Below are 108,217 nucleotides of genomic sequence, written 5' to 3' on the forward strand. Positions count from 1 at the left end.
TTGGCGATGTCTCCAACCTGCGCCGTCTCGTGTGGGCGGCGTTGCAGCCAGACTGCCCGCTGGGCATCAGCGGATCCTTGCGCCAGAGCAAGTTTCTATACGAAAGACCGGTTTGGTTGCCGGCGGCGTGGGACGGGCATTTCGGCGGCAGGCGTGCCGGCTTGGCCGCGAACATTGGGCTGACCGTTGGTGGAGCACGGCCATCCAGCCAGCGGCTTGATACAAAATCCTTGACTTTGCTTTAAATCCTAAATTCTAGGTAAAAAATCTTAAATCGGTGAGTTTCCGATGCTAGCACTGGAGGTGCCGAGGGGGCGGGCTGCATCCGTCTGTGAAACCCGTTGAATGGAGCAGGACCTATGAAAAGGGCGATCGCTTGCGATCGTTGCAGTCCTGTCGCTTCAAACCCCCGCCATGGCCGATCTGTATCAAGCATCGCGGCCAAGCTCCGGCATCAAGGTCGGCGATGTCGGGTTGGGTGCACGGCAAATCGGAGTGGATGCGGCCGGCCGGGCGTCCCGATCGGGCCGCCCGGTGCGTGCAAATGGGTGAAAGGGACCTGAACCATGGTGACTCAGACCAGTGCGGCGATCCCGTGCCAGTCCGCCGAAAGCATCATCGATGCCATACTCCGCCGGGAGGGCTGGCCCCGCTACACCGATCGTCCGTTGGACCGCGGCGGGCCGACGAAGGGCGGCATCACGCTGGATACCCTGGCCGGCTGGCGCAGGCGGCCGGTCAAGGCGGCCGACGTGGCGGCCCTGGACGAGGCCGAGGTGCGGGCGATCTACCGCGCCCGCTACATCGAGGAGCCTGGCTTCTCCAACATCATCGACCCGGAGCTGCGGGCTCTGGTGATCGATTCGGGCGTCAATCACGGTCCACGCCGGGCCGCGACCTGGCTGCAGGATGCGGTCAACGACATTGCCGGGCGGCCTCTGTTGAGGATCGACGGCATCGTCGGATCAAGGACGTTGGCTGCGGTCAATCGCGGCGATGCGGCCGCGCTGTGGCGCTCCGTCTTCGCCCAGCGGATGCGCTTCTACGGGCAGATCATCACCGGAGACGCCCGGAAGCGTGGGCGGACCGAGGATGACGCGCTGAATGCCTCTGGCTGGCTCAACAGGCTCGCCGAGTTCCTGGAGGTTTGAGCCATGCCTCGATGATGTTCACGCCTCGTCGTATCCCGGTTCCCGTGTCTGTCCTGCGCGCTCGTCGGCCTTCTCGGTCTTGGGATGCGGTGCCCCGCCTTCCGTAGGCCCATTGTCCCGACCAGGCGGCGTTTCCGGTTGCTGCGGCGCCTGCCGGTTGACCTCGCCCGGCACCGGTTGGTCGTCCGTGGGTTTGTCGATCATGGCTCTTGCTCCCTGAGGGTGATCAGACTCCAACAGTGTCCGTCCGACTTCATCACCGCCCGTGCCATTCCGGTTACGTGCCTTGCCCTGCCAGAGAGGAGGTTCCATGCTGCCTTTGCTCGTCGCTGCCGCTGCCCCGCTCGCCGAACTGGCGGGCGAGGAGGTTGCAAGGCTGATCGCCGGGGATGATCCGGCAAATGCCCGGACGGGCGCGGCCGTTGCACAAGCGCTGGTCACCGCCGCCGGTACCGTCACCGGTTTCCCTGTTGCCAAGCCGGAGGACATAGCGCCGCTCGCCGCCTCCATCGCTGCCGATCCCGCCGCGCTGGCCGAGTTCCGGAAGGCCGTCGCCGACCGGATGCTGAGCCTGCTGGCCCTCGACAACGGCGATCGCGCCAATGCCAGGGGGCAAACGGTGGACCTCGCGAAGGCCGGCAGCCGGATCGCCTGGGGGGCGCCGCTGGTTTCGTTCGTGGTGCTGGTCACCTTCGGCGTCGTGCTGTACCGCGTGCTGTCGGTCCCGGCCGGGCAGGCGGACCCGAACGCCTCGCTGATGCTGGGGGCGCTGACCACCATGGCCACCGCGGTGGTGTCCTACTGGGTCGGGTCGAGCGCCGGCAGTGCGGCCAAGGACAAGCTGCTGCGGGGGAAGTGACGAGAGCCGGCGGGAAGCGGGCCACCGCCGTCGGAAGGCCTGGACCGCCAAGAGGATGCTGCGGACGATGGGTCGCCGTTCGCACCAGCCTTGCTCCATACCCGCACGTGGCGGCGGTGCGAAGGGGAGCGGCCGGCGGGCCGCTCCATGAGGTCAGCCCCGATACGCGATCATGCGGCGTTGCCGCAATTCAAGGTGTCGCAACGATCGGTTCGGCATCCGGCACTCAGCCGCACATCCCGCCGCAGCAGGATCCGTTGCGCCGCGCCAGCAGGCGATCGAAGGGGATGCCGACGACACCCACCGGGGGAATGACGTCCTGCAGCAGGGACAGCACGTCCGTTCGCATGGTGCCGGGCGGGCAGCCTGTCACGTCGCAGACGGACGCGCCGGTACCGTCCGGACCCAGGACCGCCCCATCGTCGGCAACCGTCGCGTCGCCATTACGGTCGATGCGGACGCGCAGGGTAAAGGGTGTGTCCGCTTCGGTGGCCCGGCCGATCCGCACCTGCCAAACCCTCGGGCCCTGCTCGCGATAGTCCCAGGTCAGGCCGGCGCCGAAATGGGCGAGAAGCTGGTGGTGCAGAGGGCGTGGGTCGTGGTCGTTGACCAGCAGGAATCCTTCGCCTGCCGCCAAGCCCTGCACGGCCTGGAAGACCAGCGGGTGGCGTTGGAAGGGCGGGATGGCCTGGAGGTCGATGACCGGCTCGGTCCGGTCGGCCTGGATCGTCGTCAGCATCATGGTCCGTCTGGATAGGGGAACAGGGGCGGGATCGCCGGGTCCAGCCTTACCGCGGATGCGTCGGCGCCTCTTTGTTCCAGCACAAACGGCGACTGCGGCCGGCTGCCGGACGGGGGACACCGATCCCGGGACGACGCGATCATGCCGCCGTTGTCGTCATCGCCCCGGCCAGCAGCCGGTCGTCTTGCGATGTAAGCAGGGCATCCGTGGCGGGAAGCAGCGTCGTTTCTTCCTTCTGGATGTGGAGCGGCAGGCTCCGCACCAGCTCGTCGGCGAAGCCGCGGAAGACGGGCCAGAGCTCCGCATCGAAGCCATCGCGCAACCCCAGCCGGCACAGCCGGCCGAGACGCCGGGCGATCGGCAGGATATGGGCATGGTCGGCCAGCAGGTCGGCGGTGAGCTCATGGCCGCCCGCGGCGGCGAGCGCCGGGAACAGGGCCTCCTCTACGGCGAAGTGGCGCTCAAGCCCGCCGATCGGTCCGCTGTCCAGTTCCTCCGCCAGGGCGGCGAGACGGATCCGGTCCTCCCCGCACGGCGGCGGCGGAAGCGTATCCTCGCCATAGCGGCCGATGAAGGCCTCCAGGCCGTCGAGAAGGGCGAGCACGCGATGATGGTCGTCGTGCAGGATTTGGCCGGTCAGGCTGTCCGTATGCATCAGAGCGTTTCCTTCACGGTGCCGGAGCCTCCCCCCGGCTTGCCGTCCGCAGCCAAGAGATCGGCGAGCAGGGCATCGGCGGCCAGGCCATAGGCGGCAGCCGCGTCATGGACCGTCATGAACGGCGCCATGGCACAGCCCGGGCAGGCGAGGCCGTGGCGAAGCAGGCGCGGAACGGCAGCAGGCCATTCCCGCATCAGCTCGGCCATGGTCAGGTTTGCGGTCATCGGGTCGGTTATGGCCGTGACGGGCCTGCGTTCGGCATCCATGAGCTGTCCTCCCCTGCCCGGATCGCACAGCCATCCTAAGCGCCGGTGTGCCGGCGGTCTTTGCGCCACCGCAAGCTCGCGCCGCCGGGTGCGGCACTGCGGGCCGTCAAGCCGGGGCGGCTGTCAGGGCCGGTCGGCGGCGGGCAGATCCTCGGCTATGGCGACCAGCGCGTGCGGCTTGCGGATCACCACCTGTTGCCGGCCGCTCTCGACGATGCCCTGCGCCTCCCAGGCCGACAGGGTACGGCTGACGGTGTGCAGCGTGCTTCCCGTCATTTCGGCCACATCCTGCCGCGACAGCGGGAAGTTGATCTCGACCCCGGCATCCACCCGGCGGCCGGCCTGGCGGACAAGCCGGAGCAGGGCATGGGCGATGCGCCGCTCGACGCGTTCGGTCGACACCTCGCGCAGGCGGTTCTGCACCTCCCGCAACCGGCCGCCGACGATGGCGAGCGCGTTGCGGGCAATGGCCGGATGGCGCTCCATCAGCGCCGTCATGGCGGCGGCCGGCCAGGACAGCTCGACGCAGTCCGCCACGGTGACGGCATCGGCCGGATAGACGCCGTCCGTGAAGATGGCCAGGGTGCCGAACATCTCGCCCGGCCCGATGAAACGGAGGACGACCTGCTGCCCATCGGGGCCGGTCTGCACGATCTTCACCCGGCCGTCGATCAAGGCATGTCCGGCGGCGGCCGGTTCGCCCTGGCTGAAGACCGCGGTTCCCCGAGGGACGAGCCGGGAGCGCGCCTGGCCGACGACATCGCCGAGCGCATCGGCTTCGAGCCCGGCGAACAGCGGCATGCCGTGCAGGACGGCGGGATCGGGGGGCGGGGGCATGGCGGGCGTCCTGTTCCTGCGCGGATCGGTCCGCCCACTCTACCCAAGCCGGCGGGAATTTGATGCCGGACAAAGCGGGGTGGCGTGATCGCGGCCATCCTGGCCGTCCCGCCGCAAAGGGCGCCATAAGGGGCGCCACAAGGGGCGATCCAGGGACGAGAGATGCCGCATTCATCGACCGTCAGCACCGCGCACCGGCTTTTCTATCCGGCCGCCGCCATCCATGGCGCGCTGGCGGTCCCGCTGTGGCTGGCCGCGGCCGGCGGCCTGCTGCCGCTCGGCTGGTCACCGGCCGTCCATGCCCATGAGATGGTTGGCGGATATGCCCTGGCAGTGGTCGGCGGCTTCCTGATGACGCGCCTGACGCGGGCGATGCTGGCGGCGGCCTTCCTCGCCTGGCTGGCCGGGCGGCTCGTGCCGCTGGCCGGACCGCCGCTGGCGCTCGCGCTGCCGGTGGCCGCCGCCTATCCGCTCCTGCTGTTCCGGGTTGCCGGGCTGCCCTTCCTGCGCGCCGGCCGGAGCGGTCACAATGCGGTGTTCGGCCCGCTGGTCGGGGCCTTCACCCTCGCGGAGATCCTTTTCCGGCTGCGCTTGTCCGGGATATTGGCCGGGGGGCCGGCGGGCGGCGCCCTGCCGGTGGAGCTTGCGCTGGTCGGCCTGCTGCTGCTGGCGATGGGGGGCCGGGTGATCCCGGCGGCGACCGCCGGGGCCCTGCGCAGCCGGACCCTCGTGCTGGAGCATCGGGTCCAGCCGCGGCTGGAGATGATGTCCATCGCCGGTGCCCTGCTGTACCTGCTGTCGAGCGTGTGCGGGGTCCTGCCGTCGCTGGGGGCTGCCGGCGCCCTGTTCGCGGGGGCTGGCGGGCTCCTGCGGCTTGCCCGTTGGCGGACCCTTCGGCTTTGGCGCGCGCCGGACATCCTTGCCCTGCACCTCGGCTACCTGTTCGTCGGGTCGGGCTGGATCCTGGCCGGAGCCGCGGAGCTCCTCGGCCTGCCGCCGGCTGCGGCGCCGCACCTGCTGGGCATAGGAGGCCTCGGCATCCTGGCGACCGCGATGATGGTGCGGACGACGCTGCAGCGGGAGGCCGAGCCGCCATGGCTTCCCGCCGGTGCCGTCGCCGCGGTTGTCCTGCTGGCGATGGCGGCGATGTTGCGGGTCGCGGCGGCATGGTGGCCGGACTGGCCGCTGCTGGTGGCGTCGGGCACCTCATGGACCGTTGCGCAACTTCTGGTCGCCGTCGTGCTGCTCACCCGTCCCAGGCGCCGTGTCCGGTAAGCGGCAGCGCGGGCATATGCATATTTTTTTGAAAAAACGGTGGACCGACAGATTGTCTCTGGGTGGAACAAGGCCGGTCCGGAGGATATGCTTGGGAAAAATACGCTAGGGGAAGCTTCGCAATGAAAAGACGCTCGTTACTCAAGGCCGCAACCGTGACCGCGGCCGCCGGTGTTCTCGGCTTCCGGCCGTCTATCCTGCGAGCCCAGGCGGCGCCGCTGAAAGTGGCGTTCGTCGGCACCCTGTCCGGACCCGGCGCCGCCCTGGGCAACCATATGCGCGACGGCTGGCTGGCCGGACTGGCGCGGTTGAACAACCAACTCGGCGGCCGGGCGGTCGAGACGCTGGTGGTCGACGACGAACTGAAGCCGGACGTCGCGGTGTCCAAGGTGCGGGCGGCGCTGGAGCGCGACAAGGTGGACTTCGTGGTCGGGGTCGTCTTCAGCAACATGCTCCAGGCGATCCACCGGCCGGTGACCGAAAGCGGGACCTTCCTGGTCACCACCAACGCCGGACCGTCGACCCTTGCCGGAAAGGGGTGCAGCCCCTTCCTGTTCAGCACCTCCTACCAGAACGACCAGCCGCACGCCGCCATGGGGCAGGTGGCCCAGGACGACGGGCACAAGCGGGTCATGGTGCTGGTGCCCAACTACCAGGCGGGCAAGGACGCGGTGGCCGGCTTCAAGAGCCGATACAAGGGCGAGGTCGTCGACGAGCTGTACGTATCGCTGAACCAGCTCGATTTCTCGGCGGAGCTCGCCAAGATCGCCGCGGCGAAGCCGGACGCCATCTTCACCTTCATGCCGGGCGGCCTTGGCGTGAACCTCGTGCGCCAGTATCGCCAGGCCGGGTTGGAGAAGACTCCCTTCCTGTCCGCCTTCACGGTCGACGAGACCACGCTGCCGGCCCAGGGCGATGCGTCGCTCGGCTTCTTCACCGCCTCGACCTGGGCGCCGAACGTCGACAATCCGCACAGCCGCCAGTTCGTTTCGGCCTTCGAGGCCGCGTATGGCTATGTCCCCTCTCTGTTTGCCGCCCACAGCTATGACGCGGCGCATCTGCTGGACGCCGCGATCAAGCGCACCGGCGGCGACGTCGACGACAAGGCGGCGTTGCGGGCCTCACTGGAGAAGGCGGATTTCCCCTCGGTGCGCGGGGCGTTCCGCTTCGGCGCCAACCATTTTCCGGTTCAGGACTTCTGGCTGTGCAAGGCCGCCAAGCGGCCCGACGGCAAGTACCAGACCGAGACGGTGCGCAGGGTCTTGGAGGCCGACACCGACGCCTATGCCGCAAGCTGCCGCCTGAGCTGAGGGGGCGCGGTTGACCTTACTCCTCGTCCAGGTGCTGAACGGGCTGCAGTTCGGCGTTCTCCTGTTCCTCGTCGCCGCCGGACTCAGCCTGGTGTTCGGGGTCATGGATTTCATCAACCTCGCGCATGGCGTCCAGTACATGCTGGGCGCCTATGTCGCGGCGACCTTCGGGTTGTGGCTCGACAGCTTCTGGCTGGGACTGCTGCTGGCGCTGCCGGTGGCGCTGGTGGTCGGGCTGCTGCTGGAATGGCTGGTGTTCCGGCATCTCTACCGGCGGGACCATCTCAGCCAGGTGCTCGCGACCTTCGGCGTCATCCTGACGTTGGATGAGGCGGCGCGGGCGCTGTGGGGGTCGGCGCCGCTGAACGTTCCCCAGCCAGGCGGGCTGCCGGGCGGGATCGAGATCATGGCCGGGCTGAACTATCCAGCCTACCGGCTGGTGATCATCGGCGTCGGCGTCGTCGTTCCGCTGCTGCTCTGGTTCCTGGTGGAGCGGACCCGCATCGGCATGCTGGTCCGGGCGGGCGCCACCAACGCCACCATGGTGTCGGCGCTTGGCGTCGACATCCGGCGGCTGTTCACCCTGGTCTTCGCCTTCGGATCGATGCTGGCGGGCTTCGCCGGGGCACTGGCCAGCCCGGTCTTCCCGGTGGCGCCGGGCATGGGGGAGAACGTCCTCATCCTGTGCTTCGTCGTCATCGTGATCGGTGGCATCGGCTCGATCCGCGGCGCCTTCGCCGCCGCCCTGCTGGTGGGGCTGATCGACACGCTTGGACGGGCGATGCTGCCGGACCTGCTGCGGCTGCTGCTCGATCCGTCGTCCGCGCGCCAGACCGGGGCGGCACTGGCGTCCATGCTGGTCTACATCGTCATGGCCGGCCTGCTGGCCTTCCGGCCGGCCGGGCTGTTCCCAGGGCCGCGGGCATGAGGGCGGCGCTCACCCGCCTGGCGGCGCCCGCGCTCCTCTTCCTGCTGCTGCTGGCCGTTCCGTTCCTCGGCATCGGCGGCGGGTTCGTCCTCGACCTGCTGACACGGGCGATGATCCTCGGAATCGCGGCGGTTAGCCTGTCGCTGCTGGTCGGCGGCGCCGGGCTGGTCAGCCTGGGCCATGCGGCGATGATGGGCATCGGCGCCTATGCCGTCGCCGCGCTCGATGCCGCCGGGATCACCGAGGGGATGATCGTCTTTCCGACGGCGCTCGCCGCCGCCGCACTGTTCGCGCTGGTCACCGGGGCGGTGTCGCTGCGTACCAGCGGCGTCCACTTCATCATGATCACGCTGGCCTTCGGCCAGATGGCGTTCTTCACCGCCTCGTCCTTCTCGTCCCTGGGCGGGGACGACGGCTATACCCTGTATGCGCGCACGGAGATCCTCGGCTCGCCGCTGCTGCAGGACCGCCGCAGCTTCTATCTCGTCTGCCTTGCACTGCTGGCGCTGGTATGGGGCGGCTGCACCGCGATCCTCGGCAGCCGCTTCGGGCGGGTGCTGCGGGCGGCGCGGGAGAACGAGCGGCGGGTGCGCGCCGTCGGCTTCTCCCCCGTCCCATACCGGCTGGTGGCCTACGTGATGGCCGGGGCGGTCGGCGGCCTGGCGGGGGCGCTGCTGGCCAACGCCTCCGAGTTCGTTTCGCCGGCCTCCCTGTCCTGGACGCGGTCCGGCGAGCTGCTGTTCCTGGTCATCCTCGGCGGCCTCGGCCGGCTGCACGGCGCCATCCTGGGAGCGCTGGCCTTCGTGCTGCTCGAGGAATGGCTGTCCCACCTGTTCGTCTACTGGCGGCTGGTCTTCGGCCCGCTCCTGGTCCTCGCGGTCCTGTTCCTGCACGACGGCATCGCCGGCCTTCCCGGAAGCCTGCGGGCCTGGTCGCGCTGGCGGCCGACCTTCTCGAAGCGGAGGAGCGCCGATGCCTGAGCCGCTGCTGGAGTTGCGTGGCCTGTGCAAGAACTACGGTGCCCTCGCCGTGACCGACGACGTCTCGCTCACCGTCCTGCCGCAGGAGATCCACGCGATCATCGGGCCGAACGGTGCCGGCAAGACGACGCTGATCCACCAGATCAGCGGCACGCTGCGCCCCGACCGTGGATCGGTCCTGTTCGCCGGCCGGGACGTCACGGCCCTGCCGGTGGAACGGCGTGCCCGCCTGGGCCTCGCCCGCAGCTTCCAGATCACCAGCATCGTTCCCGGATTCTCGGTGCTGGAGAATGTGGCGCTCGCGGTGCAGGCCCGCAGCGGCTCCTCCTTCCGCTTCCTGCGGCCGGCGGGGAGCGAAGCCGCGATCAACCGCGATGCCCTCGCCGCGCTGGAGGCGGTGGGGCTCGCCGGTGCGGCGGGGCGGATGGCGAACGCCCTGTCCCACGGCGAGAAACGGCAGCTCGAGCTTGCCATCGCCATCGCCATGCGGCCGCGTCTTCTGCTGCTGGACGAGCCGCTGGCCGGTGCCGGCCCCGAGGAGACGGCAAGGCTGATCGGTCTGCTGCGCGACCTGCGGCAACGCTACGGCATCCTGCTGGTCGAGCATGACATGCAGGCGGTGTTCTCGCTCGCGGACCGGATCTCGGTGCTGGTCTACGGCCGGGTCGCCGCCACCGGCACCGCGGCGGAGATCCGCGCCGATCCCGAAGTCCGCAGGGCGTATCTCGGAGAGGATGAGCTGGCGTGATGCTGGAGGTGGGCAATCTGTCGGCCGGATACGGCCAGACCCAGGTGCTGTTCGACGTCTCGCTCGCCATCGGTGCCGGGCAGGTTCTGGCCCTGCTCGGCCGCAACGGCATGGGAAAGACGACGACGGTCAGCACCATCATCGGCATGCTGCCGGCCTGGGGCGGCCGCCTCGCCTTCGACGGCCGGGAGATCGCGGCGTTGCCATCGCACCGGATCGCGCGGCTGGGCATCGGGCTGGTGCCCGAAGGCCGCCAGATCTTCCCGACCCTGACGGTCGAGGAAAATCTGGTGGCGACGGCGTTCGCGCGCGGCCCCGGCGCTCCCCGCTGGACGCTGGAGGCGATCTGGGAGCTGTTCCCGCGCCTGCGGGAGCGTCGGCGCAGCATGGGCAACCGGCTGTCAGGCGGGGAGCAGCAGATGCTGGCGATCGGGCGGGCGCTGATGACGAACCCCCGCCTCCTCGTCCTGGACGAGGCGACGGAGGGTCTGGCACCGCTGATCCGCGCCGAGATCTGGGCCGTGCTCGCGACCTTGAAGCGGGAGGGCCAGTCGATCCTGCTGGTCGACAAGAACCTCTCCGCGGTGCTGCGCCTTGCCGACAAATGCGTCGTCATCGAGAAGGGCTGCACGGTGTGGAGCGGGACCAGCGACGATCTGGCGCGAGATCCCGGCGTCCAGCAGCGGCATCTGCACATCTGACCGGAGGCGTGTGCCGCCCCGGTCAGGCGGCCGGCGACATCAGCGCGTCGACGATGCGGACCAGTTCGACGATCGAGCGCGCCGCCATCTTCCGCATCGCCTGCCCGCGGTGCAGCTTCACCGTCGCCTCGCTGATCCCGAGATCGTCGGCGATCTGCTTGTTGCGGCGGCCGGCCACCACCATCAGGGCGATCTCGCGTTCGCGTGCGGTGAGCGCTTCGAAGCGGGCACGGTGGGTGAGCTGGCCGCGCTCATGGTCGCGGCGGGCGCGATGCGCGGTGACGGCCGCATGTATGGCGTCCAGCAACTGCTGGTGATGGACGGGCTTGGTCAGGAACTCGAAGGCGCCCGCCTTCATGGCGCGGACCGACATCGGCACATCGGCATGGCCGCTGATGAAGATGACCGGCAGGCTGTTCCTGGATTTGGCGAGTTCGATCTGGAAGTCCAGGCCGCTGCGTTCCGGCAACCGCACGTCCAGCACCATGCAGCCGATGTCGATCGGCGGACAGCCGTCGATATACTGCTGAACCGACGCGAAGCTCCGCGCCTGCAGCCCCACCGAGTCCAGCAGTCCCTCGAGCGCTTCGCGAATCGCCTCGTCGTCGTCGATGATGACGACGGTGACGGTGTCCCTGGGCGTCCCGTCCCTGGATCTGGCGTCCATCAGTCTCCCCCGGGCATGACCGGCAGCACGAACTCGAACCGGCTCCCACGCGGTGCCACGGGCTCCGCGGTCAGGCGCCCGCCGTGCAGTTCGACGATCGACCGGCTGATCGACAAGCCCATGCCCAGGCCGTCGGGCTTGGTGCTATACAGTGCCTTGAAGATTGATTCGGTGTCCGATGCCGGAAATCCGATGCCGCTGTCCTCCACCCGGACGTGGATCCGGTTGCCGTCGGCACTGGTGGTGATCCGCAGGCGGCGGTCCGTCAGCTCGGGCGCCGACATCGCCTCGATGGCGTTCATCACGAGGTTCAGGACAAGCTGCTGGAGTTGCACCCGGTCGCCGTGGACCCAGGGCGGGCCGCGGAGAAGGTCGGTTTCCACGCGTATCTGCGCCCGCCGCAACTCTCCCCGGACCAGGCGCAGCGTGTCGGCGATCAGGGCGCTCATGTCCACCCAGCCCGGCGTCGCGGGCGTCCGGCGGGCCAGCGCCTGAATGCTGCGCACCACGTCCCCCGCGCGTTGAGAGTCGCGCACGATGCGATCGACCACGGCCCGGGTCCTGCCGAGATCCGGCTGGGCTTTCGAGAGGTGCTGCAGGCAGGTGCCGGCGTTGGTGATGATCGCCATCAGCGGCTGGTTGACCTCGTGGGCGATGGCGGCGGCGAGTTCTCCCATCATGGTCAGGCGGCCGACATGGGCAACGTCCTCCTGCGCCTTGCGCAGCGCGGCGGCGATCTGCCGGCGCTGGGTCAGGTCGCTGAACACCAGGATGGCACCCGCCACGGTGCCGCGGTCGTCGATGATGGCGGAGCAACGCTCCTCGACGACGATCCCCGTCGCCGTCTTGGCGGCCGTCTCCCTGCCGCGGGGCAGCAGCATCGACAGCCGTTCCGGAGGAGCCATGTCGCCGCTGCGCAGCACCACGGAGGAGAAATCCTCCAGCCGCTCCTGCGTCTCCTCGTCGACCACGATGAACACGGACGACAGCGGCTGGCCGATCGCCTCGGCAGCGGTCCATCCGGTCATCGCCTCAGCCACCCGGTTCATGAACTCGACCCGCCCGCCGCCGTCGCACAGGATGACGCCATCGCGGATGCTGGCCAGCGTGGCGGCATAGCGCCGCTCGCTCATCCGCAGCTTGCTGTCGCTGGAATGCTTGTACAGCGCCATCTGGATGACCGTGCGCATCTGCTGCTCCTGGAACGGCTTCAGCAGATAGCCGAAGGGTTCGGTCAGGCTGGCGCGCTGTACGGTCTCGTCGTTGGCATAGGCGGTCAGGAAGACGATCGGAATCTGGTGGGCGTCGCGGATCCGGCGGGCGGCCTCGATCCCGTCCATCTCCCCTTCGAGGCGGATATCCATCAGGACGAGGTCGGGCTGATGGCGGCAGGCCATCTGGATGGCGCTTTCGCCGGTTGCGGAAGTGCCGACGACCACATGCCCCATTCGTGTGATCTGCTGCTGGATGTCGCGAGCGACGATCCGGTCATCCTCAACAATCAAAATACGGGCCGCGGTCATTCAAATCCTCGGGTTCGGCCCATCAAAGGGAAAGTGACGATGAATTCAGAGCCGGCCGTCGAACTGCATTGCAGGGAACCATGCAGTTGGCTGCTCAAATCATCGACGAGCCTCAGGCCGACCGTGTTCAGCTTATCGATATCATGTTCGGTGGACAAGCCTACTCCGTCGTCCCGCACCGACAGGCGGCAATCCTGCCCATCCGCTGCCAGCCCGATGTGAAGGACGCCGCCGCGCCCGTCCGGAAAAGCGTGCTTCAGCGCGTTCGATACCAGTTCGTTGACGATCAGCCCGCAGGGGATCGCACGGTCGAGGTCGAGTTTCAGGTCGTCGAGTTCGGTGATCAGCCGGACCGGCCCGCTCTGCGCCGCATAGGCTTGCAGGAGATGCGCGCACACCGACTCCAGATGCGCCCGGATCGGCACGCGCGCGAAGCTGCCGAGCCGGTAGAGGCTTTCATGGACCAGCGCCATCGAGTGCACGCGATCGCGGCTGTCTGCGAACAATGCCGCCACCGACTTGTCCGCGATCCGGTTGGCCTGGAGGTTGAGGAGACTGGTCACCAGTTGGAGGTTGTTCTTGACCCGATGATGAACCTCCTTCAACAGGGCTTCCTTCTCCTCCAGCGTCGCCGTCTCCAGGGCCGCCGCGGCCTGTGCGCCGAGGAGGGTCAGCATGTCGATGCGCTTGCGGGTGAAGGCGTGGGTCGCCAGGGTATTTTCGAGGTGCAGCAGCCCGACCACCCGCTTCCGGCGGACCAATGGCATGCAGAGGAGCGAGCGGGCATCCGTATCCTGAAAATACGGGTCGGCGGAGAACGGGCCCGCAGCCCGCGTGTCGTCGACGATCATGGCCTGCCTCTCACGAATGGCGCCGTGGATCATCGAGTGGGGCAGCGGGAAGCGATCTGCATCCTCCCGCACGAGATGGACCGACACGTCGCTGGGACGTGTTGTGGCCTCGGCTTCCACCCTGAGTTGCTCGCCGCGGGCAAGGATCAGCAGTCCGCGGCTGGCTCCGGCATGCTCAAGCACCAGGGTCAGCAGCGTGGCCGTCACTTGTTCGACGCTTGCCTGGTCTGACATCGCCCGCAGGGTTTCCAACAGCGTCGCCAAGCCCGCGCCATCAAAGCCGGCACCCTCGAGGCCGGCGCCGTCCAAGGCGGCAGGCGCAGGGGCGGGCAGGGCGTCTTGCCGGGCGACCGCCAGGACAGGGTGGCGCTGTTCGATCTGCCTGACCTTGGCGGTCGCCCCCCAGCGCCGGTAACAGGTTGCCGCTTCCCGCAGGCAGGCGAGTTCGAGCGTCGGCAGGCCGGACCGGCGATAGAACGCTGCGGCCCGTTCGTTGGCCAGGGCCTCCACTTGTGGCAAAGCGCTGCGCTGCGCCGCCTGCACCGCCCGGTCGAAACCGCGCATCGCGTCCTCGGACCGGCCTTCCAGCCGTGCCGCTTCGGCCTCGAGGAGGGCGAAGCGCGCCTCGAAGCCGTCTGGATTGTTGCCCGCCCAGTCCCGCAGCTGGTCGCGGTGGTGGAGAAGGGCAAGGGAGTGGCGGTGCCATTCGCCGCCCGCGCTCTCGTCCATCAGCGCCGCCCGCGCCACACCGGCATGGAAATGATACTCCACCATCTCAAGATGGCCCGAGGTGGTCCACAGCAGACCCTCGGCCCGTTCGGCCGCCAGGACGGCCGCAGCCATGTCTCCGGCGATGCAGGAGAGCTGAAGGCTGCGGATCCAGTGCCAGCAGATGGCGATGTCCAGGCTGCGGTTGGCAAGCAGCCTGGCCTCGAAGGCGGCATTGTCGAAGTCGAGCCCGTCGAGCGAGCCGAGCGCATCGGTCTGGCCGCGCAAGGCGCGAAGCATCCGGATCTGCGTGGTCAGGATGTCGGCGCACAGGCCGAACCTGACCTGCCGGACATAGGCCAGGCGGGTTTCCGCGGTCTGCTGTACGGTTTCCAACGGATCACCGCTCGCCAGCATGCTGGTGACGAGCGTGACGCTGGTGAATCCGCCATAGGTCACGTCGCCGGTCTCGCGCGCCTCCTCGAACGCGCGCAGGAGGAGCCGCCGCTCGCTGCGGGCATCGCGTGTCCAGGGCACCACATGATAGGCGAAGGTCATCAGCACCCGCGCCCGGTAGCGCCCGAGCCCGTGGCGCTCCGCCAGTTCGAAGCCGAGGCGCCCGAAGGCGTAGCCTGCGGCATAATCGCCGAAATAGGGGCCGGCGACCATCCCGAGATAGGCGAAGCCCAGGGCGGAGGCGTCGGTGGCGCCATGGCCGAGCGACAGGTTCGCCATCCGGCACAGGATCAGGCAGACGAGATTGTGGTCGCTGAAGAAGGCCGGAGGGAGGGCGGCCGCCAGGACGTCCAGGGTCGCACGGCTCGCGGGATCCGCGGCGGCGGGCAGGTCGGTCAGTGACAGGATGGGCCGCACGCCGATGGCAGACTGCAACACCCTGTACTCGCGCTTGGCGAGTTCGGGCGGCGGATGGGGGGGCCAATCGACGCCAGTGTCGCGGAGATAGGAAAGGCAGCTTTCGATCGCCCGGTCGCTGCGATCGATCGCCGTATAGATCGTCACGAGGAGCGCCGTGATGGCCGCGCGGTCGGTCGGATCCTCGGCCCGCCCGATCAGGTCGATGAGATGGCGCTCCGCTGCGTCGAGGTCACCGTTCAGGAACTCGCATTCGGCACGCAAACGTTCCAGGTCGAAGCGCAGGCGATGCCTCTCCACGCCTTGGGCCTCGGCGAGCAGCGACAGGCCTGTCTGGACATAGGTCAGGGCCGATCCATGGGCGCTTGCGGCCTTGGCCCGCTGACCGGCCGCCAGATACAGGGCCGCGACCTGCTCCCGTTCCTCGCGGGATTCGATCAGGGAGAGGCATTGGTCATACTGGCCGACCATTTCGAACAGGCGGTCGCCGCCGGCATCGTCCGGTACGCCGCCGTGCACGGCCCCGGCGGTATCGGCATGCAGGGCACGGGCGATGTCGAGATGCAGGGACCGCCGCTCGTCTTCGGGGACGAGAGCATAGGCGCCCTCCTGGACACGGTCGTGGAGAAAGCGATAGTCATCCCCGGTCCGCATCAGCAGGCCGTCGGCCACCGCCCGGTCCAGGAAGCGTTCGACGTCGCCGGGCGGCATGCCGCTGGCAAGCGCAAGGGTGGAGAGCCTGCTGCCGCTGCCGAGGCAGGCGAGACGGACCAGCAGGCATCGGGTTTCCCGTGGGAGCGGGACGAGGCGCTCCGTCATCAGCGTGGCGATGTCGTCGCTCTGGCGTACCGTCTCGATGGCGAGCAGATCCCAGGTCCAGCAACCGGTCGCACGGTCGAAGCCCAGCCATCCGGAGCGCTCCAGCGCCGCAAGAAGCTGCGAGGCGAAGAAGGCGTTGCCGCCGGTCCTGTCGTGCAGCAGCCCGGCCAGCGGTGCGGCGTCCTCTGGCTGGCGGTCCAGGCTGTCGGCGACCAACTGCCGGAGTTCGGCGGGCGAGAGCGGCGAAAGGCCGATCTCCTCGATGTCGATGTCTCGGTCGGCAGCACGCACCCGGTCGATCAGTGTCGCCAAGGGGTGGCCGGGCCCGACCTCGTCGCTTCGGTATGCCCCGATCAGCAGGAGATGCCCGAGGCCGCCGGATGCCAGCAGCCGGTCCAGCAGGTCGAGCGTGGCTCGGTCCAGCCATTGAAGGTCGTCGAGGACCAGGGCAAGCGGATGGTCGGGGCGGGCGAAGACCTGGAGGACCCGCCGGAACAGCAGGTCGAAGCGGTGCTGCGCTTCTCGCGGCGGCAGTGCCGCGACCGCCGGTTGCTCGCCGATCAGAAGCGTAAGGTTCGGGATGAGGCCCGTCATCAACGCCCCGTTGGTCCCCACCGCCTCGCGCAGCTCGCGCCGCCAATGATCCTGGTGCACGGTCGGCAAACCCAGGATCCCGCCGACCAGCGATCGGAAGGCGTCCGACAGGCTGGCGTAGGGAAGGTCGCGCCTGCCCTGGTCGAACTTGCCGGCGGCGAATACCCCGCGCGGCGGCAGCACCTGCATCTGCAGCGTCCGGACGAGCGCCGATTTTCCGATGCCCGATTCGCCGGCAACCAGCACCACGCCCATCCGGCCATGGTCGGCGACCCGCTGGAAGGCGGCGAGCAGGGTTGCGGCCGGCTGCTCGCGTCCGTACAGCACCGGTGGCGGGCACAATCCTTCCGGCTCATCGCGCTGGCCGATCGGAAAGACCGGAACATGTCCCTGGATCTCCCAGAGCCGCAGGGCGTCCGAGAGATCGCGCAGCAACCCGTCCGCGCTCTGGTATCGGTCCTCCGCCGGCTTGGCGAGCAGCCGGAGCAGGATGTCGCAGAGAACGGGCGCCAGCCGGGGCGCATGCACCGCCGGCGGAACCGGTGCACGGGTGAGGTGGCAATGGACCCATTCCGCGTCGTCGTTGGCCGTGAATGGGAGCGTTCCGGCGAGCAGTTCGTAGAGTACGACGCCCAGCGCATAAAGGTCGCTTCGCCTGTCCACCGGCCGGTTCATCCGGCCGGTCTGCTCCGGCGCCATATAGGCGGGCTGGTGGCGGCGTTCTGATGCCGCCGCGGCCTCCGGGAGTGGGGTGGCCGGCATCGGGCCGGCAAGGCCGAAGCCGGTCAGCCGCACCGTCAGGTCCTCCCCGACGAGCAGGTTGAATGGCCGCAGGTCGCGGTGCAGCAATCTGTGGCGATGCAGGTGCGCCACCGCCTCGGTGATGCGTACGGCAAGGATGAGCCGCCGGTGGAGCGTCCAGGTCGAGACCGCGAGGGCGCTCAGCGGCTGCCCGCCGGGATCGGCCATCATCAACACCGCGGCGGGCTCCATGGCGGCCAGCGGCGGAACGGCCTCCGCCGGTCGGAGAAGGAGGTCGAGCGGCTTGACCGCCCAGGCTGGATCCAGCCGTTGGGCGAGGTCGTGCTCCCGTTGCAGGAGCGGCTGTGCCGACCGGAGCCGGCCGTCCGGCGCGGCCATCCTGAACAGGATCGGAAAAGGCTGGTCGGCGCGCGTCACGCGCAGCAGGCGTGTTTCGCCGTCGGTTGCGAGAACTGTCGCGCAGGGACCCGTTTCCGCCAGGTCATTGGTCTTCATGCCCATACCGCCAGCCGCCCTCGCAGAGCCTTTCACGCCGTTCCGCCACCGGTGCCGGGGCACGCCCTGCGGAAGCCCGCCGGCACACGCCGTCCGACAGCAGGAGGGTCGTCGGGACTTTCGGCGTTTTCCAGGAGCATGTGAGCACCGGACAGGGGCGCCGTCCAGGGTGAAAGGCCGTTTCCAGCCAAGGGGTTGGAAGGTCCTAGACCAAAGTCTAGGATGGCTCCCCCTAGTCACTATGAAGTCAAATCTGCGTCTAGTGGTTTTTCCCGGCCGCCCGCAGCTATCCTGCGTCACATGGAAGCAGCCGATAGCAACCCCTTGACTTGGTCGCTCGGCTGCCTCGCGTGCCGGCTCCGGCACGGCAGAAGACTCCGGCCGGATGAACGGCCGGATGCTGCAGGCGGTGACAGGGACGCCGTTGGAGCCGGCTGCCGATGGGCAAGCCAAGGGAGACCACAATGGCACGAGCCGTTGTAAGCAACATCGACCTGGACTTCATCCCGACCCGGGATCGGCCGAAGGTGCTGGTTCGGAGCATTGCGGCCGGATCGGTGGGCATCGCACGCGTGCGGTGCGACAGCGACGGGCTCGGGCCTTTCGCCAGCCCGATGATCGAGGACGCCTTCCTCATCAGTCATCACCTCTCAAATTTCCAGTCCGACGTCTGGGTCGACGGCAAGCCGGTGCCCAAGCCGCGCCATATCGCCGGGCTGACCAGCATCCACGACTTCCGCCGACGCATCGCATGCACCATGCACACGGCCTTCGACACGATGACGTTCCATCTGCCGCGCTCCACGCTGGACATCGTGTTGCCGGAGTGCCGGATGGAGAGGCTGGAGGATCTTTCGATCCAGCCCAGCCGTCCGGTCGATGACCCGGCGATCACGGCGCTGGCCGCGGCCATGCTGCCGGCGCTGACCATGCCGGAGCGGATCAGCGCGCTGCTGCTCGACCATCTCGCCTGCGCGCTGGTGACCCACCTGGCAAGCACCTACGGCCGGCTGTCGACCGGCCGGAGCGGCGGAACCCTGGCACCCTGGCAGGAGCGGCGGGTGAAGGACATGATCTCCGCCCGGCTGAACGGCGACATCCGCCTGTCGGACCTTGCGGCCGAGTGCCGGCTGTCGGTGGGCCATTTCGTCCGTGCCTTCCGCAACACCACCGACACCACCCCGCACCAATGGCTGCTGCATCGCCGGGTCGACCACGCCAAGGCGCTGATGAAGGATCCGGGCCGGACGCTCGCCGACATCGCGCTTGACTGCGGCTTCGCCGACCAGAGCCATTTCACCCGCACCTTCAGCCGGATCGCCGGCGTCACGCCGCGCGTGTGGCGGCACCGCAACGCCGTCTCCTGCGATGGGCCGGCCGGCGACAGGGGAGTGGGGCTGGCTGCCGGGCAGTTCGTCTGACCTGTTCAGAACCTCCAGACCAGCGGGATCAGCAGCGAGCCGGCCAGGATGACCAGCAGGTCCAGCCCCAGCCCCAGCCGGGCGAAATCGGCGAAGCGGTAGCCGCCGATCCCCATCACCAGGGTGTTGTTGTGATGGCCGAACGGGGTGAGGAAGTCGCAGGACGCCCCGATGGCGACCGCGATGAGGAAGGGGTCGGGCGAGACGCCCAGCCCGTTGGCGAGGCCGAGGGCGACCGGTGACATCACGACCACCGTCGCCGGGTTGTTCAGCACCGGCGTCAGCAGCATGGTGATCCCCAGCAGCAGGGTCAGCATGGCGTGCGGACCGGAGCCGCCGGCTCCGTGGAGCAGGAGGGCGGCGATCTGCCCGGCGGTGCCGGTGTTCTGCAGGGCATCGCCCAGCGGGATGACGGCGGCGAGCAGAACGATCACCGGCCAGTCTATCGCCTCGTAGATCTCGGGCGGGCGCAGGCAGCGCGCCGCCACCAGCACCAGCACGCCGATGCTGAACACCACGGCTATCGGCCCGATCTCCAGCGCGGCCAGCAGAACGGCGACGATGAAGACCAGGGCGGCGATCGCGGCCCTGCGCGGCGGCAGTTCGGCACCATGCCGGCTCGCGTCGCCGCTTCCGCGGTCGGCGAGAAGGAGGCAGCCCAGGTCGGCGGCGGCGGTGCGGACGGCCTCCGGTTCGCCATGCAGCAACAGAACATCGCCGACGGAGAGCGACGCGTCCGCCAGCCGTCCTTCCGCCCGCCGCTGCTGGCGCATCGCCGCGACCAGGGTGACACCGAAACGGCCCTCCAGATCGAGGGTCGCGGCACAGCTTCCCTGGATGATGGCATTCGGTGCGACCACCGCCTCGACCTCGACACCGTCGGCCGTTCCGGCGCCTGGCGGTATCAGGCCGTCAGAGGCGGCGAGCGCCGGGAGCGCCGCCACCCCCACCCGAAGCAGCAGGATGTCGTGCGCCTGCAGCGCCTGCTCGGCCATCCGGCCGAACAGGCGGCGCCCGCAGCGGAGGATGCCGTAGACCCGGGCGTTGCGCTCCCGCTCCAACTGCGCGACCGGCCGCCCGACGAACGGCGAGGATGGCGCCACCACCAGTTCGGTGTCGTAGAGCGGCGCATCATCGGCCGCTTCCCCGTCGTTGGCTTCCTGCGCGACCTTCCGACCGGTTCCGGCCGGTGGACGCAGGACCCGGACGGCGACGGCCAGATAGCAGACCCCCAGGAGCGTCAGCGGGGCGGCGACCGGGGTGAAGGCGAACATCCCGAACGGCTCGCCCGTCGTGCCGGCCCGGACGCGGGAGACCAGGAGGTTGGCGGGCGTGCCGATCAGCGTCACCATTCCGCCCAGGAGGGTCGCATAGGACAGCGGCATCAGGTAGAGGGCCGGCGAGCGGCCATACCGCCTGGCGGCCCATAAGGCGACCGGCATGAAGAGGGCCAGCGCGCCGATGTTGTTCATGAAGGCCGAGGCCAGCGCCGCCAGCCCGCACAGCACCAGAAGCTGCCCGGTCAGGCCGGAGACGCCGCCCAGCAGCCGTTCCGCCACGGCGTCGAACCGGTTGGACCGCGTGAGGGTGCGCGACAGCACCAGCACGCCGGCCACCGTGACCACCGCCGGGTTGGCGAAGCCGGCGAAGGCCGCCTCCGCCGGAACCAAGCGCAGCGCGACGGCGGTCATCAGCCCGGCCATCGCCACGATGTCGTAGCGCCAGCGGCCGGCGACGAAGCCGGCCAGCATCGCCACGAGGATGGCGGACAACGCCGCCTGGTCGAACCCCATCACCCCTTATCCGTCTGGCCGAACCGTCCGGTCATCCTGCGCAGGGAGCGGGCGCGGCGCAAGCCGGCGGACCGGCCGAGGGATGGACACCGGACGGCAGACGGGGGAGCGGAGTCACAGCCGCTGCACCACCGGGCCCGAGGCTCCGCCGCGGAAGGGAACGAGGGCCATCGGCTCCGGCCGGTCGGGCCGGTCGGCAGGGAACACCAGGCCGCGGCGCAGCACCACCCGCACCCGGTCGCCGGCGCGGAAGGGCATCCGGTCGTCCGCCGGGACGGCGACCTCCAGCAGGGTTCCGGCATAGTCGACCTCGGCCCGCACCAGCGGCCCGACCTCGTAGACGCGGCGGACGGTCCCGGTGGCCTGGTCGTCGCCGGCAGGCTGCAGCTCGATGTCGTGCGGGCGGACATAGACCACCGCCGGGCCGGCCTGGCCCGACACGCCGCCGAGCGGCTGGCCCTGGGAGGCGAGGCGGACCTGGCCGCCCTCGACCCGGCATTCGATGCGGTTGGCATCGCCCAGGAAGTCATAGACGAAGGCGGTGGCCGGCTGGCGATAGACCTCCGTCGGCGTGCCGACCTGCTCGATCCGGCCCTGGCTCATCACCACGACGCGGTCGGCGAGCTCCAGCGCCTCCTCCTGGTCGTGGGTGACGAAGACGCTGGTGATGCCCATGGCGTCATGCAGGTGGCGCAACCAGCGGCGCAGCTCCTTGCGGACCTTGGCGTCGAGCGCGCCGAACGGCTCGTCGAGCAGCAGGACGCGCGGTTCGATCGCCAGCGCGCGGGCGAGCGCCACCCGCTGGCGCTGGCCGCCGGAGAGCTGGGAAGGATAGCGGGTGGCGAGCTTGTCGAGCTGGACCAGCCGCAGCAGTTCGTTCACGCGGTCGGCGATGACCGACTTCGCCGGGCGCTGGCTGCGCGGACGCACCTGCAGCCCGAAGGCGACGTTGTCGAACACCGTCATGTGGCGGAACAGCGCGTAGTGCTGGAAGACGAAGCCGACCTGGCGGTCGCGCGGATGGCGCTGCAGCGCGTCCTCCCCGCCGAACAGCACGGTGCCGCCGTCGGGGGTCTCCAGTCCGGCGATGATGCGCAGGAGCGTGGTCTTTCCCGAACCGCTCGGACCCAGCAGGGCCACCAGTTCGCCGCTGCCGATGCGCAGGTCGACGGAGTTCAGCGCGGTATAGGCGCCGAAGCGCTTGGTGATGGCCTGGATGTCGATGTTCATGGCAGATCTCCCCTTTCGCCTAGTGACGGCGGCTGGCGGCGAGTTCGCCGGCATAGCGCCATTCCAACAGGCTCTTGACCACCAGCGTGACCAGGGCCAGCAGGGCCAGCAGTGAAGCGACCGCGAAGGCGGCCACCATGTTGTATTCGTTATAGAGGATCTCGACGTGCAGCGGCATGGTGTTGGTCTCGCCCCGGATGTGGCCGGAGACGACCGACACGGCGCCGAACTCGCCCATCGCGCGGGCGTTGCACAGCAGGACGCCGTACAGCAGGCCCCAGCGGATCTTCGGCAGGGTGACGCGGCGGAAGGTCTGCCAGCCCGAGGCGCCCAGCATGATCGCCGCCTCCTCCTCCTCCGCCCCCTGCTCCTGCATCAGCGGGATCAGCTCGCGGGCCACGAAGGGGAAGGTGACGAAGATGGTGGCCAGGACGATGCCGGGCAGGGCGAAGACGATCTGGATGTCGTGGTCGCGCAGCCAGGGCCCCAGCCAGCCGTTCAGGCCGAACAGCAGGACGTAGATCAGGCCGGCGATCACCGGCGACACCGAGAAGGGCAGGTCGATCAGCGTCGTCAGCAGGCTCTTGCCGCGGAACTCGAAGCGCGCGATGCACCAGGCGGCCGCGACGCCGAACACTAGGTTGAGCGGCACGGCGATGGCGGCGGCCATCAGGGTCAGGCGGATGGCGGCGAGCGCGTCCGGCTCGACCAGCGAATCCAGCCAGGCCTGGACGCCGCCGGCGAAGGCCTGGGCGAACACGACGGCCAGCGGCAGCACCAGGAAGATGGCGAGAAAGGCGAGCGCCGTCCCGATCAGGACCCCGCGCACCAGCCGGGGCTCGCTGCGGACCGGCCGCGCCGGGGCGGCGGCGGGGCCGAAGAAGGCGTCAAGAGCCATGGCGCGACCTCACCCACTGTTGCAACAGGTTGATGACCAGCAGGAGGGCGAAGGAGACGCCCAGCATCATCGTCGCCACTGCCGCGGCCCCGCCGTAGTCGTACTGTTCCAGGCGGATGACGATCAGCAGCGGCACGATCTCCGACACCATCGGCAGGTTGCCGGCGATGAAGATGACCGAGCCGTACTCGCCGAGCGCACGGGCGAAGGCCATGGCGAAGCCGGTGAGCAGCGCCGGCAGGATGGCCGGCAGGATGACCCGGACGAAGGTCGCGAGCCGGCCGGCGCCCAGCATGCCCGCCGCCTCCTCCTGCTCCGCCTCGAAGTCCTGCAGCACGGGTTCGACCATGCGCACGACGAAGGGCAGCCCGATGAAGATCAGGGCGATGGTGATGCCGATCGGGGTGAAGGCGACCTTGATGCCCAGCGAGGCGAGCATCCCGCCGACCCAGCCGTTGGGGGCATAGAGCCCGGTCAGTGCGATGCCGGCGACCGCCGTCGGCAGGGCGAAGGGCAGGTCGACGATGGCGTCCACCAGCTTCTTGCCGGGAAAGTCGTAGCGCACCAGCACCCAGGCCACCACCAGCCCGAAGACGGCGTTGACGAGGGCCGCCACCAGCGCGGTGGCGAGGCTGATCTGGAAGGCCGCCAGCACGCGCGGCTGCAGAACCGATTTCCAGAAGCCGTCCCAGCCGAGCCCCGCCGCCGAAGCCACCAGGGCTGCCAGCGGCACCAGCACGATCAGCGACAGGTAGGTCAGGGTGATCCCCAGCGTGAGGCCGAAGCCCGGCAGCACGCTGGGCTGCCGGAGCCCGCCGGCAGTGGCGGCGGCCATGGCTCAGCGCCCCGGCGTGTAGATCTGGTCGAAGATGCCGCCGTCGGCGAAGAACTTCGCCTGGGCCGAACGCCATCCGCCGAACTTGCCGTCGATGGTGAACATCTCCAGTTTGGGGAAGCGGTCGGCGTAACGGTCGGCGACCTCCGCCAGGCGCGGGCGGTAGTAGTGGCGGGCCGCCAGATCCTGCGCCTCGGGCGTGTAGAGGGTGCGCAGGTAGGCTTCCGCGGCCTTGCGGGTGCCTTTGCGGTCGACCACCTGGTCGACGATGGCGACCGGCGGCTCGGCGAGGATGCTGACCGACGGCACGACGATGTCGAACTTGTCGGGACCGAGCTCCTTCACCGCCAGGAACGCCTCATTCTCCCAAGCCAGCAGCACGTCGCCGAGGCCACGCTGCACGAAGGTGATGGTGGCGCCGCGGGCGCCGGTATCGAGCACCGGGACGTTCTTGAGGAGCTGCGAGGTGAACTCCTTGGCCTTCGCCTCGTCGCCGCCATTCTTGTCCAGCGCGTAGCCGTAGGCGGCCAGGAAGTTCCAGCGGGCGCCGCCGGAGGTCTTCGGGTTCGGCGTGATGACCTGGGTGCCCGGCTTCACCAGGTCGTCCCAGTCCTTGATCGCCTTGGGGTTGCCCTTGCGCACCAGGAACACGATGGTCGAGGTGTAGGGCGAGCTGTTGTCGGGGAATTCCTTCTGCCAGTCCTTGTCGAGCCGGCCGGCGTCGGCGATGGCGTCGATGTCGTAGGCCAGCGCCAGGGTGACCACGTCGGCGTCGTTGCCGTCGATCACCGAGCGCGCCTGGGTGCCGGAGCCGCCGTGCGACTGGCGGATCGCCACCGTCTGGCCGCTCTCGGTCTTCCACTTGGCGGCGAACAGCTTGTTGTAGTCGGCGTAGAGTTCGCGGGTCGGATCGTAGGAAACGTTCAGCAAATTGCTGTCCGCCGCCGATGCGGTCCGGCTGGCCGTAGCGCCGCAGGCCAGCGCAGCGCCGAGCAGGAGGGCCGCAAGGGATCGGGTGCGTGCGTGCATGTCCAACTCCATCGGGTGGGCCGGACCAGGGGGGCGCCTCCCCGGTCCGGCAAGCTATGCACGAATACTCGATCAAGTAGGTCGAGAATAAAAGCGGGAATTCCCGCTTAACCAAAAAATTGTGCGACTTTATATGTATTTCACCGATGCTGTTTGTTCTATGCCCCGGCCAGCCGGATAACCGGAGCGCCGAAATCGTCCTCGTCCATAAGAGGAGAGGTGGTGCCGGCGAGTGCGCTTGCCAACGTTGTGCTTTCGAGTGCCCGGACTGTGGCCTCATGGATATCGGCGAATGCACGGCGGATGAGGCAGGCCGTCTCGTCCTGGCAATCGTCGCAGCGCTGGTAGGCGACGCGGCTGAGACAGGGCAGGGGGGCCAGCGGCCCGTCGATCACCCGCAGGATCTGGGCGAAGGTGATCTCCTCCGCCGGGCGGATCAACACATAGCCGCCGTTCTTTCCCCGCCGGCTCGCCACCAGCCCATGGTGCTTGAGGTCCAGCAGGATCTGTTCGAGGAACCGCTTGGGCAGCCGGTGGCGCTCTGCGATGTCGGCGATCTGCAGCGACTCCCCTTCGTCCGCGGCGGCAAGGGCGAGCATCGCCCTGAGGGCGTATTTGGCTTTCTGTGACAGCATGCTCCCAGTGTAGCCGATCGACGGCGGCGGAGTCAGCCGGCGGGTGGGGGAATCCGGAAGGATCATCCGCACCGCCGGCCGGGCGTTCGGACGGGGGGCAGGCAGCCGGATGGAACATTTGAAACGCCGTGAACCATTCCGCGCCGCATGTTCCATGTTCCACAACGACGACGACGGCCGAATGCGGCGTTGGCAGGCGGTGTGAGCGGGAGGCTTCAGGGGGGAGGCAAGGCGCGGCATGTGGAAAGCTCCGGGCCGGTGGTCAGCCAGGAGTCCTACCCCATGACCGGGCGGCCTGGAATGGCCGGATGAAAAATCCGCCGGGAGAGATGGCGGCCCGGCTTGGCGGGCGGCTGGGCGGCGGCCGAGGACAGCATCATCCCGGGCGCCATCAGCCCCGTATCCTTGCTAAGATCGTCCCGATCCCCCCAACGGGATCGCCAGTGGCGATGATGGTGTCGGAAAAATGCAGCTTTCGGATCTTGGCCAGCGCATCTGTATCCTGGGACCCTCCAACAGCGGGAAATCCACGCTTGCGGAAGCGATTGCGCGGAAATGCGGTTTCCCGGTCGTCCACCTCGACCGGCTTTACCACGCTCCTGGGACGGACTGGGAACCGCGCCCGGCAGACGAGTTCGTTGCCCTGCACGACGCGGCGATCGCCGGCGAACGCTGGATCATGGACGGCAACTATTCACGGTGCATGCCGCAGCGTTTCCGGCGTGCGACCGGCCTGATCTTCCTGGATGTGTCCATGCCGCTCAGCTTGCTGCGGTACTTTCGCCGGACACTGTTCGAGCCGGAGAGGCGGGGTGCGCTGGAGGGACGGCGGGACAGTATCAAGTGGACGATGATCCACCACATCGCCGTGACCACCCCCAGGAACAGGGAACGAAACCTGGCGACCTTCCATCAGGCCGACCTGCCGAAAATCCGCCTCGGTTCCGCGCGGGACATCAACGCCTGCTACCGGCGGTGGGGGCTTCAGAGGTGACGGACCCCATCGGGGCCGGCGGATTGAGCCGGGCCGATCCCTGCCGCCGCGCCCGGTCCGCCCTCCCGGTGCCGCGGTGTCATCCCGGCCAAGCGGCCGCCTTCCGGCACAGGAAGGGCTTCAGGGAGCCGATGACCTCGTCCGGGGCGTCTTCCGGCTGAAGATGCCCGCCGCTCGTCGATGCTCCGCTCACCCGGTCGGCCCATCGGGACCAGATTGCGACCGGGGTCCCGCCTGCCGGTTCGGCGTCGGCCACCGGCCACTCCTTCGCGGGCCACAGCACATGCACGGGGCATTGGAGCCTTCGGCCCGATGCCGCGTCTTCGCGGTCCTGGACGAGGTCGTCGTCGAGGGCGGCCCGGTAGTCCTCGCACATCGCATGGCGGACCGCCGGATCGCGGAAGGCCGTACGATAGGCGTCGAGGGCGTCCGGTTCGATGCTCTCCAATCCGCCCGCCATCCTTGCCAGCGCGGCGTCGATGAACGCATCCGGGTCCGCCGCCAGCAAGCGCTCGGGCAGATCCGCCTCCTGTGACAGGAAGAACCAGTGGAACGCCTTCGCGGCATAGCGGTGGTCGACCGACGCCATCGCGTCGAGGGTGGGGATCACGGCGAGGGAGGCGTAGGCGGTCACGCGGTCGGGCTGGTCCAGCGCCAGCCTGTATCCCACACGTGCGCCGCGATCATGGCCGACGACGGCGAAGCGGTCATGCCCCATCCGGTCCATCAACGCCGCGAGCGCCGTGCCGACGCGCCGCTTCGTCCAGCGCGGCGTCATCGCCGCCGGTCTGCTGGCGCCGTAGCCGGGCAGGTCGGGAATGACGAGCGTGAAGTCCCGGGCAAGCCCGGGAGCGATCCTGCGCCAAGCGATGTGCGTCTGCGGGTAGCCATGCAGGAGAAGAACGGCCGGTCCGGCGCCGCCGGTCACGCCGGCAAACCTGACGCCGCCGGCCTCCATGCCGATCGGCCGGAAACCGGGATAGAAATCGGCCGCGACGGCGGCGTCGGAGGTTTCATCCATGGTGATGGGCCTTCCTGTGCGGTTCGCTCATGTGGGATGCGGTTGGGCGGGCGTGGGGCAGGCGGGCGTGGGGCAGGCGGGAGTGGGTCAGGCGGGATTTCGGCGTGGCTTGGCAGGGGCGCCGGCCTGCGTCAGGACGACGCCCGCGATGCAGATCGAGGCACCCAGCACCAGCGGCAACGTCACCCCCTCGCCGAGGAAGACGATGCCGGCGAGGATCGCGAAAACGGTCTGGAGCAGCGCGAACGGTGCCACCCGTGCCAGCGTGGCCCGCTCGATGAGCCAGAACCAGAGGCCGAAGGCCAGGATGGCGCCGAACAGCACCGCATAGGCGAGCGAGAGCCACGCGAGCGGGCCGGCCGCGTCGAGCGCCGCCATCTGCCCCCGCTCCAGCATCCAGGACGCCAGGCCGACCTGCGGAACGGTGAAGAGCGACAGCCAGCCGATCAGGCGCAGCGGCCGCAGGGGGCCGAGGCGCTTGATGAGGACGTTGCCGAACGCCTGGGCCGCCGCCCCTCCCGCCACCAGCACCGCCGCCGTCGGGGGCATCGGTTCGCCGGGATCCGCCACCGCCAGGGCGACGCCGGCGATGGCCACGGCGAGGCCGAGGGCGACGCGGGCCGACGGGCGCTCCCCCAGCACCGGCCATGCCATCAGGACCGTGAACGGAGTGGTGAGCTGCACGATGACCGCCGAGAGCCCGACCGCGCCAAGATGAAGGCCGGTGAAGAAGAGCCCGAAGCACAGGCCGCCGAAGAAGATGGAGATGACCGCCGATGCGGCGATCTCGCGCCGCGACGGCCGCGACGGCCGCGGGGCGAAGGGCAGCATCAGCAGCGCCACGAAGGCGAAGCGCAGCGTGACGAAGAACAGGGGCGGGAACGCGTCCACCCCATATTTGCTGGTGACGAACTGCACGCCCCACAGCAGGGCGACCAGCAGCGCGGCGAGCGTTTCGAGGGGGGACACGGCAGCCTTCCAGTCAACCGCGGGCGAACGCGGCCAGCTCGCGATTGAAGCGTTCGGGGCGTTCGTAGAAGGGAGCGTGCGCCGCGCCCTCGAAGATCGAGAGCCTTGCCGCCGGATTGAGGTCGAGCACGCGCTGCGACATCTCCAGGCGGGTATGGCGCTCCTGGTCGCCCCAGGTCACCAGCAGTTTCGGAATGGCGGCCCACACCTCGTCAAGGCCTTCGCTGTCGAGCTTGGGAACGGCGAGCTGCACCTCGCGCGGCACCATGCCGTTGAACACCAGCATCCGGCGGAAGTCGGCGTCGTCGGGCGGGGTTGCGAAACAGGCGGCGAGGAAGGTGGCGTAGGCCGCGCTCCGCACCCCGAGATCCGCCGAGCCCAGCAGGTCGACATGCGCGAGCGCCGCCTGTCCGAGGAGGTCCGGCGCCAGTTTCGTGACGGCGCCGACGAGGTTGACGCCGCCGACGCGATCCTGGCCGTATTTCCTGAGATAGAAGCCGGCGATCAGGCCGCCGAGCGACCAGCCGACCAGGATCGGGCGGGCGAAGCCCGACGCCTCGATGACGGCATGAAGGTCGTCCGCCCACAGGGCGGGATCCGCATAGGCGGCGACGTCCGCGGGCTTGGAGGAGTCGCCGTGCCCCCTCAGGTCGTAGCTGACGATCCGGCAGGTCTCCGCGAGCGTGCCCGCCGTCTGCCGCATCCAGCTCAGCCGGCTCTGGCCGAGCCCATGGATGAGGATGATCCCAGGGCCTTCCGCCGCGCCGTGGCGCGACGCGGCCAGGGTCAGTCCGTCGGCGGTCCTGACGGTGAAATGGGTGGCTGCTGCGGGAAGCGACATGTCCGTTCCTTGTGTGTAGCGATCGCTAAACGATATGCTCTTGCCTTTCCGTGTCAACGAGTTTTTAGTGATCGCTATGGACAAGGCGCGACGAACACGGCGAAGCGGCCCCCGGACCTTCGACCGGGACGAGGCGGTGGCGACCGCGATGCGCCTGTTCTGGCGGCACGGCTATGAGGGCGTGTCGATCAGCGATCTCACCACGGCGATCGGCATCGCGCCGCCGAGCCTCTATGCGGCCTTCGGCAGCAAGGCCGAACTGTACCGCGAGGCGCTGGACCGCTATGGCGAACTCCCGCGCGCTCTCAACACCCTCGTTCCGCTGGAGACGCCGAGCGCCACCGCGGCTGCCCTGCTGCGCCGCGCCATCGAGTTCGCGACCGATCCGCAGGGTGAGGGAGGCTGCATGATCTCCCTCGGCATGGTGCAATGCGGCCCCGACCACGCAATCATCGCCCGCGATCTGGCGGCGCGGCGGCAAGCCATGGTCGAGGCGGCGGCGGACGTCTTCTCCCGGTGGCTCGATGCCGCGTCCAGCCGCGCGCTTGCCCGCTATCTTCTGACCGTGATGCAGGGAATCGCGATACAGACCCGCGACGGCGTCGGCAGGCAGGAACTGCTGGCCATGGCCGATACCATCGTCGACGACATCCGCCGCCGTTACGACGCCGCCGCCGGGCGCATGGCGGAACCCGAGACTGCGTGACCCGGCGGCGCTCCTGCCATACCCTCCTGCCGCGGCGATCATAGGGGTGCTTGCCGGCGGACGGCGTGTCCATGCCACCATGCGCGACGCATCGCGATCGGCCTCGGCCTACTCCGCCCGGCCGGTCGGCGGAAGACGCCGGGCCCGGCGCGCGTGGCCGTTGAGCGGCAGGGGGAACCACCCGACGCTGCCGTTCCGGCTAGGCCGTCCCCGGATCTTCTCGCGATGTTCCTATCCTTGGCGCGGGATTCATGCAAAATTGTGGGCTTGCTTAATGGCCGTCGCCGGAAAGGACGGAGGTCCATGGATCAACGTTCCAGACCCTTTACGCCGCTCGCCTCCCTCACGAAGGCGCTGGCGCGGATATCGCGCGCCCGGACCAGGGACGAGGTCGTCGAGACCATCCGGACGAGCGCGCGGTCCCTGATCGGGTGCCAGGGCATCTCCATCATCCTGAAGGAAGGCAGCCTCTGCCACTATGTGGAGGAGGACGCGATCGGCCCGCTCTGGAAGGGGCAGAAGTTTCCGGCCTCGACCTGCATCAGCGGCTGGTCGATGATCAACCGGAAGACCGCAGTCGTTCCCGACATCGCGCAGGACGAGCGCATCCCGCAGGAGCTTTACGGCGGCACCTTCGTGCGCTCGCTCGCGATGGCGCCGGTGCGCGTCGACGCCCCCGTCGCGGCGATCGGGGCCTATTGGTCGCAGCCCTACGCTCCCGACCTGTGGGAGGTGGAGACGCTGGAGGCGCTTGCGGAGGCCGCGGCAGCCGCGCTGGAGAATGCCGACCTCATCGCCGAGCTGAAGGTCCGGCAGGCGCATTCCCGGCCGCCGGAGGATGGGGCTGCCGCCGAGGACTTCGCCGAAACCATCGAAAAGCTGGCCGGCATCGCGGCGGTGCCGACCATCCTCGACGTCGTGCTGCGGATGACGGGCATGGGGTTCGCGGCCGTCGCCCGCGTGACGCACTCACGCTGGGTGGCCTGCCAGGTCCTCGATCCGTTGGGCTTCGGTCTGAAGCCGGGTGACGAACTGCCGATCGAGAGCACGCTGTGCAACGAGATCAGGAGCCATCGCCAGACCGTCGTCTTCGACGACGCCGCCGAGGACGCGCAGTATTGCGACCACCACACCCCTCGGATCTACGGGTTGAGGAGCTATATCTCCGAACCGATCATCCTGGCGGGTGGCCAGTTCTGGGGCACGCTCTGCGCCATCGATCCGAACCCGGCAAAGGTCAACAACCCGGAAGTGCTGGGCGCCTTCAAGCTGTTCGCCGAACTCATCGCCCATCACCTGGACGCCGAGGCTAGCCTCCGGTCGACGAACGCCTTGCTGGAACGGGAGCGCGAGCTCGCCGAACTGCGTGAACAGTTCATCGCGGTGCTGGGACACGACCTCCGCAACCCGATCGCCGCGCTGGACGCCGGGACGGACCGCCTGCTGAAGGAGGGTTGGACGAAACGAAGCCCGCTGGTGCTGAAGCTGATGAAGTCCAGCATCTCGCGGATGACCGGCCTTGTCGAAAACGTCATGGATCTGGCGCGGGCTCGGATGGGCGGCGGGATCACGCTTGCCGTGACGGCGGATGACCTCGGGGCGACGCTTCAGCATGTGGTCGACGAAATGCGGATGGCGCATCCGGGACGGGAGATCTCGGCGGCCTTCGACCTGCCGGCGACCGTGGCGGCCGACCATCTCCGTCTCGCCCAGATGGCGTCCAACCTGCTGTCGAACGCCATCATCCATGGTTCCGACAGGATGCCGGTCCGGATCGCCGGAGTCCTCGCCGCAGGCGGGCTGACAATCCGCGTCGTCAACGGCGGCCGGCCCATCCCGCCCGAGCAGATCGACAAGCTCTTCCAGCCGTTCAAGCGGGGCGGGGGCATTGCCGGCAGCAAGGGGCTGGGCCTCGGGCTCTACATCGCGTCGCAGATCGCCCAGGCCCATGACGGCAGGATCGAGGTACACTCCGACGCCGACGAGACGTGCTTCACCTTCAGCATGCCGATCAGCATGCCGCTGAACGGCTGACGCCGGGTCCGGCCCTTCCCGTGCGGCGTGCCGCTCATGCGTCTGCCGCTGCCCGCCCGGTCCGTGCGCTCACCTCGTCGAGCAGGGCGGCCACGTCGTCCAGCAGGTCGGACGGGTCCTCCAGCCCGACGCTGATCCGCAGGACCAGGTCGGCGCCGCCCCACGGGCGGGCCGTGCGGTGGCGCTTGATCGGCATCGGCGCCATCAGGCTGCGCGTGCCTCCCCAGGAGGCGCCGATGGCGAAGGTCCGCAGCACGTCGAGGGCCGGCAGGACATGCGGTGCCGCGGCGTCCGTGAACACCACGCCGAAGACGCCGCTGGCGCCGGCGAAATCCCGCTTCCACAGGTCATGCCCCGGCGAGTGGGCGAGGGGCGGGTAAAGGACCTGCCGTACCATCGGGTGGGCGGACAGGCGCCAGGCCAGCGCCGCCGCCCCTTCGGCGGCGTGGCGCATGCGCACGCCGAGCGTCTCCAGGCCGCGCAGAACCAGCGACGCATCGTCCGGCGACACGCCGATCCCGTAGCGGCCGAGGCAGCCGCGGATCGGCGGGATCAGCGCTTCGTCCCGGACGGTGAGCGACCCCATCAGCAGGTCGGAGTGGCCACCGACATACTTGGTCAGCGCCTCGGTCACCAGGTCGGCGCCATGGTCCAGCGGCTTGAAGTTCAGCGGCGTGGCCCAACTGTTGTCGCAGCCGACCAGCGCGCCGTGGCGGCGGGCCACCGCCGCAATCGCCGGCAGGTCCTGCACCTCCATGGTGGTCGAGCCGGGGGATTCGCACCACACCAGCCTGGTGCGCCCATCGATCCGCCGTTCCAGGTCGGCGACATCCGTCGGATCGTAATAGCCGGCCTCGATGCCGAGCCTCGCCAGATCCCGGTCGGCAAAGTCGCGTACAGGCGGATAGGCGCTGTCGGCGATCAGGACCCGGTCGCCGGCGGACAGGAAGGGCAGCATGGCGAAGCTGTTGGCGGCCTGCCCGGACGGCAGCAGGACGGTCCAGGCTCCATGTTCGAGTGCCGTCAGCTTGGCTTCCAGCGTCCGGGTGGTTGGGGTGCCGTAGAGGCCGTAGCTGTAGCCCGCGTGCCCGCGCTCACCCCGTGACTGGTATTCCCTGGACGTGGCGAACCGGATCGTGGAGCCGCGGTGGACGGGAACGGCCAAGCTGTCGAACCCCTCGGCGGGAACCGGCGGGTTCACCACGCATCTGGTCAGGTCCTTCATAGGGGGATCCTTTGGTTGGCTCCCGCAGGGAGCATCCTTTGGCTCGCTCCTGCAGGGAGCATTCTTTGACCAGCTCCCGCAGGGAGCATCGTCACAACCGGCCCCCGCGATTTGATGCCGCTGACCCTATTTCGTCCAATATCGATTTTCGGCTAGTTTATTCTCCCAGGTTATAATGTGGGGCGACATGAATCTGCGTCAGGTGGAGGTGTTTCACGCGGTCATGACCAACGGCACCGCCTCGCGTGCGGCGGAAGTGCTGCGCATCTCGCAGCCTGCCGTCAGCAAGGCGGTCCAGGAGCTGGAGCGCGAGATCGGTTTCGCGCTGTTCCACCGGGCCAAGGGCCGGATGGTCGCGACGGCGGAGGGCCGGCTGTTCTTCCAGGAGGTGTCGGCGTCCTTTGCCGGCCTGACCCGCCTGCGTGCCGCCGCCGCCCGCATCCGAGATTTCGGCTCGGGGGAGATCCGGGTGGCCTGCCTGTCGGCGCTCAGCACCACCATCCTGCCGAAGGCGTTGCGTGCCTTCCAGCGCGGGCACCCGGACGTGTCGATCACCGTCCAGACGCGCCTTTCGTCGGAGGTGAAGGACCTGGTGGCGTCGAGCCAGTTCGACATCGGGCTGGCAGCGGACGAGATCGACGTGACGGGCGTGGACGCCACGGCGTTCATGCGCCAGCGGCTCGTCATCGCCGTTCCCGCCGATCATCCGCTGGCGGAGCGCGAGAGCCTGTGCCCGACCGACCTCGACGGCCTTCCCTTCGTCGCGCTGGCGCCGGAGGACACCGCGCGCCGCCGCCTGGACGTCGTGCTGGCCGAGCAGGGGGTGAAGCCGAAGATCGTCCTGGAAACGCCCTATTCGACCACGGTCTGCGCCATGGTGCAGGCGGGGATCGGCTGTGGCCTGGTCAATCCGCTGACCGCGGAGCCCTATCTGGGGCGCGGCGTGGTCACCCGTGGCTTCGAGCCCGCGATCCGGTCCCACACGCTGCTTCTGCTGCCGCCGGACCGCCGGCCGTCACGCATCGTGGCCGACTTCATCCGGGACCTGATGGAGCATGCGGCGGCCTGAAGGCCTCCCTCATGCCGTCACGGACAGGCGCTGTCCCCGCGCCGGCCCGGCGGCGGCCGAGTTCACCAGTTCCCCCCTGGTCGGCGCGTCGGCGCGTCCGCCGTAACGGTCGACCGCCACGCCCGCACCCAGGGTTCTGGCGAGGTCGCGCACATAGAGGTCGTTCAGCTCATCCTTCGACAGTCCGGTCGCAAGCCCCTGCCGGATCAGCCGCTCCTTATCCCAACCCTGGCCACCTGGGCTTCGAATCTCCGTGGTCCCGTCACGCCATTGGATGGCGGCGATCCGGCCGTCCTTGCGTATGACGCTGTGAGCCTGGACGGCGAGGAACTCCGCCGTCGCGGCAGAGTCGGGGGCGGCATTCATCCGCTTCGTGGCGACCGCCACCTTTTCGAGCATGTCGGGATTGGGAGGTGCGGGAATGCCTTTGACCGGCGTCAGCGCCGACAGCAACGGCAATGCTCCGCCAAATCCCTTGATGCCGACCATGACGCCCTCCACCACCGGGTTGGTTGCCTTGCCTCCTTTGCAACCCGTGTGCCGTGCTGGATGGGGATAAGGCGCCTTTCCGCCGGCGGTATCCGGCCGAAAATTCCGCGGTGCCCGCAGGGCCGGCATCTTCTGCCGGGGCCGGCCGGAAACTTCTTCCCGCCTGCGGCGGCTCGCCGTCGATGGCGAGTCCAGGCATCCGGTCTCCTGGAACCGACGCCAGGTCGGGGGATGCCGCGCCACCGCAAGAGGTGGCGTATAAGGCTGCCTTTGCGGTTCCCATGCGGATGCCGTTGCACGCATCATTCCCGCCGGAGTGTTAGCCATGGACGGATGCCAGGACCCGCAGCTACGGCCGGCGCAGGCCGACGACCTCGACGAGGTCGCTACGGTCTGGTTCGAAAGCGCAAGCCGGATGGAGGGCGCGTCGGCGATGCTGCCGTCGCGTGAGGAGCTTCGCGTCCGGATCGACCGGGAACTCGCCGCCGGATGGCTCCTGTATGTCGCGCTGTCCGGCGGCAGGATCGTGGGGATGCTTGCCCTCAAGCCCGCGGACGCCAAGCTCGACCAACTGTTCGTCCACCCGGCCGATCAGGGCCGCGGCGTCGGGCGGGTCTTGCTGGGCTTGGCAAAAAGCGCGTTGCCCGGCGGGTTTTCGCTCCGGACCCCTCAGGCGAACCGGCGCGGGCGGCGGTTCTACGAGCGTCATGGCCTGGACTGCATCGGCGAGGGTGTGCATCCCGGCATGGGGACGCCGGTCTGCTTCTATGGCTGGCGCGGCCTGCCTGCCGGGGATCACGGCAATCGCATATGGCAATAATCGCCCTCTCCCGCCCCGGGAGAGGGAGGGGACCCACGAAGTGGGGTGGGTGAGGGGTGGTTCAAGACCCCGGAACCGCAGGGTTTCTTGCATCACCCCTCACCCTTCCCATGCTCCGCATGGGCCCCTTCCCTCTCCCGGGGCGGGAGAGGGGCCATATGCGATTGCCCTGGCCGGGGATGGATGATCGTTGCGTTTCTAAACAATCTCGTATCCAATCATCTCTCGATTGATCGTATGTCGACTGAGCCCGCCTCACGCTCCCCCGAGGTGGGTTCTCTTTTTTCCGGCTTCCGTTTTGCCCGGCTTCCGTCCGTCCCGTGGAGCTATCCGTGGCCGACCGCTTGGCATCATTCCGGCTCCGGCCCGGTATAGACGGCACGGGGGCGGATCAATTGCCCGGTTTCCCGCTGTTCCAGGGCGTGGGCGATCCAGCCGGCCGTGCGGCCGAGCGCGAACAGCGTGAAGGCCGCTCCCTCCGGCAGCCCGAGATGCCGCCGCAGGGCCACGAGGGCGAGGTCGATGGTTGGCGCGCGTCCGGTCAGGTCCTCGGCCGCGTGCAGCAGCTCGGCCATCTCCGGACGGTGCGGCAGGATCCGTGACAGCAGCGCCCGGGCGCGGATGTCGCCGTCGGGATAGAGCGGGTGGCCCAGCCCCGGAACCGCCTCGCCCGCCGCCAGTCGCCGTTCCAGTTGCGTGGCGACGGTACCGCCCGCCGACAGCGCGTTCCAGAAATGCTCGATCCGCGTGGTGGTCGCGCCATGCCGGCTGCCGGACAGGGCGCAGAGGCCGCCGATCACCGCCGCCCGCAGGCTGGCTCCGGTGGAGGCGACGCAGCGGGCGGTGAAGCCGGAGGCGTTCAGTTCGTGATCCGCGCACAACACCAGCGCCATACGGACGAGCTCCGCCCCGCCCTGGTCCAGCCCCCACGCTTCCGCCAATTGCGCATGAAGCGGCGCGGCGCTCGGCCGGCCGCGCCGGGCGGCGGCGAACAGCAGCCGCACCAGGTTGCCGCATCCGCCCAGGAACCGCCGGTCGGCCCGTCGCCACGAGGCCGTCGCCTCGTCGGCGGTTGCGGCCGCCAGCAGGGTGGGCAGCGCCTCCGCCGGCGGCGTGGCGGCGCAATGGGGCAATAGGGCGTCATAGCCGGGAAGGACGGGCGGTGGTTCCGGCGGGAAGGCGGCTTCCACCGCACAGTTCCACAACAGTGCCGCCGTTTCCTCCAGCGTCGCCGTTTCGGCAAGGCGTGCCGCGTCCCGGCCGCGGTAATGGAGCCGTCCGCGATGGATCAGGGTGATCGCCGATTCCAGCACCGGCGTTCCCCAGTCCAGGGTGGATTTGGCGACCTCCTTCGGCCGGCGCCCGCGCCGGCGCTCCGCCCCCAGCCGCTCGACCTCCTCCACCAGATAGCGGCTCTGCCGCGGGTCCTCGGCGGGATGGGCCTGCAGCAGCCCGCGGCTGACATAGGCATAGAGGGTCTGGCGCGACACACCCAACCGGTTCGCCGCGCCCTCCGCCGACAGGTATGCGGCCAAAGCCCGGACCTCATGTTGATTGGAATAATCAAGATTGACGATATACCGCCGCCCGCGGTGAAGTGAAGCCGCCACGCTGCCAAAGCTCGGCGGCTCGGCAGGCAACAAATCCAGTGCGGCCGGTCCAGTACGGCCAATCCGATGGAGCGTCCGATGGCGCCGATGACCGAGGAACCCGGTTCCCCGCAACGCATGGCCCTTGCCGCATTCTGGCAGGCTGCCGGTGGCGACGAGCGGCTTCCCGCCAATGTCGATTTCCGCGGGGACGGGCAGCTTCCCTCCGTCTTCGCGGTCAGCGACCTTGCCGCGGCATCGATCGCCGCGGCCGGTCTGGCGGTCGCCGAATTCCGTAGCGCCGTTTTCGGCGGCAGCCCGGCGGTCACGGTCGACCGCCGCCTGGCGTCACTGTGGTTCGGCACGTCGCTGAAGCCGCTGGGCTGGGCATTGCCGCCGGCCTGGGATCCGGTTGCCGGCGACTATCAGGCCAAGGATGGCTGGATCCGGCTTCACACCAATGCCCTGCATCACCGTGACGCGGCGCTCGCGGTCCTCGGCACCCGGCCCGAGCGCGATGCCGTGGCCATGGCCGTCGGGCATTGGAAGGCCGACGCGCTGGAGGCCGCCATCGTGGAGCGGGGCGGTTGCGCGGCGGCGATGCGTGCTTCCGCCTCCTGGCAGGCTCATCCGCAGGGGCGGGCGGTCGCCGGGGAGCCGCTGCTGTGGGTCGAGGAGCAGGCGGCGGGCGAGTGCCGTCCGCCGGCCTTGCCCGAGCGGCCGCTGGCCGGCGTCAAGGTCCTCGACCTGACCCGCGTCCTCGCCGGGCCGGCCGCCACGCGGTTCCTTGCCGGATTCGGCGCCGACGTGCTGCGCATCGATCCGCCCTGGTGGGACGAGCCCGCCGTGCTGCCGGACGTGACGGTCGGCAAGCGCCGTGCCCGTCTCGACCTGCGCGATGCGGTGGGGCGGGCGCGGTTCATGGAACTGCTGTCGCAGGCCGACCTGCTGGTGCATGGATACCGCGCCGACGCGCTGGCCCGGCTGGGGTTCGACGCCGCGGCCCGTCAGCGGATCCGTCCCGGCCTGGTCGACGTATCGCTCGACGCCTATGGCTGGACCGGTCCATGGGCGGGCCGCCGCGGCTTCGACAGCCTCGTCCAGATGAGCGGCGGCATCGCCGCCGAAGGGATGCGCCGCTATGGCACCGACCGACCCAAGCCCTTGCCGGTCCAGGCGCTCGACCACGCGACCGGTTACCTGCTGGCCACCGCGGCGGTCCGGGGCCTGACCCACAGGCTGGCCGGCGGGCGCGGCTCGCGCTGGCGCACGTCGCTGGCCCGTATCGGCGCGCTGCTGGCCGGCTTGCCGGCGCCGCCGGACGGCCCGGCCGTCGCGGGCGCCGACGACCGCGACTTCGCCGGGGCCGTAGAGGACACGGGATGGGGACCGGCCCTGCGCCTGAGACCGCCCCTGGTCGTCGCGGGCGCCCCGATGCACTGGGACCGTCCCGCCGGTCCGCTCGGCGCCGACGAGGCGCGGTGGTGAGGAGTGGCCGGCGGCGATGACGGGCGCCGGTAGCGGGCGCCAGCTTTGGGCAGGACTCAGGCCGAGCCGCCGCCCAGCACCGCCGCCGGGCGGCGCAGCACCGGGTCGAAGGGGTTCAGTTGGCGGCTGACCGATGCCGCCTCCCGCTTCAGGATGTCGACCACCACCGGCAGCCGTTCCTCGTTCAGCCGCTCGCTGATGGTGCCGACGCTGAGCGCCGCCACGGCATGGCCGTCGCGGTCGAGCACCGGCACCGCCACGCCCGACATGCCCGGCAGCAGGCCGGTCGAGCGGCTGGCGTAGCCGAGGTCGCGCACCCGCGCGATCTCGGTGCGCAGGTAGACCTCGTCGATGATGCCCACCCCCTGCATGCGCGGCAGGTTGAAGCGGATCACCTCCTCCCGCTCCTCCTGGTGGAGGAAGGCGAGAATGGCGAGGCTGCCCTGGCCGACGCCCAGCGTCACCCGGCCGCCGACGTCGCCGGTGAAGGAGCGGATCGGGAATGGCCCCTCGCTGCGGTCCAGGCACACCGCGTCGAATCCGCTGCGCACCAGCAGGAAGATGCTGTCGCGCAGCGTCGCTGACAGCCGCAGCAGGATCGGCCGGCAGATGTCGCGCAGGTTGGCGGGGTTGCCGGCCTGGGCGGCGAGCGCGAACAGGTCGATCCCGAGCCGGTAGCGCTTGGTCGTCCTGTCCGGCTCCACCATGCCTTCCTCCACCAGGGTCTTCAGCAGCCGGTGGACGGTCGGCGGCGTCAGCTCCAGCGCGCGGGCGATGTCGGTCAGCCGGGCGCCGCCGTCGTTGGTCGAGGCGAGCAGGCGCAGGATGGCGAGGCCGCGCTGCAAACTGGATTTCGCACCCGCATCATCGCCAGCCATATCCCGTCTCCATCTGAAATCAATGCGGCAAATCGGCGCCATCTATTCCGTATATCGGAAGCTTTTGCAAAATCTTTTCTGTCAGCGGAAAACCGCGTTGACGGCCGACCCGTTGCGGCGGGAGCATCCTGGCCATACAGGTGAGGCCGTACCGGCAGGACCGGTCGTCGCAAGAGGGAGAATTCCCCCCGTGTCATTCCTCGAATTGAAGAACATCACCAAGCGCTACGGCCCGCTGACCGCGGTCGGCGACGTGTCGCTGTCGGTGGCCAAGGGAGAGTTCGTGTCGCTGCTGGGGCCGTCGGGCTGCGGCAAGACCACGACCCTGCAGATGATCGCCGGCTTCGTCGAGCCGTCGGCCGGCACCATCCGGCTGGACGGGCGCGACATCACGCGGGCCAAGGCCAACAGCCGCGGCCTGGGCATCGTCTTCCAGAGCTACGCCCTGTTCCCGCACATGACGGTGTTCGACAACGTCAGCTTCGGGCTGGAGATGCAGCGGGTGGCCAGGGCGGAACGCCGACCACGGGTGGAGGAGGCGCTGGCGCTGGTCCACCTGTCGCCCTACGCCAAGCGCTACCCGCGCGAGCTGTCGGGCGGGCAGCGGCAGCGCGTGGCGCTGGCCCGCGCGCTGGTGATCCGGCCGCCGGTGCTGCTGCTGGACGAGCCGCTGTCGAACCTGGACGCCAAGCTGCGCGAGGCGATGCAGTTCGAGCTGCGCGAGATCCAGCGCAAGGTCGGCACCACCACCGTCATGGTCACCCACGACCAGGCGGAAGCCTTCTCGATCAGCGACCGCGTCGTGGTGATGGAGGCGGGGCGGATCACCCAGATCGACCAGCCCTACCGCATCTACGAGCATCCGGAGACCGAGTTCATCTCGCGCTTCGTCGGCAAGACCAACCTGCTGCCGGGCCGCGTCGCCGCGGCGCGGGACGGCGGCGCCACGGTGTCGCTGGCCGGCATCGCGGTCGATGTGGCGGCCCCCGGCCTGTCGGCGGGCGAGACCGTGACGCTGTGCATCCGCCCGGAGAAGCTGCGCCTGACCGCGCCGGCGGATGGCCTGCTGGCGGGCCGCGTCGCCGACCGCTTCTTCCTGGGCAGCCAGTGGCTCTACCATGTCGATGGGCCGCTCGGCACCGTGATGGTGGTGACGCCCAACGACGGGACGCCGCCGGTGGAGGCCGGCGCGCCGGTCGGGCTCGACTGGACGGCCTCGGTGGTGCGCGTGCATCGCGGCGCCCTGGCGGAAGCGCCGGACCCGGCGCTGGAGATGGCGGTATGAGCGCCTCCGCCTCCCAGGCCCTGCCGGACGACGAGGCGCCGGAGCGCCGCGTCCGGTCCGCTCCGCTGATCCTGTCGGCGCCGGCCGCCCTGCTGTTCGCCGCCCTGGTGCTGACGCCGCTGCTGCTGACGGCGCTCCTGTCCTTCAACCAGTTCGACTACGCCACCGGCCGCACCGGCGGCTTCACGCTGGAGCATTACCTGTCGGTGCTGACCGACGGCTATTACCTGGAGATCTTCCTGCGCACCTTCCGGGTGTCGGCGCTGGCCACCGCCATCTGCGTGGTGGTCGGCGTGCCGGAGGCCTACATCCTCAGCCGCATGAGCAATCCCTGGCGCTCGGTGTTCCTGCTGGTGGTGCTGGCGCCGCTGCTGGTGTCCGTCGTGGTGCGCGCCTTCGGCTGGAGCATGCTGCTGGGGCCGGAAGGGCCGGTGAACGGGGCGATGATGGCGCTGGGCTTCGGGCGGACCCGGCTGCTCTACACCGAGGGCACGGTGATCGTGGCGCTGGTCCACGTCATGCTGCCCTTCATGGTCATCCCGGTCTGGACCTCGCTGCAGAAGCTGGATCCGGCGGTGGAGCAGGCGGCGCTGTCCTTCGGCGCCTCGCGCGCCACGGCGATCGTCCGGGTGGTGGCGCCGCAGATCCTGCCCGGCATCCTGTCGGGAAGCCTGATCGTCTTCGGCCTCAGCGCCAGCGCCTTCGCCATCCCCGGCCTGCTCGGCGGGCGGCGGCTGAAGATGGTCGCCACCGTGGTCTACGACCAGTATCTCAGCGACCTGAACTGGCCGATGGGTGCTGCGGTCGCCGTGCTGCTGCTGGCCGCCAACCTGATCATCATGCTGACCTACCACCGGCTGGTGGAAGGCCACTACCGACGCCGGCTGGGGTGACGACGCCATGACCCGCAACGGACCCATCGCCCTGATCTTCCACACCCTGGTCGTCATCTTCATGCTGGCGCCGCTGGTGATCGTCTGCCTCGTCGCCTTCACGCCGGAGAACACGCTGTCGCTGCCGACATCGGGATTCTCGCTGCGCTGGTTCGAGGCGGTGTTCCGCCATCCGGACTTCATGCAGTCCTTCTGGAACAGCCTGTGGCTGGCCCTGCTGTCGGCGACACTGGCGGTCGGGCTGGCGGTGCCGGCGGCGCTCGCCGTCACGCGCTGGGACTTTCCCGGCAAGGGCTTCCTCAACGCCCTGTTCCTGTCGCCGCTGATCATCCCGCACCTGGTGCTGGGCGTGGCGATGCTGCGGCTGTTCGCCGTGCTCGGCGCCACCGGCAGCTTCGCCTGGCTGGTGGCGGCGCACATGGTGATCGTCACGCCCTACGTGATGCGGCTGCTGATCGCCGCGATCTCCGGCTTCGACCGCAGCGTGGAGCAGGCGGCCTTCTCGCTGGGGGCCAGCGAGGCGACGGTGTTCCGCCGCGTCACCCTGCCGATGATCCTGCCCGGCGTCACCGGCGGCTGGTTGATCGCCTTCATCAACAGCTTCGACGAGCTGACCATGTCCATCTTCATCACCTCGCCGTCGACCGTGACGCTGCCGGTGCGGATGTACATGTACGCCACCGAATCCATCGACCCGATGATGGCCGCGGTGTCGGCACTGATCATCGGCATCACCGCGGTCGCGGTGCTGCTGCTCGACCGCGTCTACGGCCTGGACCGCATCCTGGTCGGCCAGCACTGAGTCCGCCGCCGGCCATCCCCTCTCCGGAGACCCACCATCATGGCTTTGCTGCAGCGTGTGGCCGAACAGGGCCGGCGCGTGGTCCATTTCACCCTCGACGGCCGCCCGGCCGAGGCGCTGGAGGGCGACACCGTCCTGACCGCCATGCTGACCAACGGCGAGCGGCTGCGTCGGTCGGAGTTCGCCGGCAGCCCGCGGGCCGGCTTCTGCCTGATGGGCGCCTGCCAGGACTGCTGGGTGCGCACCGAGGAGGGCGAGCGCCTGCGCGCCTGCGGCAGCTTCATCGCCGACGGCATGCGGCTGCTCAGTGAGGGCGAATGGGGCGGCGGATTGAGCGGGGAGGGGTCGTCGTGACGGCCGAACTCCCGACCGCCAAACTCCCGACCGCCGAACTCCCGCCGGTGATCGTCGGTGCCGGACCGGCCGGCATCCGCGCCGCCGAGCGCCTCGTCGCCGCCGGCCTGCGTCCGGTGGTGGTCGACGAGGCGGCGCGCTGGGGCGGGCAGATCTACCGCCAGCCGCCGGAAGCGGGCGGACCCGGCGGCGGCTTCACCCGGCCGAAGTCGGCGCTCTACGGCTTCGAGGCGGGGAAGGCCGATGCGGTGCACCGTGCCATGGCGGCGATCCGCGACCGCGTCGACTACCGTCCGCGCACGCTGGCCTGGAATTGCGAGGCAGGCGCGCTGGACCTGCTGTGCGACGGCGAAAGCCTGGTGCAGCCCTTCAGTCGGCTGATCCTGGCCACCGGCGCCACCGACCGGGTGCTGCCCTTCCCGGGCTGGACGCTGCCGGGGGTCTTCACGCTGGGCGGCTCGCAGGTGGCGCTGAAGTTCCAGGGCTGCGCCGTCGGCCGCCGGGTCGCCTTCCTCGGCACCGGGCCGCTGCTCTATCTGGTGGCCTACCAGTACCTGAAGGCCGGGGTCGAGGTGGCCGGCGTGTTCGACACCACCCCCTTCGCCGTCCAGGCCCGCGCCATGGCCGGCATGCTGCGCGATCCCTCGACCCTGGCCAAGGGGCTGCTCTTCGTCGGTTGGCTGCGCGCCCACGGGGTGCCGGTCCACAACGGCGTGCGGCCGCTGCGCGCGGAGGGAACCGAGCGGGTCGAGGCGCTGGCCTGGCGCTACGCCGACGGGCGGGAGCACCGCGTGTCCTGCGACGCCGTGGCCTTCGGGCTCGGCCTGCGCTCGGAAACGCAGCTCGCCGACCTCGCCGGTTGCCGCTTCCGCTTCGACGCCGCCGACCGCGCCTGGCTGCCGGAGCGCGACGGTGCCGGCCGCAGCAGCGTCGCCGGGGTCTATCTGGCGGGCGACGGCGGCGGCATCGCCGGGGCCGATGCCGCCGAGCTGGCCGGCGAGCGGGCGGCCTTCGCCCTGCTGGAGGATCTCGGCCGGCCGGTCGACGCCGCACGGGTGCGCGAGCTGGACCGCCGGCTCGGCGGCATCGCAACCTTCCGCCGTTCCTTGAACGCCGCATTCCCCTTCCCGGCCGACTGGGCCGCAACGGTCGCCGACGACACCATGATCTGCCGCTGCGAGGGCGTGACCGCCGGCGCGCTGCGCGGCGTCGCCCGCAGCGGCCAGGCCCGCGAGATCAACCGCGCCAAGGCGCTCACCCGCACCGGCATGGGGCGCTGCCAGGGCCGCATGTGCGGCGCCACCGCGGCCGAGCTGCTGGCGCAGGCGCTCGGCACCGGGCCGGACGGGGTGGGGCGCCTGCGCGCCCAGCCGCCGATCAAGCCGCTGCCGGTCGCGGCCACCCCCTCGCCCCTGGCAGGCGCGCGGTCCGGACGGGAGGTGGCGTGATGCGCGAGCGGATCGACTGCGACGTCGCCATCGTCGGCGGCGGCATCGTCGGCGGGTCGGCGGCGCTGTTCCTGCGCCAAGCCGGGCTGAGCGTCACCCTGCTGGAGCGCGACTGGTGCGGCGCCAAGGCCAGCGGAGTCAATTTCGGCGGCGTGCGCCGCCAGGGCCGGCCGCTGGAGCAGCTTGCGCTGTCGCAGCGGGCCCATGCCATCTGGGGCAGACTGCCCGAACTGATCGGCACCGATGCGGAGTATGTCCGTTCCGGGCACCTGAAGCTGGCGCGCAGCGAGGCCGACCTCGCCTCGCTGGTCGCCTACCGCGAGCGCAGCCGGGGGTTCGGCCTCGACCTCGAGATCATCGAGGGCGAGGCGTTCCGCCGCCGCTGGCCGGCGCTCGGCGAGCGGGCGGTCGGCGGGTCGCTCTGCCCGGAGGACGGCCACGCCAACCCGCGGCTGGTTTCCCCCGCCTTCGCCCGCGCCGCCGCCGCCCTCGGCGCGGTGGTGCGCGAGCAGACGGCGATCGAGCGGGTGGAGAAGGACGGCGGCCGCTTCGTCCTGCTGGCCAAGCGCGAGTTGGCGGCGGGAGAGCTTGAGGTGCGCGCGCGCGTCCTGCTGAACACCGCCGGCGCCTGGTCCAGGCGGGTGGCGGACGCCTTCGGCGAGGCGGTGCCGCTGGAATCGCTGCACCCGAACATGGCGGTGACGGAGCCGCTGCCGCGCTTCCTCGACGTCAACATCGGGGTCGAGGGCGGCGGCGTCTACGGCCGGCAGGTGCTGCGGGGCAACATGGTTGTCGGCGGCGGGCGCGGCTTCGCCCTCGACCCCGACCGGGCACGGCCGCAGCGCGACGCGGTGCTGACGCTGATGCGAGACGCCGCCGAGCTGTTCCCGCAACTGCGCCACGCCCACGTCATCCGCTGCTGGACCGGGGTGGAGGGCTACACGCCCGACCGCAACCCGGTGATCGGCCCGAGCCGGACAACGCCGGGCCTGTACCACGCCTTCGGCTTCTCCGGCGCCGGCTTCCAGATCGGCCCGGCGGTCGGCCAGACGCTGGCCGAGCTGGTCACCGCCGGCGAGACCGCCATGCCGCTGGAGGCCTTCCGCATCGACCGCTTTCCGCCCGCCCCGCCAGACAACCCCTGATCCCACCCCAGCCCCCCACAGGAGGATGACCATGCCCATGTCGCGTTCGCTGTCGCTCACCGGTCTCGCCGCCGCCACCTCGCTGGCCGCCCTGCTGGCCTTCCAGGGTCCCGCCGCCGCCCAGACCAAGACGGTCTATATCGGCATGAACGGCGGCTCGATGGAGAAGACCTACACCGAGCACGTCTTCCCCGCCTTCGAGAAGCAGACCGGGATCAAGGTGGTGGTCGTCCCCGGCACCTCGTCGGATATCCTGGCCAAGCTGCAGGCGCAGAAGGACAACCCGCAGATGCATGTCGTCTTCCTGGACGACGGCCTGATGTACCGCGCGATCGGCATGGGCCTGTGCCAGAAGATGGCGCCGGCGCCGGTGCTGGACGACGTCTATCCGTCGGCGCGCCTGAAGGGGGATCTGGCGGTCGGCGTCAACATGGGCATGACCGGGTTGGCCTATAACAAGAAGATGTTCGACGAGCAGGGCTGGACCGCCCCGACGAGCTGGATGGATCTCGCCGACGCCAAGTACAAGGGCAAGGTCGTGGTGCAGTCGGCCGCCAGCAGCTCCTTCGGCCTGCATGCCTTCCTGATGTACAACCGCATCAAGGGCGGCAGCGAGGCCAACGTCGAGCCGGGCTTCACCACCTGGCGCAAGAGCATCGGCCCGAACGTGCTGGAATACATCCCCAGCTCCGCCAAGATCGCCGAGATGGTGCAGACCGGCGAGGCCGCCGTCTTCCCGCTGACCCCGACCGCCGTCGGCGCCCTGAAGGAGAAGGGCATCCCGGTCGAGTACGCCCAGCCCAAGGAGGGTTCGGTCGTGCTGATGGTCGGCGAATGCGTCGTCGCCAACACGCCCGACGCCGAGGCGGCGCAGACGCTGGCCCACTATCTGCTGAGCCCCGAGGCGCAGCTCGCCGCCCTGCAGTACGGCGCGCAGATCCCGTCCAACACCAAGGTCAAGGCGCCGGCCGACGTGGCCGACCAGATGGACAAGTTCCAGGGCTACATGAAGAACGCCGTCACCGTCGACTGGGACGTCATCAACGAGAAGCGCCCGGACTGGAACCAGCGCTGGAACCGCGAGATCGAACGGTAACCGGACTTGCCGGAAGTCCTGCCCTCGTGCGGGACTTTCCGGCTCCCGGACGAGGGATCATGGGGGAGGGATCATGGGGCTTGACGCGCCGGTTTCCCCAGGGGTCGGGCGGTCGCTCCGTGGCCGTTGCAACGACCGCCCCCCGGGCCCCTGCCCGGGTTGCCTGCCGGCATGCCATGAGCGGACAGGCGGCCGGGCCGAGCAAGGGAGCGGTGATGACGACGATCAGGCTTGCCAGCCGCAGAGACCGCTACGGTGTCGCGGCCATGATGCAGCGAAGCTGGATCGATGCCTACCCGCCGATGGTGCCTGCGCGGCATATGAGGCGCGACAAGGCGCGCGGCATCGAGAGGTGGCTTGCCGAGCGGATGAAATGGCCCGGGTATCGGGCTTTGACGATCGGAGCGCCAAGGTCGCCGCTCGGCGTTTGCGCCTTCTTTCCCGTTCGCCCCGGCCTCTTCGAGATCGATCTGATGTTCGTGGCCCCCGGTGCACGGTCGGCAGGCGTCGGATCGGCCTTGTTGAGCCAAGCAATCGCAACGATCGAAGAGCGTCATGCCGCGTGCCGTCTATGGGTCGGCACCAGGAACACCCGGGCCAAGCGATGGTATGTGCGGCATGGGTTCGTTCATACCGGGTTGAAAGCGCATCTTCGGTGGAACGGCTTCATGTGGCAGGTCGATGAGATGCACCGCCGTGTCGTTTCGCCTCGTGTTTCCGGAGGCGATCGGCCCGTCATGCCGGAGCCGGCATGTCCCGCTCCAGGGGAAGGGCGGGAGCGAGGGTCAGACCCCCGGCCGTGATCTGCTTGCGGGGCATGCGATCCCGGCGGATGGCAAGGCGCGGCACGATGTCGACGGCGATCCTGGCGATGCGGCGTCGGTGTGGGCCTCCCACATCCGCTCCGCCGTTGGCGCCGGCGAGGCCGAGGCCGCGACCCGCACCGGCCCGTAGTCCCGCGGCCCGATGGCCAACGCCGCCGCGTCGGCCGGCCGGAAGCCGCGGATCGTCATTCCGCCTCCCGCCCCATCGGCGCCAGCCGCCAGACGGCGCCGTCGGACGCATCGGTGACGACGTAGAGCGCGCCGTCCGGACCCTGCGCGACGTCGCGGATGCGGGCGCCCAGCGCGACGCGCTCGGCCTCGCGCGCGCGGTCGCCGTCGATGGCGACCCGCACCAGCGCCTTACCGCTGAGCGCGCCGATCAGCGCGCTGCCCTGCCAGGCGGGGAAGAGCCCGCCGGTGTAGAAGAGCATCCCGGACGGCGAGATCACCGGCGTCCAATGCAGGACCGCGTCGGCGAACTCCTTGCGGGTCGGCGGGTCGGGGATGTCGCGGCCGTCATAATGCTGGCCCCAGCTCACCAGCGGCCAGCCGTGGTTCCTGCCGGCCTGCGGCCGGTTCAGCTCGTCGCCGCCGCGCGGTCCCATCTCTGCGACCCAGAGCGCGCCCGTCCGCGGGTCGATCGCCGCCGCCTCGATGTTGCGGTGGCCGTAGGACCAGATGGCGCCGGCGGCCTTGGGGTCGTTGACGAACGGGTTGTCCTTGGGGATGGAGCCGTCGCGGTTCAGCCGGACCACGGTGCCGAGCGTGTTGCCGGTGTCCTGCGCCGGATCGAAGGTGTTGCGCTCGCCCAGCGTCAGGAACAGGTGGCCCTCGCGCGAGAAGACGATGCGGTTGCCGAAATGGTTGCCGCCCGACACCTTCGGCTCCTGGCGGAAGATGACCTTGAGATCGCGCAGGCGGTCGTCCGCCAGGACCGCACGGGCCAGCGCGGTGCCGGCGGTGCCGCCGCTGCCCGGCTCGGCGAAGGCCAGGTAGATGGTGCGGTTCTGCGCGAATTGCGGGTCGACGGCCACGTCCATCAGCCCGCCCTGGCCCTGGGTGAAGACCTGCGGCGTGCCGGCCAGCGGCGGCGACAGCGTGCCGTCGCGCGAGAGGATGCGCAGGCGCCCCGGCTTTTCCGTCACCAGGGCGCGGCCGTCGGGCAGGAAGTCGATCGCCCAGGGTCTTTCCAGCCCCTCGGCGACCGTGGTCACCGCCAGCGGTCCGGCGTCGGTCTTGACCGTCCTTGCCTGGACCGTCCTTGTCTGGACCGTTCTCGTCCGGTCGCCGCTGCCGGCGCGGTCGGACTGGGCAAGGGCGGGCAAGGCGGGGCCGGCAAGGAAGGCGGCCGAGAGGGTGGTGAAGAGGGTGGCGGCCGGCAGGGTCGGGGTGCTGCGCATGTCGGTCCTCCTGAGCGGTGGCAGACCTCCAAGGTGGGGGTGCGCGGCCTTCGTCCAAGAGGCTGTAGCCGCACACCCTCTCTTTAACACCCTGGCCCCAACACCCTGGCCCCCTTTAACACCCTGGGGGTATTGTTCGTGCACCTCCTCCGCCTTCACCCTCCGCAGGACAAATGGTGTCGTCACGGACCATCAGTCCGAAGACGGCTCCGGAACGGGATTGCTTTGCGGAGATGACGATGAAGGAAGACGTGACGCTCGACCGGGCGCTCGGACTGTCGTCCGTGGTGCTCTTCGGATTGGCCTATATGACGCCGATGATCGTGCTCGGCACCTTCGGCGCGCTGGCGACGGCCAGCGAGGGCACGACGGCGATGGCCTATGCGCTCGCCGCCGGGGCGATCCTGCTGACGGCGATCAGCTACGGGGTGATGGCGCGGGTCTATCCGGTGGCGGGCTCGGCCTACACCTATGCCCGCAAGTCGCTGAGCCCGCATGTCGGCTTCCTGGTCGGCTGGGCGGTGCTGCTCGATTATTTCTTCCTGCCGATGGTGATCTGGCTGATCGGCGCCGCCTACCTGACCTCGGCCTTCCCCGACCTGCCGGCCTGGGCCTGGATCCTCGGCTTCATCGGGCTCACCACGGCGGTCAACCTGGCAGGCGTCCATTTCGCCAGCCGGGTCAACCTGGTGCTGATGGTGGTCCAGCTTGCCGTGCTCGGCGCCTTCCTGCTGCTGGCGGCGCGTGCCGTCATGGCGGCGAGCGGGCCGGGCGGACTGGCGTCGCTGACGCCCTTCTTCCGGGCCGACGTGCCCATCGGCGCCTCGGTCGCCGGGGCGGCGATCGCCGCCTATTCCTTCCTCGGCTTCGATGCCATCTCGACGATGACCGAGGAGGTGCGCGATCCCCGCCGCACCATGCCGCGGGCCATCCTGATCGTCGCGCTGGCCGGCGGGGCGATCTTCGTCGGCGCTTCCTACGTCGTCCAGCTCGTCCATCCCGGCACGCAGTTCGAGTCGGTGGACGCCGCCGCCTTCGAGATCGCCAAGACCATCGGCGGCGACCTGTTCGTCACCGTCTTCCTCGCCACGCTGGTGGTGGCGCAGTTCACCTCCGGCCTGGCGGCGCAGGCCAGCGTCGGCCGGCTGCTGTTCGCCATGGGGCGCGACGGCGTGCTGCCGGCATCGCTTTTCGGCCGGCTGCATGCGCGCTGGCGGACGCCGGTGTTCAACCTGGTGCTGGTCGGGCTGGTCGGGCTGGCGGCGCTGTGGATGGACGTGACGACCTCCACCTCCTTCATCAATTTCGGCGCCTTCCTGGCCTTCACAGCGGTCAACCTGTCGGTCATCGCGCTGTATGTGCGGCGGGAGCCGCAGGTCCGTGCGGCCGGCGCGCTGGTCGGCCTGGTCATCCCGGCGGCGGCGGCGCTGTGCGACCTCTACCTGCTGGCCAACCTCGACGGCCATGCCAAGCTGCTGGGTGCGGCGTGGCTGGCTTTGGGCGTGCTGTACCTCGCCTACCTCACCGGCCTGTTCCGCAAGGCGCCGCCGGAGATCGACTTCGTCGAGCATGCCTCATGACGCCCCGGCCGGGGCCGGCGGGACGGGCGCCGTCAGGAAGAGGCGGAACAGCTCGCCCTGGCTGGAAATCCGGAGCTTGGCGTAGATGCGGCGGCGATGGACCTTCACCGTGTCCGGCGACAGCGACAGCAGCGCCGCGATCGACTGGCTGGAATGGCCCTTCAGGATCAGGGTGACGATCTCCTGCTCCCGCCGGGTCAGTTGCGGATGCTCGAACAGCCGCGGGGCGGCACCGGGCTCCGCGGCGCCCGATCCGGCGGGGGCGGGGATCGGACCCCAATGCCGGACGGCGAGCGCGCAGACCAGCGGTGCGGCCTCTCCCAGCAGGGCCAGTTCGGCCGGAGCGAAGGGGCGGGCCTCACCGATGCGCGACAGCGACAGGACCGCCACATGGTCCCCGCCATGGGCGGCGGGCAGCCGCAGCCGGAACCCCGCCTCGTCGACGATGCGGGTCGCCGCGTAATGGACCCGGTGGTATTCCGACTGCTCGAAATCGTCCGGCGCGAGGTCGCGCATGGCGATGAAGGGCGGCCCGTCCCCCGCGCGGGCGGCGTCGTAGAAGGGGTCGAGCACATAGGCCCCGGCCAGGTACTGGTCGACGATGATGCTGCGGTCGGCGCTGAGCCGGTCGTTGTGCAGGTCGAAGGCCCGGCCGTCCGGCGCGTAGCGGAAGCCGTTCATCATCTGGAACGGCGCCAGCGCCTGCAGGGCGGCCTCCAGCGCTGCCGGAAAGCCCGGCGTGCCGATGGCCTCGACCGAGCGGGCGACGGCGAGGTTCCAGGCCGGGAAGGGCAGGGGGTGCATCGCGGGTGTCGCCTTTCTTCGGTCGCCGGCATCCGCGAGGATGGTCGCACGCCACCCGCCGGCCGTCCAAGCCCACAGCCGGATCCGTCACCGCTTCACCCCGACCCCTACCAAACGATCGACAGCACGGGTACGCCATGATCCTTCCGATGCAGCAAGACAGCCACCCGCTCGACCTGCCCGCCGACGCCATGGCGGAGGGCATGCGGGCCGGACGCATCCGTGCCGAGACGGTGGTGGCCGAGGCGCTGGAGCGTGCCCGCGCCGTCGCCGGCCCGCTCAACCCCTTCGTCCTGCTGCGCGAGGAGCAGGCGCTGGCCGCCGCGCGCCGGGCCGACGCGGCGGCGGCACGGGGGGAAGCGACCGGGGCGCTGCACGGCGTGCCGTTCGCCGCCAAGGACCTGACGCCGACCGCCGGCGACCTGACGACGCTGGGATCCTGGACCGAGGAGGCGCTGCCGGACCGGACGGCGCTGTGCATCCGCCGTCTGGAGCAGGCGGGCGCCATCCTGATCGGCAAGACCACGACCCCCGAATTCGCCCATTCCAGCTTCACCTACAGCCCGCGCTGGGGGGTGACGCGCAACCCCTGGGACGAGACGCGCACATCGGGCGGCTCGTCGGGCGGCTCCGCGGTGGCGGTGGCGGCGGGCGTGGTCCCCTTCGCCGAGGGCACCGACATGGGCGGCTCGGTGCGCATCCCGGCGGCGCTGTGCGGCACCGTCGGGCTGAAGCCCAGCCTCGGCCGCATCCCGATGACCATCCTGCCCAGCGTCTTCGACAACATCTCCCATTTCGGGCCGCTGGCGCGGACGGTCGAGGATGCCGTCGCCTTCATGGCGGCGGCATCCGGACCGAGCGACGAGGACATCCAGTCGCTGCCGCTCGCCTTCTCAGCCGCCGCGGCGCGCGACGGGCGGCTGGCCGGCCGCCGTTTCGCCCTGTCGGTCGATCTCGGCTATTACGAGGTCCAGCCGGGGGTGGAGACGGCGATCCGCGAGACGGCGGCCCTGCTGCGCGCCGGCGGTGCGGTGGTCGAGGAGGTCTCGCTGCCCTGGACGCGGGCGGTCAACGACCGCTGGCTCGACCTGTGGTGCGTGTTCATGAGCGCCTATTTCGGCGACAGGCTGGAGGAGCACCGGGAGCGCATGGACCCGGCCATCGTCGAGCTCATCGAGCAGGGCTTCGCGCTCGGGGCCACCCCGGTCAAGCGGGTCGAACTGCTGCGCACCGCCATGTGGCGCGACATGGCCCGGCTGTTCGAGCGTTACGATGCGCTGCTCTGCCCCGCCTGTGCGGTGACGGCGCCAGCCGCCGGGTCCGGCGACGACGCCTTCATGGCCGACGCCCCCGGCGGACGCTACCGCGGGCTGGACATGACCTGTCCCTTCAACCTCCTGCCGCAGTGCCCGGCCTTGTCGCTGCCGGTCGGTCTGGCGGCGGACGGGCTGCCGGTCGGCCTGCAGATCGTCGGCCGCCGCTTCGCCGACGAGGAGGTGCTGTCCATCGCGCTGGCCGCCGAACGGCTGCTGGCGAAGGCCGGGCGGACCGCCGTGTCGCCGCGCCGGCATGGCGGGCGCAGATAGCAAGGCAGGCCCGTCACGGGCGGCACGATGGTGGCCGGGGCCTCCGCGATCCGGGGGCGGTCACCGTGCATTCGGTCGGGACAGCCTCGAAGCTCGGCTCACTGGCCAGGAGGCTGGTCCTTGGGATAAGCCTGGGCGAAAGCCGGAGCCATGTCGGCGCCGGTGACCGTCGGGAAGGCCGCCCGCATCCCTTCCCTGGCCTCATCCTCACCATACCCCGCCATGGACATCGCCCATATCAGAGTGCCGAAGACGTAGTCCGCATGCAGCAAGATCATCTGCCGGCCGCAATCGGCCCCGCCGATCCCAAGTGCCCGGCAGTTCTCGACCAGGTCGAAGGGGTCGTAGGTGGGCGGATCGAGCCGGCGGATGATCTCGTCCAACTGTTCGGAGGTGATCGACGGGAACGCCGCCCGCACTGCCGTGCGGATATCGTCCTTGCGGTATGCCGAGACATCCATCGCCTTGGCCAAGCCATAGGGAAGCAGAGCCGGGAAGGCGGTGATCACCGCCCGGCCGCAGGCGGCGGGATCGCCGTCCTTCTTGCGGTCCCGGACCATCCTGACCGGCCCTCCCGGCAGGGCGATCAAGGCGGTTGCCGGAGCGCTCAACGGGCTGCCGACGACCCGGTCCGGCCCGTCGACGGGCAAGGCCTGCAGGGCGACCGTCCAGGCGTCGCCCTCGGCCGCCGACGACAGCGACTTGGTGTATTGCTGACGGTGGATATCGGTTGCAACGACCGTCTCGGCCAGTCTCCTCCCGTCCGGGGTGGTCAATAGCAGGAAATAGGTTCCCGCACCGGCGACGCTGTTCCATATAACGCCGCAAGCCGTGGGAGAGCGCTCGACCTGCAACAGAACGGGAGTGGCGAGCCGGAGCAGGGGGGATGCGGCGGACGCCGTGCTGGGAAGGGTTTGGTCCCCACCTCTTGCGGTGACCGTCACCGAATACTCGCCGGCGGGGTCATTGGAGGTGAACCCCAGCACCGCCTCGGCAGCCGTGACGGTGACGCTGAGTGTCACCGGCCCAACGGCGGTCACTGTGTAGGATGTCGCCTGGGCGACAGCGCTCCAGCGAATCTCGGCCGCAACGTCGGGCGGATCGCAAGCCGCGCTCCTGACGACGGTCAGCCCGGTAGGAGCCGGCAGGCCGGTCAGGGTGACCACGGCCGATGCCGCACCGGCGACGGTCGAGGACTCCCCGTCGGGCGGCAGCGCCTGAACCGCCAGCGTCCAGGCGCCGGCGGCCGGTGCCGGCACGACGACCTCGCCGGCCTGGGAGGCACCTTCGGCAGCGGCCACCGGGACCGCGGTGACCATGCCGTCCGGCGCGGTCAGGATGAGGCGGTAGGAAGCGGCGCCGGCGACCGACGCCCAGGTGGCGCCGACCGTGGCAGGCGTCACGGCATCGGCGGCGGCCTTCGCCGTGGCGGTCAGCCCGGCGGGCGTGCCGAGCCGGGTCAAGACCAGCGGGGCGGATGGCAGGCCGGCGATGGTCCCCTCCCCGCCGGTGGCGGCGATGGCCACCGCATAATCACCGGCCGGGTCGTCCGGGCCGAAGGTCAGGGTGGTTTCGGCGGTGGTGACGGTCCGGCTCAGCGTCACCGGTCCGACAGCGGTCATCGTGTAGAAGGCGGCGCCGGCGACGGCGTTCCACCGCAGGGCGACCGTACCGGCGTCGTCGACGGTGGCAGCCGGCCTGTCGGGGCGGCCGAGGCGGGTCAGGGTCAACGGCGTGGACGCCGGGCTCGGCACGGTTCCGGCACCACCGGCGGCGGCGACCGTCACCACGTAGGCGCCGGCCGGTTCGTCCGGGCCGAAGGTCAGCATGGCGGTGGTCTCCGGCCCGGTCCGGTGGATCGTCACCGGTCCGGCGGCGGTCAGCGTGTAGGATGTGGCCGCGGCGACGCCGGTCCAGGTCACCTCCAGGCTGGCGCCGCCATCGGAAACGGTCACCGGCCCCATGCCGAGAGTGCCGGGAGCGGCGAGATAGGTGACCGCTGCGGTCGCCGCCGGGCCGCTTCCCTTGGCGTTTGTCGCGGTGACGGCGATGGTGCAGGCGGCGGGAAGGGTTTCCGGCTGGACGTCGAAGGACTGGGAGCGGGTCCGGTAGTCCAGCGCGCCGCTGGTGGCCAGCAGCTTGCCGTCCTGATCGGAGAGGTTGGCCATATAGCCGTGAGCGCCGCTGCTGGGCATCCAGCGGGCGGTGACCACCCCACCGGAAACGTCGAGGGTGAGGTTGCCCGGTGCGGCGGGGGGACCGTCGTCGGGGCGGCTGTGACTGCCGGCGGTGGCAAGGGCGGTGGCGATGGCCGTTCCCATCGCCGAGATGGCGGCGGCGGGACCGGCCGCGGTCGCCGCCGCGTCGGCCAGAGCGGCGAGGGCGGCATCGACGGCGGCGTCCAGCGCGGCATCGGCCAGTTCCTGGCAGATGAGGGTTGCGGCATACTCCGCAGCCTCCTTGCCGGCAAACAGCGCCAGGAACTTGGCAATCGATGCCGTGTCGTTCAGCAGCGCCTGGACGATCGATTCCGCAGCGCCCTCGATGGCCTTGCCGATGACCGTCCACAGGTAGTTCGGGCTGGAGGATTCGAGACTGACGCTGTTGGGGATGGGGATCACCAGCGCGTCCTTCAGCGTGACGGTGGCGAAGGCATTGCCGTCGCAGGCCAGGCTGTAGGAAAGGCTCAGGTTCAGGCTGAGCCCCCTGGTGCTGTCGGAGGCGAAGGCGGGCGACAGCGACCATGTCTGGCCCAGCAGCTTGTCGGTGATGATGTCGACGATCTTGCCGCAGATGCCGTTGCCACCCTTCGCGCTGGACAGCTCCTTCAGGGTGCTGAAGAAATCGATGATGTCCTCGGCCGCCTCGAATCCCGGCCAGTGATCGATCTTGAAGCCCTGATCGGCGCTGTAGCTGAAGGACAGCCGGTCGGATGCGTGCAGGAGCGGAAGGTAGTCGCGGGTCGGGGAAAGGGTGGTCTCGATCTTCAGCTTCCCGGCCGCGCTCTTCGTGGCGGCGACGGTCGCGTCGACACCGAAGGATTCCTGGAAGAACAGCAGCGATCCGGCGAAGCTGAGCGATCCTGTCCGGCCCTTGGTGTTCAAGGACAGCACGGGGCCGAGACTGTGGTCGCGCTGGCGGGTGATCGACAGGACATAAATGTCGATCGGCTTGGCGATCTCGATCCTGGCGGTGACGCCGTCGTCGTTGACCAGGAGGGTGCCGGCGATCTCGATGTCCTTCAGCAGGGTCAGGACGAACGAGGCAGCGACGTTGAAACCCTCGCGGTAGGTGACGCTTCTCGGGCCGCCGGGAAGCAGCCCGGCCGCGCTGGCGGGAGCAGGCAGCAGCGTCGGGGCTGTTCCGTCATGGGACAGCGTCAGGGTCAGCGGGGCTTGCGTCGCGTTGTAGTAGACCTGACTGCCTGCCAGCAGGGTCAGGTCGACCAGATCGGAGGGCCAGGATGCGTTCCTGATGCACTGCTCGAACAGCGTGCCGATGGATGCCGAGCGGGTGAAGACGACGCTGGCCAGCGTCGGCCGGGTGCCCTCCAGATACAGGAGGCCGGTGAATTGGAGGCTGGCGAAATTGCAGTTGCCCCGCACCATGAACCTGGCGGCGCTCTTGTTCCGCCCGTACGGATAATGGAGGTTGAAGCGGAGGCCGGTGAAGGAGATGTTCGGGAAAGCGCCGTCGAACAGCGAGGCGAGATCGACGTCCCCGACCGCCGCGACATTGGCGGTGACGACCTGTCTGGTGCTGTCCGACTGGATGTCGCCGGTGAAGGTGAAGTGGCTTCCGAACAGGGAGACGTCGAGCGAACCGCTGACGGAGAGCTTCTTCCCCTCCGCGATGCTGTAGGTGACGGCGATGTCGCGGAAGGTGAAGGTGTCGAACAGGCTGACCGAGCCATCCAGCCTGGCGGTGTAGAGCGCATTGCGGATGGCGGTGGTGGCCTTGGTGTCCTTGGCGAAGGTCGCCGACAGGGATATCGTACTCGCCTTGGAAATTCCGATCTCGGCGATGCTGTAGAACAGGCCGCCGTCGGCATCGGGATCGGTCAGCGCGATCGTCAGCCAGAAGGACGTGGTGCCGGTCACCGGGCGGGTGACCGCCGCGACGGAGGCGGGAACCGGCGACTGGGGAAAGGCGCTCCGCAGTGTGGTTTCCGGAGACCCGCCGCCTGTGGCGGAAAAGGTGAAGAAGCCTGCCGAGGAAACCTTGAGGAAGACCCCACCCGTTTCGAGATCGAAGGCCTCGTTCAGCAGTTCGACGATATCGAGGTCCGTCATTTCGGCATAGATCAGGCTGTGCGTCTTCGATATCGACAGCTTGCAGACCGTCGGCGCTTCCAGTTTCTTGCTGAAAACCTTGAAGACCTGGAAGGTTCCGCTGATGCCGATCTGCATGGAAGGGCTCTTTCCGCAAATATCAGAAGGAGAACGCGGGTACGCGGCGGGCGCCCAGGCCGGATCACGGGACCGGATCACCGGACCGGAACGCCGCAGAAGAGGGCCGCACTGGGATCGGCCGCGCACCATCGGAACCGATCCCAGGCATGGCCCCGGCCACCATGCAGGACGCTATGGCTTTGCGGGTCTCAACTGCCTTCGATCGCTGCCGCCGCCTTGAAGGTCTTCTTCACCTTGTCGTACTCGCCTTCCGCAACCACGACGTTCAGGGACTGGACGATGTCGCCGGCGGCGGCGGTGATCAGATCCTGCGGCGGAGCCACCGCGACATAGACGAAGCCGGAACCGCCGACGGCAACGGTCAGGACGCTTGCCTCCTTGTCGTCGCCGTCGGTCGCCGGCTTGCTGGTGACGTCGAAGATGAAAGGACTGTCCTTGGTGGGCGTCGCGGCCGGAACGCTCATGCTGGCATTGTAGATCGCGTTACCGACCTTGAACACTGCGGTCAATTGGATATCGATCGACATTTCATTCTCCAGATCGGCATTTTTGGCGCGTCAAGCGCGAAAGCCAGCGACAGTATTGCTGACATGATGGATCGGCCGATCCGTCACGATAAAAACAGTAAGGCTGCACACTTCATAATAGCAACAATCGAATTGAAACCCTCTTTTGTGGTAAATTGATTCAATAATATAATTCTATAATGGAATCGTGCCGCTCGAAAAATCCGCGGCGCTGTCAGCGGTGGCGCCAAGTTTCAGGTCGTATCGGCAAACGGGTGACGGGTTCGGGGAGCGCTCCCTATTCATGCCGTATAAGACCCTGTGATCTGGCTGATGCACAATGGAGTGGGCTGGAGCCTGCATGTCGCGGGCAGCACCGTCGCCCCGACCTGATGCCATCGGTTCCCGACGGACACACCACGGGTGGGTCTTCTTCCTGCAACGGATGGTGCTTGCCCTGACCGGCCCGCAGGTCGCAAAACGGGTCGTGGATGCCGCCATTCTCCAGGCCGCCACTCTCCAGGCCGCCATTCTCCAGGCCGCCATTCTCCGGGCCGGCAGACGACCGCCTTCGGCAGGTCCTCTCCAGCGACGTCGTGACGTCCGGAGGAGGGTGGGCGTTGGCAAAGAAGGGCAGCGCCTACGCGCCCTCAGGCGAAGGACGCCTTCAGGCGAATGGCGGCTTTACCGGTGAGGCCCCGTCATCCGCGGATGTGTTCATCGGGTGATGGTCCGGCCCGGACGGCGGGGCGGGGTCATGCGGCCACGATCAGCAGGGCGGCGGCCAGAGCCACGGCGTCCTCGATCAGCGCGGCCGGCCGGTCGCGGCCGAAGGCCCGCGCCATCCGCATGCGGGCGGCGTAGCCGCCGAGCGTGCCGGCGACAGCGCCGAGCCCGCCGGCGATCAGGCCCGCCGCCCAGGGGCCTCCTCCGGAGCCGGCGACGATCGTGGCACCGGCGATGGCGCCGGCGGCGATGCGGCTGGCGAAAGGAAAGGGCAGCTTGCGGCTGGGTGTGGTGGGCAGCTTGTCGGCGACCAGCTCCAGCGCCGCCAGAACGGTGAACACCCAGGGCGACACGGGGTGTCCCATGAAGAACAGCCAGCTTCCCGAAACGTCGAGCCAACCGACGTAGGCGGCCCAACTGACCGCCGCCGGGGCGAGAAGGGTGCGCGATCCGGCGACGGCGCCGATCAGCACGGCGAGGATCAGCGGAACGAAGAGCGGGGCGGACATCGGGATTCCTCAAGGATTGCGGCGGCTCGGGGTTGGGGGCGGGGGTCGCAGGCCGCGGCTCAGCGGCCGCGGCGTTGGCGGAGCGCGGCAGCCAACCTGGGCAGCGCGCCGGCCCGTCCGGCCAGTCCGCCGTGGAAGAGTTCGAGCGCCGCCAGCAGCAGCGCCTCGTCCCCGTCGCCCGGCGGGTCGAAATGCGGGCGCAGCCGGCCGCGGTTGACCGAGATGGACTTCACCCGCGTCATCTCCAGCAGCCCTTCGGCGCCGCGCGTGACGCCCCAGCCGCTGGCATGGCGCCCGCCGAACGGCAGGCGGGGGTCCGCGGTGGGGGCGATCAGGTCGTTCACCGTCACGGTCCCGGCGTCCACCCGCAGGGCCAGCGCCCGCGCCTGCGCTTCGGGGCCGAAGATCGAGGCGCCGAGCGCATAGGGGCTCCGCGCGGCGCCGGCCAATGCGTCCTCGACGTCGGTGACCGGGACCAGCGACAGGATGGGGGCGAACAGCTCCTCCTGCAGCAGGGCCATCTCCGGCCGGGCGTCGGCCACCACCAATGGCGTCATCCCGGGGGTCTGCTCGTCGGGCGGCGGGCCGAGCGGCCGGGCGCCCTCCGCGGCGGCCGCCCGGACCAGGGCGGCCAAGCGGCGGCGCAGGGGCAGGGCCACCGGGACGGGCGGGCTGGCGGCGACGGCTTGCCGCACCGCCTCCTCCAGCGCCGGGGCCGCCTCACGCGGCACGAAGACCCGCCTTGGCGCGATGCAGGTGGCCGAGCCGTTGAAGCGCAGGCCGAAGGCCAGCGCGCGGGCGACCGCCGTCGGTTCGGCACCGGGCAGGACGAACACGGCGTCGTTGCCCGACAGCTCCATGGTCGAGGGGACGAGGTGGCGCGCCGCCGCTTCGCCGACGACACGCCCGGTCGCCGCGGACCCGGTCAGCACCAGCTTGTCGATCCCGGCGTCGAGCGCGTCGGCCACCGCGTCGGACGCCTCTCCCAGCACCTGGAACAGCCTGTCGGGCAGGCCGGCCCCGGCCAGAAGCCCGCCCAGCCGCTCCATCGGCGCGGAACAGCCGGGAGCCGGCTTGACCAGCACGGCGTTGCCCGCAACCAGTGCCTGGATGGCCTGCACCCCGGGCAGCAGCAGCGGGTAGTTCGACGGGGCGACGACCAGGACGACGCCGAAAGGGTCGCGCCGCACCTCGGCGTCCACCCCGAACAGCCAGGCGGGACGCCCGCGCCGTCCCAGCCGCCGCGGCGCCAGCAGGCGCGCAGCATCCCGTTCCAGGAAGCGGCAGGCGTCCGCGAGCGGCAGGACTTCGGCGCTCAGGCTTTCCGCCGCGCTGCGTCCGGGACGTGATGCCAGGGAACCGACGAGATCCTCGGCCCCCGCCGCAATCATCCGCCGAAGTCCGCGGACGATGCGAAGTCTTTCGGAAATACTCGTGGCCGACCAGGATGCCAATACGGCGCGGGAATTTTCAACCAGCCGTCGGCTCGTATGGGCTAAGCCAGGAGAGTAAGGGCTATTGTTGAGATCCATTTCCGACCCAGCTTCGTACCCGTCACGGCAAAAGTCGTCATTACAGGAGCTTTTGGCAAGCTGATGGAACGACAGGTCGTGATCATCGGCGCGGGACCGGGCGGACTTGCGTCCGCGATGCTCCTCGCGCTCACCGGGGCGAAGGTCACCGTGCTGGAACGGATGGACCGGGTGGGAGGCCGGTCGGCCGGCTTTGCCATGGACGGCTTCCGCTTCGACAGCGGCCCGACCTTCTTCCTGTATCCCCGCATCCTGGAGGAGATCTTCGCGGCCTGCGGTCGCCGTCTGGCGGAAGAGGTCGACCTGATCCGCCTCGATCCGCTCTACCGCCTGGTGTTCGAGGGCGGCGGCGAGTTGCGGACCCATGCCGAAATGGGTGCGCTGATGGAGGAGATCGGCAAGCTCAATCCGCGGGACGCCGGGGGGCTGCCGCGCTTCCTGGCGGAGAACCGCAAGAAGATGGAGCTTTTCCGCCCGGTGCTGGAGTCGGACTTCTCCAGCCCCAGGGCGCTGGCCTCGCTGCCGATGCTGAAGGCGCTGGGCAAGCTGAACCCGCACCGGTCGGTCGACCGCGAGCTGTCGCGCTTCTTCGAGGACCCGCGCGTCCGCCTCGCCTTCTCCTTCCAGAGCAAGTACCTGGGCATGTCGCCCTTCCGCTGCCCCAGCCTGTTCACCATCCTGTCCTTCCTGGAGCATGAGCACGGCGTCTTCCATCCCCGCGGCGGGACGGAGGCGGTGATGACGGCGATGCGCCGGGTTGCCGAGGACATGGGCGTGACCGTCCGGCTGAACGAGACGGTCCGCCACATCCGCTTCCAGGGGCGCCGCGCCGTCGGTGTCCGCACCGAAGCCGGGGACTATCCGGCCGACGCGCTGGTCATCAACGCCGATTTCGCCCGCGCGATGAGCGCGCTGGTTCCGGACGACCTGCGCCGGCGCTGGAGCGACGCCCGCATCGCCACCAAGAAATTCTCCTGCTCGACCTTCATGCTCTATCTCGGCATCGAAGGGACGGTCGACGGGCTGGACCACCATACCGTCTATCTGGCGGAGGACTACGCCCGCAACCTGGCCGAGATCGAGGAATGCCGGGAGCTGCCGCGCCGCCCGTCGATCTATGTCCAGAACGCCTGCGTCACCGACAAGGAGCTGGCGCCGCCCGGCTGCAGCACGCTCTACGTCCTGGTCCCGGTCGGCCACCAGCGCGGCCACATCGACTGGCAGGCCGAGGCGCCGCGCTATCGCCGCAAGGTGCTCGACCGCCTGGCGGACTTCGGCGTGCGCGACCTGGAGCGCCGCATCCGGGTGGAGCGCATGCTGACCCCGGCTGACTGGGAGGCGCAGTTCGCCGTCCACCGCGGCGCCACCTTCAACCTGGCGCACAGCCTGGACCAGATGCTGCACCTGCGGCCGCGCAACCGCTTCGAGGATCTGGACGGCGTCTATCTGGTCGGCGGCGGCACCCATCCCGGCAGCGGCCTGCCGGTGATCTTCGAGGGCGCCCGCATCACGTCGCGGCTGCTGGCCCAGGAACTCGGGCTGCCGACGCCGTGGCGCAACACGAACAAGGGCATGGCCGCCGGCATCCGGCAGGCGCTCGCAGGGGGGATGGCATGACGGATCGGATCGCGGTGATCGGCGGCGGGCTCGGCGGGCTGGCCGCGGCGGTGGTTCTGGCGGCGCGCGGGCACAGCGTCACGCTGCTGGAGAAGAACGGCTGGGTCGGCGGCAAGGCGGCGGTGCTGGAGGAGGACGGCTTCCGGTTCGACATGGGGCCGACCATCCTGACGGTGCCGCGCGTCCTGCGCCGCATCCTGGAGGAGGCCGGCTGCGACCTCGACCGCGAGCTGGAGATGGTCCGGCTGGAACCGCAGTGGCGCTGCTTCTTCGACGACGGCACGGTGCTGGACCTGTCTGAGGATGTCGGCCGGATGGCCGGGGATCTGGACCGGCTGGCGCCCGGCAGCAAGGCCGGCGATGGCTATCGCCGCTTCCAGGCTCTGTCCGAGCGGCTGCACGGCATTTCGGAGCGTTTCTTCTTCTGGAAGTCGGTGGAGGATCTCGGCGACACCCTGAATATGCGGGACAGTTTCAACGCCCGCACCCTGTCCGACGTGCTGGCGCTGCGCATGGGGACGACGGTCGCCGGCACCATCCGCGGCCATGTGCCGGATGCGCGGGCGGCGCAGATGCTCGACCACTTCACCCAGTATGTCGGGTCCTCGCCCTACGGCTCGCCGGCGGTGCTGTGCGCCATCGCCCACATGCAGACCAACGACGGCGTCTGGTACCCGATCGGCGGCACCCGCGCCGTGCCGGCGGCGCTGGAGCGGGTGGCGCAGCGGCTCGGGGTTGACATCCGCACCGGGACCGGCGTCAGCCGTCTGGTGGTGGAGCGCGGCCGGGCGGTCGCCGTGGAGACCGACGGCGGCGAACGCATCGCGGTGTCGGCGGTGGTTTCCAACATGGACAGCGTGCGCACCTACGAGGAACTGGTGGGGGGCGAGCCGGCCAAGCGCTTCCGCAAGCGCCGCCGCTACGAGCCGGCCTGCTCGGGGGTGGTGTTCTACCTTGGGCTCGACCGCGGCTACGACCATCTGCTGCACCATGATTTCGTCTTCTCCCGCGACCCGGAGGAGGAGTTCGACTGGATCTACCGCCAGGGAGAGCCGGCGCCCGATCCGACCTGCTACATCGCCGCGCCGGCGCGCACCGAACCGGGGGTGGCCCCGCCGGGCGGCGAGGCGCTGTACGTGCTGGTCCACACCCCCTACCTGCGGCCCCGCCACGACTGGTCGCGCATGCTGCCGAAGTACCGCAAGGTCGTCTTCGACAAGCTGAAGCGCACCGCCGGCATGCCCGACCTGGAGGAGCGCATCCGCTTCGAGCGGGTGCTGACGCCGCAGGACATCCACGACCGCTACCGCGTGCTGAACGGCGCCATCTACGGCCTCGCCAGCCATGGCCGTTTCATGGGCGCCTTCAAGCCCGGCAACCGGTCGCGCGACGTCGAGGGCTTGTATCTGGCCGGCGGCGCCGCCCATCCGGGGCCGGGCATGCCGATGGTGCTGATGTCGGGCTGGATCGCCGCCGACAGCCTCGACCGCGACCTGAAGGGTGCCGGCCGCGACGGCGCCCTGCGCGCCGTCGCCTGAGCGGGGGCGGCATGAACGGCGATCCGCTCGGGCTGCGTTCGTCCGCGCTCTTCCGCTTCTTCGGCGCGGTGATGGCGCACCGGCTTCGGCGCGGCTTCCACGCGGTGCGGCTGGCGCGGCCGGGCTGGCCGGCGCTGGCACCCGGCCGGCCGGCGATCGTCTACCTGAACCATCCCTCCTGGTGGGATCCCGCCGTCCTGATCCTGATGGCGGACAGCCGCTACCGCGAGAGGCCCGGATACGGGCCGATCGACGCGGCGATGCTGCGCCGCTATCCCTTCATGGCCCGCATCGGCCTGTTCGGGATCGAGCCGGGCCGGGCCGGGGCGGCGGCCTTCCTGCGGCATGGCGAACGGATCCTGGCCGATCCGCGCGCCATGCTGTGGGTGACCGCTGAGGGCACCTTCACCGACCCGCGCTGCCGTCCGGTCCGCCTGCGGCCCGGCGTCGCCCATCTGGTCCGCCGGGTGCCCTCGGCGCAGGTGGTCCCGATGGCGCTGGAATATCCCTTCTGGAACGAGAGCACGCCGGAGGTGCTGGCCCGTTTCGGCGAGCCGCTGGACGCCGCCGAGCTCGCCGGCCGGCCGGTGGCGGAGATCGCCTCGGTGCTGGAGAGCAGGCTGGAGGCGGCGATGGACCTGCTGGCCGCGGACGCACGGAGCCGGGATCCCGCCCGTTTCACCACGCTGGTCGCCGGCAGGGCCGGGGTGGGCGGCGTCTACGACCTGTGGCGGCGGGCGCGGGCCTGGGCCGGCGGACGGAACTTCTCCCCCGCCCATGAGGATCTCCATGAGGATGGCGGAGCCGGCGAGGCGCGCCGGTGACCGCCGTGCCAATGGCCACTCTGCCGGAGGCCGCCGCCCTGCTGTCGCTGCTGCTCGCCCTGCTGCCGCTGGTGCTCGGCATCGCCAACCTGCGCCACTACCGGCGTCCGGAGGCGGAGCCGCCGCCGGGGACGGCGGTCAGCATCCTGATCCCCGCCCGCGACGAGGAGGCGACCATCGCCGCGGCGGTGGAGGCGGCGCTGGCCAGCCGCGGCGTCGTGCTGGAGGTGGTGGTGCTGGACGACCAGTCGAGCGACCGCACCGCGGAAATCGTGCGCGCCATCGCCGCCCGCGACCCGCGCGTCCGGCTGGAGGTCGCGCCGCCGCTGCCGCCGGGATGGTCGGGCAAGCAGCATGCCTGCCACGTGCTGTCCGGCCTGGCCCGGCATCCGGTCCTGCTGTTCCAGGATTCCGACCTGACGCTCGCCCCCGACGCCGCCCGGCTGGCCAGCGGCGCGCTGCTGGCGACGGGCGCCGGGCTGGTCAGCGGCGTGCCGCGGGAGGAGACCGGCGGCCTGGCCGAGGCGCTGGTGATCCCGCTGATCCATGTCCTGCTGCTCGGCTACCTGCCGATGGCGATGATGCGGCGGTCGGAAGACCCGCGCTTCGGGGCCGCCTGCGGCCAGTTGATCGCGGTGCGGCGCGACGCCTATCGCGCGGCCGGCGGCCATGCCGCCATCGCCGCCTCGCTGCATGACGGGGTGACGCTGCCGCGGGCCTTCCGCCGGGCCGGGCAGGGCACGGACCTGTTCGACGCCACGGGACTGGCGCGCTGCCGCATGTACCGCGGCTGGCGCGAGGTCTGGGCCGGCTTTTCCAAGAACGCGACCGAGGGGATGGCGACGCCGTCGGCCCTGCCGGTCTGGACCCTGCTGCTGTTCGGCGGCCATGTGGCGCCCTGGCTGCTGCTGGCCTGGGCGGCGGTCGCGCCGCTGGCGGACTCCGCGGTGCCGGATTTCACGGTGGCGGCGGCGGCGGCCGGGGCGGCGGCCGGCCTGCTGTTCCGCCTGTTGCTGGCCGTCCGCTTCCGCCAGAGCATCCTGGGGGCGCTGCTGCACCCGCTGGGCATCCTGCTGCTGCTGGCGATCCAATGGTCGGCGTTGCTGCGCGCCCGCCGCGGCCGGCCGGCCCAGTGGCGGGGACGCGCCTATCCGGGCGGCCTGCCGTGACGCCCTGGCTGCGCCGGCGCGCGCACCGCATCTTCCACCCGCTGGCCGGGGCCGATGCCGCGACGCTGGCCACCGTCCTGCGCGAGGCCCTGCGGGACGGCGGCGGGGTGGCGCCGCGCCACCTGCATCGGGTGGCGACCGCGCTCGGCAGCGCCGCGTTGCGGGCACCCTTCGACGCCCTGGAGAACCACAAGGTCGGGCGGTCCATGGCCACGGGGGCGGGGCTGGCCGGATCGCCGCCGCCGCTGTTCATCCTCGGCCATTGGCGCAGCGGCACGACGCATCTTCTGAACCTGATGGCGCAGGATCCCCGCTTCGCCGCCCCCGATCCGCTGGCGGTCGGCCTGCCCTGGGGCTTCCTGGGGCTGAGCGGCTTCTGGCGCGCCCGGCTGGAGGAGTGGCTGCCGCCCGACCGCATCATCGACCCGATCCCGGTCGATCCGACCGCCCCGCAGGAGGACGAGCTGGCGCTGGCGCTGATGCAGCCGCTGTCCTACTACCACGGCATCTTCTTCCCCAAACATCTGCGCCGGGCCTTCCGGCAGGGCGTGCTGTTCGAGGACTGCACGCCCGAGGCGGTCGATCTGTGGCGCCGCCGGCTCGACCATTACCTGCTGAAGCTGCAGTTGCGGCATGGGCCGCGCCGGCTGCTGGTCAAGAACCCGGCCCACACGGCCAAGCTGGCGGAGCTGCTGGCGTTGCGCCCGGATGCCGTGGTCGTCCACATCCACCGCGACCCCCACGAGGTCTACAGCTCCACCCGCCGGATGCTGCTGACGCTGCTGCGGGAGTTCTCGCTGCAACGCTATGATGCCGGGGCGGTCGACGCGCTGGTGCTGGACCTCTATCCGGCGATCATGGAGCGCTTCGACCGGGACCGGTCGGCACTGCCATCGGGGCGGCTGGTGGAGGTCGCCTACCGCGACCTGACCGCCGACCCGCTGGGGGTGCTGGCCGGCATCTACGAGGCACTCGGGCTGGGAGCTTTCGAGGCGGCCCGTCCGCGCATCGAAGCCTACCTGATGGGGATCAGCGGCTACCGGCGCGCTTCGCATGCGCTGGAGGAACCGGTGCGCCGGCAGGTGCGCGACCGGTGGGCGTTCGCCTTCGACCGCTGGGGATATTAGAGTCTTCCGTGTGAGTCACGTTTCAAGCGGCAGGGGGGCTGCGCCGGTCAGGGACTGTCCGCCCGCCGACCCCGCCGCGCCCAGTCGTCCCGCCCGAGACGGTAGAGCACATGGCGCTTCAGGGCGTGGCCGTCCGGGACCCGGGGATGGTCGAAGTCGCCCCCGGCGTCACGCGCCATGCCCAAGCGCTCCATCACGGCCCTCGACCGCCGGTTCGCGGGAACGGTGACGGCAATCACCTCATCCAGGCCAAGCGCCTCGAACCCATGGGCGAGGGCCAGGCCGGCGGCCTCGGTCGCATAGCCCTTTCCCCAGAAGGCGGAGTCGAGGCGCCAGCCCACCTCCACCGCCGGGGTGAAATGAGCCTCGTAGCCGACCCTCAGCAATCCGGTGAATCCGATGAACGGGCGGATCCCCGGCAGTTCGACCGCCCAGAAGCCGAAGCCGTGCCGGTCGAAATGGTCCATCAGGCGCTGTATGACGGCGTCGCTCGCCGCACGGTCGGGGATGGGGAGAAGATGCTCCATCACCGCGGCGTCCCGCGACATCCGGTAGAACGCTTCCCCGTCACCGTCCCGCCACGGGCGCAGGACGAGGCGGGAGGATTCGAGGACCGTGTGCGTCATGCTGCTTCTCCACCGCCGGGGCGCCCCGGGCTCATCTGCCGTTGCCGGACGTGCACATCCAGAGGCGGCATCAGATCACGGGAGGGAAAGGGCTTGCCATCATCCGCGCGATGGCGATCCGGGCCGGTATACTCCATGTGCCTCGGGCACAGAAATGTGCTGTCTTCCCCGGGAATCGGTCACGGCATAGATACGGAGTCATCGAAACACGGGATGGCCGGAAGCATGCTGCTGTACCAGTTCCAGAAGGGCACGAACCCACGGCGCGTCATCATCTACCTGGCGGAAAAGGGGATCGAGGTTCCGCGCTACGAACTCGATTACGCGAACGGCGAGCACCGCACCGCCCGCTACCTGGCCATCAATCCGGCGGGCCGCGCTCCCACCCTGGTGACCGACAGCGGCCTCGCCATCACAGAATCGGCGGCGATCGTCGAGTATCTGGAGGAGCTTTACCCGGACAGGCCGATGATCGGCTCGGATCCGCTGACGCGTGCGCGCGTGCGTGCCCTGGAGCGGATCGGCAACGACCTGATCGCCCGGGGCCAGTTATGGCTGTGGAACCGGACCGGCGCGTTCCCGGCGAAGGAGCCGAGCCCGTCGGCGGAGACGGAGAACCGTCTCCACCGGTACGTAACGGAACTTCTCGACGTGCTGGAGACGGAGATCGGAGAGAACGGGTTCCTGGCCGGTGCCGAGCCGACGATCGCCGACTTCACCGCCTTCCCCATCTTCCAGACCGCGCGCGAGCGGTTCGATTTGCCGTTCGCGGACGGTCACCGGCGGCTGGATGCGTGGTACAGGCGTTTCCGGGCGCGTCCGAGCGCGGAGTACTGAGGCGGCGGTTCCGTGCGCTCCGCCGGCCCGGTACCGGGCGGCAGGTCCGTCACCGTCGCCGTCGTGATGTTCAAGAAGGCACCGGGAGCGACGCATCCGGCCGGTGCCGGGCACCGGTGCGGTCAGGGGCCGATCGCCGCCGACAGGACCGGGTAGCGGGCGATGGTGGCCGAGATCGCCATCGCCGCCGCGCGCAGGTCGAACAGCCGCTCCTCGACCAGCTTCTGCGGGGTCAGCAGCCCGGTGTAGCCCGACGAGTTCACCGCGGCGACGACCTCGTTGCCGGTTCCGCGGATCGGCACGGCCAGCGCGGTGATGCCGTAGTCGAGCTGGTCGACGGTGGTGGCGTAGCCGTCGGCGCGCGCCTGCAGGATGACGGCGCGCAACTCCTCCTTGTCGGTGACCGTGTGGCGGGTCAAGGCCTTGGGCTCCATCTTCTCCAGATATGCGTCCAGCGCCGCGTCCGGCAGGCCGGCCAGCAGCACGCGTCCCAGCGAGGTCGCATGGGCCGGATAGCGGGCGCCGACCACGGCCGACGCGCGGCGGGCATGCTGGACCGAGACATGCGCGATGTAGATCAGGTCGGTGCCGTCGAGCGTGCCGACCGAGGAGGCGTCGCCATAGGTATCGACGATCCGCTTCAGCTCCGGCTTCAGCAGGTCCTCTATGCGGGCGGAGACGTAGTAGGCCGAGCCCAGCGCCATCACCTTCGGGCGGAGGTGGAAGCGCTTGTTCTTCTGGCCGACATAGCCCAGCGCCATCAGCGTCAGCAGCGAGCGGCGCGCCGAAGACGGTGAGGCGTCGATCCGGCGCGCCACCTCGCTCAGCGTCATCTCGGCATGGTCGGCATCGAACGCCTCGATGACCGCAAGGCCCTTGGCCAGCCCCTCGACGAACTCCGTGGGCTTTTCAGATTCGTCCAAGTCCATCCTCGCCTGATGCGCGTCCGCGTCCGCCGCCGGTCTGTTCCGCGCCTCGCGGTCCGGCCGGACGCAAGGGCGAAGGCTAACGCCAGAGATGAGTCCCGATCAAGAAATCTTTCGCATTCCGAAATTTACCGCCGCAATACGAATAAATTGGGCGAACCGATACCGGCGGGAAGGCGGCACAGCGGCAACGATTCGTTCGTCTGATAATCAAATTCCCTTGACTCGATAGCCGATAAGCGAAAGTATTTTCGCTATGAGAAAAAACTTACCGGGAGCGGCCCGTTGAGAATCGGAAAGCAGGACAACGCCCTCACCGCCATCGCGACGTCGGATGCCGACAGCATCACCGTCCGTGGCTTCGACCTCTGCTCCGAGCTGATCGGCGTCGTCGATTTCGTGGACCATTTCTGGCTGCTGGTGACCGGCGAACGGCCGAGTGCCGCGCAGCGGATGGTGACGAACGCCTGTCTCGTCTCGCTCGCCGAGCATGGGCTGGTGCCCAGCGTCCAGGCGGCGCGCATGACGCTCGCCGCCGCACCCGAGGCATGGCAGGGGGCGATGGCCGCCGGCCTGCTCGGCATGGGCAGCGTGGTCGCCGGAAGCTCGGAGGTGGCCGGCCGCTACCTGGCCGAACTGGTGCAGGAGACCGAGGCCCCGGGCGCCGAGATGGCGGCGGTCTGCGCGCGCAGCCTTGAGGCGATGAAGGCGTCGCGGCGGAAGGTCCCCGGCCTGGGGCACCCGCAGCACAGCGGCGGCGACCCGCGCGCCCACCGGCTGATCGCGGTCGCCGAGGAGGCCGGCATCGCCGGCCGCCACGTCGCCGTCCTGAAGACGCTCGACGCGCTGGGTCCGGACATCTTCAAGCGCCCGTTGCCGATGAACGTGTCGGGGGCGATCCCGGCGGTGATGCTGGACGCCGGCTGGCCGCTGGAGGCGATGAAGGGCGTTCCGCTGCTGGCCCGCTGCGCCGGCCTGGTCGCCCACCTGTTCGAGGAGGCGCGGCGCCCCATCGGCTTCATCATGTCCCATCAGGCCGACATGGCGATCGGCTACGACGGCCGCCCGTCCTCCGCGGCCGGCCACAAGGCGGAGTGACGGCGATGACCAAGATGCTCGCCGCCATCCGCGTCGTGGAGATGGGGACCTACATCACCGGCCCCGCCGCCGGCATGCACCTCGCCGACCTCGGCGCCGACGTCATCAAGGTGGAGCGGCCGGGGGAGGGGGATCCGTTCCGCGCCTTCAAGGGCGGCCTCTATTCCCCGCATTTCCAGACCTACAACCGCAACAAGCGCTCCATCGCGCTCGACCTGCAGAAGCCGGAGGACCGCGCGGTCTTCGACGGGCTGATCGCCGAGGCCGACGTCTTCATCCAGAACTTCCGTCCCAGGGTGGCCGAGCGCATGGGCTTCGGGCCGGAGCAGCTCCGCGCCGCCAACCCGCGGCTGGTCTATTGCGCCATTTCCGGCTTCGGCCGCACCGGCCCCTATCGCGACCGTCCGGCCTTCGACACGGTGGCCCAGGCCGCCGCCGGCTACCTGCGCCTGCTGACGCCGCCGGACCGGCCGCGCGTCATCGGGCCGGCCATCGCCGACGCCGTGACCGGCCAGTATGCCGCCCTCGGCATCATGGCGGCGCTGCTGCAACGGGCGGCGACGGGGCAGGGGCGGGTGATCGACATCTCCATGCTGGAGGCGATGACCCACTTCAACCTGGACAGCTTCACCCACTTCTTCAGTGCCGGCGAGGTGATGGGGCCGCTCAGCCGGCCCAAGGTGTCGCAATCCTACACCTTCGCCTGCGCCGACGGCCGCTGGTTGGCCATCCATCTCTCCTCCCCCGTCAAGTTCTGGGAGGGGCTGACCGATGCGGTGGGGCGGCCCGACCTGCGCGAGGATCCGCGCTTCGCCGAGCGTCCGGCCCGCATCGCGAACCAGGACGCGCTGATCGCCATCATGGCGCCGCTGTTCGCGGCCAAGCCGCGCGACGAATGGTGCGCGATGCTGGAGACGCTCGGCGTGCCCCATTCCGCCGCCTACGACAGCGACGAGGCGCTGGACGACCCGCAGGCGGTCCACCTGCGCCTGAAGGTCGAGGCCGAGCATCCGGTGATGGGCCGCTTCCGCACGGTGCGCCCGCCCTACACCGTCGACGGCGAGCCGGACCTGGAGGTCCTGCCGCCTCCCACGCTCGACGAGCATGGCGCGGCCATCCGCGCGCAACTGGCCGCCGGCGCGCAAAGCCGCTGGCCGGCGGCCTGATCAACAAGAACGGGAGGAGAGCGAGATGAAAATGGGCTTCAAGGCGTTCCGCAACACCGGCATCGCGCTGCTGGCGGCGATGGCGACGACCGCGCTGACGGCCGGCACCGGCCATGCCGCGGACACGATCCGCATCGGCCTGTCCACCAAGGCATGGTTCCCCTCCTTCGTGGCGGAGATCACCCAGCAGCAGGGCATCTTCAAGAAGCATGACATCAACGCCGAGCTGACCGTCTACCAGAGCGGCTCGGAAGCGCTGACCGCCATCGCCGCCGGTGCCGCCGACCTGATGTCGAGCAATCCCAGCATCGTCGGCGAAGGGCGCGAGGCCGGGGTGAACGTCAAGATGGTCGCCATGCTGGCGACCCGGAACTTCGGCTGGCAGATCATGGTGCCGCCCAAGAGCGGCATCAAGGCGGTCGCCGACCTGGCCAAGCACAAGGTCGGCATCACGTCGGCCGGCTCCAACACCGACCTGCTGGCGAGCTGGGTGAAGAAGAAGTACGGCATCGACTTCGTCGCCATTCCGGTCGGCGGCGCCGGCCTCGTCCCCAACCTGATCAGCGGCAACCTGGACGCCGTCATCATCTACCCGCCGCTCAGCTATCAGGTGGCGCTCGACGGCAACGGCCGGGTGCTGACCGACTTCAGCGACGAGATGCCGCCCCATCTCGAGGCCGGCTGGGCCGCCGACGACGAGTATGCCGCCAAGCACAAGGACGCGCTGAAGCGGGCCTTGACCGCCCTGTTCGAAGGGGTCGCCTACATCAAGGGCAATCCCGACGCGGTCATCCCGCAGCTCGCCAAGTATGACGGCGTCTCGGCCGAGGTCGCCAAGCAGGAATACGCCAACACCTTCGGCCACCTGTCCGACGACGGCGCGATGACCAAGGAGCTGGTCCAGGAGACGCTGAACCTCTACGCCAACGGCAAGAAGGAACTGGATGCCTCGACGCTGTTCGACAGCTCCTTCACGCCCGTCGCGATCGCGCGCTGAGCCCGGGGGATGGCGACCCGCGACGCGGTCTTGGGCTACGGGGCGGCGGGAGCCGTCTTCCTGGCCCTGTGGGAGGCGGCCCCGCGGCTGGGCTGGATCGACGGGCGGCTGCTGCCGCCCTTCTCCGACGTCGTCGCGGCCCTCGGCGCCATGGCCGCGACGGCGACCTTCTGGCAGCAGGTCCAGCTCACGCTGCTGGAGACCCTGACGGCCTTCGTCATCGCGCTGCCGGTCGGCGCGCTGCTGGGGGTGCTGGTGCAGGAGAGCCGGTTCGCCTCGCTGGTCTTCAAGCCGCTGATCTTCTTCGTCTTCAGCATCCCGAAGTCGATCTTCCTGCCGATCTTCATCCTGATCCTCGGCATCGCCTTCTGGCAGAAGGTCGCCTTCGGCATCTTCTCCACCGTCTTCATCGTGATGATGACCACCTTCTCGGCGGTGGAGTCGGTGCGCGAGGACCAGTTGCGCGTCGCCCGCTCCCTCGACGCCTCGACCATGCAGAAGATCCTCTTCGTCTACCTGCCGAGCATGACGCCGGTCCTGCTGGAGGCGGTGCGAGTGGCGATGATCTTCAACTTCACCGGCATCCTGCTGGCCGAGATGTACGCGTCGCGCGAAGGGATCGGCAACGCCATCGGCGTCTGGGGCCTGGGATTCCAGATCAAGGAGCTGCTGGCGATGGTGCTCTTCGTCTCGGTCCTGGCCATCGGCTTCAACGAGGCGATCCGCTACGTGGAAGCCAAGTGCGAACACTGGAGGAACTGACTGTGATGCCCCGCATGTCCCAAGCCACGGCGTCCATCCGGAAACCGCACGGCGCCACCATGTCGGTGGTCGGGCCGGACCATCCGGCGGCCGACGCCGGCAAGACGCTGGAGGTCCGCGACCTCAACCACACCTACAACGTCAACGGCAAGACGACGCAGGCCTTGAAGGACATCGCCTTCAACGTTTCCGCCGGCCGCTTCCTCTCCATCGTCGGGCCGAGCGGCTGCGGCAAATCCTCGCTGCTGATGATGCTGGCCGGCCTGCTGACGCCGAGCGACGGCACGATCGCCGTCGGCGGTCGCCCGCTGACCAAGCCGGACCCGACCCGCGTCGGCGTCGTCTTCCAGGATGCCAGCCTGTTCCCCTGGCTGACCGCCCGCCGCAACGTCGAGTTCCCGCTGTTCCTGCGCGGCGTCGACAAGGCCGTCCGCCGCGAGAAGGCCGAGGAGGCGCTGGCGCTGGTCGGGCTGGAGCGCTTCGCCGACAGCCTGCCGCACGAGCTGTCCGGCGGCATGAAGCAGCGCGTCTCCATCGCCCGCGGCCTCGTCCAGGACCCGCCGATCCTGCTGATGGACGAGCCCTTCGCCGCGCTGGACGAGCAGACCCGCATCACCATGGGCGACGAGCTGCTGCGCATCTGGGAGAAGGCGCGCAAGACCATCGTCTTCGTCACCCACGGCCTGAGCGAGGCGATCTACCTGTCCGACGAGGTGCTGGTGCTGTCCGGGCGTCCCGGCCGCATCCTCGACCGCGTCGTCATCGACCTGCCGCGCCCGCGGTCGCTGGAGATGATGGCGCAACCCCGGTTCGCAGAGCTGCGTGAGGCGATATGGCATATGATCAAAGCGTGACGCACCTCCCGCGCGGCCGCGAGGCGTCCGCCGGGATGAGCCTGGAGGCCAAGGCCCGGATCTGCCGCTATGTCATCATCGCCGCGATCATCGCCGCCTGGGAGATCGTGCCGCGGCTCGGGCTGGTGCCGCGCCTGTTCCTGCCGTCGCTCAGCAGCACGCTGACGGTGCTGGTGGCGCAATCCGGCGACTTCGCGGTCCAGATGCTGGTGACGCTGCAGGAGGTCGGCATGGCGCTGGTCTTCGCCTGCGGCTTCGGCATCCTGTTCGGCCTGTGGGTCGGCAGCACACTGACCGTGCGCAAGGCGCTGCTGCCGGTGGTGTCGGCGCTGTTCGCGGTGCCGCTGGTGGTGCTCTATCCGCTGTTCACCGCGTGGTTCGGCATCGGCTCGGCCTCCAAGGTGGTGTTCGCCAGCGTCTACGGGCTGCTGCCGACGGTGCTGGGAACGGCGGCCGGCGCGCAGACGATCGACCGCCAGCTCACCCAGGCCGCCCGCAGCATGGGGGCGACGCGCCTGCAGCAGATCCTGTGGGTCACCCTGCCGGCATCCGTCCCGACCGTCCTGGCCTCGTTCCGTCTGGGCGGGGCGCTGGTGATCGTCGGTGTGGTGGTCGCCGAGATGATGATGTCCAGCGCCGGCATCGGCTTCCTGCTGTCCAAGTACCGCACGCAGCTCAACAGCCCCGGCGTCTTCGCCGCGATCATCCTGATCCTGGCCCTGGCCATCGGGTTCGACCTCGCGGTGCAGGCCATCGAGCGGCGCTGGACCGGCAGCCGGAACAAGGCGGCGGGCCGTCCGGCGGACGCGCCGTGAGGGAAGGGAGGCCAATGCGATGAAGAAAGTCACCCTGAGCTTCGACAACGGTCCCGATCCGGACACCACGCCCAAGGTGCTGGACGTGCTGGCCCGCCACGGACTGGCCGCCAGCTTCTTCGTGGTCGGCGAGCGGCTGCGCGATCCCGCCCGCCGCGCGGTGTGCGAACGGGCGCGGGCGGAAGGGCACCTGATCGGCAACCATACCTACGGCCACATCATGCCGCTGGGCATGAGCGCCAACCCGGACCTGCCGGCCTGGGAGATCGGCAAGGCGCAGGAGCTGATCGGCACGCTGTCCGAGCCGGTGCCGCTGTTCCGCCCGTCCGGCGCGCTGGGCGCGCTGAACGACACGCTGTTCAGCCGGCGGGCGCTCGACCACCTGGTGGCCGGCGGCTACACCTGCGTGCTGTGGAACGCCGTCCCGCGCGACTGGGACGATCCGAAGGGCTGGGTCGACCGCGCGCTGGAGATGTGCGAGCGGCAAAGCTGGCCGCTGGTCGTGCTGCACGACATCGACACCGGCGCGATGGATGCGCTCGACCGCTTCCTCGGCGAACTGGCGCAGCGGGACATGGCCGTGGTCCAGGAGTTCCCGCCCGATTGCGTCCCCATCGTCGGCGGCCGGATCGTCGCACCGGTCGAGCAGTATGTCGCCGCCTGACGGGGCGGCGGCCTCCGCCGCTGCCGGCCGCACCGTCACGCTGACGACCCCCGACGGGGTCCGGCTGGCGGTGCAGGACTGGCGCCGCCCGTCGAGCGGGCGGGACGTGCTGCTGATCCACGGCTTTTCGCAGTCCCACCAGTGCTGGCGCCGGCAGACCGGCGGGGCGCTGGCGGCGCGCCTCCGGCTGGTCACCTACGACAACCGGGGGCATGGCGGGTCCGCCAAGCCGGCGGAGGCCGGCGCCTACCGCGATCCGGCGCTGTGGGCCGACGAGGTGCGGACGGTGATCGACGGCATGGCGCTCCGGCGCCCCATCCTGGTGGCCTGGTCCTACGCCGGGCGGATCGTGCTGGACTACCTGACGCGCCACGGCGACGGGGCGATCGGCGGCCTCGTCATGGTCGGCGCCACCAGCACCCTTGCCCCCGCCTGCGTCGGACCGGCCGCCGTCCTGATGGGGGCGATGGGGCACGAGGACCGGGCGACGGCGGATGCCGCCGCCGCGGACTTCATCGACCGCTGCACCCACCTGCCGCTGCCGGCGGTGGAGGCCGAGGCGATGCGGAGCCATACCGCCCTGACGCCGCAGGAGGTGAGGCGGGCCCTGGCCGGCCGGCCGGCCGACTACGACGCCACCCTGCGGGCCTTGCGCGTCCCGGTGCTGGCGATCCATGGCGAGGAGGATGCGGTGATCCGCCCGGCCATGGCCGAGCACACCGTGCGGCAGGCCGCGGGCGCCGGGCTGCGCCTCTATCCGGACGTCGGCCACATGCCCTTCTGGGAGGCTGCCGACCGGTTCGACGCCGAGCTGGCGGCTTTCGCCGACGCCTGCCCCTGAGGGTCGGCCGTGTGGGGCCGGTGGACCGCTTCGGTCAGGACCCACCGCCCCACCGCGGAGGACGTGCCGGGCGGCTTTCCTCTACACCGCGGTGCCGCCCTGCTCCGTCACTTGGCCAGGTCGACCGCCTCCGCCAGGCGCTGCACCGCGTCCTTGCTGCTCATGCCGGAATTGAAGTGGCTGGTGACGACGTCCAGGAAGGCGCCGCGGACGGCGCCCGGCACCGCCATTTCATGGGCCATCGAGGGCACGGCGCTGTTGTCGGCGATCGCGCCCTTCAGGTCGTCCATCGACTTGACCGCGCATTCGTCGAAGCTGTCGCGCGCCATGTCCTGGCGGGCCGGGATCGAGCCCTTGAGGACGTTGAAGGTTTCCTGGAACTTCTTGCCCAGGATCAGCTTGGCCAGCAGCTTCTGGCCGGCGGCGCGGTCGGCGTCGTCGGACTTGAACATGACGAAGCTGTCCGAGTTGACGATGTAACCCGATTTGCCGGGCACATGGGCGCAGACGAAGTCCTTGCCCGGCAGCTTGCCGGCGGCGGTCAACTCGCCCTTCTCCCAGTCGCCCATGATCTGCATGGCGGCCTGGCCGTTCATCAGCATGCCGGCGGCGATGTTCCATTCGCGGCCGGGGAAGCCGTCGTCGACGAAGCCGCGCAGCTTGCGCATCTGGTCGAACACCTTGACCATGGTGTCGCTGGTCAGCGCCGTCTGGTCCAGCTCCACCAGCGCCTTGCGGTAGAAGTCCGCACCGCCGAGGCCGAGGACCACGTCCTCGAACAGGGCGCCCTCCTGCCAGGGCTGGCCGCCATGGGCCAGCGGGACGATGCCGGCGGCCTTCAGCTTCTCCGCCGCGGCGTTGAACTCGTCCCAGGTCTTGGGAATCTCGACGCCGGCCTTCTTCATCGCCTGCGGGTTGACCCACAGCCAGTTGACGCGGTGGATGTTCACCGGCACGGCGTAATAATGGCCCTTGTCGGTGACGACGTCGCGGATCTGCGGCGGCAGGATGGCGTCCCAGTTCTCCGCCTTGGCGACCTCGTCGAGGGTGGCGAGCTTGCCCTGGGCCGCCCAGTCCTTGATGTTCGGCCCCTTGAGCTGGACGGCGTTCGGCGGGTCCCCCGCCAGCACGCGCGAGCGCAGCACGGTGCTGGCGGCATCGCCACCGCCGCCGGCCACCGGCGCGTCGATCCATTTGCCGCCCGACGCCTCGAAGTCCTGGCGCAGCGCGCCGGCCGCCTTCGATTCGCCCCCGGAGGTCCAGTAATGCAGCACCTCGACCGTCGGTTCCGCCCTGGCCGGCGCCGCCAGCAGGCTGCCGGCCAGCACGCCCGCCAGCGCGGTCGCCATCCTGGTCATGGCAAGGTGGGATTTCCCGGTACGGGATTCTCGTTGCGTCCGCATCTCCGACATTTCCCCCTTGGACCGTCTTGATTGCTGGCCGGATGGCCGTGCCGGAACTCTAACGCGCGTGCAATCAGGCGGCCCCATTATTTGGTAACAACGCCTTCTCACCGGCGCCGAGCTGTTACACGGCCGTTACAATGGCTGCCGGCGACGGACTATACCGCGGCCGGCTGGTGCGGCTAGAGTGGGGCGGCAAGACGGCGATCGGAGCCGGATGGGCTGAGCCGGGCAGGCGGGGCGGACGGGGCATGGAGCGCGCGCGGCATCTTCTCGTCGTGGACGACGATCCCGAGATCCGGGACATGCTCCACGATTTCCTGGTCAGGAGCGGGTTCCGCGTCTCCACCGCCGCCGACGGGCGCGAGATGGGGCGGGTGCTGGCGCAATGGCCGGTCGACCTGATCGTGCTGGACCTCATGCTGCCGGGCGAGGATGGGACCAGCCTGTGCCGGTCGCTGCGCGCCAGGTCCGATTCCAGGTCGGACACGCCGGTGATCATGCTGACCGCCATGGGCAGCGAGGTCGACCGGATCGTCGGGCTGGAGGTCGGCGCCGACGATTATCTGGTGAAGCCGTTCAGCGCCCGCGAACTGCTGGCCCGCATCCGTGCCATCCTGCGCCGCAGCGGCGGGTCGGAGACGGTGCGAGAACGCCACCGCGTCCTGGGCTTTGCCGGCTGGTCGCTCGACCAGGGGCGGCGGGAACTGCGCACGCCGGACAAGGTGGTGGTGCATCTGAGCCAGGGGGAATACGCCCTGCTCGGCACGCTGCTGGAGCGGGCGCCGCAGGTGGTGGAGCGGACGGAGCTGCTGGAAAAGCACCGCGGCGACACGTCGATCCCGTTCGACCGCAGCATCGACATCCAGATCAGCCGCCTGCGCCGCAAGCTGGAGGAGGGATCGGGCGGTTCGGCGCTGATCAGGACGGTGCGCGGGATCGGATACCAGTTCACCGTGACGGTGGACGACCTGGGCGAGTCGGTCGCCGCCGGAATCGGCCGTGGGGCTTGACCGGCCGGTGCCGGCGTGGCTGTGCGCCGCCCGCCTGCGCCCCTCCCGGCTGCGTCACCGCATCCTGCTGGCGATGGTGGTGCTGCTCCTGCTGACGCATGGCGGCGCGCTGGTCGGAACGCGGCTGCTCGACGACCGCGCGCGGGAGCTGCTGACCGCCCATCGGCTGGGACCGGCGATGGCGGCGGCGGTGGAAGCGGCGGAGCGGGGAGCGCAGGACGGCACCGCCGACGGGCCGGCGCCGGCGTCGCCCGGCACCCCCGACCTGTCGGTCGGTCTGCAGCCGGGCGCGCCGGCCTCCGCACGCCCCGAACCGCCGGTGGGATGGCGCCTGGAGGAGGTGCCCGGCACCCCGCGCCCGGTCTTCGTCGCCGGTCCGCCCGGCCTGCCCGATCAGGCGCCGGCACCGGCCGCCACCCTGGCGCAGTCGCTCTCGACGGTGGCGGAGCGGGTGGCAGGGCAGCTTCGCGACGCCCGGGTCTATGTGCGCCTGTCCTCCGGCGCGTGGCTGGAATTCGCCAGTGCCCGCTACTGGCGGGTCCGCAGCACGCCGTTCGAACTGCTGCTGGCCGGGCTGGCCGCCTTCGGGCTGGCGGGGGCGGTGCTGCTGTGGCTGCCCGGCCGGCTGGTGCGGCCGCTGGAGGACCTTGCCGAGCAGGCGACCCGCCCGCATGACCGCCTGCACCCCCGTCCCCTGCCGGAGGACGGGCCGGAGGAGGCGGCGGCGCTCGCCCGCGCCTTCAACCAGACCCGCAATGCGCTTCGCGACCTGATGGAGGGACGAACCCACCTGCTGGCGGCGATCAGCCACGACCTGCGGACGCCCGCCACCCGGTTGCGGCTGCGCGCGGAGTATGTCGAGGACGAGGCCTTGCGGGCCAAGATGATGGCCGACATCGACGAGATGGCGGCGATGGTGGCGGCGACGCTGGAGTTCCTGGGCGACGACGTGCTGCGCGAGCAGGTGGAGGTCGTCGCCTTCGCCAGCCTGCTGCAGAGCCTATGCGACGATTACGCCGATACCGGCAGGCCGGTGGCCTACCAGGAGCCGCCGCCCCTGCAGTTCGCGGCGGTGCGCACCATCTTCGGCGTCGCGGGCGGCGGCGGCGAGCGCAGCGACCGCTTCGACCATTCGCGCCAGCTCCGCCTCGCCGGCCGGCCGGCCAGCCTGCGCCGGGCCTTCGCCAACCTGATCGACAACGCCCTCAAATATGGGGAGCGCGCCACGGTGTCGGTCGATGCCGACGCGGCGGAGATCGTGGTGGATGTCTGCGACGAGGGGCCAGGGATCCCGGATGGGGAGATCGCCAACGTCTTCAAGCCCTTCGTCCGGCTGGAGGGTTCGCGCAACCGCAGGACCGGCGGCAGCGGCCTTGGCCTGTCCATCGTCAAGTCGATCATCGAGGCGCACCAGGGCCGGATCGAGCTGAGCAACCGGGCGGGGGGCGGCCTGCGGGTGCGGGTGACGCTGCCGCGGATGCTGTGAGGGGATTGGGCTTCCCTCGGGGAGGGGGCCTGCGGAAGGCGGAAGGCTGCGCCGGGACTCTTCCTGCGGCGCAGCCCGTGGCAACGGATGCGTGCTACATCAGCTTGTCGAGGGTGATCGGCAGGTCGCGGATGCGTTTGCCGGTGGCGTTGTAGACGGCGTTGGCGACGGCGGCGCCGACGCCGGTGATGCCGATCTCCCCGATGCCGCGGGCGCCCATCGGCGCCTGCGGGTCGGGGATGTCGGTGTAGAGGATGTCGATGGAGGGTACGTCCATCTGCACCGGCACATGGTATTCGGCCAGCGAGGCGTTGACGATGCGGCCGGTGCGCGGGTCGAAGTTGGTCTCCTCGGTCAGCGCCAGTCCCAGTCCCATGATGATGCCGCCCTTGAACTGGCTGGTCGCCGTCTTGGCGTTGAGGATGCGGCCGGCGTCGAAGGAGCCGAGGAAGCGCGAGACGCGGGTCTCGCCGGTGATCTCGCTCACCCGCACCTCGCAGAACTGCGCGCCGTAGGAGTGCATCGAGAAGGCTTCCATCTCGGCCGGCGGCGGCGCGTCGGCCTCGCAGGACAGTTCGTCGCGGCCCGACCGGCGCAGGATCGACTCATAGCTCTCGAAGCGCGCGGGATCGTCGCGGTGGCCGATGCCGCCATCCCGCGTCTCGACGTCGGCGAGCGAGAGGCCTGCCAGCGGAGAATCGTTGCCGGCGAGCTTGAGCAACTCCTCGACGAACACTTCCGTCGCGGCGATGACGGCGCCGCCGACCGAAGCCGTCTGCGTCGAACCGCCGGCGATCACCCCGCGCGGCAGGGTGGTGTCGCCATACTCGAAGGTGACGCGGCCGAGGGGGACGCCGAGGCGGGCGGCGACGTGCTGGATCTGCACCGTCGCCGTCCCCATGCCCATGTCGTGCACCGCGGTCGACACGGTGACGTGCCCGCCGGCCGTCAACCTGATCCGCGCGGCGCCGCCGGGGAAGCGGTGGTAGGGGTAGGTCGCCGTGGCGCAGCCCATGCCGATCAGCCATTCGCCGTCGCGCCGCTGGCGCGGCGTCGGGCTGCGGCGGTCCCAGCCGAACCTCGCGGCACCCTTCTCGTAGGCTTCGATCAGGTGTCGGGAGGAAAAAGGCTTGCCGCTGGTCGGATCCTTGTCCGGCTCGATGCGGCGGCGCAGTTCGATGGGGTCGAGCCCCAGCTTCTCCGCCAGTTCGTCGATCGCGCATTCCAGCGCGAAGGTGCCGACGGATTCGCCGGGCGCCCGCATGAAGGTGTTGGCCACCATGTCCATGTCGGCGACCGCCTGTGCCAGCCGGACGGTCTTGGCGGCATAGAGATGGCGGGTCGGGAAGGTGAACTGTTCGGGGCAGGAGTTGTGGGTGGTCATCGCGACGATGCCGGTGTGGATCAGCGCGTCGAGCCTGCCGTCGGCGCTGGCGCCGAGCGCCACCCGCTGTTCGGTCAGCGTCCGGCCGCCGACGATGCGGAACACCCCTTCGCGCGACAGCATGATGCGCACCGGCCTGCCGGCGAGCCTCGCCGCGGCGCAGGCGAGGATCTGGTGGTCCCACAGGCATTTGCCGCCGAAGCCGCCGCCGACATAGGGCGAGGAGACCCGGACCTTGTCCGCCTCCAGGCCGAAGATGTCGGCCAACTGCCCGGCGGTCAGGTCGAGAAGCTGGCTGGCGTCATGCACCCGCAGTTCGTCGCCGGTCCAGGCGACGGTCGCCGCGTGCAGCTCTATGGCGTTGTGGTTGTGCCGCGGCGTCCGGTAGATCTGGTCGACCCGCACCTCGGCCGCCTTGAGGGCGGCCTCGGCATCGCCGATCTCGACGACCGGCGGCTGGCCGAGGATGTTGTCGAGCTGACGCGGCGTCTTCTTGGCGTCGTCGAACGAGGTCACGGCCGGCAGGGCGGCGTACTCGGCCCTCACCAGCGATGCCGCGTGATCGGCCTGTTCCTGCGTCTCGGCAAGGACGACGGCGATCGGCTGGCCGTTCCAGTGGATCTGGTCGTCCTGCATGACCGGCAGCTCGCTCGCCCCGGCTGCGGTCGGCGACGACATCATCAGCGACGGCGCCTTCATCCGGGGCGCGTTGCGATGGGTCATGACCAGCACGACGCCGGGTGCGGCTTCGGCCGCCGCCGTGTCGAGCGTGGTGATACGCCCGCGTGCGATGGTGCTGAAGGCGAGTGCTGCATAACAGAGGCCCTCATAGGGGAACTCCGCGGCGAAGCGGGCCTTGCCCTGCACCTTGAGCGGCCCCTCGATGCGCGAGACCGGCTGGCCCAGCGGGCCGTTCCCCTGCGCGCCGTGCTTGCGAAGGATGGGATCCTGCGTGACCGCCGGCTGCCAGCGGCCGGGACGGGCGGACGCCGGATCGGAGTGCGCGCTCATGCGTCTTCTCCCTTGAGGTCGGTGAGGACGGCGACGATCGTCCGCTTCGCCAGTTCGATCTTGAAGGCGTTGTCGCGGAGGCCGGCGGCGGCGGCGAGTTCCGCCTCCGCGGCGGCGCGGAAGCTCTCCGCAGTGGCGGGCCGGCCCTTCAGCGCGGCTTCGGCCGCCGAGGCCCGCCACGGCTTGTGGGCGACGCCGCCGAGCGCCAGCCGGACCTCGCGCACCATGCCGCCATCGTCGACGTCGAGCGCGGCGGCGACCGAAACCAGCGCGAAGGCGTAGCTCGCGCGGTCGCGCACCTTGCGGTAGGTGGAGCGGCGGGCGATGGGCAGCGGCGGGATCTCGACAGCGGTGATCAGCTCGCCCGGCTTCAGCTCCGTCTCGACGTCCGGCCGGTCGCCCGGCAGGCGGTGGAGGTCGAGAAGCGGGAGGCGGCGTGCCCCCCCCGGGCCGTCCAGCTGCACCATCGCGTCGAGCGCGGCGAGGGCCACGCACATGTCGGACGGGTGCGTGGCGACACAGGACGGCGACGCGCCGAGGATCGCGTGGTAGCGGTTGAAGCCGTCGCGTGCGTCGCAGCCGGATCCCGGCTGCCGTTTGTTGCAGGCGGCCGCGGTGTCGTAGAAATACCGGCAGCGCGTGCGCTGCAGGATGTTGCCGCCGACTGTCGCCATGTTGCGGATCTGGGCGCTGGCGCCGGCGAGGATCGAGCGCGCGAGGAGAGGGTAGTGGGTGCGCACGTGCGGATCGGCGGCGAGCGCGGTGTTGGTCGCCGCCGCACCGATCAGCAGGCCGCCGTCGGCGCGCGGCTCGATGCCACCCGGCAGTCCGGTGACGTCGACCAGCATGTCCGGCCGCTCGACCGTCTCGCGCATCAGGTCGACGAGGTTGGTCCCGCCGCCGAGATAGCGCGCCGCGGCGTTCCCCCTGGCCAGGTCGATGGCGCCGGAGGCGTCGGACGCCCTTTCGTAGGTGAAGAGGTTCATGCCCGTGCCCCCTGCTGTGCCGAAGGCGTCGCCTGGGTCGCCGGCGCCCGGGATGCCGGCGTCTTGACGAGTGCTTCGGAGATCGCCTCGATGATCCCGTTGTAGGCGCCGCAACGGCAGATGTTGCCGCTCATGCGCTCACGCAGCTCCGTCTCGTCGACGGCGATGCTGGCTGACGACAGGTCGGGGGTGACCACGCTCGGGACGTTGCGCTCGATCTCGCGCGCCATGCCGATGGCGGAACAGAGCTGGCCCGGCGTGCAATAGCCGCACTGGAAGCCGTCATGCTCGACGAAGGCCTGCTGCAGCGGATGCAGGCTGCCGTCGGCGCCGAGCCCTTCGACGGTGGTGATGCTGCGGCCCTGGTACTGGACCGCGAGCGCCAGGCAGGAGTTGATGCGTTCGCCGTCGACCAGGACGGTGCAGGCGCCGCAGGCGCCCTGGTCGCAGCCCTTCTTGGTGCCGGTGAAGCCCAGCGTGTTGCGGAGGAGGTCGAGCAGCGAGCTGCGGATATCCGCCTCGACCTCGACGCTTTGCCCATTGATGGTGAAGTTCATCAGCGCATTCCCCATGTCGGAACGGATACCGTGTCGGAACGAGTGCTCGCGCGTTGTTGAGGACCGTGGTCCGTAACGGACACGCGCCCTTCCTGTTTCTTGACCGGTGACAGCCGGCGGCCATGTCCCGCCGGGTGGGGCGCATCAGGCGCGTCGCCGGAAGCCCGGTGCGGCGCGTCGCCGCGCCCCGCGGCTGGGCTGAATCCGCTCGATAACCATCAACTGCGATGGAAATCACGATGGCCGAGCAAAGATCGCCTGTCGGGGCAGGGTTGAAAAGGACGCGGACGGAGACGTTTCGCCCGAACGCTCGGCGTAGATGCCCAACCGCCGATGGAATTCGAGGTGGGGCGTCCGTGCCGCAAGGGGCATGGCGGACAATTCGGGGCAGGGCGAGGGAACCCGGCGGCCCGAAGGGCCGGCAGCCTCGCCCGCTTGGACGAGGCTGGACGAGGCTGGGCGGGCGGGCTGCGGCGGTGCCGCGTGCCGCGAGGCGCGGTGGGCCCGGACGGGATTCCCGGCGGCCCCTCAGATCCGCTGTTCGGTCTTCGGGTCGAACAGGTTCGCGCGCGCCATGTCGATCATGAAGTCGGCGGTAGCGCCTTCGGTCACGCGGTCGCTCGGCTTGATGCGGGCCACCACCTCCTGGCCGTTCAACTGGATGTAGGTGATGGTGTCGGCCCCGGTCGGCTCCAGCACGTCGACGCGGCAGGACACCCGCGCGAGCGCCGGGTTGCCGGCGGCGGCGGCCGGGTCGTGGCAGGTGACCGCCTCCGGACGGATGCCGAGGATCACCTCCTGCCCCAGCCAGTGGCCGGCCTGGTCCGGCGCCTGGTCCGGCGTCTCGGGCAGCGGCAGGAACAGGCCGCGGTCGCGGCCGACGCTGACGCCGAGCCGGTCGCCCTCGGCCGACAGGGTGCCGCGCACGAAGTTCATGGTGGGGGAGCCGATGAAGCCGGCGACATACATGTTGGCCGGCCGCTCGTAGACCTCCTGCGGCGGGGCGAACTGCTGGACGACGCCCTCCTTCATGATGGCGATGCGGCTGGCCAGGGTCATCGCCTCGATCTGGTCGTGGGTGACGTAGACCACGGTGGTGCCGAGCCGCTGGTGCAGCTTCTTGATTTCGGTGCGCATGTCGACGCGCAGCTTGGCATCGAGGTTGGACAGCGGCTCGTCGAACAGGAAGATCTTGGGGTCGCGGACCAGCGCGCGTCCCATGGCGACGCGCTGGCGCTGGCCGCCGGAGAGCTGCGCCGGCTTGCGGTCGAGCAGGTGCTCGATCTGCAGGAGCTTGGCGACGCGGCGGACGGCGGTGTCGCGCTCGGCCTTGGACTGGCCGCGCATCTCCAGCGAGAAGCCGATGTTCCGCGCCACCGTCATGTTGGGGTAGAGCGCGTAGGACTGGAACACCATGGCGATGTCGCGGTCCTTGGGATGGACGCCGTTGACGACCCGCTGGTCGATGCGGATCTCGCCGGCGCTGATCGTCTCAAGCCCGGCGATCATGTTGAGCAGGGTGGACTTGCCGCAGCCCGACGGTCCCAGCAGGACCAGGAACTCGCCGTCGGCGAGGGTGAGGTCGATGCCCTTCAGGACTTCGACGGCGCCGTACTGCTTGCGGACGTTGTTGATGCTGAGAGTCGCCATCGGATGTCACCCCTTGACCGAGCCGGCGGTCAGGCCGCGGATGAAGTATTTGCCGGCGAGCACATAGACGACGAGGGTGGGCAGGCCGGCGATCATCGCCGCCGCCATATCGACGTTGTATTGCTTCACGCCGGTGGTGGTGTTGACCAGGTTGTTCAGCGCGACCGTCACCGGCTGGGCCCCGCCCGCCGCGAAGGAGGCGCCGAAGAGGAAGTCGTTCCAGATCTGGGTGAACTGCCAGATGATCGTCACCACCAGGATCGGAAGCGACAGCGGCAGCATGATCTTGGTGAAGATCTGGAAGAAGCCGGCGCCGTCGATGGTGGCGGCCTTCACCAGATCGTCCGGGATGCTGACATAGTAGTTGCGGAAGAACAGGGTGGTGAAGGCAAGGCCGTAGACGACATGGACGAGGACGAGGCCGCCGGTGCTGCCCGCCAGTCCCAGCACGCCCAGCGTCCGCGCCATCGGCAGCAGGATCACCTGGGAGGGCAGGAAACTGCCGAACAGGATCATGGCGAAGACGATGTTGGCGCCGCGGAAGCGCCACTTGGTCAGCGCGTAGCCATTCAGGGCGCCGAACAGCGTGGAGAGCACGACCGAGGGCACCACGATGGCGACCGAGTTGAGGAAATAGGGCGCCATGCCACGGCAATCGGCGCCGATGCAGGCACGGTTCCAGGCATAGCTCCAGGCGTCGAGGCTGAGCTCGCGCGGCAGCGACAGCAGCGATCCGGTGCGGATCTCCTCCGGGCTCTTGAAGGAGGTGGCGATCATCAGCAGCAGCGGCAGCAGGTAGTAGGCCGCGAACAGCGCCAGGATCAGGTAGAGGCCCCAGCGCGCCAGCCGCGCGCCGGTGCCCTGCGCCGGGGGCAGGGCGGAGGTCAGGCTAGACACGCTTGCCTCCCTTCAGTTCGGAATAGAGGTAGGGGACGATGATCGCCACCACGGTCGCCAGCATCATCAGCGCGCTGGCCGAGCCGATGGCGATCTGGTTGCGGCGGAAGGTCATCTCGTACATGAAGGTCGCCGGCAGGTCGGACGCATAGCCGGGGCCGCCGCCGGTCAGCGCCACCACCAGGTCGTAGCTCTTGACCGCGAGGTGGGCGAGGATGACGAAGGCGCTCATGAAGACCGGCCGGATCGAGGGCAGGACGATGCCCCAGTAGATGCGGGGCAGGCTCGCGCCATCGAGATAGGCCGCCTTGATGATCTCTTGGTCGACGCCGCGCAGCGCCGCCAGGAACAGCGCCATGACGAAGCCGGAACTCTGCCACACCGCGGCAATCACCAGCGTGTAGACGGCGGTGTCCTGCTGGACGATCCAGTCGAAGGTGAAGGCCGGGAAGCCGAGCGAGCGGACGAACTCCTGGATGCCGATGGTCGGGTTCAGGATCCATTTCCAGGCGGTGCCGGTGACGATGAAGCTGAGGGCCATCGGGTAGAGGTAGATGGTGCGCAGCACGCCCTCGCCGCGGATGCGCTGGTCGAGCAGGACCGCCAGCAGGATGCCGATGGCGAGGCTGATGCCGATGAACAGCCCGCCGAAGATCAGCAGGTTCTCGATGGCGACGTACCAGCGGCTGATCCGCCACAGCTTGGAGAAGGCGTCCGGCCCTACCAGCTCGTAGGACGGCAGCATCTTGGAGTTGGTGAAGCTGATGTAGACCGTCCAGGCGATGAAGCCGTAGACGAACAGCAGGATCGCCGCGAAGGACGGGGCGACCACCAGCTTGGACAGATGCCGCTGCGCCAGGGCGCGCAGCCCGGCCGGACGCGGCGGGGCGGCGTCGGCCGTCCCGGCCGGCGGCCGGTATGTTGGGTTCTGCAGGGTCATGGTGCGATCCTCGGTTCCCTCCCGCAACGGCGTGCCGTCGGATCGCCGGTTGCAGTCGTTTGCTTGGCGGTCACTGTACGCCGCCGATGGTGTGGAGGGCGGACAATTTGGTAACGCGGCGCTTTCGCGGGCACGGCGTTGTTACGTCGCTGTTACAAACACGCCATTCCGGATAGCGCTTTCATGTCAAGGCCATAGGCCAAAACCGCATATCGGTCAGACCGCTCGCGAGCGCCATGAGCGATCACGCGCATCAATGAGAGAGCGCTGAATATCGGATTGCTCCCGCCATCCTGACCTCGATCCACTCGGCTCCACGGACGTCGCGATCAAGGGCCGTCATGTCGGCCTGTTCGTAACCCGGCAGCATCCGTGTGTCGACGCCCTGACCGCGGTGGCGCGGGTCCACAAATCCGGGAGGAGGACAGGGCGGGCCAGGAGCCGGGCGGGCTTCTGGGCGGAGAACCCTGCAATCTTCATCACGGCAGAGATTTGGTTCCGGTGCTTTCGGTCCTGTTGCCGTGCCGGATGGATGCGGAATGTGCTTGCCGGGGGGCTTCCCATGAATGCCCGGGAACATGCATAGCGCATGTTGCGTTTGCGCCCGTTGACTCACGCAGAGGTAATGAGCAGTGTATGGTCATGGCATACGCAGCGTTGGCAATCGACGAGTTCCAGGGTAGCGGGGCCGGGCAACTGTTCGGCCCTGTTGCCAAGGCACTGGCTCAGACTGACGCGCGCAAAATGTCTGCCAAACTGGCGGAATTTGAAGCTGTCCTGCGCCAGGCCAATGCCGAAGGCGCAATGATGCTCAATCGGATCAGGTCGTCGGTTTCGGCGAAGCTGAATGTTCTGGAAAAAGCGAGCGCGGATGGACTGCATCTCGACATTCGGTCGCTTGGTGAGCGGCTGAATGCCGTCGAGCGTGAAGATGCTGCGGAAATTGATTCCCTTCTAAAGGAGCTTGGGCCTCTTTCCAAACAGGCGCGCCAGGTTTCTCCGGATTTGGCGCACTTCTTGAAAGTCGTCAAGGAGGACATAGAGGCCTACAAGGAGGCCTACATCAACGAGCGTCGATCCGTTCGTGCGCGGCTGCGTAAGATGGAAGAGCGTGCTAGCCGCATGCCGAAAGACCGCGGGAAGATAGAGAAGGCAACGAAGCTTTACAGCGAGGCGCTAAGCCAAGCCTTTGGCTATGCCAAGCTCACCAAAATCGATGTCCAGACAGAAGGTGATTTGCCTGTCTATGTGATGAAGATACAGGTGTCTCCTGCGTTGTATCGGGATGCCAAGCAGCTCGTGTCGCTGGAGCGTAAGGCGGAAGAGATCATCGAAAGCAAAGATCCTAGCCTTGTGGGCTTCCTCGCAATTCAATATGAGCCGATGACAAGTGCTGCCACGTGAGCTGTTGGCGGAGGCCAAGGAGATTGTTGCGCGTCAGGGAGCAGGAGAAGCAGCTTACAGAGCGGCAACGCATGCAGCCTATTACGCGCTCTATCACCTGATGTGCGACTACTTTAGCCTCGATCCTTCGAAGCGGGATGAGGCGAGTCATGCGGACATCATGAGAAGGCTTGATCAGCTCGACATCCCGTCTGCGAAGCCACACGCGACGAAGGCCAGGGCGAAGTACAGAAGCCTGTGGCGACTGCGCCGGCAGGCCGATTACTTCTTCAACGACCCCTATGATGACACACAAGCCGAATTGGCCATTGGCTATGCCGACGACGTGTTCAACTTGTACCCATAGACGGCCCTCGGCTGACTGTATGGGAAAGGGCCGCCCCAAGGAGCGGCCCTTTTTCATGCGGGAAACCGATGCGGATAGGGGTTGCGGGAAGCGCTGAGGTGGTCCCCTCGCCAACCTGCCCGCCATGACAGCCTGACAAGTCCGGCCAGACAAGCTTGGCCAGGCACGCCGGCAACCAGGAGCGCCTTCCCTGCTCCTGCCCCACGACGGGGGCACGATCCTGAATGGATTGCGGCAGCGCGTGCCCGTCGCTGTTACAGTCAAGCCGGGTCCGGTCAAGCCGAAGCCGGCTATGGTCGGCGCGGGGGTGGAATGGAAGGGAGGCGGACGATGAGGACGCTGTCGGTCGGGTTGCTGGGGTTCGGTCATGCCGGATCGGTGTTCCACGCGCCGCTGATCCTGGCGGAGCCCCGCTTGCGCCTCGCGGCGGTCGGCAGCTCGCGGGCCGACGAGATCCGCAGCGCGGTTCCGGGGGCCGTGGCGACGACCGCCGAAGCGATCATCGCCGATCCGGCGATCGACCTCGTGGTGGTGGCCACCCCCAACACCAGCCACGCGCCGCTGGCCCGCGCGGCGCTGCAGGCGGGCAAGCATGTCGTCATCGACAAGCCGATGGCCACCACGGCGGCGGAGGCGGACGAACTGGTCGACCTCGCGGCGCGCCAGGGACTGCTGCTCAGCGTCTTCCACAACCGGCGCTGGGACAACGATTTCCTGACGCTGCGCGCCTGCCTGGAGAGCGGGGCGGTCGGCCGGCCCTACCACTACGAGGCGCATTACGACCGGTTCCGGCCGCGGATCAAGCCGGGCTGGCGGGAACGGTCGCTGGCGGGGTCGGGGGTGCTGTTCGACCTGGGCGCCCACCTGATCGACCAGGCGCTGGTCCTGTTCGGCAAGCCCGACCGCATCCTGGCCGACGTGGCGAGCCAGCGGCCGGACACGCTGGTCGACGACTGGTTCCACATCGTGCTCGGCTACGGGCCGATGAGGGCGATCCTGCATTGCGGCACCGTGGTCTGCCGGCCGGGGCCGCGTTTCCAGCTTCACGGCGACGGCGGCAGCTTCCTCAAATACGGCATCGACGGACAGGAGGCTGCGCTGCGCGCCGGGCAGCGGCCCGGCGGTGCCGGTTTGGGTGGCGCCGGCTGGGGTGGCGCCGGCTGGGGTGGCGACGATCCGGCGAACCATGCGCTGCTGGTCGCCGCCGACGGCAGCGAGCAGAGGGTGGAGACGCTGGCGGGCGACTATCCCGCCTATTACCGCGGGATCGCCGCCGCCATCCTGGACGGCGGCGCCCCGCCGGTGACGGCGGAGTCCGCCCGCGACGTGCTGACGGTGCTGGAGGCTGTCCGCAAGGCGGCGGGAGCGGCGGGGTAGCGGGTGCCTCAACTCCGGCCGGGGATGCGGCGGCGCAGGAGCCTCACGGCGCCATGCAGCACCAGGCCGACCAGGCAGAGATGAAGGACGATCGCGAACATCTGCGCCGTCTCGAAGGAATTGATGCGGCTGACCAGCAGGTAGCCGAGCCCGGAACTGCCCGAGACGAACTCCGCCACGACGGTCCCGACCAGCGACAGGACGATGCCGACCTCAAGCCCCGCGAAGACGAAGGGCAGGGCGTAGGGAAGTTCCAGCCGCCGGAGCAGTGGCAGCCGGCCGGCACCGAACGAGGCCATGATGTCGCGCAGCCCCTCCGGGACCGAGCGGATGCCGAGCAGCGTGTTCATCATGACCGGGTAGAAGGGCAGGATGGCCGCCGTGAGCACCTTCGGTCCGAGGCCGAAGCCGAGCCACACCACGAACAGCGGAATCAGCGCGACCTTCGGAAACACCTGGAAGGCGACGATGAAGGGCGAGGACAGCCTTTCCAGCGTCGGCGACAGCGACAGCAGGATCCCGGCCGCGATGCCGAAGCCGGCGGCCAGGAGGAAGCCGGCCAGCGTGCCGAGGACGGTCAGGCCGGTGTGCAGCCAGGCACCGGGTGAGAGCAGAAGTGCGCCCCACTCCGCCAGCACCGGCCCGGGGGCGGGCAGGATGAAGCCCGAAACCCGCCAGTGCGTCACGAAGCCGTTCCAGGCGAGCAGGGCGAGCGCCAGCAGGCAGGGCGTGGTGAGCCAGGGCGACAGCAGCCGGCGGCGCCACGCCCGGTCCTGTCCCGGCCGTCCGGAGGCCTGCCGAGTCATGCCTGCCCCATCAGGGCGGACATGCGTTCGTGCAGGTGGCGCACGACCTGCTGGAATTCCGGGGTGAACATCAGCTCGGGCTCGCGCGGACGGGGAAAGCGCAGCTCGACCAACTCGGCGATGCGGCCCGGACGCGGCGCGAACAGAACCACGCGGTCGGCGAGGAACGCCGCCTCGGCGATGGAATGGGTGACCAGGATGATGGTCTTGCCCGTCTCCAGCCAGAGCTTCTGCAGTTCGAGGTCGAGCGCCTCGCGCGAGATCGCGTCGAGTGCAGCGAAGGGCTCGTCCATCAGCAGGATGTCGGGATCGCAGGACAGCGCACGGGCGATGGCGACGCGCTGGCGCTGGCCGCCTGAAAGCTCGTGGGGCAGGCGGGAGCCGAGGTCCCCGGCACCGGCCAGCGCCAGCATCGCCTGCGCGCGTGCCGTCCGCCGGCCCCGCTCCGATCCGCCCCGCAATTCCAGCGGCAGCAGCACATTCTCCTCGGCGGTGAGCCAGGGAAACAGGTTCGCGTCCTGCAGGACCAGCCCCAGACGGCAGAGCAGGGCCTTGCGGCAGCGCCCGCCGCTGCTCCACAGGGGCTCGCCGGAGATGAGGATGCCGCCCGAACTCGGCGGCAGCAGGCCGGCAATCATGCGCAGCAGCGTGGTCTTGCCGCAGCCGGACGGGCCGAGGAGGACGAGGAACTCCCCACCGCCGACAGCCAAGCTGGTCGGCAGCAGCGCGCTGACGCCGCCGCCGTAGTCCTTCCCGACGCCGTCGAGCCGGATCAGGACGTCGGGAGGCTCCGCCATCGTCAGCGCACGTCGACGAACCGGTTGGTGTAGAAGGCGGACGGGTCGAGGCCGCCCGGCACGTAGTTGCCGGAAACCATGACGTCGTAGGCGCTCCGCCAGCGCGACGGCACATTGCGCAGCAGGTTCTCCCGGCCTTCGGCCAGCAGGAACCGGAGGTTCTCCCGGTAGATCGCCATCGCGCGGTCACGGTCCCTGGCCTCGGCGATGTCGAAGCGGCTCAGCGCGTCCAGGGCGTCCGCCTCGGAGACCGTGCCGTCGACGAGGCCGGAGACGGCGGCGCGGACCGCGGCGATGAAGCGGTGCAGGGTCTCGCCCTGCCGGTCGAGCACCTCGCGGCGGACGGAGTAGCAGAAGCCGGGGGTGGGCAGGACATCGTCGGTGTTCCAGACATCGACCGGCCGCCCCGACAGCCGCAGCGCGACCGCGATGCTGGGCGTCACGAAGTAGGCGTCGATCCGCTTCTGGTCGATCAGGTCGACGCCGGCGGGGGAGTTGCCCACGACCACCCGCTGCACGGCCGCCCGGTCGACGCCGTTGGCGAGAAGCATCATGTCGAGCAGGATTTCCGTCGTGCCGCCGACCGACTGGATGCCGATGGTCCTGCCCGGCATGTCCTGCGGCGTCCGCACCGGGCGGTCCGGCGAACTGACGACGAACCAGGGGGAGCTCTGCTGCACCGTGCCGATGGCGACCAGATCGCCAGCCTGCTTCGCGCTGGCACGGATGTGGTCGACGGCGCCGATGCGGCCGACCAGGGCATTGCCGGCCATCACCTGCTGCAAGGCCATCGCCGACCCGCGCCCTTCCTCGACGCGGACCTCCAGTCCCTGCCGTTCGAAGTGGCCGGCGGCCTGTGTAAAGAGAATGTCGGCAAAGGCCAGAAGAAGCTGCGACGGCATGACGATTGTCAACGCGTCCGCCGCGCGCGCACCGAGCGGGCCGACCGACGCCAGCAGCAACCCCGCCGAGGCGCCTTTCAGGATTTCCCGTCGATTCAACGTCATGAATGCCCCTGCTGGTGACGCCGGAGACGCTGTCGCGCCTGCCGGCACCGCCGCGATCTGCGACAGCGACGCATATTGCGGTCCGCCGCCGGCCTTGCCAAGGTTCTTCGGCACCGCTCAGGCTGGCGCCGGGCCGGGAGAGGGCGTCGGGCGGCCTGCCGGCGTAAAGCCCTTTACAACGATTTACTCGTCCGCCGCCCGCCGGCCTGCCACAGTTCCTCCAGCAAAACGCAAACAGGAGCAGGTGCCATGGCTGCGCTTTCCACCTATCGCGAGGTCCGGCCGTCCGCGCTGCTGCACCAGCCGCGGCCGGAGCCGTCGCCGGCCATGCAACGGCCGGCCATGCCGTCGGGCCAGGTGCCGGACGAGGTCGAGAGGCAGGTCGAACTCTGCGTCAGGGGCCTGGTCAATGCGGTGACCGCGGCCAAGATGGCGGCCGAGGCGCGGCGGCGCTGGATGAGGATCAACGGCAGCGGCTGTACCGAAGCGGCGCGGATGCAGGCGTTGCTTGCGGCCGAGAACGGCCGCGTCAGCGACATGGCGCACCGCATCATCGACCTTCTCGATTCCGCGCATCTTGCGGTTCCGGCCGTGGCGGCCGAATAGGGATGCCGCCGTGCCGGCCGGGCCGCCGTGCCCGTGCCGATCGTCTGCAGGGTGCCGGAATGGAAAAGCTGTTTCACCCCGTCAATATCGGGGCTCTCGATCTCGCCCATCGGGTCGTGATGCCGGGGATCGTCGATTACCGGCGTGCCGCCTCGTCCGGCCCGGCCGACGCCGGTGCCTGCGATTGCGTGCGCCGGGCGGCGCCGGGCGGGCTGGTCTTCACGCCGCCGGTGCCGGTCTCGTCCCGCGGCGCCCTTCCTCCCTTCACGGACGGGTTCGACGCCCCCGCGGCAGCCGGGGTGCTGGGCGAGGCGGTCGCCATGGCCCATGCCAAGAGTGCGAGGATCGTCGCCCGGCTGTGGCATGCGGGACAGGACGCGGGCCTCTTGGACGATGCCGGCATCGATCTGGTGCTTGAGGATTACCGCCGCGCCGCCCGGCACGCCCGGCGGCTGGGATTCGACGCGGTGGAACTCGACGCCGCCGACGGGGCGCTGCCGGACCGGTTCCTGCAGGACGGCGCCAACTGCCGCCGGGACCGTTATGGCGGGCCGGTCCAGAACCGGCTGAACCTGCTTGCCGAACTCGCGGACCTCCTGGTCGCCGAGTGGGGGGCGGAGCGCGTCGGCGTGCGCCTGTCGCCGTTCGGCACCTATCGCGGCATGTCGGACACCGACCCGCCGGCATTGTTCGAGGCGGTGCTCGGCATGCTCGCCGGGCAGGAGATCGCATTCATCCATCTCGTCCGCACCGACGCCGACGGGGCGGCGCTCGGCCATCTGCCATACGAGCAACCCGGCTTCGGCGGCCGCCTCCGTGCCGCCTTCCCATCGGCCATCATCGTGTCCGGCGACTTCCCGCGCGACTGCGCCGTGGACCTGGTCCGCCGCCGATGGGCGGACGCGATCGGGGTCGAGGACGGTCCGCTGGCGGCGGAAGCCGCCACGCTGGCGCCGCGCTGAGCCCATCCCGGGGACTGCCCGGCTGGCGATGCCCCTGCGGCTTCCTGGTTGGCGGATTGACCTTTTGCTATACGCCCGTATTCTGACGGTGCCCTGCGCAAAGGCGGAGACGGCGGACGAGGCGGCTCGGCCCGCAGCCGGCGGGGACGTCGCGAGAGGTCATGGGCAGGTGCTCGGAATGGGGCGGGACGAGGTTGCGTTCGGGCCGTTCAGCTATTCCCCGGAAGGGGGGCTGGCGAAGGACGGCAGGGCCGTAAAGCTGGGCAGCCGCGCCCTTGCCATCCTGAAGGTCCTGCTGGAGCAGAGCGGAGACATCGTCAGCAACCGCGACATCATGGCCAGGGTTTGGCCGGGCATGTTCGTGGAGGAGGCGAACATCCGCGTCCATATCGGCGCGTTGCGCAAGACGCTGGGCAAGAACGACGCCGGCGCCGATTTCATCGAGAACATCCCGGCCCAGGGGTACCGCTTCGCCGGGCCGCTCCGCACCGTTTCCGGCGCCGGGCGCGGCGGCCCCGCGGCGCCGGATGCCGAGGCGGCCACCGTCGCGGTCCTGCCGAGAAACCTCGACCGGCTGGTCGGCCGCGAGAAGACGATCGCCGACATCGTGCAGAAGGTGACGGAGAAGGGGTTCGTCACCATCACCGGCGTCGGCGGCATCGGAAAGACCAGCGTCGCCATCGAGACGGCGCGGCTGCTGGCGGACAGCCACCCCGACGGTGTCCACTTCGTCGATCTCAGCACCCTGTCCGAACCGTCGCTGCTGCGCCCGACGATCGCACAGGCCATGCGGCTGTCCGGCGCCGGCAGGACGGAAGCCGACGGGTTCCTCGCGGCGATCCGCGGGCTGAAGGCGCTGCTGGTGCTCGACAATTGCGAGCACCTGATCGAGGACGTCGTTCCGCTCGCCGAAGGCATCCTGATGACGGCGCCCGGCATCCGCCTGTTGGCGACCAGCCGCGAGATCCTGCGCGCCCAGGGTGAATGGGTCTTCCGTTTGCCGCCCCTGCTGGTTCCGCCGGGTGACGAGCGGGCGCCGACCGCCGAGCAGGCGATGGACTATTCCGCGGTGGAGCTGTTCGTCGAGCGGGTGACCTCCGGCGACGGCTCGTTCGAGCTGTCGGATGCCGACGCCCCGGCGGTGGCGGAACTCTGCCGCTATCTCGACGGCGTGCCGCTCGCCCTCGAACTGGCGGCCGCACGCGTGCCGATGCTGGGCATCCACGGGCTGGTGGCGAGCCTGGACCGCGTGTTCGACGTCCTGCGCGGCGGGCGGCGGACCGCGCTCCAGCGCCACCACACCCTGCGGGCGACGCTGGAGTGGAGCTACCGCCTGCTGGACGAGCGCGAGCGGACGGTGCTGGACCGGCTTTCCACCATCCGCGGCGCCTTCTCGGGCGTGCTGGCGGCCGGCGTCGCCGCCTATGGCGCCGTCGGCGAGGAGGACGTGGTCGACGGGATCGCGGAACTGGCCAAGAAGTCGCTGGTTTCCGTCGAGCACCGGAACAGGACCGTCCAGTTCAGGCTGCTGGAGACCACCCGCCAATATGCCGCCGAGCGGCTGGAGGAGAGCGGCGACGGCGACATCGTCCGCCGCAACCTCGCGCTCTGCCTGTGCCGGATGCTGGAGGAGTCGCAGTCGACCAACACCGCCGCCTGGCGCACCATTTACGACGGGCGGGTCGATGATGTGCGCGGCGCCCTGGAATGGTCGCTGTCGCCGGCCGGCGATCCGGGGATCGCCGTCGAACTGACCATCGCGTCGGCGCCGATGTGGTTCCAGCTTTCCTTGACCGACGAGTTCGGCCGGCGGGCCGAGAAGACGCTGGCGGCGGTACGGCAGGCGCCGCAGCCCGACCTGCGATCAGAAATGGCGCTGACCGCCCATCTGGGGCCGGCGCTGTGGAACTCGCAGGGGCCGACGCCGGCGGTCAAGGAGATCCTCGGGCGCGGGCTGGAGCTGGCGCACCTGCATGGAGAGACCGGATACCAGCGCCGCGCCCTCTGGGGCCTCTGGCTCTACCATCAGGCGCTGGAGGAGGATCGCGAGGCGCTCGACGCCGCCGAGCGGTTCGGAACGCTGCTGGGCCTGCCGGCGGATCCCAACGCCGAGTCGATGCATCAGCGCATGATGGCGCTGAGCCTGCTGACGCTCGGCGAGTTCGATCAGGCGTTGGCCTTCGCCGACCTTTGCCTGAGCGGGCCGGCGCCGACACGGGGGTCGAGCCTGCGCGGCTACCAGTTCGAGCAGAGGATCGTCGCCCAAACCCACGTCGCCCGCATCTCCTGGATCAAGGGCTATCCCGACCGTGCGCGGGAGGCGGCGCAGGAGGCCGTGGAGCAGGCGCTCGCCTCCGGCCACGCCTTGTCCTTGTGCTTCGCCCTGTCGCTGGGCGCCTGTCCGGTCTTCTCCTGGTGTGGCGACCATGATCTGGTCGCGAAGTACGCCGACATGCTGGTCGACAAGACCGGCGAGGCGTCGCTGGTCGTGTGGCACAGCTACGGGCTGTGCTTCCAGATGGCGCTGGAGGCGCGGGATTGCCCCGATCCGCGGATCGCCGTCCTCCGCCGGTCGGCGCGCTTTGCCGAGCTGCAGAAGGGCAAGCGGCTGAGGATGCTGGCGACCGTCGCCCCACGGTTGGTTCCACGCGACATCCTGGCCGGCATGGCCACGGGCGCGACCAACTGGGCGACGGCCGAGCTGCTGCGGTTGCAGGCGGAGGACATCGCAAGGGAGGACGGCCCGGCCGCGACCATCGAGGCCCTGCTGGCGCGGTCGCTGGAGCTGGCCGGTGCCCAGGGCGCGGCATCCTGGCGCCTGCGCACGGCGACCAGCCTGGCGCGCCGCCACCGCGGAGCGGGGCGCGTCGACGCGGCGCTGGCGGTGCTCTCGCCTGTCTTCGACGGCTTCAGCGAAGGGCATGACACGCCCGACCTGCGAGACGCGGCGGCGCTGCTGGCTGACCTGCGGGGCGGTCGGTGGTAGGCTGCCGAACGGTGGGCCGGTAAGGGCGGGCCGGCAGGCGGATCGGCCGGGATGCCGACACTTGGCGGCCTCTGCCGCTCCCGGATGAACGTCCGGCGAGCCGGCGGCGCGCCAGGGGTGAAGATGGACGAGAGCTCAAGCCTGCTGACGAGGGCGAAGCGGTGGGCGCGCACCCTCAAGCGCGACGTGATCGCCATTTCGCTGGCCGCCGGGGATCCGCGCACGCCGTGGCCCGCCCGGCTCGTCGCCTTGTGCGTGGTGGCCTACGCGCTGTCCCCGATCGACCTCATTCCGGATTTCGTGCCGGTGCTGGGCTACCTCGACGATCTCATCATCGTGCCGCTCGGCATCCTGCTGGCCATCCGCCTGATCCCGCCCGACGTGATGACCGAGCACCGCGCGGCCGCCGAGGGGCGCGAGGGCAGGCGGCCGGCCAGCTATGCCGGAGCGGCTTTCATCCTGGCGGTGTGGCTGGCCGCGGCGGCCGGGCTGTCATGGTGGTTCGCCAAGGAGGTTTTACCGCAATGACCGGGCGCATCGGGGGCGTCGCCGGAGCCTGCCGGTCCCTGCCTGCTGAAACCGCCACCTGCAGCGGCCGGGGGGCCGGATGAGCGGGGAAGCCGAGGGCCGTGCCCACCCGCACCTGGAAGAGCGCCGGGCGGTCTGGGAAGCCTTGTCGATGATGTACCTGGATGCGGACGTCGCGTCCTCGCGCGAATGGCGGATTGCCGCGCTCGCGGCCTCGCCATACAGCCCAACGGAGATGGACGCCATCCTGCGTGACGAGGTTCACCCCGTCTGCTTCCCGAACCTGCTCAGCCCGGCCGGGGAGTGGAGCGGCTTCGATCCCGTCTGGCTGGAGCAGGCGATCCGCAATCGCAGGAACGGCTGGGGTTCCAGGCTTCTGGCCGCAATCAGCCGGACGCTGCCGGTCGCCTTTCCCCGGGAGGAGTGGGAGGCGACGCGGCAGGGGGTCATCGCCCTCCGCCGCGGTGCCGGGCCGCCGCAGCGCTGAGCGGCATGCGCTGCGGCCGGCTGGCCGGGTGCCCTACTCCCGGCCGAGTGCGCCATCGACGCGTCGCCAGATGCCGAGCGGATTGCCGTCGCGCAGGGCTTCCGGCAGCAGCTCGGCCGGCAGGTCCTGGTAGCAGACCGGGCGGAGGAAACGGCGGATCGCCAGCGTGCCGACCGAGGTGGTGCGGCTGTCGGAGGTCGCCGGGAAGGGGCCGCCATGCACCATGGCATGGCACACCTCGACGCCGGTCGGCCAGCCATTGGCCAGGAGGCGGCCGGCCTTGCGCTCCAGCACCGGCACCAGGCCGGCCACCGCGGCGGCATCGGCGGCGTCCATCTGCAGCGTCGCGGTGAGCTGGCCCTCCAGCCGCTCCGCCACCTTGCGCATCGTGGCGACGTCGGGGCAGCGGATCAGCAGCGAGGCGGCGCCGAACACCTCCTCCTGCAGCGCGGCATCGGCCAGGAACTGCTCCGCCGTCGTGGCGAAGAGGGCGGCCTGGGCCTGGTTGGGGCCGCTGCAGGCAAGCCCGCGCGCCAGCGTCGCCACCGCCGTGCTGCCGGCCAGCGCGGCGACGCCGCTGTCGTAGGCGGCATGGATGCCCGGCGTCAGCATGGTCAGCGCCGCGCTGCCGCCCAGCGCCTCGACCGCCGTCGCGACGAAGCGGTCGAGGTCGGGGCCGTCGACGCCCAGCAGGATGCCGGGGTTGGTGCAGAACTGCCCGGCCCCCATGGTCAGCGAGGCGACGAACGCCTTGCCCAGCGCCTCGGCGCGGGCCGCCAGCGCCGCCGGCATCAGGAAGACCGGATTGATGCTGCTCATCTCGGCATAGACCGGGATCGGCTCCGGCCGCTTGGCCGCCACCTCCATCAGCGCCAGCCCGCCGCGGCGCGAGCCGGTGAAGCCGACCGCCTTGATGCGCGGATCGGCGACCAGGGCGGTGCCGATCGGGTTGCCGGTGCCGAACAGCAGCGAGAAGACGCCCTCGGGCAGGCCGCAGGACGCCACCGCCGCCTGGATGGCGCGGCCGACCAGCTCGGAGGTGCCGGGATGGGCGGAATGGCTCTTGACCACCACCGGGCAGCCGGCGGCGAAGGCCGAGGCGGTGTCGCCGCCGGCCACCGAGAAGGCGAGCGGGAAGTTGGAGGCGCCGAAGACGGCGACCGGGCCGAGCGGGATGTGGCGCTGGCGCAGGTCGGACCGGGGCAGCGGCGCGCGCTGGGGCAGGGCGGGGTCGATGCGGGCGTCGAGCCAGCTTCCCTCGCGCACGACCTGGGCGAACAGGCGGAGCTGCCCGACGGTGCGGGCGCGTTCGCCCTCCAGGCGCGGTCGCGGCAGGCCGCTTTCGGCCATGGCGCGGGTGATCAGCTCGTCGCCGATGTCGAGGATGTTCTGGGCGACGGTCTCCAGGAAGGCCGCCCGCTGCTCCAGGCCGGTTTCGCGGAATGCGTCGAAGGCGGCCTCGGCCAGGGCGCAGGCGCGCTCCACCTCGGCCGGGCCGCCGCCGCCGAAGACGGGATCGAGGGCTTCGCCGGTGGCGGGGTCGATGGCGCGGATGTCGCCGTCACGGCCATGGTGGCTGGCGGCGCCGATCAGCATGTCGCCGGTGATGGGCATGGGGAGGCTCCTTCGGGGCGAGAGGTATATTGCCCCCACCCCGGCCCTCCCCCGCTGGGCGGGGGAGGGAGAGAACCCCTTTCCTGCAAAGCGGGGGAGGGATGGGGAGGGGGCATCGTGGCGACGGCGCGTTACCGCGCCCAGCGCAGGACCAGCGGGTCCAGGCGGCGGGCGGCGTCGAGCAGGCCGGCGCGGGTGGCGCGGTGGACCGGGCTCAGCGGGTGGCGGACGGCATCGCAGGCGATGATGCCACCCTCCTTCATCAGCACCTTGGCGGTGGCGATGCCGCATTGCCGGTTCTCGTGGTTGATCAGCGGCAGCCAGCGGCCGTAGGCCGCCACCGCGGCCTCGCGGTCACCGGCGAGATAGGGATCGACGATCTGGCGGATGCCGTCGGGATAGCCGCCACCGGTCATGGCGCCGGTGGCGCCGGCATCCAGGTCGGCCAGCAGGGTGATCGCCTCCTCGCCGTCCCAGGGTCCTTCGATGGCGTCGCCGCCGAGTTCGATCAGGGTGCGCAGCTTCCCGGCGGCCTGCGGCACCTCGATCTTGAAGTAGGAGACCTGGGCGATCTCGCGGGCCATGCGGGCGAGCAGCTCGGCCGACAGCGAGGTGCCGCTGACCGGGGCGTCCTGGATCATGATCGGGATGTCAATGGCGTCGGACACCCGGCGGAAGAACTCGACGATGCCGGCCTCGGGCACGCGGATGGTTGCGCCATGGTAGGGCGGCATCACCATCACCATGGCGGCGCCGAGCTCCTGGGCGCGCCGGCTGCGCTCGGCGCAGGCACGGGTGCTGAAATGGGTGGTGGTGACGATGACCGGCACGCGGCCGGCGACGTGGCCGAGGATGGTCTCCATCAGCACCGTGCGCTCGTCGTCGCTTAGGACGAACTGCTCGGAGAAGTTGGCGAGGATGCACAGGCCGTTGGAGCCGGCGTCGATCATGAAGTCGACGCAGCGCTTCTGGCCGGCGAGGTCGAGGTCGCCCGTCTCGGTGAAGATGGTGGGGACGACGGGGAACACCCCGCGATAGGGACGTGTCATCGGTTTCCTCCCTTTGCGGCTTCAGCGGCCGTCATGTCAATGGCCGTCAGATCAATTGCCATCAGGTCAATGGTTGTCCCGCGGCACCGGTGCCCCGCTGCATCCGACCAGGAAGTCGAGGTCGGCGCCGCGGTCGGCCTGCAGCACATGGTCCAGGTACATCTTCACATAGCCGCGCTCGGCGTGCGGCGTCGGCGGCACCCAGGATGCCCGGCGCTCCGCCAGTTCCTCGTCGCTGACATGCAGGTGGAGGAGGCGCTTGTCGACGTCAAGCGTGATGGTGTCGCCGTTGCGCACCAGGGCCAGCGGACCGCCGACCGTGGCCTCCGGCGCCACATGCAGCACGACGGTACCGTAGGCGGTGCCGGACATCCGCGCGTCGGAGATGCGCACCATGTCGCGCACCCCCTGGCGCAGCAGCTTGGCCGGCAGCGGCATGTTGCCGACCTCGGCCATGCCGGGATAGCCCTTCGGCCCACAGTTCTTCAGCACCATGATGCAGGACGCGTCGATGTCCAGAGCCTCGTCGTTCACGGCGGCCCGCATCTCCTCGACCGTCTCGAACACCACGGCGCGGCCGGTGTGCCGCATCAGCTCCGGCGAGGCGGCCGAGGGCTTGATCACCGCGCCGTCGGGGCAGAGGTTGCCGCGCAGGATGGCGATGCCGGCGTCGGGCTTGAACGGCGCCTGGAAGGGCGTGATGACGTCGGCGTTCCAGCAGGGGGCGTTCCGCACATTCTCCCACATGGTCCTGCCGTTGACGGTCGGGGCGTCGCGGTTCAGCAGCCCCTGCTCGCCCAGGCTGCGCAGGACGGCGGGCAGCCCGCCGGCATAATAGAAATCCTCCATCAGGAAGCGGCCGGACGGCATCAGGTCGACCAGGCAATGGACCTCGCGGCCCAGCCGGTCGAAATCGTCGAGCGTCAGCGGCACGCCGACGCGGCCGGCGATGGCCAGCAGATGCACCACGGCGTTGGTCGAGCCGCCGATCGCCGCCAGCGTGCGGATGGCGTTCTCGAACGCTTCGCGCACCAGGATCCTCGACATGGTCAGGTCATCGCGCACCATCTGGACGATGCGGCGGCCGGCCATGCGCGCCAGCTCGTTGCGGCGGGCGTCGGAGGCCGGGATGGCGGCATTGCCGGGAAGCCCGATGCCGAGCGCCTCGACCATCGACGCCATGGTCGAGGCGGTGCCCATGGTCATGCAGTGGCCGGAGCTGCGGTTCATCGCGCTCTCGGCCTCGTGGAACTCCTCCAGCGTGATCTCGCCGGCGCGGAGCTGTTCGCTCATCGAGATGATGTTGGTGCCGGAACCGATGGTCCGGCCGTGATAGTGGCCGTTGAGCTGCGGCCCGCCCGAGACGCCGATGGTCGGCAGGTCGGCCGAGGCGGCGCCCATCAGCAGCGCCGGCGTGGTCTTGTCGCAGCCCATCAGCAGCACGACGCCGTCCAGCGGATGGGCGCGCACCGCCTCCTCGACGTCCATGGCGGCAAGATTGCGGTAGAGCATCGCAGTCGGGCGCATGGTCACCTCGCCCAACGAGGAGACCGGGAACTCCAGCGGGTAGCCGCCGGCCTCCAGCACCCCGTAGCGGACATGCTGGGCGATGTCGCGGAAGTGGGCGTTGCAGGGCGTAAGTTCGGACCAGGTGTTGCAGATGCCGATGACCGGCTTGCCTTCGAACTGGTCCTGGGGCGTACCGCCGTTCTTCAGGAAGGAGCGGTAATAGAACCCCATCTTGTCCTGGCGGCCGAACCAAGCCTGGCTGCGCAGTTTCTTGCCGGAGCTGCTGTCTGACATGGCTGAGCTTCTTCGTATCTCGGGGATATGGGGGGGAACCTAGGGCATGGTCGATATAACTGTCTAATGCTCGTTTTGCCCGTTTCGATATGCATTCGGATATCGTGGATAGGCAAGGCGGGCCGGGGCGGGCCGGTCAGTGGCCGAACCAGGCGGCGGGAACCATGACCAGGGAGGGGAACAGGGTGAGCAGGAGCAGGACCACGAGCTGCACGACCATGAAGGGCCAGACGCCGCGCACCACCTCCTCCATGCTGACCTTCGAGACGCCGCAGACGACGTTGAGCACGGTGCCGACCGGCGGGGTGATCAGGCCGATGGCGTTGTTGACGATGAACAGCACGCCGAAATAGACGGGATCGATGCCGGCCTCCCGGCACACCGGCACCAGGATCGGCGTCAGGATGAGGATGGTCGGCGTCATGTCCATCGCCGTGCCGACCGCCACCACCAGCGCCATCATCGCCAGCAGCAGCAGCGTCGGGCTGTCCATCAGCGGTTCCAGCAATTCCGTCACCATGCCCGGCAGGTCGGCCACGGTGATCAGCCAGGACGACACCAGCGCCGCCGCCACCAGGAACATGACGACGCTGGTGGTCTTCGCCGCCCCGACCAGCGCCGGGTAGATGTCGGCGACGGTCATCTCGCGATAGACGCAGACGGCGACGAACAGCGAGTAGACCGCGGCCACCACCGCTGCCTCGGTCGGCGTGAAGACGCCCATCTTCAGCCCGACGATGATGATCACCGGCAGCATCAGCGCCCAGACGCCATCGCGCAGGATCGCCAGCACCTCGCGCGGCGAGCGGCGCGGCGGCGGCGTCACGTTCTCCTTGCGCGAGACGTACCACCAGGCGCCGCACAGGCCGATGCACAGCAGGATGCCGGGCACGATGCCGGCGAGGAACAGCTTGGTGATCGAGACGTTGCCGGCGACGCCGTAGATGACGAAGCCGATGGAGGGCGGGATGATCGGCGCCACGATGGCGCTGGCGGAGATCAGGCCGGCCGAGCGCGAGCGGTCGTGGCCGGCGGCCACCATCATCGGCACCAGCAGGGTGGCGAGTGCCGCGGCATCGGCGACGGCCGAGCCGGACAGGCTGGCCATCACCGCGGCGGCGAGGATGGCGACGAAGCCGAGACCGCCCCTGATGTGGCCGACCAGCGCCATGGCGAGGGCGACGATCCGCCTCGCCAGACCGCCGGTGTTCATGATCTCGCCGGCCAGCATGAAGAAGGGAACGGCCATCAGCGGGAAGCTGTCGGCGCCGTTGATCAGGTTCTGCGCCACGATCTGGGCGTCGAACAGGTCGAGATGGATCATCAGCGCCACGCCGCACAGCAGCAGGGCATAGGCGATCGGCATGCCGACGGCCATGGCTCCCAACAGGGAGCCGAGGAAGATGGTGATGGTCATGACCGGACCTTCTCAGCGGCTGGAGGCGGTGCGGGCGGCGAGCGGCGACGCGTCGCGATGCGTGCGGTGGCCGCCGGTGTGGAGGTCGTGCGCGGCGTCCTCCGGCAGATCCTCGCTCTCCGCCACCATCAGCAGGTCGGCATCGGTGGCCTTGCCGGTCAGCACGCGGTAGAGCTCGTGCAGCAGGATGGCGCCGGTCGAGACGCCGAACACCACGCCGACGCCGTAGACCAGCGCCATCGACATGCCGGTGGCCGGCGACCAGACCTCAAGGTTGATGACGGTCTGTGCCCAGCTCCCCTGCAGGATCAGCCCGGTGATGTAGAGCATCATGCCGTAGCTGAGCACCGCGCAGGCGATCCGGCCCGCCCGCGGCAGCCGCGCCACCAGCGTGTCGACGCCGAGATGGGCGCGCTCGCGCAGGCCGACGACGGCCCCGATGAAGCAGAGCCAGACGAACAGCAGGCGTGAGACCTCCTCCGAGGCGGTGATGCCGCTGTTGAAGCCGTAGCGCAGGACGACGTTGCCGAACACCAGTACGACCATGCCGGCCAGACACAGCGCCATCAGCAGTTTCAGAAGTTTGAAATAGGCCTCGACCAGTTTCGTCATGCCGTCTCTTCCTCTGGCTTCGACGTCCGGTGGCGCCCGGAGCTGCCGGGCGCCGCCGGTCGGGGGCGGTTATTGGCCGGCGCGCATATGGTCGAGCTGGTCCTGCATCTGCTGCACCAGCTCGGGATTGATGGAGGCGGCGAGCTTCTCGGTCACCGGCTTCAGCTTTGCGGCGATGCGGGCCTTCTCGCCGTCGGGCAGTTCGGTCACCACCATGCCCTTGGCCTTGAGGGATTCGGCGACCTTGGCCGTCATCTCGCGCGAGACGGCGCGCTGGTAGGGCTTCACCTCCTCGGCGGCATCGGTCAGGATCTGGCGTTCGTCGGGAGACAGCTTGTCCCAGAACTTCTTACCCGCCAGCACGATCAATGGGTTGTAGGAGTGGTTGGTGATCGTCAGGTACTTCTGCACCTCGTTGAACTTGGCGGACTCGATGGTGACCAGCGGATTCTCCTGGCCGTCGACCGCCCCGCTCTCCAGCGCGGTGTAGAGCTCCGGCAGCGGCATCGGCACCGCGTTGGCACCCAGCGCGTTGAAGGTGTCGATGTAGAGCGGCGACTGCAGGACGCGGATCTTCAGGCCTTCGACGTCCTCCAATTTGGCGATCGGGTGGCGGTTGTTGGTCAGGTTGCGGAAGCCGTGTTCCCAATAGGACAGGCCGACCAAGCCCTTGTCGGGCAGCATGCCGGTCAGCGTCTTGCCGACCGGGCCATCGAGGACCGCATCGCTTTCCCTGGTGTCGCGGAAGATGAAGGGCAGCTCGAAGATCGAGAATTCCTTGACGAGCCCGGCCAGCAGCGACGGTGCCATCATCGACATCTCGACGGTGCCGCCCTGGAGCGCCGAGACGGTCTGGATGTCGCCACCCAGCACGCCGCTGGCGAAAGGCTTGATCTTCAGCTTGCCGCCGCTCTTCTCCTTGACGATCTCCGCGAATTTCTGCGCCCCGAGGCCCCAGTGGCTGTCGATGGTCTGGACGAAGGCGAACTTGATGGTGCGGCTCTGGATGTCGGCGGCCGTGGCGGTGCCGATGCCGCTGAGGGAGGCGGCCAGGACCAGTGCCGAGCAGCAGGTTTTCAGAAAGCTTGTCATCATGCGCCTCCTCTTGCGTCCGCCCGATAGACGCGGGGGCGGACTTATGGGGATCATCGGCAGGACCGACGTCGTGGAAGCGACCGGGCAGAGAGAGGCCGGCCGTTTGTCCGCATGTTTGCGCGGCGAACAAACGATTGAGCTACAGGCTGAACCAATATGTGTCCAATATGGTTTTCAGCAGAACCGATATCAGAATTGGCATTACGTGGGTTGTGCACGGGCGCCGGCCTACGTGCGGGGGCGTTCGGAGAGGACGCGGGAGCGCCATGATCGTCGGCCATCAAGCCTCGAAATCCCCGTCGGCGCTCGTCGTCACGATGGGATCGAAGCGAGGCCGGGAGGTGAATCCGCCAACATGTGGCGCCCGCTATGGCTGGACTGCCGGGCCTGCCGGATCATCGGGCGCCTCCCCGGGGGAACCCCAATCGGCGGACGCAGCCGCCTGCTAGAGTCTGCCTGGTGCTTATTGAAGAACCAGGCAGACTTTAGGCTTTTGGTCTTCCGTGTGAGTCACGTTTCAAGCGATGCCGCTTGAAACGATCACACTCCAAATCAGGGGCTTCCAGGCTTCAGCGCGGCCAGCCCGTCGGTGATCCCCTTGGTGGAGACTGGGATGGCGACGGTCTGCTGGCCGTTGTAGGGGCGCAGCAGGATCTGCGCGCCCTTGGACTTGCGCAGGGCGTTCAGCGCCTTGTCGTCGAGGGCCATGTTGGCGATGCAGCCCTCCTGCAGGCATTGTTGCAAAGCCAGCACCAGCGGCGCCCCGTCGTCGATCCGCAGCGCCGCCCCGGCCCGCAGGTCGATCCCCAGCGGCAGGATCGCCACCATCACCGGCTTGCCGTCCGGAGCGAGATAGCCCACCGAGACCTTGAGCAGCCGGGTGGGCTGGCCGCTCTGCTGGTCCTGCACCACCCGCGTCTGCGACACGAAGCAGCGGGGCTTGCCGTCGGCCGGCGTCTCGCACTCGCTCTGCCAGTCGCCGAAGCCCTTCCCCGGCTCGACGGCCAGGGCGGGAGCGCCGGCGGCGATGAGGAGCGGGAGCGCCGCCAGCGCTCCCGCCCACGTGGATGAAGGACGGCTCCTCACAGCTTCCAGCGCAGGCCGGCGGTTGCGGAGACGCTGTTGGCATGGGCACGCAGCTCGTCCTGCACCGTGACGCCGGCGCTCAGCCGCTCGTCCAGGTCGACCGCCAGCCCGGCGCCGAGCAGTGCGGCGTCGCGGCCGGGGGTGGCCGACTGCACGCGGAAGGCAACCCCGGACAGGCGGTTGGTGCTGTCCGCCGTCACGTCGGCGAAGTCGTGCGCCCACGCCGCCGAGGCGCTCGGCCGCAGCGTCCAGCCCCCCAGCGTCACCGCCGTTCCCGCCCCCACCCCGATGCTGCTGCGCACGCTGGTCCAGGCCGACGCCTCCACCGACAGCGCCGCCGCGCCGCCATCCTCGGTGAAGCCGCCGCGGGTGATGCGATCCAGCCGCAAGCCCGCCCGCGGCTCGATCCAGGCACTGCCGGCCAGCGCCATCCG

General features: G+C 69.7%; 96 protein-coding genes, 1 tRNA gene and 1 pseudogene (1 of these 98 cut by a window edge). 49 read left to right on the forward strand and 49 right to left on the reverse strand.

The window, feature by feature from the left end:
* A protein-coding gene (locus J2850_RS19195; RefSeq protein WP_209984810.1) for a hemerythrin domain-containing protein crosses the window boundary here: on the reverse strand, position 1 shows a 1-nt sliver of it. 446 nt of this gene lie to the left of the window's left edge; only 1 of the gene's 447 nt is visible here; only part of the start codon is in view: it crosses the left edge, with 1 base visible at position 1; its stop codon lies off the left edge, out of view.
* A gap of 565 nt (positions 2-566) precedes the next feature.
* Between J2850_RS19195 and J2850_RS19200 the strand changes: the two genes are divergently transcribed.
* Positions 567-1,151, forward strand: a complete 585-nt coding sequence (locus J2850_RS19200; RefSeq protein ID WP_209984813.1) for a glycoside hydrolase family 108 protein — start codon at positions 567-569, stop codon at positions 1,149-1,151.
* Between the two features lie 18 nt (positions 1,152-1,169).
* On the opposite strand, the gene J2850_RS19205 is transcribed toward J2850_RS19200, so the two are convergent.
* The gene (locus J2850_RS19205; protein WP_209984815.1) at positions 1,170-1,355 is read right to left on the reverse strand and encodes a hypothetical protein; all 186 of its coding nucleotides are present in this window, start codon (positions 1,353-1,355) and stop codon (positions 1,170-1,172) included.
* Between the two features lie 106 nt (positions 1,356-1,461).
* Here J2850_RS19205 and J2850_RS19210 point away from each other — a divergent pair, with 106 nt between their 5' ends.
* Positions 1,462-2,010, forward strand: coding sequence for a hypothetical protein (locus J2850_RS19210; RefSeq protein ID WP_209984817.1), 549 nt, complete (start codon positions 1,462-1,464; stop codon positions 2,008-2,010).
* Positions 2,011-2,236: 226 nt separating this feature from the next.
* Here J2850_RS19210 and J2850_RS19215 read toward each other — a convergent pair whose 3' ends face one another.
* From J2850_RS19215 to J2850_RS19230, 4 genes are all read right to left on the reverse strand, one after another.
* Complete coding sequence (locus J2850_RS19215; protein WP_246513230.1) at positions 2,237-2,752, reverse strand: DUF2249 domain-containing protein; 516 nt, start codon at positions 2,750-2,752, stop codon at positions 2,237-2,239.
* A 139-nt stretch (positions 2,753-2,891) separates the two neighbouring features.
* Entirely contained in the window at positions 2,892-3,407 is a 516-nt protein-coding gene (locus tag J2850_RS19220; protein WP_209984821.1) for a hemerythrin domain-containing protein, read from the reverse strand.
* Positions 3,407-3,676 carry a DUF1858 domain-containing protein gene (locus J2850_RS19225; protein WP_246513231.1) on the reverse strand — a complete coding sequence of 90 codons (270 nt, stop codon included), beginning with the start codon at positions 3,674-3,676 and terminating at the stop codon, positions 3,407-3,409. Before J2850_RS19225 ends, J2850_RS19220 begins: the two co-directional genes overlap by 1 nt.
* Positions 3,677-3,799: 123 nt before the next feature.
* A complete protein-coding gene (locus J2850_RS19230) occupies positions 3,800-4,513 on the reverse strand; it encodes a Crp/Fnr family transcriptional regulator (protein ID WP_209984824.1) in 714 nt (237 codons plus the stop codon).
* Positions 4,514-4,675: 162 nt separating this feature from the next.
* On the opposite strand from J2850_RS19230, the gene J2850_RS19235 reads away from it, so the two are divergent.
* The 6 genes from J2850_RS19235 to J2850_RS19260 all read left to right on the forward strand — a co-directional run bounded on the left by J2850_RS19235 (position 4,676) and on the right by J2850_RS19260 (position 10,455).
* Entirely contained in the window at positions 4,676-5,788 is a 1,113-nt protein-coding gene (locus J2850_RS19235; protein ID WP_209984826.1) for an NnrS family protein, read from the forward strand.
* Between the two features lie 155 nt (positions 5,789-5,943).
* Complete coding sequence (locus J2850_RS19240; RefSeq protein ID WP_307354458.1) at positions 5,944-7,098, forward strand: ABC transporter substrate-binding protein; 1,155 nt, start codon at positions 5,944-5,946, stop codon at positions 7,096-7,098.
* Between the two features lie 10 nt (positions 7,099-7,108).
* The gene (locus J2850_RS19245; protein ID WP_209984829.1) at positions 7,109-8,026 is read left to right on the forward strand and encodes a branched-chain amino acid ABC transporter permease; all 918 of its coding nucleotides are present in this window, start codon (positions 7,109-7,111) and stop codon (positions 8,024-8,026) included.
* A complete protein-coding gene (locus tag J2850_RS19250; protein ID WP_209984831.1) occupies positions 8,023-9,006 on the forward strand; it encodes a branched-chain amino acid ABC transporter permease in 984 nt (327 codons plus the stop codon). Before J2850_RS19245 ends, J2850_RS19250 begins: the two co-directional genes overlap by 4 nt.
* On the forward strand, positions 8,999-9,754 hold the full coding sequence (locus tag J2850_RS19255; RefSeq protein ID WP_209984833.1) for an ABC transporter ATP-binding protein: 756 nt from the start codon (positions 8,999-9,001) through the stop codon (positions 9,752-9,754). Before J2850_RS19250 ends, J2850_RS19255 begins: the two co-directional genes overlap by 8 nt.
* A complete protein-coding gene (locus J2850_RS19260) occupies positions 9,754-10,455 on the forward strand; it encodes an ABC transporter ATP-binding protein (protein WP_209985049.1) in 702 nt (233 codons plus the stop codon). The genes J2850_RS19255 and J2850_RS19260 overlap by 1 nt, the downstream gene beginning before the upstream one ends.
* 22 nt (positions 10,456-10,477) lie before the next feature.
* Here J2850_RS19260 and J2850_RS19265 read toward each other — a convergent pair whose 3' ends face one another.
* The 4 genes and pseudogenes from J2850_RS19265 to J2850_RS19290 all read right to left on the reverse strand — a co-directional run bounded on the left by J2850_RS19265 (position 10,478) and on the right by J2850_RS19290 (position 17,747).
* The gene (locus J2850_RS19265) at positions 10,478-11,122 is read right to left on the reverse strand and encodes a response regulator transcription factor (protein WP_209984834.1); all 645 of its coding nucleotides are present in this window, start codon (positions 11,120-11,122) and stop codon (positions 10,478-10,480) included.
* A gap of 10 nt (positions 11,123-11,132) precedes the next feature.
* A tRNA-Arg gene (locus tag J2850_RS19270) sits at positions 11,133-11,242 on the reverse strand.
* A pseudogene (locus tag J2850_RS32340) lies at positions 11,200-12,645 on the reverse strand (ATP-binding response regulator); the annotation flags it as partial. The gene J2850_RS19270 and the pseudogene J2850_RS32340, both read right to left, overlap by 43 nt.
* Positions 12,642-17,747 carry an AAA family ATPase gene (locus tag J2850_RS19290; RefSeq protein WP_246513233.1) on the reverse strand — a complete coding sequence of 1,702 codons (5,106 nt, stop codon included), beginning with the start codon at positions 17,745-17,747 and terminating at the stop codon, positions 12,642-12,644. The gene J2850_RS19290 and the pseudogene J2850_RS32340, both read right to left, overlap by 4 nt.
* A 464-nt stretch (positions 17,748-18,211) precedes the next feature.
* Between J2850_RS19290 and J2850_RS19295 the strand changes: the two genes are divergently transcribed.
* Positions 18,212-19,168, forward strand: a complete 957-nt coding sequence (locus J2850_RS19295; protein WP_209984838.1) for a helix-turn-helix transcriptional regulator — start codon at positions 18,212-18,214, stop codon at positions 19,166-19,168.
* Positions 19,169-19,173: 5 nt separating this feature from the next.
* On the opposite strand, the gene J2850_RS19300 is transcribed toward J2850_RS19295, so the two are convergent.
* The 6 genes from J2850_RS19300 to J2850_RS19325 form a co-directional block, all read right to left on the reverse strand.
* Complete coding sequence (locus J2850_RS19300; protein WP_209984840.1) at positions 19,174-20,961, reverse strand: SLC13 family permease; 1,788 nt, start codon at positions 20,959-20,961, stop codon at positions 19,174-19,176.
* A 114-nt stretch (positions 20,962-21,075) separates the two neighbouring features.
* Positions 21,076-22,191, reverse strand: a complete 1,116-nt coding sequence (locus tag J2850_RS19305; RefSeq protein ID WP_209984842.1) for a sulfate/molybdate ABC transporter ATP-binding protein — start codon at positions 22,189-22,191, stop codon at positions 21,076-21,078.
* Between the two features lie 19 nt (positions 22,192-22,210).
* A complete protein-coding gene (cysW, locus tag J2850_RS19310; protein WP_209984845.1) occupies positions 22,211-23,089 on the reverse strand; it encodes a sulfate ABC transporter permease subunit CysW in 879 nt (292 codons plus the stop codon).
* Entirely contained in the window at positions 23,079-23,924 is an 846-nt protein-coding gene (gene cysT / locus J2850_RS19315; RefSeq protein ID WP_209984848.1) for a sulfate ABC transporter permease subunit CysT, read from the reverse strand. The genes cysW and cysT overlap by 11 nt, the downstream gene beginning before the upstream one ends.
* 3 nt (positions 23,925-23,927) lie before the next feature.
* Entirely contained in the window at positions 23,928-24,953 is a 1,026-nt protein-coding gene (locus J2850_RS19320; protein ID WP_209984851.1) for a sulfate ABC transporter substrate-binding protein, read from the reverse strand.
* 158 nt (positions 24,954-25,111) lie between these two features.
* Positions 25,112-25,828, reverse strand: coding sequence for an RrF2 family transcriptional regulator (locus J2850_RS19325; protein ID WP_246513236.1), 717 nt, complete (start codon positions 25,826-25,828; stop codon positions 25,112-25,114).
* A gap of 226 nt (positions 25,829-26,054) precedes the next feature.
* On the opposite strand from J2850_RS19325, the gene J2850_RS19330 reads away from it, so the two are divergent.
* Complete coding sequence (locus tag J2850_RS19330; protein WP_209984854.1) at positions 26,055-26,582, forward strand: P-loop NTPase family protein; 528 nt, start codon at positions 26,055-26,057, stop codon at positions 26,580-26,582.
* A gap of 79 nt (positions 26,583-26,661) precedes the next feature.
* Here the strand turns inward: J2850_RS19330 and J2850_RS19335 are convergent, their stop codons facing one another.
* The 3 genes from J2850_RS19335 to J2850_RS19345 all read right to left on the reverse strand — a co-directional run bounded on the left by J2850_RS19335 (position 26,662) and on the right by J2850_RS19345 (position 29,413).
* Positions 26,662-27,603, reverse strand: coding sequence for an alpha/beta fold hydrolase (locus J2850_RS19335; protein WP_209984857.1), 942 nt, complete (start codon positions 27,601-27,603; stop codon positions 26,662-26,664).
* An 87-nt stretch (positions 27,604-27,690) separates the two neighbouring features.
* Entirely contained in the window at positions 27,691-28,572 is an 882-nt protein-coding gene (locus tag J2850_RS19340) for a DMT family transporter (RefSeq protein WP_209984859.1), read from the reverse strand.
* Between the two features lie 13 nt (positions 28,573-28,585).
* Complete coding sequence (locus J2850_RS19345; RefSeq protein WP_209984862.1) at positions 28,586-29,413, reverse strand: alpha/beta fold hydrolase; 828 nt, start codon at positions 29,411-29,413, stop codon at positions 28,586-28,588.
* Positions 29,414-29,549: 136 nt separating this feature from the next.
* Between J2850_RS19345 and J2850_RS19350 the strand changes: the two genes are divergently transcribed.
* Together J2850_RS19350 and J2850_RS19355 are read left to right on the forward strand one after the other, a co-directional pair.
* Positions 29,550-30,119, forward strand: coding sequence for a TetR/AcrR family transcriptional regulator (locus tag J2850_RS19350; protein ID WP_209984865.1), 570 nt, complete (start codon positions 29,550-29,552; stop codon positions 30,117-30,119).
* Between the two features lie 303 nt (positions 30,120-30,422).
* Positions 30,423-32,153, forward strand: coding sequence for a sensor histidine kinase (locus tag J2850_RS19355; RefSeq protein ID WP_209984868.1), 1,731 nt, complete (start codon positions 30,423-30,425; stop codon positions 32,151-32,153).
* Between the two features lie 34 nt (positions 32,154-32,187).
* Here J2850_RS19355 and J2850_RS19360 read toward each other — a convergent pair whose 3' ends face one another.
* Positions 32,188-33,378, reverse strand: coding sequence for a trans-sulfuration enzyme family protein (locus tag J2850_RS19360; protein WP_209984871.1), 1,191 nt, complete (start codon positions 33,376-33,378; stop codon positions 32,188-32,190).
* A 187-nt stretch (positions 33,379-33,565) separates the two neighbouring features.
* Here J2850_RS19360 and J2850_RS19365 point away from each other — a divergent pair, with 187 nt between their 5' ends.
* Complete coding sequence (locus J2850_RS19365) at positions 33,566-34,447, forward strand: LysR substrate-binding domain-containing protein (RefSeq protein WP_209984874.1); 882 nt, start codon at positions 33,566-33,568, stop codon at positions 34,445-34,447.
* Between the two features lie 9 nt (positions 34,448-34,456).
* On the opposite strand, the gene J2850_RS19370 is transcribed toward J2850_RS19365, so the two are convergent.
* Entirely contained in the window at positions 34,457-34,936 is a 480-nt protein-coding gene (locus tag J2850_RS19370; RefSeq protein ID WP_209984877.1) for a hypothetical protein, read from the reverse strand.
* Between the two features lie 325 nt (positions 34,937-35,261).
* On the opposite strand from J2850_RS19370, the gene J2850_RS19375 reads away from it, so the two are divergent.
* Entirely contained in the window at positions 35,262-35,756 is a 495-nt protein-coding gene (locus J2850_RS19375) for a GNAT family N-acetyltransferase (RefSeq protein ID WP_209984880.1), read from the forward strand.
* Positions 35,757-36,106: 350 nt separating this feature from the next.
* Here the strand turns inward: J2850_RS19375 and J2850_RS19380 are convergent, their stop codons facing one another.
* Positions 36,107-37,291, reverse strand: a complete 1,185-nt coding sequence (locus J2850_RS19380) for a citrate/2-methylcitrate synthase (RefSeq protein ID WP_209984883.1) — start codon at positions 37,289-37,291, stop codon at positions 36,107-36,109.
* A 153-nt stretch (positions 37,292-37,444) separates the two neighbouring features.
* Between J2850_RS19380 and J2850_RS19385 the strand changes: the two genes are divergently transcribed.
* On the forward strand, positions 37,445-38,833 hold the full coding sequence (locus tag J2850_RS19385; protein ID WP_246513238.1) for a CoA transferase: 1,389 nt from the start codon (positions 37,445-37,447) through the stop codon (positions 38,831-38,833).
* Between the two features lie 56 nt (positions 38,834-38,889).
* Here J2850_RS19385 and J2850_RS19390 read toward each other — a convergent pair whose 3' ends face one another.
* Positions 38,890-39,711 (reverse strand): IclR family transcriptional regulator, encoded by an 822-nt coding sequence (locus J2850_RS19390; RefSeq protein ID WP_209984889.1) that lies wholly within the window; start codon positions 39,709-39,711, stop codon positions 38,890-38,892.
* 190 nt (positions 39,712-39,901) lie between these two features.
* Between J2850_RS19390 and J2850_RS19395 the strand changes: the two genes are divergently transcribed.
* The 8 genes from J2850_RS19395 to J2850_RS19430 all read left to right on the forward strand — a co-directional run bounded on the left by J2850_RS19395 (position 39,902) and on the right by J2850_RS19430 (position 47,537).
* Complete coding sequence (locus tag J2850_RS19395) at positions 39,902-40,996, forward strand: ABC transporter ATP-binding protein (protein WP_209984892.1); 1,095 nt, start codon at positions 39,902-39,904, stop codon at positions 40,994-40,996.
* Positions 40,993-41,889, forward strand: coding sequence for an ABC transporter permease (locus J2850_RS19400; protein ID WP_209984897.1), 897 nt, complete (start codon positions 40,993-40,995; stop codon positions 41,887-41,889). The genes J2850_RS19395 and J2850_RS19400 overlap by 4 nt, the downstream gene beginning before the upstream one ends.
* 7 nt (positions 41,890-41,896) lie before the next feature.
* Entirely contained in the window at positions 41,897-42,691 is a 795-nt protein-coding gene (locus tag J2850_RS19405; protein WP_209984899.1) for an ABC transporter permease, read from the forward strand.
* Positions 42,692-42,730: 39 nt separating this feature from the next.
* The gene (locus J2850_RS19410) at positions 42,731-43,045 is read left to right on the forward strand and encodes a (2Fe-2S)-binding protein (RefSeq protein ID WP_209984901.1); all 315 of its coding nucleotides are present in this window, start codon (positions 42,731-42,733) and stop codon (positions 43,043-43,045) included.
* Positions 43,042-44,493, forward strand: coding sequence for an FAD/NAD(P)-dependent oxidoreductase (locus tag J2850_RS19415; RefSeq protein ID WP_307354457.1), 1,452 nt, complete (start codon positions 43,042-43,044; stop codon positions 44,491-44,493). The genes J2850_RS19410 and J2850_RS19415 overlap by 4 nt, the downstream gene beginning before the upstream one ends.
* On the forward strand, positions 44,493-45,638 hold the full coding sequence (locus tag J2850_RS19420) for an NAD(P)/FAD-dependent oxidoreductase (RefSeq protein WP_211113970.1): 1,146 nt from the start codon (positions 44,493-44,495) through the stop codon (positions 45,636-45,638). The genes J2850_RS19415 and J2850_RS19420 overlap by 1 nt, the downstream gene beginning before the upstream one ends.
* Positions 45,639-45,669: 31 nt before the next feature.
* The gene (locus J2850_RS19425) at positions 45,670-46,734 is read left to right on the forward strand and encodes an ABC transporter substrate-binding protein (protein WP_209984907.1); all 1,065 of its coding nucleotides are present in this window, start codon (positions 45,670-45,672) and stop codon (positions 46,732-46,734) included.
* A 215-nt stretch (positions 46,735-46,949) separates the two neighbouring features.
* Positions 46,950-47,537, forward strand: coding sequence for a GNAT family N-acetyltransferase (locus tag J2850_RS19430; protein WP_209984909.1), 588 nt, complete (start codon positions 46,950-46,952; stop codon positions 47,535-47,537).
* Positions 47,538-47,743: 206 nt separating this feature from the next.
* Here the strand turns inward: J2850_RS19430 and J2850_RS19435 are convergent, their stop codons facing one another.
* Complete coding sequence (locus J2850_RS19435) at positions 47,744-48,958, reverse strand: PQQ-dependent sugar dehydrogenase (RefSeq protein WP_209984911.1); 1,215 nt, start codon at positions 48,956-48,958, stop codon at positions 47,744-47,746.
* Between the two features lie 233 nt (positions 48,959-49,191).
* On the opposite strand from J2850_RS19435, the gene J2850_RS19440 reads away from it, so the two are divergent.
* Positions 49,192-50,538, forward strand: coding sequence for an APC family permease (locus tag J2850_RS19440; RefSeq protein ID WP_246513240.1), 1,347 nt, complete (start codon positions 49,192-49,194; stop codon positions 50,536-50,538).
* Here the strand turns inward: J2850_RS19440 and J2850_RS19445 are convergent.
* Positions 50,533-51,342, reverse strand: coding sequence for a helix-turn-helix transcriptional regulator (locus J2850_RS19445; protein WP_209984912.1), 810 nt, complete (start codon positions 51,340-51,342; stop codon positions 50,533-50,535). The genes J2850_RS19440 and J2850_RS19445 overlap by 6 nt on opposite strands.
* 149 nt (positions 51,343-51,491) lie before the next feature.
* Here J2850_RS19445 and J2850_RS19450 point away from each other — a divergent pair, with 149 nt between their 5' ends.
* The gene (locus tag J2850_RS19450; protein WP_209984914.1) at positions 51,492-52,928 is read left to right on the forward strand and encodes an amidase; all 1,437 of its coding nucleotides are present in this window, start codon (positions 51,492-51,494) and stop codon (positions 52,926-52,928) included.
* A 98-nt stretch (positions 52,929-53,026) separates the two neighbouring features.
* Here the strand turns inward: J2850_RS19450 and J2850_RS19455 are convergent, their stop codons facing one another.
* From J2850_RS19455 to J2850_RS19470, 4 genes are all read right to left on the reverse strand, one after another.
* Positions 53,027-57,337, reverse strand: a complete 4,311-nt coding sequence (locus tag J2850_RS19455) for a hypothetical protein (RefSeq protein WP_209984918.1) — start codon at positions 57,335-57,337, stop codon at positions 53,027-53,029.
* 191 nt (positions 57,338-57,528) lie between these two features.
* Complete coding sequence (locus J2850_RS19460; RefSeq protein WP_209984920.1) at positions 57,529-57,867, reverse strand: hypothetical protein; 339 nt, start codon at positions 57,865-57,867, stop codon at positions 57,529-57,531.
* 734 nt (positions 57,868-58,601) lie between these two features.
* The gene (locus tag J2850_RS19465; RefSeq protein ID WP_209984922.1) at positions 58,602-59,081 is read right to left on the reverse strand and encodes a DUF4126 family protein; all 480 of its coding nucleotides are present in this window, start codon (positions 59,079-59,081) and stop codon (positions 58,602-58,604) included.
* 59 nt (positions 59,082-59,140) lie between these two features.
* On the reverse strand, positions 59,141-60,613 hold the full coding sequence (locus J2850_RS19470) for an aldehyde dehydrogenase family protein (protein WP_209984924.1): 1,473 nt from the start codon (positions 60,611-60,613) through the stop codon (positions 59,141-59,143).
* A 63-nt stretch (positions 60,614-60,676) separates the two neighbouring features.
* On the opposite strand from J2850_RS19470, the gene crtI reads away from it, so the two are divergent.
* From crtI to J2850_RS19495, 5 genes are read left to right on the forward strand one after another with little or no spacing between them, the layout of a single operon-like run.
* On the forward strand, positions 60,677-62,230 hold the full coding sequence (gene crtI / locus J2850_RS19475) for a phytoene desaturase family protein (protein ID WP_209984926.1): 1,554 nt from the start codon (positions 60,677-60,679) through the stop codon (positions 62,228-62,230).
* Positions 62,227-63,768, forward strand: a complete 1,542-nt coding sequence (locus J2850_RS19480) for a phytoene desaturase family protein (protein ID WP_209984927.1) — start codon at positions 62,227-62,229, stop codon at positions 63,766-63,768. Before crtI ends, J2850_RS19480 begins: the two co-directional genes overlap by 4 nt.
* Positions 63,769-63,779: 11 nt before the next feature.
* Positions 63,780-64,592: a lysophospholipid acyltransferase family protein gene (locus J2850_RS19485; RefSeq protein WP_209984929.1), complete on the forward strand. Its 813-nt coding sequence runs from the start codon at positions 63,780-63,782 to the stop codon at positions 64,590-64,592.
* An 11-nt stretch (positions 64,593-64,603) separates the two neighbouring features.
* On the forward strand, positions 64,604-65,761 hold the full coding sequence (locus J2850_RS19490; protein WP_209985060.1) for a glycosyltransferase: 1,158 nt from the start codon (positions 64,604-64,606) through the stop codon (positions 65,759-65,761).
* On the forward strand, positions 65,758-66,888 hold the full coding sequence (locus J2850_RS19495) for a sulfotransferase family protein (protein WP_209984931.1): 1,131 nt from the start codon (positions 65,758-65,760) through the stop codon (positions 66,886-66,888). Before J2850_RS19490 ends, J2850_RS19495 begins: the two co-directional genes overlap by 4 nt.
* Positions 66,889-66,935: 47 nt before the next feature.
* Here the strand turns inward: J2850_RS19495 and J2850_RS19500 are convergent, their stop codons facing one another.
* The gene (locus tag J2850_RS19500) at positions 66,936-67,514 is read right to left on the reverse strand and encodes a GNAT family N-acetyltransferase (protein WP_209984934.1); all 579 of its coding nucleotides are present in this window, start codon (positions 67,512-67,514) and stop codon (positions 66,936-66,938) included.
* A 225-nt stretch (positions 67,515-67,739) separates the two neighbouring features.
* On the opposite strand from J2850_RS19500, the gene J2850_RS19505 reads away from it, so the two are divergent.
* A complete protein-coding gene (locus J2850_RS19505) occupies positions 67,740-68,351 on the forward strand; it encodes a glutathione S-transferase family protein (protein ID WP_209984937.1) in 612 nt (203 codons plus the stop codon).
* Between the two features lie 122 nt (positions 68,352-68,473).
* On the opposite strand, the gene J2850_RS19510 is transcribed toward J2850_RS19505, so the two are convergent.
* On the reverse strand, positions 68,474-69,274 hold the full coding sequence (locus J2850_RS19510; protein ID WP_209984940.1) for an IclR family transcriptional regulator domain-containing protein: 801 nt from the start codon (positions 69,272-69,274) through the stop codon (positions 68,474-68,476).
* Between the two features lie 288 nt (positions 69,275-69,562).
* On the opposite strand from J2850_RS19510, the gene J2850_RS19515 reads away from it, so the two are divergent.
* Genes J2850_RS19515 through J2850_RS19550 form a run of 8 tightly spaced genes read left to right on the forward strand, consistent with a single transcriptional unit; the run spans position 69,563 to position 76,474 of the window.
* Positions 69,563-70,375, forward strand: coding sequence for a citryl-CoA lyase (locus J2850_RS19515; protein WP_211113972.1), 813 nt, complete (start codon positions 69,563-69,565; stop codon positions 70,373-70,375).
* A 5-nt stretch (positions 70,376-70,380) separates the two neighbouring features.
* On the forward strand, positions 70,381-71,541 hold the full coding sequence (locus J2850_RS19520) for a CaiB/BaiF CoA transferase family protein (RefSeq protein ID WP_209984942.1): 1,161 nt from the start codon (positions 70,381-70,383) through the stop codon (positions 71,539-71,541).
* 25 nt (positions 71,542-71,566) lie between these two features.
* Positions 71,567-72,538 (forward strand): ABC transporter substrate-binding protein, encoded by a 972-nt coding sequence (locus tag J2850_RS19525; protein WP_209984945.1) that lies wholly within the window; start codon positions 71,567-71,569, stop codon positions 72,536-72,538.
* 9 nt (positions 72,539-72,547) lie between these two features.
* Positions 72,548-73,300 carry an ABC transporter permease gene (locus J2850_RS19530; RefSeq protein ID WP_209984948.1) on the forward strand — a complete coding sequence of 251 codons (753 nt, stop codon included), beginning with the start codon at positions 72,548-72,550 and terminating at the stop codon, positions 73,298-73,300.
* Positions 73,301-73,305: 5 nt separating this feature from the next.
* Entirely contained in the window at positions 73,306-74,154 is an 849-nt protein-coding gene (locus tag J2850_RS19535) for an ABC transporter ATP-binding protein (protein ID WP_246513242.1), read from the forward strand.
* The gene (locus J2850_RS19540) at positions 74,151-74,969 is read left to right on the forward strand and encodes an ABC transporter permease (protein WP_209984950.1); all 819 of its coding nucleotides are present in this window, start codon (positions 74,151-74,153) and stop codon (positions 74,967-74,969) included. Before J2850_RS19535 ends, J2850_RS19540 begins: the two co-directional genes overlap by 4 nt.
* Before the next feature lie 19 nt (positions 74,970-74,988).
* Positions 74,989-75,633 carry a polysaccharide deacetylase family protein gene (locus J2850_RS19545; RefSeq protein WP_209984955.1) on the forward strand — a complete coding sequence of 215 codons (645 nt, stop codon included), beginning with the start codon at positions 74,989-74,991 and terminating at the stop codon, positions 75,631-75,633.
* Positions 75,620-76,474, forward strand: coding sequence for an alpha/beta fold hydrolase (locus J2850_RS19550; RefSeq protein ID WP_209984958.1), 855 nt, complete (start codon positions 75,620-75,622; stop codon positions 76,472-76,474). The genes J2850_RS19545 and J2850_RS19550 overlap by 14 nt, the downstream gene beginning before the upstream one ends.
* 107 nt (positions 76,475-76,581) lie before the next feature.
* On the opposite strand, the gene J2850_RS19555 is transcribed toward J2850_RS19550, so the two are convergent.
* Positions 76,582-77,832, reverse strand: a complete 1,251-nt coding sequence (locus J2850_RS19555) for an ABC transporter substrate-binding protein (RefSeq protein ID WP_209984961.1) — start codon at positions 77,830-77,832, stop codon at positions 76,582-76,584.
* 296 nt (positions 77,833-78,128) lie between these two features.
* Here J2850_RS19555 and J2850_RS19560 point away from each other — a divergent pair, with 296 nt between their 5' ends.
* Positions 78,129-78,890 (forward strand): response regulator, encoded by a 762-nt coding sequence (locus tag J2850_RS19560; RefSeq protein WP_209984964.1) that lies wholly within the window; start codon positions 78,129-78,131, stop codon positions 78,888-78,890.
* Positions 78,880-80,376, forward strand: coding sequence for an ATP-binding protein (locus J2850_RS19565; RefSeq protein ID WP_209984966.1), 1,497 nt, complete (start codon positions 78,880-78,882; stop codon positions 80,374-80,376). Before J2850_RS19560 ends, J2850_RS19565 begins: the two co-directional genes overlap by 11 nt.
* Positions 80,377-80,470: 94 nt before the next feature.
* Here the strand turns inward: J2850_RS19565 and J2850_RS19570 are convergent, their stop codons facing one another.
* The 6 genes from J2850_RS19570 to J2850_RS19595 form a co-directional block, all read right to left on the reverse strand.
* On the reverse strand, positions 80,471-82,771 hold the full coding sequence (locus J2850_RS19570; protein ID WP_209984969.1) for a xanthine dehydrogenase family protein molybdopterin-binding subunit: 2,301 nt from the start codon (positions 82,769-82,771) through the stop codon (positions 80,471-80,473).
* The gene (locus J2850_RS19575) at positions 82,768-83,757 is read right to left on the reverse strand and encodes an FAD binding domain-containing protein (protein ID WP_209984973.1); all 990 of its coding nucleotides are present in this window, start codon (positions 83,755-83,757) and stop codon (positions 82,768-82,770) included. Before J2850_RS19575 ends, J2850_RS19570 begins: the two co-directional genes overlap by 4 nt.
* Entirely contained in the window at positions 83,754-84,314 is a 561-nt protein-coding gene (locus tag J2850_RS19580; protein ID WP_209984976.1) for a 2Fe-2S iron-sulfur cluster-binding protein, read from the reverse strand. The genes J2850_RS19575 and J2850_RS19580 overlap by 4 nt, the downstream gene beginning before the upstream one ends.
* Before the next feature lie 528 nt (positions 84,315-84,842).
* On the reverse strand, positions 84,843-85,964 hold the full coding sequence (locus J2850_RS19585; RefSeq protein ID WP_209984979.1) for an ABC transporter ATP-binding protein: 1,122 nt from the start codon (positions 85,962-85,964) through the stop codon (positions 84,843-84,845).
* Positions 85,965-85,970: 6 nt separating this feature from the next.
* Positions 85,971-86,852, reverse strand: a complete 882-nt coding sequence (locus J2850_RS19590) for a carbohydrate ABC transporter permease (protein WP_211113977.1) — start codon at positions 86,850-86,852, stop codon at positions 85,971-85,973.
* Between the two features lies 1 nt (position 86,853).
* On the reverse strand, positions 86,854-87,801 hold the full coding sequence (locus J2850_RS19595; RefSeq protein WP_246513244.1) for a carbohydrate ABC transporter permease: 948 nt from the start codon (positions 87,799-87,801) through the stop codon (positions 86,854-86,856).
* Positions 87,802-88,443: 642 nt separating this feature from the next.
* Between J2850_RS19595 and J2850_RS19600 the strand changes: the two genes are divergently transcribed.
* The 3 genes from J2850_RS19600 to J2850_RS19610 all read left to right on the forward strand — a co-directional run bounded on the left by J2850_RS19600 (position 88,444) and on the right by J2850_RS19610 (position 90,928).
* Positions 88,444-89,205: a hypothetical protein gene (locus tag J2850_RS19600; protein ID WP_209984985.1), complete on the forward strand. Its 762-nt coding sequence runs from the start codon at positions 88,444-88,446 to the stop codon at positions 89,203-89,205.
* Positions 89,192-89,551, forward strand: coding sequence for a hypothetical protein (locus J2850_RS19605; RefSeq protein ID WP_209984990.1), 360 nt, complete (start codon positions 89,192-89,194; stop codon positions 89,549-89,551). Before J2850_RS19600 ends, J2850_RS19605 begins: the two co-directional genes overlap by 14 nt.
* A gap of 330 nt (positions 89,552-89,881) precedes the next feature.
* Complete coding sequence (locus J2850_RS19610) at positions 89,882-90,928, forward strand: oxidoreductase (RefSeq protein WP_209984992.1); 1,047 nt, start codon at positions 89,882-89,884, stop codon at positions 90,926-90,928.
* 8 nt (positions 90,929-90,936) lie between these two features.
* Here J2850_RS19610 and J2850_RS19615 read toward each other — a convergent pair whose 3' ends face one another.
* The 3 genes from J2850_RS19615 to J2850_RS19625 are packed head-to-tail and all read right to left on the reverse strand — an operon-like array spanning position 90,937 to position 93,538.
* Positions 90,937-91,734, reverse strand: coding sequence for an ABC transporter permease (locus J2850_RS19615; RefSeq protein WP_209984995.1), 798 nt, complete (start codon positions 91,732-91,734; stop codon positions 90,937-90,939).
* Complete coding sequence (locus J2850_RS19620; protein ID WP_209984998.1) at positions 91,731-92,531, reverse strand: ABC transporter ATP-binding protein; 801 nt, start codon at positions 92,529-92,531, stop codon at positions 91,731-91,733. The genes J2850_RS19615 and J2850_RS19620 overlap by 4 nt, the downstream gene beginning before the upstream one ends.
* A 2-nt stretch (positions 92,532-92,533) precedes the next feature.
* On the reverse strand, positions 92,534-93,538 hold the full coding sequence (locus tag J2850_RS19625; RefSeq protein WP_209985001.1) for an ABC transporter substrate-binding protein: 1,005 nt from the start codon (positions 93,536-93,538) through the stop codon (positions 92,534-92,536).
* Positions 93,539-93,787: 249 nt separating this feature from the next.
* Here J2850_RS19625 and J2850_RS19630 point away from each other — a divergent pair, with 249 nt between their 5' ends.
* From J2850_RS19630 to J2850_RS19650, 5 genes are all read left to right on the forward strand, one after another.
* Positions 93,788-94,144: a hypothetical protein gene (locus tag J2850_RS19630; RefSeq protein WP_209985004.1), complete on the forward strand. Its 357-nt coding sequence runs from the start codon at positions 93,788-93,790 to the stop codon at positions 94,142-94,144.
* Positions 94,145-94,203: 59 nt separating this feature from the next.
* Complete coding sequence (locus J2850_RS19635; RefSeq protein ID WP_209985008.1) at positions 94,204-95,106, forward strand: oxidoreductase; 903 nt, start codon at positions 94,204-94,206, stop codon at positions 95,104-95,106.
* A 178-nt stretch (positions 95,107-95,284) separates the two neighbouring features.
* Positions 95,285-98,092: an ATP-binding protein gene (locus tag J2850_RS19640; RefSeq protein WP_209985010.1), complete on the forward strand. Its 2,808-nt coding sequence runs from the start codon at positions 95,285-95,287 to the stop codon at positions 98,090-98,092.
* Positions 98,093-98,215: 123 nt separating this feature from the next.
* Entirely contained in the window at positions 98,216-98,620 is a 405-nt protein-coding gene (locus tag J2850_RS19645) for a YkvA family protein (RefSeq protein ID WP_370878945.1), read from the forward strand.
* 79 nt (positions 98,621-98,699) lie between these two features.
* Entirely contained in the window at positions 98,700-99,107 is a 408-nt protein-coding gene (locus J2850_RS19650) for a DUF7079 family protein (protein ID WP_209985014.1), read from the forward strand.
* A gap of 33 nt (positions 99,108-99,140) precedes the next feature.
* Here J2850_RS19650 and J2850_RS19655 read toward each other — a convergent pair whose 3' ends face one another.
* The 8 genes from J2850_RS19655 to J2850_RS19690 form a co-directional block, all read right to left on the reverse strand.
* Positions 99,141-100,721, reverse strand: a complete 1,581-nt coding sequence (locus tag J2850_RS19655; protein ID WP_209985016.1) for an aldehyde dehydrogenase (NADP(+)) — start codon at positions 100,719-100,721, stop codon at positions 99,141-99,143.
* A 131-nt stretch (positions 100,722-100,852) separates the two neighbouring features.
* On the reverse strand, positions 100,853-101,770 hold the full coding sequence (locus J2850_RS19660) for a dihydrodipicolinate synthase family protein (RefSeq protein WP_209985018.1): 918 nt from the start codon (positions 101,768-101,770) through the stop codon (positions 100,853-100,855).
* Positions 101,771-101,836: 66 nt separating this feature from the next.
* Positions 101,837-103,573: an IlvD/Edd family dehydratase gene (locus J2850_RS19665; protein WP_209985020.1), complete on the reverse strand. Its 1,737-nt coding sequence runs from the start codon at positions 103,571-103,573 to the stop codon at positions 101,837-101,839.
* A 136-nt stretch (positions 103,574-103,709) separates the two neighbouring features.
* A complete protein-coding gene (locus J2850_RS19670) occupies positions 103,710-104,990 on the reverse strand; it encodes a TRAP transporter large permease subunit (RefSeq protein WP_209985023.1) in 1,281 nt (426 codons plus the stop codon).
* 12 nt (positions 104,991-105,002) lie between these two features.
* A complete protein-coding gene (locus tag J2850_RS19675) occupies positions 105,003-105,602 on the reverse strand; it encodes a TRAP transporter small permease (protein WP_209985025.1) in 600 nt (199 codons plus the stop codon).
* A 69-nt stretch (positions 105,603-105,671) separates the two neighbouring features.
* Complete coding sequence (locus J2850_RS19680) at positions 105,672-106,697, reverse strand: TRAP transporter substrate-binding protein (protein WP_209985028.1); 1,026 nt, start codon at positions 106,695-106,697, stop codon at positions 105,672-105,674.
* Positions 106,698-107,249: 552 nt separating this feature from the next.
* Positions 107,250-107,783, reverse strand: coding sequence for an invasion associated locus B family protein (locus J2850_RS19685; RefSeq protein WP_209985030.1), 534 nt, complete (start codon positions 107,781-107,783; stop codon positions 107,250-107,252).
* Positions 107,780-108,217 (reverse strand): autotransporter outer membrane beta-barrel domain-containing protein (locus J2850_RS19690; protein ID WP_209985033.1); only part of this gene is annotated, 438 nt, incomplete at its 5' end. The genes J2850_RS19685 and J2850_RS19690, both read right to left, overlap by 4 nt.

This window comes from Azospirillum picis (genome assembly GCF_017876115.1).
Lineage (GTDB): Bacteria > Pseudomonadota > Alphaproteobacteria > Azospirillales > Azospirillaceae > Azospirillum > Azospirillum picis.

Excerpts from the sequence above, each read along its gene's own strand:
- J2850_RS19200 (WP_209984813.1), top strand. The coding sequence starts at position 567 with ATGGTGACTCAGACCAGTGCGGCGATCCCGTGCCAGTCCGCCGAAAGC.
- J2850_RS19205 (WP_209984815.1), bottom strand. The coding sequence starts at position 1,355 with ATGATCGACAAACCCACGGACGACCAACCGGTGCCGGGCGAGGTCAAC.
- J2850_RS19210 (WP_209984817.1), top strand. The coding sequence starts at position 1,462 with ATGCTGCCTTTGCTCGTCGCTGCCGCTGCCCCGCTCGCCGAACTGGCG.
- J2850_RS19215 (WP_246513230.1), bottom strand. The coding sequence starts at position 2,752 with ATGATGCTGACGACGATCCAGGCCGACCGGACCGAGCCGGTCATCGAC.
- J2850_RS19220 (WP_209984821.1), bottom strand. The coding sequence starts at position 3,407 with ATGCATACGGACAGCCTGACCGGCCAAATCCTGCACGACGACCATCAT.
- J2850_RS19225 (WP_246513231.1), bottom strand. The coding sequence starts at position 3,676 with ATGGATGCCGAACGCAGGCCCGTCACGGCCATAACCGACCCGATGACC.
- J2850_RS19230 (WP_209984824.1), bottom strand. The coding sequence starts at position 4,513 with ATGCCCCCGCCCCCCGATCCCGCCGTCCTGCACGGCATGCCGCTGTTC.
- J2850_RS19235 (WP_209984826.1), top strand. The coding sequence starts at position 4,676 with ATGCCGCATTCATCGACCGTCAGCACCGCGCACCGGCTTTTCTATCCG.
- J2850_RS19250 (WP_209984831.1), top strand. The coding sequence starts at position 8,023 with ATGAGGGCGGCGCTCACCCGCCTGGCGGCGCCCGCGCTCCTCTTCCTG.
- J2850_RS19255 (WP_209984833.1), top strand. The coding sequence starts at position 8,999 with ATGCCTGAGCCGCTGCTGGAGTTGCGTGGCCTGTGCAAGAACTACGGT.
- J2850_RS19260 (WP_209985049.1), top strand. The coding sequence starts at position 9,754 with ATGCTGGAGGTGGGCAATCTGTCGGCCGGATACGGCCAGACCCAGGTG.
- J2850_RS19265 (WP_209984834.1), bottom strand. The coding sequence starts at position 11,122 with ATGGACGCCAGATCCAGGGACGGGACGCCCAGGGACACCGTCACCGTC.
- J2850_RS19290 (WP_246513233.1), bottom strand. The coding sequence starts at position 17,747 with ATGAAGACCAATGACCTGGCGGAAACGGGTCCCTGCGCGACAGTTCTC.
- J2850_RS19295 (WP_209984838.1), top strand. The coding sequence starts at position 18,212 with ATGGCACGAGCCGTTGTAAGCAACATCGACCTGGACTTCATCCCGACC.
- J2850_RS19300 (WP_209984840.1), bottom strand. The coding sequence starts at position 20,961 with ATGGGGTTCGACCAGGCGGCGTTGTCCGCCATCCTCGTGGCGATGCTG.
- J2850_RS19305 (WP_209984842.1), bottom strand. The coding sequence starts at position 22,191 with ATGAACATCGACATCCAGGCCATCACCAAGCGCTTCGGCGCCTATACC.
- cysW (WP_209984845.1), bottom strand. The coding sequence starts at position 23,089 with ATGGCTCTTGACGCCTTCTTCGGCCCCGCCGCCGCCCCGGCGCGGCCG.
- cysT (WP_209984848.1), bottom strand. The coding sequence starts at position 23,924 with ATGGCCGCCGCCACTGCCGGCGGGCTCCGGCAGCCCAGCGTGCTGCCG.
- J2850_RS19320 (WP_209984851.1), bottom strand. The coding sequence starts at position 24,953 with ATGCACGCACGCACCCGATCCCTTGCGGCCCTCCTGCTCGGCGCTGCG.
- J2850_RS19325 (WP_246513236.1), bottom strand. The coding sequence starts at position 25,828 with ATGCCGCGCCTTGCCTCCCCCCTGAAGCCTCCCGCTCACACCGCCTGC.
- J2850_RS19330 (WP_209984854.1), top strand. The coding sequence starts at position 26,055 with ATGCAGCTTTCGGATCTTGGCCAGCGCATCTGTATCCTGGGACCCTCC.
- J2850_RS19335 (WP_209984857.1), bottom strand. The coding sequence starts at position 27,603 with ATGGATGAAACCTCCGACGCCGCCGTCGCGGCCGATTTCTATCCCGGT.
- J2850_RS19345 (WP_209984862.1), bottom strand. The coding sequence starts at position 29,413 with ATGTCGCTTCCCGCAGCAGCCACCCATTTCACCGTCAGGACCGCCGAC.
- J2850_RS19355 (WP_209984868.1), top strand. The coding sequence starts at position 30,423 with ATGGATCAACGTTCCAGACCCTTTACGCCGCTCGCCTCCCTCACGAAG.
- J2850_RS19360 (WP_209984871.1), bottom strand. The coding sequence starts at position 33,378 with ATGAAGGACCTGACCAGATGCGTGGTGAACCCGCCGGTTCCCGCCGAG.
- J2850_RS19365 (WP_209984874.1), top strand. The coding sequence starts at position 33,566 with ATGAATCTGCGTCAGGTGGAGGTGTTTCACGCGGTCATGACCAACGGC.
- J2850_RS19370 (WP_209984877.1), bottom strand. The coding sequence starts at position 34,936 with ATGGTCGGCATCAAGGGATTTGGCGGAGCATTGCCGTTGCTGTCGGCG.
- J2850_RS19375 (WP_209984880.1), top strand. The coding sequence starts at position 35,262 with ATGGACGGATGCCAGGACCCGCAGCTACGGCCGGCGCAGGCCGACGAC.
- J2850_RS19385 (WP_246513238.1), top strand. The coding sequence starts at position 37,445 with ATGGCGCCGATGACCGAGGAACCCGGTTCCCCGCAACGCATGGCCCTT.
- J2850_RS19390 (WP_209984889.1), bottom strand. The coding sequence starts at position 39,711 with ATGGCTGGCGATGATGCGGGTGCGAAATCCAGTTTGCAGCGCGGCCTC.
- J2850_RS19400 (WP_209984897.1), top strand. The coding sequence starts at position 40,993 with ATGAGCGCCTCCGCCTCCCAGGCCCTGCCGGACGACGAGGCGCCGGAG.
- J2850_RS19405 (WP_209984899.1), top strand. The coding sequence starts at position 41,897 with ATGACCCGCAACGGACCCATCGCCCTGATCTTCCACACCCTGGTCGTC.
- J2850_RS19410 (WP_209984901.1), top strand. The coding sequence starts at position 42,731 with ATGGCTTTGCTGCAGCGTGTGGCCGAACAGGGCCGGCGCGTGGTCCAT.
- J2850_RS19420 (WP_211113970.1), top strand. The coding sequence starts at position 44,493 with ATGCGCGAGCGGATCGACTGCGACGTCGCCATCGTCGGCGGCGGCATC.
- J2850_RS19425 (WP_209984907.1), top strand. The coding sequence starts at position 45,670 with ATGCCCATGTCGCGTTCGCTGTCGCTCACCGGTCTCGCCGCCGCCACC.
- J2850_RS19430 (WP_209984909.1), top strand. The coding sequence starts at position 46,950 with ATGACGACGATCAGGCTTGCCAGCCGCAGAGACCGCTACGGTGTCGCG.
- J2850_RS19435 (WP_209984911.1), bottom strand. The coding sequence starts at position 48,958 with ATGCGCAGCACCCCGACCCTGCCGGCCGCCACCCTCTTCACCACCCTC.
- J2850_RS19440 (WP_246513240.1), top strand. The coding sequence starts at position 49,192 with ATGACGATGAAGGAAGACGTGACGCTCGACCGGGCGCTCGGACTGTCG.
- J2850_RS19445 (WP_209984912.1), bottom strand. The coding sequence starts at position 51,342 with ATGCACCCCCTGCCCTTCCCGGCCTGGAACCTCGCCGTCGCCCGCTCG.
- J2850_RS19450 (WP_209984914.1), top strand. The coding sequence starts at position 51,492 with ATGCAGCAAGACAGCCACCCGCTCGACCTGCCCGCCGACGCCATGGCG.
- J2850_RS19455 (WP_209984918.1), bottom strand. The coding sequence starts at position 57,337 with ATGCAGATCGGCATCAGCGGAACCTTCCAGGTCTTCAAGGTTTTCAGC.
- J2850_RS19460 (WP_209984920.1), bottom strand. The coding sequence starts at position 57,867 with ATGTCGATCGATATCCAATTGACCGCAGTGTTCAAGGTCGGTAACGCG.
- J2850_RS19465 (WP_209984922.1), bottom strand. The coding sequence starts at position 59,081 with ATGTCCGCCCCGCTCTTCGTTCCGCTGATCCTCGCCGTGCTGATCGGC.
- J2850_RS19470 (WP_209984924.1), bottom strand. The coding sequence starts at position 60,613 with ATGGATCTCAACAATAGCCCTTACTCTCCTGGCTTAGCCCATACGAGC.
- crtI (WP_209984926.1), top strand. The coding sequence starts at position 60,677 with ATGGAACGACAGGTCGTGATCATCGGCGCGGGACCGGGCGGACTTGCG.
- J2850_RS19480 (WP_209984927.1), top strand. The coding sequence starts at position 62,227 with ATGACGGATCGGATCGCGGTGATCGGCGGCGGGCTCGGCGGGCTGGCC.
- J2850_RS19485 (WP_209984929.1), top strand. The coding sequence starts at position 63,780 with ATGAACGGCGATCCGCTCGGGCTGCGTTCGTCCGCGCTCTTCCGCTTC.
- J2850_RS19490 (WP_209985060.1), top strand. The coding sequence starts at position 64,604 with ATGGCCACTCTGCCGGAGGCCGCCGCCCTGCTGTCGCTGCTGCTCGCC.
- J2850_RS19500 (WP_209984934.1), bottom strand. The coding sequence starts at position 67,514 with ATGACGCACACGGTCCTCGAATCCTCCCGCCTCGTCCTGCGCCCGTGG.
- J2850_RS19505 (WP_209984937.1), top strand. The coding sequence starts at position 67,740 with ATGCTGCTGTACCAGTTCCAGAAGGGCACGAACCCACGGCGCGTCATC.
- J2850_RS19520 (WP_209984942.1), top strand. The coding sequence starts at position 70,381 with ATGACCAAGATGCTCGCCGCCATCCGCGTCGTGGAGATGGGGACCTAC.
- J2850_RS19525 (WP_209984945.1), top strand. The coding sequence starts at position 71,567 with ATGAAAATGGGCTTCAAGGCGTTCCGCAACACCGGCATCGCGCTGCTG.
- J2850_RS19530 (WP_209984948.1), top strand. The coding sequence starts at position 72,548 with ATGGCGACCCGCGACGCGGTCTTGGGCTACGGGGCGGCGGGAGCCGTC.
- J2850_RS19535 (WP_246513242.1), top strand. The coding sequence starts at position 73,306 with ATGCCCCGCATGTCCCAAGCCACGGCGTCCATCCGGAAACCGCACGGC.
- J2850_RS19545 (WP_209984955.1), top strand. The coding sequence starts at position 74,989 with ATGAAGAAAGTCACCCTGAGCTTCGACAACGGTCCCGATCCGGACACC.
- J2850_RS19550 (WP_209984958.1), top strand. The coding sequence starts at position 75,620 with ATGTCGCCGCCTGACGGGGCGGCGGCCTCCGCCGCTGCCGGCCGCACC.
- J2850_RS19555 (WP_209984961.1), bottom strand. The coding sequence starts at position 77,832 with ATGACCAGGATGGCGACCGCGCTGGCGGGCGTGCTGGCCGGCAGCCTG.
- J2850_RS19560 (WP_209984964.1), top strand. The coding sequence starts at position 78,129 with ATGGAGCGCGCGCGGCATCTTCTCGTCGTGGACGACGATCCCGAGATC.
- J2850_RS19570 (WP_209984969.1), bottom strand. The coding sequence starts at position 82,771 with ATGAGCGCGCACTCCGATCCGGCGTCCGCCCGTCCCGGCCGCTGGCAG.
- J2850_RS19575 (WP_209984973.1), bottom strand. The coding sequence starts at position 83,757 with ATGAACCTCTTCACCTACGAAAGGGCGTCCGACGCCTCCGGCGCCATC.
- J2850_RS19580 (WP_209984976.1), bottom strand. The coding sequence starts at position 84,314 with ATGAACTTCACCATCAATGGGCAAAGCGTCGAGGTCGAGGCGGATATC.
- J2850_RS19585 (WP_209984979.1), bottom strand. The coding sequence starts at position 85,964 with ATGGCGACTCTCAGCATCAACAACGTCCGCAAGCAGTACGGCGCCGTC.
- J2850_RS19595 (WP_246513244.1), bottom strand. The coding sequence starts at position 87,801 with ATGACCCTGCAGAACCCAACATACCGGCCGCCGGCCGGGACGGCCGAC.
- J2850_RS19600 (WP_209984985.1), top strand. The coding sequence starts at position 88,444 with ATGGCATACGCAGCGTTGGCAATCGACGAGTTCCAGGGTAGCGGGGCC.
- J2850_RS19610 (WP_209984992.1), top strand. The coding sequence starts at position 89,882 with ATGAGGACGCTGTCGGTCGGGTTGCTGGGGTTCGGTCATGCCGGATCG.
- J2850_RS19615 (WP_209984995.1), bottom strand. The coding sequence starts at position 91,734 with ATGACTCGGCAGGCCTCCGGACGGCCGGGACAGGACCGGGCGTGGCGC.
- J2850_RS19620 (WP_209984998.1), bottom strand. The coding sequence starts at position 92,531 with ATGGCGGAGCCTCCCGACGTCCTGATCCGGCTCGACGGCGTCGGGAAG.
- J2850_RS19625 (WP_209985001.1), bottom strand. The coding sequence starts at position 93,538 with ATGACGTTGAATCGACGGGAAATCCTGAAAGGCGCCTCGGCGGGGTTG.
- J2850_RS19630 (WP_209985004.1), top strand. The coding sequence starts at position 93,788 with ATGGCTGCGCTTTCCACCTATCGCGAGGTCCGGCCGTCCGCGCTGCTG.
- J2850_RS19635 (WP_209985008.1), top strand. The coding sequence starts at position 94,204 with ATGGAAAAGCTGTTTCACCCCGTCAATATCGGGGCTCTCGATCTCGCC.
- J2850_RS19640 (WP_209985010.1), top strand. The coding sequence starts at position 95,285 with ATGGGGCGGGACGAGGTTGCGTTCGGGCCGTTCAGCTATTCCCCGGAA.
- J2850_RS19645 (WP_370878945.1), top strand. The coding sequence starts at position 98,216 with ATGGACGAGAGCTCAAGCCTGCTGACGAGGGCGAAGCGGTGGGCGCGC.
- J2850_RS19650 (WP_209985014.1), top strand. The coding sequence starts at position 98,700 with ATGAGCGGGGAAGCCGAGGGCCGTGCCCACCCGCACCTGGAAGAGCGC.
- J2850_RS19655 (WP_209985016.1), bottom strand. The coding sequence starts at position 100,721 with ATGCCCATCACCGGCGACATGCTGATCGGCGCCGCCAGCCACCATGGC.
- J2850_RS19660 (WP_209985018.1), bottom strand. The coding sequence starts at position 101,770 with ATGACACGTCCCTATCGCGGGGTGTTCCCCGTCGTCCCCACCATCTTC.
- J2850_RS19665 (WP_209985020.1), bottom strand. The coding sequence starts at position 103,573 with ATGTCAGACAGCAGCTCCGGCAAGAAACTGCGCAGCCAGGCTTGGTTC.
- J2850_RS19670 (WP_209985023.1), bottom strand. The coding sequence starts at position 104,990 with ATGACCATCACCATCTTCCTCGGCTCCCTGTTGGGAGCCATGGCCGTC.
- J2850_RS19675 (WP_209985025.1), bottom strand. The coding sequence starts at position 105,602 with ATGACGAAACTGGTCGAGGCCTATTTCAAACTTCTGAAACTGCTGATG.
- J2850_RS19680 (WP_209985028.1), bottom strand. The coding sequence starts at position 106,697 with ATGATGACAAGCTTTCTGAAAACCTGCTGCTCGGCACTGGTCCTGGCC.